Origin of the sequence: Streptomyces sp. NPDC004647 (genome assembly GCF_040609575.1) — a bacterium.
Classification (GTDB): domain Bacteria; phylum Actinomycetota; class Actinomycetes; order Streptomycetales; family Streptomycetaceae; genus Streptomyces.
In genome coordinates this window covers 1-115,343 of record NZ_JBEXKU010000003.1, presented here as the reverse complement: position 1 = coordinate 115,343, position 115,343 = coordinate 1, and the positions used below count along the sequence as shown (strand labels likewise).

At 70.5% G+C, this 115,343-nt stretch carries 94 protein-coding genes and 6 pseudogenes (1 of these 100 running past the window's edge); 59 read left to right on the top strand and 41 right to left on the bottom strand.

Annotated elements, in window-relative coordinates; genetic code table 11:
- The 4 genes from ABZW18_RS02345 to ABZW18_RS02330 all read right to left on the bottom strand — a co-directional run.
- Positions 1-500: the 5' portion of a response regulator transcription factor gene (locus ABZW18_RS02345; protein WP_356180852.1), read on the bottom strand. Its footprint begins 187 nt before the window's first position; only the first 500 of its 687 coding nucleotides appear in the window; it begins with the start codon at positions 498-500; the stop codon falls past the left edge of the window.
- 23 nt (positions 501-523) lie between these two features.
- A complete protein-coding gene (locus tag ABZW18_RS02340) occupies positions 524-1,897 on the bottom strand; it encodes a histidine kinase (protein ID WP_356180849.1) in 1,374 nt (457 codons plus the stop codon).
- A 235-nt stretch (positions 1,898-2,132) separates the two neighbouring features.
- Positions 2,133-2,411, bottom strand: a complete 279-nt coding sequence (locus ABZW18_RS02335; protein WP_356180846.1) for a hypothetical protein — start codon at positions 2,409-2,411, stop codon at positions 2,133-2,135.
- A 33-nt stretch (positions 2,412-2,444) separates the two neighbouring features.
- Positions 2,445-3,239 carry a PspA/IM30 family protein gene (locus ABZW18_RS02330; RefSeq protein WP_356180843.1) on the bottom strand — a complete coding sequence of 265 codons (795 nt, stop codon included), beginning with the start codon at positions 3,237-3,239 and terminating at the stop codon, positions 2,445-2,447.
- Between the two features lie 278 nt (positions 3,240-3,517).
- On the opposite strand from ABZW18_RS02330, the gene ABZW18_RS02325 reads away from it, so the two are divergent.
- Positions 3,518-4,114: a DUF3043 domain-containing protein gene (locus tag ABZW18_RS02325; RefSeq protein WP_356180840.1), complete on the top strand. Its 597-nt coding sequence runs from the start codon at positions 3,518-3,520 to the stop codon at positions 4,112-4,114.
- Positions 4,115-4,182: 68 nt separating this feature from the next.
- Positions 4,183-4,947, top strand: coding sequence for a methyltransferase domain-containing protein (locus ABZW18_RS02320; protein ID WP_356180837.1), 765 nt, complete (start codon positions 4,183-4,185; stop codon positions 4,945-4,947).
- 48 nt (positions 4,948-4,995) lie between these two features.
- Here the strand turns inward: ABZW18_RS02320 and ABZW18_RS02315 are convergent, their stop codons facing one another.
- Entirely contained in the window at positions 4,996-5,205 is a 210-nt protein-coding gene (locus ABZW18_RS02315) for a hypothetical protein (RefSeq protein WP_356180836.1), read from the bottom strand.
- 125 nt (positions 5,206-5,330) lie between these two features.
- Between ABZW18_RS02315 and ABZW18_RS02310 the strand changes: the two genes are divergently transcribed.
- From ABZW18_RS02310 to ABZW18_RS02295, 4 genes and pseudogenes are all read left to right on the top strand, one after another.
- Positions 5,331-6,533, top strand: a complete 1,203-nt coding sequence (locus ABZW18_RS02310) for a bifunctional adenosylcobinamide kinase/adenosylcobinamide-phosphate guanylyltransferase (RefSeq protein ID WP_356180833.1) — start codon at positions 5,331-5,333, stop codon at positions 6,531-6,533.
- Between the two features lie 586 nt (positions 6,534-7,119).
- A complete protein-coding gene (cobT, locus tag ABZW18_RS02305) occupies positions 7,120-8,250 on the top strand; it encodes a nicotinate-nucleotide--dimethylbenzimidazole phosphoribosyltransferase (protein ID WP_356180830.1) in 1,131 nt (376 codons plus the stop codon).
- A 64-nt stretch (positions 8,251-8,314) separates the two neighbouring features.
- Complete coding sequence (locus ABZW18_RS02300) at positions 8,315-10,240, top strand: phosphatidylglycerol lysyltransferase domain-containing protein (protein WP_356180828.1); 1,926 nt, start codon at positions 8,315-8,317, stop codon at positions 10,238-10,240.
- Positions 10,241-10,245: 5 nt separating this feature from the next.
- Positions 10,246-10,893: pseudogene (locus ABZW18_RS02295) on the top strand (hypothetical protein); the annotation flags it as partial.
- Positions 10,894-11,180: 287 nt separating this feature from the next.
- Here the strand turns inward: ABZW18_RS02295 and ABZW18_RS02290 are convergent.
- Positions 11,181-11,918 carry a hypothetical protein gene (locus tag ABZW18_RS02290; RefSeq protein ID WP_356180825.1) on the bottom strand — a complete coding sequence of 246 codons (738 nt, stop codon included), beginning with the start codon at positions 11,916-11,918 and terminating at the stop codon, positions 11,181-11,183.
- A gap of 87 nt (positions 11,919-12,005) precedes the next feature.
- On the opposite strand from ABZW18_RS02290, the gene ABZW18_RS02285 reads away from it, so the two are divergent.
- From ABZW18_RS02285 to ABZW18_RS02265, 5 genes are all read left to right on the top strand, one after another.
- Complete coding sequence (locus tag ABZW18_RS02285) at positions 12,006-12,830, top strand: adenosylcobinamide-GDP ribazoletransferase (protein WP_356180822.1); 825 nt, start codon at positions 12,006-12,008, stop codon at positions 12,828-12,830.
- Between the two features lie 404 nt (positions 12,831-13,234).
- On the top strand, positions 13,235-14,785 hold the full coding sequence (locus ABZW18_RS02280; RefSeq protein WP_356180820.1) for a leucyl aminopeptidase: 1,551 nt from the start codon (positions 13,235-13,237) through the stop codon (positions 14,783-14,785).
- A gap of 403 nt (positions 14,786-15,188) precedes the next feature.
- A complete protein-coding gene (gene lpdA, locus ABZW18_RS02275) occupies positions 15,189-16,577 on the top strand; it encodes a dihydrolipoyl dehydrogenase (RefSeq protein WP_356180817.1) in 1,389 nt (462 codons plus the stop codon).
- Positions 16,578-16,626: 49 nt separating this feature from the next.
- Positions 16,627-18,390, top strand: coding sequence for a 2-oxoglutarate dehydrogenase, E2 component, dihydrolipoamide succinyltransferase (gene sucB / locus ABZW18_RS02270; protein ID WP_356180815.1), 1,764 nt, complete (start codon positions 16,627-16,629; stop codon positions 18,388-18,390).
- Positions 18,391-18,582: 192 nt separating this feature from the next.
- A complete protein-coding gene (locus ABZW18_RS02265) occupies positions 18,583-19,824 on the top strand; it encodes a WYL domain-containing protein (protein ID WP_356180812.1) in 1,242 nt (413 codons plus the stop codon).
- On the opposite strand, the gene ABZW18_RS02260 is transcribed toward ABZW18_RS02265, so the two are convergent.
- Positions 19,730-20,665: an SDR family oxidoreductase gene (locus ABZW18_RS02260; protein WP_356180809.1), complete on the bottom strand. Its 936-nt coding sequence runs from the start codon at positions 20,663-20,665 to the stop codon at positions 19,730-19,732. The genes ABZW18_RS02265 and ABZW18_RS02260 overlap by 95 nt on opposite strands.
- Positions 20,666-20,914: 249 nt before the next feature.
- Here ABZW18_RS02260 and ABZW18_RS02255 point away from each other — a divergent pair, with 249 nt between their 5' ends.
- Complete coding sequence (locus ABZW18_RS02255) at positions 20,915-21,433, top strand: DUF4240 domain-containing protein (RefSeq protein WP_356181080.1); 519 nt, start codon at positions 20,915-20,917, stop codon at positions 21,431-21,433.
- A 205-nt stretch (positions 21,434-21,638) separates the two neighbouring features.
- Here the strand turns inward: ABZW18_RS02255 and ABZW18_RS02250 are convergent, their stop codons facing one another.
- Positions 21,639-22,145: a GNAT family N-acetyltransferase gene (locus ABZW18_RS02250; protein ID WP_356180806.1), complete on the bottom strand. Its 507-nt coding sequence runs from the start codon at positions 22,143-22,145 to the stop codon at positions 21,639-21,641.
- A 60-nt stretch (positions 22,146-22,205) separates the two neighbouring features.
- On the opposite strand from ABZW18_RS02250, the gene ABZW18_RS02245 reads away from it, so the two are divergent.
- Together ABZW18_RS02245 and ABZW18_RS02240 are read left to right on the top strand one after the other, a co-directional pair.
- Positions 22,206-23,108 carry a TIGR01777 family oxidoreductase gene (locus tag ABZW18_RS02245; protein WP_356180803.1) on the top strand — a complete coding sequence of 301 codons (903 nt, stop codon included), beginning with the start codon at positions 22,206-22,208 and terminating at the stop codon, positions 23,106-23,108.
- A gap of 282 nt (positions 23,109-23,390) precedes the next feature.
- Positions 23,391-24,722 carry an NAD(P)/FAD-dependent oxidoreductase gene (locus tag ABZW18_RS02240; protein ID WP_356180800.1) on the top strand — a complete coding sequence of 444 codons (1,332 nt, stop codon included), beginning with the start codon at positions 23,391-23,393 and terminating at the stop codon, positions 24,720-24,722.
- A 265-nt stretch (positions 24,723-24,987) separates the two neighbouring features.
- Here ABZW18_RS02240 and ABZW18_RS02235 read toward each other — a convergent pair whose 3' ends face one another.
- The gene (locus ABZW18_RS02235) at positions 24,988-26,445 is read right to left on the bottom strand and encodes a regulator (RefSeq protein WP_356180798.1); all 1,458 of its coding nucleotides are present in this window, start codon (positions 26,443-26,445) and stop codon (positions 24,988-24,990) included.
- A 319-nt stretch (positions 26,446-26,764) separates the two neighbouring features.
- Between ABZW18_RS02235 and lipB the strand changes: the two genes are divergently transcribed.
- The 4 genes from lipB to ABZW18_RS02215 all read left to right on the top strand — a co-directional run bounded on the left by lipB (position 26,765) and on the right by ABZW18_RS02215 (position 29,926).
- Positions 26,765-27,547: a lipoyl(octanoyl) transferase LipB gene (lipB, locus tag ABZW18_RS02230; protein WP_356180796.1), complete on the top strand. Its 783-nt coding sequence runs from the start codon at positions 26,765-26,767 to the stop codon at positions 27,545-27,547.
- A 119-nt stretch (positions 27,548-27,666) separates the two neighbouring features.
- Positions 27,667-28,632 carry a lipoyl synthase gene (gene lipA, locus ABZW18_RS02225; protein WP_356180793.1) on the top strand — a complete coding sequence of 322 codons (966 nt, stop codon included), beginning with the start codon at positions 27,667-27,669 and terminating at the stop codon, positions 28,630-28,632.
- Between the two features lie 384 nt (positions 28,633-29,016).
- Positions 29,017-29,226: a hypothetical protein gene (locus ABZW18_RS02220; protein WP_356180790.1), complete on the top strand. Its 210-nt coding sequence runs from the start codon at positions 29,017-29,019 to the stop codon at positions 29,224-29,226.
- Between the two features lie 10 nt (positions 29,227-29,236).
- Positions 29,237-29,926 carry a DUF4191 domain-containing protein gene (locus ABZW18_RS02215; RefSeq protein WP_356180788.1) on the top strand — a complete coding sequence of 230 codons (690 nt, stop codon included), beginning with the start codon at positions 29,237-29,239 and terminating at the stop codon, positions 29,924-29,926.
- Between the two features lie 199 nt (positions 29,927-30,125).
- Here the strand turns inward: ABZW18_RS02215 and ABZW18_RS02210 are convergent, their stop codons facing one another.
- Positions 30,126-30,593 (bottom strand): RDD family protein, encoded by a 468-nt coding sequence (locus tag ABZW18_RS02210; RefSeq protein WP_356180786.1) that lies wholly within the window; start codon positions 30,591-30,593, stop codon positions 30,126-30,128.
- 269 nt (positions 30,594-30,862) lie between these two features.
- On the opposite strand from ABZW18_RS02210, the gene glnA (ABZW18_RS02205) reads away from it, so the two are divergent.
- Positions 30,863-32,272: a type I glutamate--ammonia ligase gene (gene glnA / locus ABZW18_RS02205; RefSeq protein ID WP_356180783.1), complete on the top strand. Its 1,410-nt coding sequence runs from the start codon at positions 30,863-30,865 to the stop codon at positions 32,270-32,272.
- Between the two features lie 434 nt (positions 32,273-32,706).
- Here glnA (ABZW18_RS02205) and ABZW18_RS02200 read toward each other — a convergent pair whose 3' ends face one another.
- Positions 32,707-33,549 carry a DUF6612 family protein gene (locus ABZW18_RS02200; protein ID WP_356180781.1) on the bottom strand — a complete coding sequence of 281 codons (843 nt, stop codon included), beginning with the start codon at positions 33,547-33,549 and terminating at the stop codon, positions 32,707-32,709.
- A 170-nt stretch (positions 33,550-33,719) separates the two neighbouring features.
- The gene (locus ABZW18_RS02195; protein ID WP_356180779.1) at positions 33,720-34,106 is read right to left on the bottom strand and encodes a VOC family protein; all 387 of its coding nucleotides are present in this window, start codon (positions 34,104-34,106) and stop codon (positions 33,720-33,722) included.
- A gap of 547 nt (positions 34,107-34,653) precedes the next feature.
- Here ABZW18_RS02195 and ABZW18_RS02190 point away from each other — a divergent pair.
- From ABZW18_RS02190 to ABZW18_RS02170, 5 genes are all read left to right on the top strand, one after another.
- The gene (locus ABZW18_RS02190) at positions 34,654-35,178 is read left to right on the top strand and encodes a GtrA family protein (protein ID WP_356180777.1); all 525 of its coding nucleotides are present in this window, start codon (positions 34,654-34,656) and stop codon (positions 35,176-35,178) included.
- Between the two features lie 290 nt (positions 35,179-35,468).
- The gene (locus tag ABZW18_RS02185; protein WP_356180774.1) at positions 35,469-35,927 is read left to right on the top strand and encodes a hypothetical protein; all 459 of its coding nucleotides are present in this window, start codon (positions 35,469-35,471) and stop codon (positions 35,925-35,927) included.
- Between the two features lie 223 nt (positions 35,928-36,150).
- Positions 36,151-37,170 carry a glutamine synthetase gene (glnII, locus tag ABZW18_RS02180; protein ID WP_356180771.1) on the top strand — a complete coding sequence of 340 codons (1,020 nt, stop codon included), beginning with the start codon at positions 36,151-36,153 and terminating at the stop codon, positions 37,168-37,170.
- Positions 37,171-37,354: 184 nt separating this feature from the next.
- Entirely contained in the window at positions 37,355-37,486 is a 132-nt protein-coding gene (locus ABZW18_RS02175; RefSeq protein WP_356180769.1) for a hypothetical protein, read from the top strand.
- 97 nt (positions 37,487-37,583) lie between these two features.
- The gene (locus ABZW18_RS02170) at positions 37,584-38,207 is read left to right on the top strand and encodes a winged helix-turn-helix domain-containing protein (protein WP_356180766.1); all 624 of its coding nucleotides are present in this window, start codon (positions 37,584-37,586) and stop codon (positions 38,205-38,207) included.
- A 58-nt stretch (positions 38,208-38,265) separates the two neighbouring features.
- On the opposite strand, the gene ABZW18_RS02165 is transcribed toward ABZW18_RS02170, so the two are convergent.
- Positions 38,266-39,747, bottom strand: a complete 1,482-nt coding sequence (locus ABZW18_RS02165; RefSeq protein ID WP_356180765.1) for a PepSY domain-containing protein — start codon at positions 39,745-39,747, stop codon at positions 38,266-38,268.
- Between the two features lie 161 nt (positions 39,748-39,908).
- Complete coding sequence (locus ABZW18_RS02160) at positions 39,909-40,583, bottom strand: hypothetical protein (RefSeq protein ID WP_356180762.1); 675 nt, start codon at positions 40,581-40,583, stop codon at positions 39,909-39,911.
- Between the two features lie 364 nt (positions 40,584-40,947).
- On the opposite strand from ABZW18_RS02160, the pseudogene ABZW18_RS02155 reads away from it, so the two are divergent.
- Positions 40,948-41,142 (top strand): annotated as a pseudogene (locus ABZW18_RS02155) (helix-turn-helix transcriptional regulator); the annotation flags it as partial.
- 179 nt (positions 41,143-41,321) lie between these two features.
- Positions 41,322-42,860, top strand: coding sequence for a DUF1996 domain-containing protein (locus tag ABZW18_RS02150; RefSeq protein ID WP_356180759.1), 1,539 nt, complete (start codon positions 41,322-41,324; stop codon positions 42,858-42,860).
- Between the two features lie 124 nt (positions 42,861-42,984).
- On the opposite strand, the gene ABZW18_RS02145 is transcribed toward ABZW18_RS02150, so the two are convergent.
- Positions 42,985-43,494, bottom strand: coding sequence for a hypothetical protein (locus tag ABZW18_RS02145; RefSeq protein ID WP_356180757.1), 510 nt, complete (start codon positions 43,492-43,494; stop codon positions 42,985-42,987).
- A 158-nt stretch (positions 43,495-43,652) separates the two neighbouring features.
- On the opposite strand from ABZW18_RS02145, the gene ABZW18_RS02140 reads away from it, so the two are divergent.
- Positions 43,653-46,796, top strand: a complete 3,144-nt coding sequence (locus tag ABZW18_RS02140; RefSeq protein WP_356180755.1) for an alpha-N-acetylglucosaminidase — start codon at positions 43,653-43,655, stop codon at positions 46,794-46,796.
- Between the two features lie 131 nt (positions 46,797-46,927).
- Here the strand turns inward: ABZW18_RS02140 and ABZW18_RS02135 are convergent, their stop codons facing one another.
- Positions 46,928-47,515: an NAD(P)H-dependent oxidoreductase gene (locus ABZW18_RS02135; RefSeq protein ID WP_356180752.1), complete on the bottom strand. Its 588-nt coding sequence runs from the start codon at positions 47,513-47,515 to the stop codon at positions 46,928-46,930.
- Positions 47,516-47,760: 245 nt separating this feature from the next.
- On the opposite strand from ABZW18_RS02135, the gene soxR reads away from it, so the two are divergent.
- Positions 47,761-48,216: a redox-sensitive transcriptional activator SoxR gene (soxR, locus tag ABZW18_RS02130; protein ID WP_356180750.1), complete on the top strand. Its 456-nt coding sequence runs from the start codon at positions 47,761-47,763 to the stop codon at positions 48,214-48,216.
- A 107-nt stretch (positions 48,217-48,323) separates the two neighbouring features.
- On the opposite strand, the gene ABZW18_RS02125 is transcribed toward soxR, so the two are convergent.
- Positions 48,324-49,586: an MFS transporter gene (locus ABZW18_RS02125; protein ID WP_356180747.1), complete on the bottom strand. Its 1,263-nt coding sequence runs from the start codon at positions 49,584-49,586 to the stop codon at positions 48,324-48,326.
- A gap of 307 nt (positions 49,587-49,893) precedes the next feature.
- Between ABZW18_RS02125 and ABZW18_RS02120 the strand changes: the two genes are divergently transcribed.
- Together ABZW18_RS02120 and ABZW18_RS02115 are read left to right on the top strand one after the other, a co-directional pair.
- Complete coding sequence (locus ABZW18_RS02120; RefSeq protein WP_356180744.1) at positions 49,894-51,933, top strand: hypothetical protein; 2,040 nt, start codon at positions 49,894-49,896, stop codon at positions 51,931-51,933.
- 185 nt (positions 51,934-52,118) lie between these two features.
- Entirely contained in the window at positions 52,119-52,877 is a 759-nt protein-coding gene (locus ABZW18_RS02115) for a TetR/AcrR family transcriptional regulator (RefSeq protein ID WP_356180742.1), read from the top strand.
- 182 nt (positions 52,878-53,059) lie between these two features.
- Here ABZW18_RS02115 and pulA read toward each other — a convergent pair whose 3' ends face one another.
- Entirely contained in the window at positions 53,060-55,780 is a 2,721-nt protein-coding gene (gene pulA, locus ABZW18_RS02110) for a pullulanase-type alpha-1,6-glucosidase (protein ID WP_356181078.1), read from the bottom strand.
- A gap of 309 nt (positions 55,781-56,089) precedes the next feature.
- Positions 56,090-57,487, bottom strand: a pseudogene (locus ABZW18_RS02105) (alpha-amylase family protein); the annotation flags it as partial.
- A 462-nt stretch (positions 57,488-57,949) separates the two neighbouring features.
- Between ABZW18_RS02105 and ABZW18_RS02100 the strand changes: the two are divergent.
- The 6 genes from ABZW18_RS02100 to ABZW18_RS02075 all read left to right on the top strand — a co-directional run bounded on the left by ABZW18_RS02100 (position 57,950) and on the right by ABZW18_RS02075 (position 65,084).
- Positions 57,950-59,254: an extracellular solute-binding protein gene (locus ABZW18_RS02100; protein ID WP_356180739.1), complete on the top strand. Its 1,305-nt coding sequence runs from the start codon at positions 57,950-57,952 to the stop codon at positions 59,252-59,254.
- Positions 59,255-59,552: 298 nt separating this feature from the next.
- On the top strand, positions 59,553-60,434 hold the full coding sequence (locus ABZW18_RS02095) for a sugar ABC transporter permease (RefSeq protein ID WP_356181075.1): 882 nt from the start codon (positions 59,553-59,555) through the stop codon (positions 60,432-60,434).
- Positions 60,431-61,291: a sugar ABC transporter permease gene (locus ABZW18_RS02090; protein ID WP_356180737.1), complete on the top strand. Its 861-nt coding sequence runs from the start codon at positions 60,431-60,433 to the stop codon at positions 61,289-61,291. Before ABZW18_RS02095 ends, ABZW18_RS02090 begins: the two co-directional genes overlap by 4 nt.
- 96 nt (positions 61,292-61,387) lie before the next feature.
- Positions 61,388-63,016 carry a glycoside hydrolase family 13 protein gene (locus ABZW18_RS02085; RefSeq protein ID WP_356180734.1) on the top strand — a complete coding sequence of 543 codons (1,629 nt, stop codon included), beginning with the start codon at positions 61,388-61,390 and terminating at the stop codon, positions 63,014-63,016.
- 25 nt (positions 63,017-63,041) lie between these two features.
- Positions 63,042-64,112 carry a LacI family DNA-binding transcriptional regulator gene (locus ABZW18_RS02080; RefSeq protein ID WP_356180731.1) on the top strand — a complete coding sequence of 357 codons (1,071 nt, stop codon included), beginning with the start codon at positions 63,042-63,044 and terminating at the stop codon, positions 64,110-64,112.
- A gap of 36 nt (positions 64,113-64,148) precedes the next feature.
- Positions 64,149-65,084 carry a phosphatase PAP2 family protein gene (locus ABZW18_RS02075; protein WP_356180728.1) on the top strand — a complete coding sequence of 312 codons (936 nt, stop codon included), beginning with the start codon at positions 64,149-64,151 and terminating at the stop codon, positions 65,082-65,084.
- Between the two features lie 135 nt (positions 65,085-65,219).
- Here ABZW18_RS02075 and ABZW18_RS02070 read toward each other — a convergent pair whose 3' ends face one another.
- The 4 genes from ABZW18_RS02070 to ABZW18_RS02055 form a co-directional block, all read right to left on the bottom strand.
- Complete coding sequence (locus tag ABZW18_RS02070; protein WP_356180725.1) at positions 65,220-68,276, bottom strand: bifunctional [glutamine synthetase] adenylyltransferase/[glutamine synthetase]-adenylyl-L-tyrosine phosphorylase; 3,057 nt, start codon at positions 68,274-68,276, stop codon at positions 65,220-65,222.
- A 136-nt stretch (positions 68,277-68,412) separates the two neighbouring features.
- Positions 68,413-69,774, bottom strand: coding sequence for a type I glutamate--ammonia ligase (gene glnA, locus ABZW18_RS02065; RefSeq protein WP_356180722.1), 1,362 nt, complete (start codon positions 69,772-69,774; stop codon positions 68,413-68,415).
- 137 nt (positions 69,775-69,911) lie between these two features.
- Positions 69,912-70,835: an alpha/beta hydrolase gene (locus tag ABZW18_RS02060; protein WP_356181072.1), complete on the bottom strand. Its 924-nt coding sequence runs from the start codon at positions 70,833-70,835 to the stop codon at positions 69,912-69,914.
- Between the two features lie 32 nt (positions 70,836-70,867).
- Complete coding sequence (locus tag ABZW18_RS02055; protein WP_356180719.1) at positions 70,868-71,626, bottom strand: DUF998 domain-containing protein; 759 nt, start codon at positions 71,624-71,626, stop codon at positions 70,868-70,870.
- A 224-nt stretch (positions 71,627-71,850) separates the two neighbouring features.
- Between ABZW18_RS02055 and ABZW18_RS02050 the strand changes: the two genes are divergently transcribed.
- A complete protein-coding gene (locus ABZW18_RS02050) occupies positions 71,851-73,602 on the top strand; it encodes an NAD+ synthase (protein WP_356180716.1) in 1,752 nt (583 codons plus the stop codon).
- 193 nt (positions 73,603-73,795) lie between these two features.
- Here ABZW18_RS02050 and ABZW18_RS02045 read toward each other — a convergent pair whose 3' ends face one another.
- From ABZW18_RS02045 to ABZW18_RS02035, 3 genes are all read right to left on the bottom strand, one after another.
- Positions 73,796-74,860 carry an endonuclease/exonuclease/phosphatase family protein gene (locus tag ABZW18_RS02045; RefSeq protein ID WP_356180713.1) on the bottom strand — a complete coding sequence of 355 codons (1,065 nt, stop codon included), beginning with the start codon at positions 74,858-74,860 and terminating at the stop codon, positions 73,796-73,798.
- Positions 74,861-75,080: 220 nt separating this feature from the next.
- Positions 75,081-75,707 (bottom strand): TetR/AcrR family transcriptional regulator, encoded by a 627-nt coding sequence (locus tag ABZW18_RS02040; protein ID WP_356180710.1) that lies wholly within the window; start codon positions 75,705-75,707, stop codon positions 75,081-75,083.
- Positions 75,704-77,335: an MFS transporter gene (locus ABZW18_RS02035; protein ID WP_356180707.1), complete on the bottom strand. Its 1,632-nt coding sequence runs from the start codon at positions 77,333-77,335 to the stop codon at positions 75,704-75,706. Before ABZW18_RS02035 ends, ABZW18_RS02040 begins: the two co-directional genes overlap by 4 nt.
- Before the next feature lie 156 nt (positions 77,336-77,491).
- On the opposite strand from ABZW18_RS02035, the gene panB reads away from it, so the two are divergent.
- The gene (panB, locus tag ABZW18_RS02030; RefSeq protein WP_356180704.1) at positions 77,492-78,376 is read left to right on the top strand and encodes a 3-methyl-2-oxobutanoate hydroxymethyltransferase; all 885 of its coding nucleotides are present in this window, start codon (positions 77,492-77,494) and stop codon (positions 78,374-78,376) included.
- A 265-nt stretch (positions 78,377-78,641) separates the two neighbouring features.
- Positions 78,642-79,439: a site-2 protease family protein gene (locus ABZW18_RS02025; protein ID WP_356180702.1), complete on the top strand. Its 798-nt coding sequence runs from the start codon at positions 78,642-78,644 to the stop codon at positions 79,437-79,439.
- Here ABZW18_RS02025 and ABZW18_RS02020 read toward each other — a convergent pair.
- The 7 genes from ABZW18_RS02020 to ABZW18_RS01990 all read right to left on the bottom strand — a co-directional run bounded on the left by ABZW18_RS02020 (position 79,429) and on the right by ABZW18_RS01990 (position 85,929).
- Positions 79,429-79,614: a hypothetical protein gene (locus ABZW18_RS02020; protein ID WP_356180699.1), complete on the bottom strand. Its 186-nt coding sequence runs from the start codon at positions 79,612-79,614 to the stop codon at positions 79,429-79,431. The genes ABZW18_RS02025 and ABZW18_RS02020 overlap by 11 nt on opposite strands.
- Before the next feature lie 88 nt (positions 79,615-79,702).
- Positions 79,703-80,431, bottom strand: coding sequence for an NADPH-dependent F420 reductase (npdG, locus tag ABZW18_RS02015; RefSeq protein WP_356180697.1), 729 nt, complete (start codon positions 80,429-80,431; stop codon positions 79,703-79,705).
- A gap of 27 nt (positions 80,432-80,458) precedes the next feature.
- Positions 80,459-81,391 carry a carbohydrate ABC transporter permease gene (locus tag ABZW18_RS02010; protein WP_356180694.1) on the bottom strand — a complete coding sequence of 311 codons (933 nt, stop codon included), beginning with the start codon at positions 81,389-81,391 and terminating at the stop codon, positions 80,459-80,461.
- The gene (locus tag ABZW18_RS02005; protein WP_356180692.1) at positions 81,388-82,302 is read right to left on the bottom strand and encodes a sugar ABC transporter permease; all 915 of its coding nucleotides are present in this window, start codon (positions 82,300-82,302) and stop codon (positions 81,388-81,390) included. Before ABZW18_RS02005 ends, ABZW18_RS02010 begins: the two co-directional genes overlap by 4 nt.
- Positions 82,299-83,627 (bottom strand): extracellular solute-binding protein, encoded by a 1,329-nt coding sequence (locus ABZW18_RS02000; protein WP_356180689.1) that lies wholly within the window; start codon positions 83,625-83,627, stop codon positions 82,299-82,301. The genes ABZW18_RS02005 and ABZW18_RS02000 overlap by 4 nt, the downstream gene beginning before the upstream one ends.
- Entirely contained in the window at positions 83,624-84,727 is a 1,104-nt protein-coding gene (locus tag ABZW18_RS01995) for a sialidase family protein (RefSeq protein WP_356180686.1), read from the bottom strand. Before ABZW18_RS01995 ends, ABZW18_RS02000 begins: the two co-directional genes overlap by 4 nt.
- 197 nt (positions 84,728-84,924) lie before the next feature.
- Entirely contained in the window at positions 84,925-85,929 is a 1,005-nt protein-coding gene (locus ABZW18_RS01990; RefSeq protein ID WP_356180684.1) for a helix-turn-helix domain-containing protein, read from the bottom strand.
- 105 nt (positions 85,930-86,034) lie between these two features.
- On the opposite strand from ABZW18_RS01990, the gene ABZW18_RS01985 reads away from it, so the two are divergent.
- The 3 genes from ABZW18_RS01985 to ABZW18_RS01975 all read left to right on the top strand — a co-directional run bounded on the left by ABZW18_RS01985 (position 86,035) and on the right by ABZW18_RS01975 (position 89,217).
- Positions 86,035-86,889: a phytanoyl-CoA dioxygenase family protein gene (locus ABZW18_RS01985; protein ID WP_356180681.1), complete on the top strand. Its 855-nt coding sequence runs from the start codon at positions 86,035-86,037 to the stop codon at positions 86,887-86,889.
- A 122-nt stretch (positions 86,890-87,011) separates the two neighbouring features.
- Entirely contained in the window at positions 87,012-87,689 is a 678-nt protein-coding gene (locus ABZW18_RS01980) for a hypothetical protein (protein WP_356180678.1), read from the top strand.
- A 310-nt stretch (positions 87,690-87,999) separates the two neighbouring features.
- Positions 88,000-89,217: an MFS transporter gene (locus tag ABZW18_RS01975; protein WP_356181070.1), complete on the top strand. Its 1,218-nt coding sequence runs from the start codon at positions 88,000-88,002 to the stop codon at positions 89,215-89,217.
- Between the two features lie 33 nt (positions 89,218-89,250).
- Here the strand turns inward: ABZW18_RS01975 and ABZW18_RS01970 are convergent, their stop codons facing one another.
- The gene (locus ABZW18_RS01970) at positions 89,251-89,493 is read right to left on the bottom strand and encodes a hypothetical protein (protein ID WP_356180676.1); all 243 of its coding nucleotides are present in this window, start codon (positions 89,491-89,493) and stop codon (positions 89,251-89,253) included.
- A gap of 59 nt (positions 89,494-89,552) precedes the next feature.
- Here ABZW18_RS01970 and map point away from each other — a divergent pair, with 59 nt between their 5' ends.
- Together map and ABZW18_RS01960 are read left to right on the top strand one after the other, a co-directional pair.
- The gene (map, locus tag ABZW18_RS01965) at positions 89,553-90,410 is read left to right on the top strand and encodes a type I methionyl aminopeptidase (protein WP_356180673.1); all 858 of its coding nucleotides are present in this window, start codon (positions 89,553-89,555) and stop codon (positions 90,408-90,410) included.
- A 144-nt stretch (positions 90,411-90,554) separates the two neighbouring features.
- Positions 90,555-91,241 (top strand): biliverdin-producing heme oxygenase, encoded by a 687-nt coding sequence (locus tag ABZW18_RS01960; protein ID WP_356180671.1) that lies wholly within the window; start codon positions 90,555-90,557, stop codon positions 91,239-91,241.
- Positions 91,242-91,449: 208 nt separating this feature from the next.
- On the opposite strand, the gene ABZW18_RS01955 is transcribed toward ABZW18_RS01960, so the two are convergent.
- The gene (locus ABZW18_RS01955; protein WP_356180669.1) at positions 91,450-91,974 is read right to left on the bottom strand and encodes a hypothetical protein; all 525 of its coding nucleotides are present in this window, start codon (positions 91,972-91,974) and stop codon (positions 91,450-91,452) included.
- 753 nt (positions 91,975-92,727) lie between these two features.
- Here ABZW18_RS01955 and ABZW18_RS01950 point away from each other — a divergent pair.
- Together ABZW18_RS01950 and ABZW18_RS01945 are read left to right on the top strand one after the other, a co-directional pair.
- Positions 92,728-93,561 (top strand): alpha/beta fold hydrolase, encoded by an 834-nt coding sequence (locus ABZW18_RS01950; RefSeq protein WP_356180667.1) that lies wholly within the window; start codon positions 92,728-92,730, stop codon positions 93,559-93,561.
- A 972-nt stretch (positions 93,562-94,533) separates the two neighbouring features.
- On the top strand, positions 94,534-95,775 hold the full coding sequence (locus ABZW18_RS01945) for an IS701 family transposase (RefSeq protein WP_356181068.1): 1,242 nt from the start codon (positions 94,534-94,536) through the stop codon (positions 95,773-95,775).
- Positions 95,776-95,984: 209 nt separating this feature from the next.
- On the opposite strand, the gene ABZW18_RS01940 is transcribed toward ABZW18_RS01945, so the two are convergent.
- From ABZW18_RS01940 to ABZW18_RS01925, 4 genes are all read right to left on the bottom strand, one after another.
- Positions 95,985-96,461, bottom strand: coding sequence for an NUDIX domain-containing protein (locus tag ABZW18_RS01940; protein ID WP_356180664.1), 477 nt, complete (start codon positions 96,459-96,461; stop codon positions 95,985-95,987).
- Between the two features lie 177 nt (positions 96,462-96,638).
- The gene (locus tag ABZW18_RS01935) at positions 96,639-97,187 is read right to left on the bottom strand and encodes a GNAT family N-acetyltransferase (RefSeq protein ID WP_356180662.1); all 549 of its coding nucleotides are present in this window, start codon (positions 97,185-97,187) and stop codon (positions 96,639-96,641) included.
- Complete coding sequence (locus ABZW18_RS01930; protein WP_356180659.1) at positions 97,184-97,537, bottom strand: hypothetical protein; 354 nt, start codon at positions 97,535-97,537, stop codon at positions 97,184-97,186. The genes ABZW18_RS01935 and ABZW18_RS01930 overlap by 4 nt, the downstream gene beginning before the upstream one ends.
- A complete protein-coding gene (locus ABZW18_RS01925; RefSeq protein WP_356180656.1) occupies positions 97,495-98,073 on the bottom strand; it encodes a hypothetical protein in 579 nt (192 codons plus the stop codon). The genes ABZW18_RS01930 and ABZW18_RS01925 overlap by 43 nt, the downstream gene beginning before the upstream one ends.
- A 649-nt stretch (positions 98,074-98,722) precedes the next feature.
- Here ABZW18_RS01925 and ABZW18_RS01920 point away from each other — a divergent pair.
- From ABZW18_RS01920 to ABZW18_RS01900, 5 genes are all read left to right on the top strand, one after another.
- A complete protein-coding gene (locus tag ABZW18_RS01920) occupies positions 98,723-99,244 on the top strand; it encodes an ATP-binding protein (protein WP_356180654.1) in 522 nt (173 codons plus the stop codon).
- 130 nt (positions 99,245-99,374) lie between these two features.
- A complete protein-coding gene (gene tgmA / locus ABZW18_RS01915) occupies positions 99,375-99,527 on the top strand; it encodes a putative ATP-grasp-modified RiPP (protein ID WP_356180652.1) in 153 nt (50 codons plus the stop codon).
- 344 nt (positions 99,528-99,871) lie between these two features.
- Positions 99,872-101,023 (top strand): epoxide hydrolase family protein, encoded by a 1,152-nt coding sequence (locus ABZW18_RS01910; RefSeq protein WP_356180649.1) that lies wholly within the window; start codon positions 99,872-99,874, stop codon positions 101,021-101,023.
- A gap of 75 nt (positions 101,024-101,098) precedes the next feature.
- Positions 101,099-101,284, top strand: coding sequence for a hypothetical protein (locus ABZW18_RS01905; RefSeq protein WP_356180646.1), 186 nt, complete (start codon positions 101,099-101,101; stop codon positions 101,282-101,284).
- A 168-nt stretch (positions 101,285-101,452) separates the two neighbouring features.
- Complete coding sequence (locus ABZW18_RS01900; RefSeq protein WP_356180644.1) at positions 101,453-102,922, top strand: sugar transferase; 1,470 nt, start codon at positions 101,453-101,455, stop codon at positions 102,920-102,922.
- A 322-nt stretch (positions 102,923-103,244) separates the two neighbouring features.
- Here ABZW18_RS01900 and ABZW18_RS01895 read toward each other — a convergent pair whose 3' ends face one another.
- Positions 103,245-104,252, bottom strand: a complete 1,008-nt coding sequence (locus ABZW18_RS01895; protein WP_356180641.1) for a GDP-L-fucose synthase — start codon at positions 104,250-104,252, stop codon at positions 103,245-103,247.
- 121 nt (positions 104,253-104,373) lie between these two features.
- On the opposite strand from ABZW18_RS01895, the gene gmd reads away from it, so the two are divergent.
- The 4 genes from gmd to ABZW18_RS01875 all read left to right on the top strand — a co-directional run bounded on the left by gmd (position 104,374) and on the right by ABZW18_RS01875 (position 109,169).
- Positions 104,374-105,387 carry a GDP-mannose 4,6-dehydratase gene (gene gmd, locus ABZW18_RS01890; protein ID WP_356180638.1) on the top strand — a complete coding sequence of 338 codons (1,014 nt, stop codon included), beginning with the start codon at positions 104,374-104,376 and terminating at the stop codon, positions 105,385-105,387.
- A 229-nt stretch (positions 105,388-105,616) separates the two neighbouring features.
- On the top strand, positions 105,617-107,815 hold the full coding sequence (locus ABZW18_RS01885; protein WP_356180636.1) for a LamG-like jellyroll fold domain-containing protein: 2,199 nt from the start codon (positions 105,617-105,619) through the stop codon (positions 107,813-107,815).
- Positions 107,812-108,339 (top strand): hypothetical protein, encoded by a 528-nt coding sequence (locus tag ABZW18_RS01880; RefSeq protein WP_356180634.1) that lies wholly within the window; start codon positions 107,812-107,814, stop codon positions 108,337-108,339. Before ABZW18_RS01885 ends, ABZW18_RS01880 begins: the two co-directional genes overlap by 4 nt.
- Positions 108,336-109,169, top strand: a complete 834-nt coding sequence (locus ABZW18_RS01875; RefSeq protein ID WP_356180631.1) for a glycosyltransferase family 2 protein — start codon at positions 108,336-108,338, stop codon at positions 109,167-109,169. The genes ABZW18_RS01880 and ABZW18_RS01875 overlap by 4 nt, the downstream gene beginning before the upstream one ends.
- Positions 109,170-109,374: 205 nt before the next feature.
- Here the strand turns inward: ABZW18_RS01875 and ABZW18_RS01870 are convergent, their stop codons facing one another.
- Positions 109,375-110,523: a glycosyltransferase gene (locus ABZW18_RS01870; RefSeq protein WP_356180629.1), complete on the bottom strand. Its 1,149-nt coding sequence runs from the start codon at positions 110,521-110,523 to the stop codon at positions 109,375-109,377.
- 205 nt (positions 110,524-110,728) lie between these two features.
- Here ABZW18_RS01870 and ABZW18_RS01865 point away from each other — a divergent pair, with 205 nt between their 5' ends.
- The 4 genes and pseudogenes from ABZW18_RS01865 to ABZW18_RS01850 form a co-directional block, all read left to right on the top strand.
- Positions 110,729-112,204: a hypothetical protein gene (locus ABZW18_RS01865; protein WP_356180626.1), complete on the top strand. Its 1,476-nt coding sequence runs from the start codon at positions 110,729-110,731 to the stop codon at positions 112,202-112,204.
- 386 nt (positions 112,205-112,590) lie between these two features.
- Positions 112,591-113,478 (top strand): annotated as a pseudogene (locus ABZW18_RS01860) (hypothetical protein); the annotation flags it as partial.
- Between the two features lie 1,407 nt (positions 113,479-114,885).
- Positions 114,886-115,137 (top strand): annotated as a pseudogene (locus ABZW18_RS01855) (IS5/IS1182 family transposase); the annotation flags it as partial.
- Positions 115,138-115,203: 66 nt separating this feature from the next.
- A pseudogene (locus ABZW18_RS01850) lies at positions 115,204-115,343 on the top strand (RidA family protein); the annotation flags it as partial.

Below are 115,343 nucleotides of genomic sequence, written 5' to 3'. Positions count from 1 at the left end.
TCGCGGCCGGTGAGCGCGGCGAGCCGCGCGGACTCCTGGCCCCGGTCCTCGCCGTCGCCCGAACCGTCCGCCTGAGCAAGGAACTTGGCGATGAGTCCCTTGGTGGCGGACGGCGAGAGCAGTGCCTCTCCCGCGGCGGCGATACGGATGGCGGACAGCAGTTCCTCGGGCTCCGCGCCCTTGCCGAGGAAGCCCGAGGCGCCGGCCCGCAGCGACTGCACGACGTACTCGTCCACCTCGAAGGTCGTCAGCATGACGACCCGGACGCCGTCCAGCGCCGGGTCCGCGGTGATCTCGCGGGTGGCGGTGAGCCCGTCGGTGCCGGGCATCCGGATGTCCATCAGGACGACGTCGGCGCCGAGCTCACGCAGCAGCCGGACGGCCTGCGCGCCGTCCGAGGCCTCCCCCACCACCCGCATGTCGGGCTCGGAGTCGACGAGGACGCGGAACGCGCTGCGCAGCAGCGCCTGGTCGTCGACGAGCAGCACCCGGATGGTCACGTCGCCCCCTCCCTCACCGGGCGTCAGTCCCCGGGCTCCCCAGCGGTCGTGAGCGGCAAGCGTACGTGGACCCGGAAGCCGCCTCCGTAGCGCGGGCCCGTCTCGCACTGGCCGCCGAGCGCGGCGGCGCGCTCCCGCATGCCCATCAGCCCGTGGCCGCCGCCCTCGTCCACGACTTCCTGGACTTCCTGACGCCGATCGGCGGGCTCCCCGGCTTCCTGGCGCCGGCCGGCCGGCTCCCCCGCCTCCACCAGCACGGGTGCGCCGACCCCGTCGTCGAGGACCGTGATCTCCAGGGACTCCCGGGCCCGGACGATACGGACCACGGCGGACGCCCGCTCGCCCGCGTGCTTGTGCGTGTTGGTCAGCGCCTCCTGGACCACCCGGTAGGCGGTCAGGTCCACGGTCGCCGGCAGCTCGCCGACCACGGTGGCCGCCTGCTCGGCGCTGCGGCTGTGCCAGGGTCCCTTCGGAGCGGTCGAGGACACCTCGACCTCGACGGGCAGTCCGGCGCGTGCGAACCCCTCGACCAGCTGGTCGAGTACGCCGAGGCCGGGGGCGGGCTCGGTGGGGGCCTCGGGGTCGCCGGTCTGGCGCAGCAGGCCGACGGTGGCACGGAGTTCGTGCAGCGCGGAGCGGCTGGCCTCCCGTACGTGCGCGAGCGCTTCCTTCGCCTGGTCGGGGCGGCTGTCCATGACATGGGCGGCGACCCCGGCCTGGACGTTGACCAGCGCGATGTGGTGGGCGACGACATCGTGCAGTTCACGGGCGATGCGCATCCGCTCCTCGGCGACCCGGCGGCGGGCCTCCTCCTCACGGGTCCGCTCGGCTCGTTCCGCACGCTCGCGTATGGCGTCGACGAAGGCCCGGCGGCTGCGTACGGAGTCGCCCACCGCGGCGGCCATGCCCGTCCAGGCGAAGATCCCCAGGTTCTGCTGCCCGTACCAGGGCCGGGGCCCGAAGCACATCGCGGCCGCGGTGAGGACAACGACGGTCAGCGCGCCGACCCGCCAGGTCGTGGAGCGGTCGGTGCGGGAGGCGACGGTGTAGAGCGCGACGACGGCGGCCAGCGAGACCGGCACACCCTGATCGCCGAAGCCGCTGAACAGTTCGATGAGGGTGAGCGCTCCGGTGCAGACGAGGACCTGGTGCGGCATACGGCGGCGCAGCACGAGCGCCCCGCACGCGAGGAACGCGAGGACGACGCTCGACACATGCGGAGTGCGCTCGCCGAACCGGAGGCCGCGGGGGCCGTGCGGATCGGTCACCAGGGTGATCAGGATCAGTGCGAGTACGACCGCGGCCAGGGCGGCGTCGAGCGCGAGCGGGTGGGCCCGCAGCCAGCGCTGGGGACGGGCGAAGCCCTGTCCGACGGCGAGGGAGGTCACGAGAAGCAACGGTAAGCGCTCCGGCGGACGCCGATACACCACACGGCTGCGCGGCACCGCTGCTCCGCGCGGCCCGGCCCCGCGGAGACGGGACCGGGCAACGCGACTGTATGCCGGGGCGCGGGGCGCGGGCGGGCCTCGTAGAGCCCACGCGGGACCCCGCACAGCCCAGGCGGGATTCCGTACACCCCGGAACGAGGGCCGCCGGCCCGGGAGGAGGGCCCATGGCCCGGAACGAGTGCCTCTAGCCCGGGATGAGGCCGTCGTCCCTGAGCAGTGCCTGGACCTCTTCGAGCGTCGCCTCGGGCGAGGGCAGGATCAGCTCGGACGGCTCGAGGGAGTCGTCCGGCAGCGGCTCGCCCAGCCGCCGCACCGCGTCGAGCAGCGCGCCCAGCGTCCCGCGGAAACCGGCCTCATCGCCACTTTCCATCTCGGCGAGCAGCTCGTCGTCCAGTTTGTTGAGCTCGGCGAAGTGGCTGTCCGCCAGCTCCACCTGCCCCTCCCCCATGATCCTTACGATCACGACGACCTCCAGATGAGCCCCACGGGCGGGGGCCTACTGCTTGTCGAACCTGTGGCCCTCCGGCTGCTGCTGGCCGGCCTGGTCCTCCTGCTGCCCGCCCTCAATAGCCTGCTGCGAACCGCTGCCGCCCGCCAGTTCGGACTTCATCCGCTGGAGCTCCAGCTCGACATCCGAACCGCCCGAGAGCCGTTCCAGCTCCGCCGCGATGTCGTCCTTGGCCATGCCGCTCTTGTCGTCCAGGGCGCCCGAGGCGAGCAGCTCGTCGATCGCGCCGGCCCGTGCCTGGAGCTGCGCGGTCTTGTCCTCGGCCCGCTGGACGGCCATGCCGACGTCGCCCATCTCCTCGGAGATGCCGGAGAAGGCCTCGCCGATCCGGGTCTGCGCCTGCGCCGCGGTGTAGGTGGCCTTGATGGTCTCCTTCTTGGTGCGGAAGGCATCCACCTTGGCCTGCAGCCGCTGGGCGGCGAGAGTCAGCTTCTCCTCCTCGCCCTGCAGTGTCTGGTGCTGGGTCTCCAGGTCGGTGACCTGCTGCTGGAGCGCGGCCCGCCGGGACAGCGCTTCGCGGGCCAGGTCCTCGCGGCCCAGAGCGAGGGCCTTGCGGCCCTGGTCCTCCAGCTTGGTGGACTGGCCCTGCAGCTGGCCGAGCTGGAGCTCGAGCCGCTTGCGGGAGGTCGCCACATCGGCGACGCCCCTGCGGACCTTCTGGAGCAGCTCGAGCTGCTTCTGGTACGAGTAGTCGAGGGTCTCCCGCGGGTCCTCGGCCCGGTCCAGGGCCTTGTTGGCCTTCGCGCGGAAGAGCATCCCCATCCGCTTCATGACACCGCTCATGGGCCTCGCGCGCCCCCTTCTCCGGGCTCGGACTCCAGCACGTCTACAGACCCAACAGTACGGGCCCTGTCTCTATTACTGCACTGTTCGGAGCCTGATGCGCTCCTCCTGCAGGACGATCACGGGATGGTCTTGTCCGGCGCAGGGAGTAGGTGCGAGCCGGGGCGGTCCGCGGCGCGCCCGCTGTGTACCGATACGGCGGCCCCGTACCGGCTCCGTTGCCGGATCGTTCCCCTCGGGGCTGGGGTCCGCCGCGCCGACCCCGTATCTTGGGCTTTGTGTTCCGAAGCCGTTCCAACGATGAGCAGGCCGCCGTCACCAGGATGACCGCGGACCAGCCCCAGCCCCGTGACCCGCAGGCCCCGAAGGGCCGGCCCACCCCCAAGCGCAGCGAGTCGCAGACGCCGCGCCGCAGCCTGGCGTCGTCCGGCAGCGCCAACCGCAAGGAGGCGTCCAAGCGTCAGCGCGAGGCGCGGCGTGCGGATCTGGCCAAGCAGCGCCAGGCCCTGGCGAGCGGCGACGAGCGCTATCTCCCGGCCCGCGACAAGGGTCCCGTGCGCCGGTTCACCCGCGACTTCGTCGACTCGCGCTTCTGCGTCGCGGAGTTCTTCCTGCCGCTCGCGGTGCTCATCCTGATCCTGAGCATGCTGCCGTCGATGCAGATCAAGAACATCTCGCTGCTGCTGTGGCTCGGCGTGATCATCATGATCGTGATCGACTCGGTGGGTATCTCCATCCGGCTGAAGAAGCAGCTGCGGGCCCGCTTCCCGGAGGAAAAGCTCCGCGGCGTTGTGCCGTACGCGCTGATGCGCACCCTGCAGATGCGCCGGCTGCGGCTGCCGAAGCCCCAGGTCAAGCGCGGGGAGCGACCCTGAGCGCTCCGACCGGCTTCAGCGGTGGGGCGTCCGGGTGGCTCGGTGTGCTCGGAGGCGTAAGAAATGTCGTGCGCCAGGAGCTGGTCGCGCGGCAGCTCGAGGAGCAGATAGCCGGCCGCTTCCCGGTGGGACAGCGGCTGCGGATACTCGACGTCGGCCTCGGCCAGGGCACGCAGGCGCTGCGGCTGGCCCGCGCCGGCCACAAGGTGACCGGCCTGGAGTCCGATCCGCAGATGCTGACGACGGTCCGCACCGCGCTGGCCTGCGAGCCGGAGGGTATCCGTGAGCGGGTGCGGCTGATCGAGGGCGACGGCCGCGAGACCGGTGTCCACTTCCTGCCCGGCAGCTTCGATGTCGTGCTGTGCCACGGCGTACTGATGTACATAGCGGAGCCCGACCCGCTGCTGGCCGGGCTCGCCCGCGTACTGGCTCCCGGCGGGCTGATGTCGCTGCTCGTACGGAACGCCGACGCGCTCGCCATGCGGCCGGGGCTGGCCGGCGACTGGGACACGGCGCTGGCCGCCTTCGACTCCCCCGTTTACACCAACCGCATCGGACTCGAGGTGCGGGCGGACCGGCTCAGCGCGCTGACCGCGACGCTCGCCGGAATCGGCGCCCCGCTGCACGCCTGGTACGGGGTGCGGGTCTTCAGCGACGCGGCGGCCGACGACGAGCCGCCGCCGCCCCCGCATGTGCTGGAGCGGATGCTCGCCGCAGAGGACCGGGCCGGGCGCACCGACCCGTACCGTGCGGTCGCGGCGCTGCTGCATCTGTGCGGAGTCCGGGGCCGGGCCGACAAGGCTCCGAACACCGCCTCCGACCAGGACGCGTAGGCGGCGACGCGATGTTCGCGCCGCCGCCGGCCGTACTTCTCCGCGCCTCTACTCCACGTCGCCGTGCAGGCTCATCGGTCCGTAGATCTTGGTGCCGTCCTCGAAGAGGGTCACCTGCTCGGCGCCCCCGTCCAGGAGGTCTTTCCAGACCTCGCCGATCCAGGACTCGGCGTCCCCCTGAGTGCTGAACTCCTCCGGCTCCACCGCAGGCGCCGTCTCCGTCCCGTCGGACTTCTCGAACCGCCAAGCCCACACCATGTCCGCCTCCTGAGTCCCTCCGAGTACGTGCTGCCCGCAGCCTAACGGGCCTCTCCCGGCCGGCGCTGGGGTCCCACAGGGTGACCCCGCGCGCCCCGAGGGCGTCGACGCGAGACGATCAGGGCGTGGAACTCACTCTCCTCGGCACCGGAACCCCGGGCGGACTGCCCCGCCCCGACTGCCCCTGCGCCGCCTGCGCTGTCTCCGTCGGCGACGACGCGCGGGCCTCGACCGCGCTGCTCGTGGACGACGCGCTGTTGCTCGATCTCACGCCGGGGGCCGCACTCGCCGCCGCCCGCGCGGGCCGCTCGCTGGCCGGCGTCCGGCAGGTACTGCTGTCCCACCCGCACGACGGGCCCGCCGTCGAGGCCCCGGCCGGGCTGCCCACGCCGGGGCGGGTGGCCGACGGGCGCGAGCTGGCACTGATCAGCGGCCACCAGGTGCGGGCGATCGCGCTGGACATGCCCGGCACGGGCTACGCCGTCACGGGACCGGACGGGAAGAAGCTGCTGTACCTGCCACCGGGGACCGCGCCCGCGGGCCTGACCGAGGGGCTCGAGCCGTACGACATGGTCGTGCTCGACGTCGTCGCGCGGCCCGACGCGCTGGCCCGGCTGCGGGCCGCGGGCGGGGTGTCGGCCTCGACCGACGTGATCGCCGTCCATATCGACCACGACGTGTTTCCGGGCGCCGAGCTGCACCGCCGGCTGGAGGCGGCAGGGGCGCGCACGGTGCCGGACGGGGAGACGTTGCCGGTCGGCGAATACCGGGCCGTGCCCGATCTGCCGCGCCGCACGCTCGTACTCGGCGGGGCGCGCTCGGGGAAGTCGGTCGAGGCCGAGCGCCGCCTGGAGTCCTTCCCCGACGTGGTGTACGTGGCGACGGGCGGCAGCCGGGAGGACGACCGGGACTGGGCGGACCGGATCGCCCTGCACCGCGACCGGCGCCCGCACTCCTGGCGCACGGTCGAGACCTGCGACCTTGTCCCCCTGCTCTCGGAGGACGGACCTCCGCTTCTCGTCGACTGCCTGGCGCTGTGGCTGACGGACGCGCTGGACTCGGTCGGGGCGTGGGACGACGAGCGCTGGGCGGCGGGCGGCCGCCGGGCGCTCCACGAGCGTACGGACGCGCTGGTGGCGGCGGTACGGGCCACGCGCCGCACGGTGGTCGCCGTCTCGAACGAGGTCGGCTCCGGGATCCACCCGGCGACTGCCTCGGGCCGCCGCTTCCGCGACGAACTCGGCCGCCTCAACGCGGCGTTCGCGGCGGAGTGCGAGCACGTCCTCCTGGTGGTGGCGGGCCAGGCGCTCCCCCTGCGCCCCCGCTGACCGGCCTCCGGCCCGGATGTCGCCACCCTGCGGTCGGTGTCTCCTGCGGAGGCTCCCGCCGGCCCGCCAGGCCGCCGAACCCGGCTGTCGGGGCAGTTTCGGCCGTTCGCGGACCGCAGACCCGCCGTGGCACCCCCGGCCTCCAGCGGGGGAACGTACCCACCCGCACCCCCGTGCGGGCGGGTGATCAGGTACCGGGTCTCCCGTGGACGGTCGCCCACCGTTGGCGACCGCGGCCACGAGGCCCCCTCCTCCCCCCGGCAATCGCCACGACGCCAGGACCGGGCAGCGTAACGGCCCGGTGCCGGGCGGCCTTTGGACAGTCGGATGGCCGGCATACCGGGGCGGGGCTACGGGGCAGCCCCGGCGACGGCATGCCGGGCCACCGTGCAGCCCAGCCCGGACGTCGGTCGGGTCGGCCGCCGGCCCCGCCACCCGACGGCACCACCCCAACCGGCCACACCCCGGCGCGGAGCGGCGGGCCCGGCGAGGGCAGAAGCGGCCCGGCCCAGCGAACGCGCCCCCAGGGACCGGAGCCGTGGGCCCGCAACGCATCGGCCCGGCAGCCACCGGTAATGTTCCACGGATGAGCGGCCTGAATCTCGACGACTTCGGCAATCTGATCGAACGCCCCGACGCCGGTGTCCGCCGCGATGCCGAGGAGCGCAGGGAGCGCCTCATTGCGCCGCTGGGTTCGCTCGGGCGCCTCGACGAGCTCGGCGAGTGGCTCGCCGCCGCGCAGAGCGAGGTGCCGGTGAAACCCATTGAGCGCCCCCGTGTCGTCCTCTTCGCCGGGGACCACGGAATCGCTCAACTCGGCGTCTCCGCCCGCCCCGCCGGCACCACCGGGCGACTCGTACGCGCCGTGCTCGACGGTGAGAGCCCGGTCTCCGTCCTCGCCCACCGTTTCGGCACCCCGGTGCGCGTCGTCGACATGGCGGTGGACTGCGACCCGGCCGAGCTGCCGGAGGACGTCGTACGGCACCGTGTCCGCCGCGGCTCGGGCCGTATCGACGTCGAGGACGCCTTGACGGCCGAGGAGGCGGAGAAGGCGTTCCGCGCGGGTATGGCGGTCGCCGACGAGGAGGCCGACTCCGGCACGGACCTCGTCGTCCTCGGCGATCTGAGCGTGGGCGGCACCACCGCGGCCGGTGCGCTCATCGCCGCGCTCTGCGGCACCGACGCCTCCGTCGTCACCGGCCGCGGCGGCGCCGGGATCGACGACGTCGCGTGGATGCGCAAGTGTGCCGCGATCCGGGACGCGCTGCGCCGCGCCCGGCCCGTACTCGGTGACCAGCTCGAGCTGCTCGCCACGACCGGCGGTGCCGATCTCGCCGCGATCACCGGGTTCCTGCTGCAGTGCGCGGTGCGCCGCACCCCCGTGATCCTCGACGGAGTCGTCTCCGCCGCGTGTGCCCTGGTCGCGCAGCGGGTGGCGTTCCGTGCCCCGGACTGGTGGCTGGCGGGTCAGTCGAGCGGTGAACCTGCCCAGGCCAAGGCCTTCGACCGGATGGCGCTCAACCCGTTGCTCGACCACGGCGTCACTGTGGGCGAGGGAACGGGGGCGCTGCTCGCGCTGCCGCTGGTGCAGGCAGCCGCCGCGCTGGCGGCGGAGCTGCCCGAGCGGCCGTCTCCGGAGCCTGGAGAGCCGGAGCCGGCAGAGCCGGAGCCGGAGCCTGCGACGGCCGAGCCGTCGGAGGCAGCCGACGACGACTGACCGATTGTTGCATCTTTGAATTGTCCGGCTTCTCCCTGAACACCGCCCCATATGATCCACTTTCATGGGAGAAGCACGCTTGAGCACCGAGCGCACCGAGCCATCCGCTCGTACTGATCACCCCGCTGAGGGCGTCTGCGACCGGCGGACCGGTGACAGCGTCGTCCCGCGCGCCTCCCGTGCACCCGGCGCCTCCCTCACGCCCCTCACGCACCGCACGGTCCGTACCCCGCAGGACTCCGGCGCACCCCGCTCGCTCTTCTCCGCACTGCCCCGGCGCGGCGCCGCCTTCGCCGTCTGGTACTTGCGCGCGGTCGCGTTCATCAACCTCCTCAGCGCGGTCTGGGTCTCCTTCGGCCAGGACCTCCGCCGGCACAACGTCGACGAGTTCTTCACCCCGTACCTGCTCACGGCGGGCTTCGCCTCGGGCGTCTGCACGCTGTTCCTCGCGGTCACCATGCGGCGTCGCAAACGCGCTGCCTGGATCGTCAATCTCTCGCTGTCCGGCCTTCTCGCCGCGCTGCTCGGCCTGTTCATGCTGCTCCCCGAGTTCAACCGGCATGCGCAGAACTGGATTTCGCTCTGCCTCACCCTTCTCTTCGTCCTCTCGCTGCTCGTCAGCCGACGCGAGTTCTACGCCATCGGCGACCGGTCCAACCCCAAGCTCGCCGCCGCGGTCGCGGCCGTCGGCGTGCCGGCCGCCGCACTCGTCGCGACACTCCTGGTCACCCTCACCAACACCGCCGGCCACGGTCACCGGCCCTCCTTCCCGGACCGGTTGCGCTACGCGGTCATGCGCCTGATCTCCCTCGCGCCCGACGACGCAGCCTTCCCGGGCATCAGCACTCCCTCCTGGGCGAATGTCTTCATCAACGTGATGAGCACCCTGCTGCTGCTCGCCGTGGTGTGGGCGGCCTTCCGGACCCGTCGCGCCGTCGACCTGATCGGCCCGGAGGACGAGGCGCGGCTGCGCGGGCTACTGGAGCGGCACGGCGAGCGGGACTCGCTCGGGTACTTCGCGCTGCGCCGCGACAAGAGCGCCATCTGGTCGCCCAGCGCCAAGTCGGCGATCACCTACCGCGTAGTGGGAGGCGTATCCCTCGCGTCCGGCGATCCGATCGGCGACCCGGAGGCCTGGCCGGGCGCGATCGACCGGTGGCTCGCCGAGTGCCGGGAGCACGCCTGGATCCCGGCCGTGATGGGCGCGAGCGAGGAAGGCGGCACCATCTATGCACGGCACGGCCTCGACGCGCTCGAGCTGGGCGACGAAGCGATCGTCGAGACCGGCGACTTCACCCTCGACGGTCGCGCCATGCGGACCGTACGGCAGGCGTACAACCGGGTCCGGCGGGCCGGCTACACGGCCCGTATCCGCCGCCACCAGGACATCCCCGACGAGGAGATGACTCAGTTGCTGCGCCGCGCCGACGACTGGCGGGACGGCGCGACCGAGCGCGGCTTCTCCATGGCGCTCGGCCGGCTCGGTGACCCGGGCGACGGCCGCTGCGTGATGCTGGAGTGCTCGGACGCCGACGGCGAGCTGCGCGCGCTGCTCAGCTTCGTCCCCTGGGGCCCGAAGGGACTCTCGCTCGATCTGATGCGCCGTGACCGCAACTGCGAGAACGGCCTGATGGAGTTCATGGTGATCGAGCTTCTCCAGCGCGCCCCCGATGTCGGCGTCAGCCAGGTGTCGCTGAACTTCGCCATGTTCCGGTCCGTCTTCGAGCGCGGCGCGAAACTGGGAGCGGGCCCGGTGCTGCGGCTGTGGCGCTCGCTGCTGAGCTTCTTCTCGCGCTGGTGGCAGATCGAGTCGCTGTACCGCGCCAACGCGAAGTACCGGCCGATCTGGGAGCCTCGCTATCTCCTGTTCGAGAAGAGCGTCGAGCTGCCCCGTATCGGCATCGCCGCCGCCCGCGCCGAGGGATTCCTCGAGGCACCGGCGCTGCCTTCCTGGCTGAGCCGCCGTCAGCGCCTCGGGACGAAGCGTTGAGCGCCATGGCGGCCGGGCCGGTGAAGCGCGCGGCCCGGGCCGAGTGGGGGCCGGTCCTCGAGTCCGTACGGAACGGGTTCGTGGGGAAGAGGCCCGCCGTGCTCGGGGCGATCCCGATGACGGTCTGCGCGATCGGCCTGACGGGCCTCTTCCAGCTGGTGCAGACACAGTCCTGGGGCTTGCGGCCGATCCAGGGGATCGGCGCTGTCCAGGCCTCCCAGGACTGGTGGCTCGCGCTACTGCGCACCCCCCTCTCGCTCTTCGTACCGGCCCTCGATCTCCCCGTCTGGGGCGCGTTGGTGCAGGTCTTCTTCGTCTTCGGTATCGCCGAGATCTGCCTGGGGCGGCTGCGGACGGTGCTGATCGCGTATCTGGCGACGCTCACCGGGACGGCGTACGCCCGGTACGGCACGGCCGTCGGGCCCGGCGGATTCCTGGGTCTGCCCGCCGAGGACGCCCTGGTCCACGACACCGGGCCGTCGGCGGCGGTCGTCGCCCTCGCGGTGTATGTCTCCTGGCACTACCGCGCGTTGGTGACGGCCGCTCTCGTCGTGGCGGCGATGATCCTCGAGGTGGCCGTCAAGCCGAACCTGGCCGGCAAGGAGCATCTGGCGGCGATCGCGGCGGTCGTGGTGGTGTGCGCCGTGGAGGAGGCGTTCCGCAAGGTGCGGAGCCGCCGCCGGGAACGCGGGAACCTTCCGGACCGGCTGTACGGGCCGGGCGGCTTGGACAGCTCGAACGGACAGGACGGACCGGATGTGCCGTACGGACGGGAAGTCCCGTACCGGCGCGAGGTGCTGTACGGACCGAACGGGTCGGGCGCACCGGGCGGCAAGGAAGGCAAGGACGGCATGGACGGGCCGAGAGGGATGGAGGGGCCGAGGAGGATGGACGGGCCGAGGAGGATGGACGGGCCGGGCGGGCCGGACCGGCGCAGCCGTCAGCGGTCCGGGGCTCCCGCCACGAAATCCTGAAAGCGGCGGCGCACCCGGTTCCACCGCTCGTCGTGCCGGTACGCCCGCACCTGCGCCTTCGCCCTGGCCCTCGGCCGGCTGCGATAGAACCGCTTGGCCCAGGGCGAGCCGGGCCGGGCGAGACGTACGGCGCCCACGAGCGCCACGAACGGCACGATCACCCCGATCACGGCGATCCGGGCCTTGCCCTTGACCAGGGCGAGCAGCGCGATGAGGAAGTTCAGGGCGATGTTCGCCGCGACGGTCACCCGGTCCTGCAGCTCGTCGGAGGACAGATTGTTCACCCCGAACGGCGAGAAGCCGAGGAGCATCAGCCCCACCAGCGCCGCCGTGAGCACCACGACCTCGACGCTCTGCCGCCCCTGGTCGGTCCAGTACACATCGCTGAGGTGCAGGACGAGTGCGAACTCGTCGAGCACCAGTCCGACACCGATACCGAACACGACCGCGGCGACCCCGGTGCCGAAGCCCTCCCGGTGACCCCCGATCGCGCCGAAGCCGCCGACGACGGTCAGCAGGATGCCGGGGACAACGTGGTGCACATGGAGACCGCCGGTGGAGACGTTGCGGAAGGGCCCCTTTCCCGCCCTGATCATGCGGGTGATGGAACGGGTGATCAGGAAGGTGATGACGAAGGAGAAGAGGGCGAGGAGGAGCGGCAGCTTGCCCGGTTCGATGATGTTGCGCGCCCACCAGTGACCCATGACACCCGCTTCCGGCTTCCGGTATGCCCCGTATACGGAGGCGTAGGGGCAATTTAGTGCCGATCGGGGCGGGATAGCCTGCGCGCGATGACCGACACGACTCACGGACCGGCCGACCCGTCCTGCCCGGGCGGCGCCGCCTCGCTGGGCGACGGGCTGCGCTTCTCCTTCGGCACGCTCACGGTGCTACGGGTCCGGGTCACCCGGTGGGACCGGGCCGCGGCACGGGGCGGCATGCTCTGCGCCCCGCTGGCGGGGGCGGTCGTCGGTGTGTGCGCCGCCGCGCTCGGCGTCCTGCTGCTGTTCCTCGGCGGCGGGCCGATGCTCGCCGCGGTGGCCACGGTGGCCGTACCGGCGGCGCTGACCCGCGGACTGCACCTGGACGGGCTCGCCGACACCGCCGACGGGCTGGGCAGCGCGAAGCCCGCCGAGGACGCCCTGCGCATCATGAAGCGGTCGGACATCGGGCCCTTCGGCGTCATCTCCCTCGTCCTCGTGCTGCTTGCTCAGACGGCCGTCCTGTACGAGCTGTACGCGGCGAGCCCCTGGCGCGGGGCCGTGGCGGCGGGGGTCGCCGCCGTCACCGCGCGGCTGGCCCTCACGCTCGCCTCCCGCGCCGAGGTGCCGGCCGCCCGGCCGGACGGGCTGGGCGCGGCGGTGGCCGGGGTTGTGCCCGTACGGGCCGCTGCGGCGGCGGTCGCGATCACGGCGGCGGTCTGCGCGGCCGCGGGCGCGCTCTTCGGACCGTACGCCGCCGTCCACCATGCCCTCGCCCCGCCGGCCGCCCTCGCCGCGTCCGAACTCCTCCTGCGCCGCTGCCTCCTGCGCTTCGGCGGCGTCACAGGCGACGTCTTCGGCGCCCTCGCCGAGACGTCGGCGACGGCGACGCTGCTGGTCCTCGCCCTCGGCTGACGCGAGCCTCCGAACGCGAGCCGCTGCGTTCAACGGCAGTGCCTGCACTGCCGCGGCGGGTCGACGGCGTCACGGCCCGGCCCGGCCCGGCCCCCAAGAGCCGACCGCCGTACGCGCCGACCGCCCATCTGCCGCGCCACCGCGGGCAGTCCGGTTCAGCAAAGTCGGCGTACCCGCCTACGGCTCTGCCCGCCGTCCGACCCCGGACAGCGACTGCGCCGGGCCCCGATCCCAGCAGCTCCGGCTGTACGACCGGCTTCGCAAAGCCGGTCGGAATACGATGCAGGCAGCGCCCTGGGCCGTGCGTATCTGCACGGCTGTGGGCCGGGTCTGTTCGGCAGACCCGAGCGGCGGCCGGACCACCGACTGGCCGAGGAACGCAACGGAAGAGGAACCCCATCACCGTGACTGCTCTGACTCTCAGCACCTCCTCAGCGGCGACGCTGCGCGCGGACGCCGTCGTCATCGGCGTGGTCAAGGGCGACAAGGGCCCGGTCGTCGCGCCCGGCGCCGAGGCCGTGAACAAGGCGTTCGACGGGAAACTGGCCGTTGTCCTCGAGACCCTCGGTGCCTCCGGCGGCGAGGGCGAGGTGACCAAGCTCCCCGCGCCGTCCGGCCTCAAGGTCCCGGTCGTGCTGGCGGTCGGGCTCGGCGACAACCCCGCCAAGGGCGACGGCTTCGGCGCGGAGACGCTGCGCCGCGCCGCCGGAGCCGCGGCCCGCGCACTGTCCGGCTCCAAGAAGGGCGCGTTCGCGCTGCCCGTCGAAGGCCCGGACGACGTCGCCGCCGTGGCCGAGGGCGCGCTGCTCGGCGCGTACGCCTTCAACACGTACCGGAACAACGGGAGCGGCAAGGGCGAGGGCAACGGCAAGAAGAAGGGAGCCGGGGACAAGGGTGCGCCGCTCGCCGAGGTCACCCTGCTCGGCGGCAAGCCCCGCGACAAGGCCTTCAAGGCCGCCGCGGAGCGCGCCGAAGCGCTGGCGGCAGAGGTCAACCGCGCCCGCGACCTGGTCAACACCCCCTCCAACGACCTCACCCCCAAGTCCTTCGCCGCGGCTGCCCAGGCCGCCGCCAAGGAGCACGGCCTCAAGGTCGAGGTGCTGGACGAGAAGGCGCTCGCCAAGGGCGGCTACGGCGGTCTACTGGGCGTCGGCCAAGGCTCGGACAACCCGCCGCGGCTGGTGCGGATCGTCCACACCCACCCCAAGGCGGAGAAGACCCTCGCCCTCGTCGGCAAGGGCATCACCTACGACTCGGGCGGCATCTCGCTGAAGCCGGCCGGCCACAACGAGACGATGAAGTGCGACATGAGCGGCGCCGCCGCCGTGTTCGCCGCCGTCGTGGCCGCGTCCAAACTGGGCCTCGAGGTCAATGTCACCGGCTGGCTGGCGCTCGCCGAGAACATGCCGTCCGGCACGGCCACCCGCCCCGGCGACATCCTGCGGATGTACTCGGGCAAAACCGTCGAGGTCCTCAACACCGACGCCGAGGGCCGGCTCGTACTGGGCGACGCCCTCACCCGCGCCTCGGAGGACAAGCCGGACGCGATCGTCGATGTGGCGACTCTCACGGGCGCGATGGTTCTCGCCCTCGGCAGCCGGACCTTCGGGATCATGTCGAACGACGACGCGTTCCGCACCTCGATCCATGAGATCGCGGAGGAGGCCGGCGAGCAGTCCTGGCCGATGCCGATGCCGACCGAGCTGCGCAAGGGCATGGACTCGCCGGTGGCGGACATCGCCAACATGGGTGAGCGGGCGGGCGGCGGACTGGTCGCCGGTCTGTTCCTGAAGGAGTTCGTCGGCGAGGGCATCACCTGGGCGCACCTGGACATCGCGGGCCCGGCGTTCCACGAGGGTTCGCCGTTCGGCTACACCCCCAAGGGCGGCACCGGATCCGCGGTCCGGACCCTGGTGCGACTCGCCGAGCGCACGGCGGCGGGCGACCTCGGCTGACGTCCGCATCCCGTACGGCACCGGCCGCTGTGCGGCTGCCGTCCGGCCGCGGTCCGCTGATGTGAGCCTCTTCGAGGGCGGCAGGTCCTCTCCCGGGTACCCGGGTGCGTACGGCCCCGGGCATCGCGCCCGGGGCCGTACGCATGGCGTTCGCCCTCGACGAAATCCGTACCGGGATACGCGCGAGTAACCCTGTCGGGGAACCTGAGAGACGTCTCACAGCCCGGCCCGCCGTCCCGCTGCCCGCCAACAAGTGCGAAGATGTTGTCTCGGCAGGACAGGGCCCCGGCTCGTACAAAGATCGAGTCATAGCGAGGGCCGAAGCAACACAGCGGCCGAACAACAGCCGCCGTCCGGTCTGAGAACGACCGGGTCCGGCGTACCCATGCATGGAGGACGTGACGTGGCGAACGACGCCAGCACCGTTTTCGACCTAGTGATCCTCGGAGGCGGTAGCGGTGGTTACGCAGCTGCCCTGCGCGGGGCGCAGCTGGGCCTGGACGTCGCACTGATCGAGAAGGACAAGCTGGGCGGCACCTGCCTGCACTACGGATGCATCCCCACGAAGGCTCTGCTCCACGCCGGTGAGATCGCCGACCAGGCACGCGAGGGCGCCGAATTCGGCGTCAAGACCTCGTTCGAGGGCATCGACATGGCGGGGGTGCACAAGTACAAGGACGGCGTCGTCTCCGGCCTGTACAAGGGCCTGCAGGGCCTGGTCGCCTCCCGCAAGATCACCTACGTGACCGGTGAGGGCCGACTGTCCTCGCCCACCTCGGTGGACGTGAACGGCGAGCGCTACGAGGGCCGCCACATCCTGCTGGCGACCGGCTCCGTGCCGAAGTCGCTGCCGGGCCTGGAGATCGACGGCAACCGCGTCATCTCCTCCAACCACGCGCTCGTGCTCGACCGCGTGCCGCAGTCCGCGATCGTGCTCGGTGGCGGTGTCATCGGCGTCGAGTTCGCCTCTGCCTGGAAGTCCTTCGGGGCCGACATCACCATCGTCGAGGCGCTCCCCCACCTCGTCCCGGCCGAGGACGAGAGCAGCTCCAAGCTGCTGGAGCGCGCCTTCCGCAAGCGCGGCATCAACTTCTCTGTCGGCTCCCGCTTCTCCGGTGTCGAGTACACCGCGGACGGTGTGAAGGTCTCGCTGGAGAACGGCAAGACCTACGAGGCCGAGCTCCTGCTCGTCGCCGTCGGCCGCGGCCCGGTCTCCCAGGGCCTGGGCTACGAGGAGGCGGGGGTCAACGTCGACCGCGGCTTCGTCCTCGTCGACGAGTACATGCAGACCAACGTGCCGACCATCTCGGCCGTGGGTGACCTCGTGCCGACCCTCCAGCTCGCCCACGTCGGCTTCGCCGAGGGCATCCTGGTCGCGGAGCGGCTGGCCGGTATCAAGACCGTGCCGATCGACTACGACGGTGTGCCCCGGGTGACGTACTGCCACCCGGAGGTCGCCTCGGTCGGCATCACCGAGGCGAAGGCCAAGGAGCTCTACGGCTCCGACAAGGTCGTCGTGCTCAAGTACAACCTCGGCGGCAACGGCAAGAGCAAGATCCTGAAGACCGCGGGCGAGATCAAGCTCGTCCAGGTGCGGGACGGCGCCGTGGTCGGCGTCCACATGGTCGGTGACCGTATGGGCGAGCAGGTCGGCGAGGCGCAGCTGATCTACAACTGGGAGGCGCTGCCGGCCGAGGTCGCGCAGCTCGTCCACGCCCACCCGACGCAGAACGAGGCACTCGGCGAGGCCCACCTGGCCCTGGCCGGCAAGCCCCTGCACTCGCACGACTGACACCCGGGCGCTGTCCCATCCGCACAGATCGTTAGGAGCAACCGAAACCATGGCGGTTTCCGTAACCCTGCCGGCGCTCGGCGAGAGCGTGTCCGAGGGCACCGTCACCCGCTGGCTGAAGGCCGAGGGTGAAAAGGTCGAGGCAGACGAGCCATTGCTCGAGGTCTCGACCGACAAGGTCGACACCGAGATCCCGGCCCCCGCGTCCGGCGTGCTCACCTCCATCAAGGTCGCCGAGGACGAGACAGTGGAGGTCGGCACGGAGCTGGCCGTCATCGACGACGGCTCCGGGGCACCCGCCGAGGCGCCGGCCGAGGCCGCCGCCCCGGCAGCCGAGCCCGCTCCGCAGGCTGAGCCGGAGCCCGCAGCGGCACCGGCCCCGCAGGCCGAGGCCCCCGCCCCGGCCGCTGCTCCGGCCCCCGCGGCCGGTGCCGCCCAAGGCACGGACGTCGTCCTGCCCGCGCTGGGCGAGTCGGTGACCGAGGGCACCGTCACCCGCTGGCTCAAGCAGGTCGGTGAAGAGGTCGCGGCCGACGAGCCGCTGCTCGAGGTCTCGACCGACAAGGTCGACACCGAGATCCCGTCCCCGGCCGCGGGCACCCTGCTCGAGATCCTGGTGGGCGAGGACGAGTCGGCCGAGGTCGGCTCGAGGCTGGCCGTCATCGGCGCCGCCGGTGCCGCCCCCGCGGCTGCCCCGGCTCCGGCCGCTCCGGCGCCCGCGCCCGCGCAGGAAGCCCCCGCGCAGGAGGCGCCCGCCCCTGCCCCGGCTCCCGCGCCGGCTCCGCAGGCCCCGGCCGCCCCGGCGCCGCAGGCTGTCACCCCGGCTCCGGTTGCTCCTGAGCCGACGCCGTCCGCACCGGTTCCCGCTCCAGCCCCGGCTGCTGCTCCGGCCCGTGAGGGCGACGGCGCGTACGTCACTCCGCTGGTGCGCAAGCTCGCCACCGAGCACGGCGTGGACCTGAACAGGGTCAAGGGCTCCGGCGTCGGCGGGCGTATCCGCAAGCAGGACGTCATCGCCGCCGCCGAGGCCGCCAAGGCCCAGGCTCCGGCCGCCGCAGCGCCCTCCGCCGCCGCCCCGGTGACCCCGTCGCCGCTGCGCGGTCAGACGGTGCCGATGACCCGCGTCCGCAAGGCCATCGCCAAGCACATGGTCAACTCACTGCAGGTCTCGGCGCAGCTCACCACCGTGGTCGAGGTGGACGTCACCAGGATCATGCAGCTGCGCGCCAAGGCGAAGAACAGCTTCGTGCAGCGCGAGGGCGTCAAGCTCTCGCCGATGCCGTTCTTCATCAAGGCCGCCACCGAGGCGCTCAAGGTGCACCCGTCGGTCAACGCCAAGGTGAACGACGACGACACGATCACCTACCACGACGTCGAGCACATCGGCATCGCGGTGGACACCGACCGCGGCCTGATGGTCCCGGTCATCCACAACGCGGGTGATCTGAACATCGCCGGCCTCGCGAAGAAGACCGCGGACCTCGCGGCCCGCACCCGCGACAACGCGCTGAAGCCGGACGAGGTCACCGGTGGCACCTTCACGGTGACCAACACCGGCTCGCGGGGTGCGCTGTTCGACACCCCGATCCTCAACCAGCCGCAGGTCGGCATGCTGGGCATCGGGGCGACCGTCAAGCGACCGGTCGTCGTGCAGCACCCGGACCTGGGCGAGACCATCGCCATCCGCGACATGGTCTTCCTGGCCCTGACGTACGACCACCGGATCGTGGACGGCGCGGACGCCGCCCGCTTCCTGGGCACCGTCAAGGCGCGTCTGGAGACAGGCGAGTTCGAGGGCGACCTCGGCCTCTGAGATCGGCAGGCGGCCCGGGGATCACGTAGGTCCGCGGGCCCGCCCGTAAGGCAGCACGCCTGAAGGGGGCGGTTCCCGGCTCGGCACACCGAGCGGGAACCGCCCCCTTTCGCGTACCCCGGCCTGCCACCGCCCCGCCTCGGGCGAGGGCGCGGAAGTACGCTCGACCACCACTCTCACGATGGAGGAGTCTTGCGTGCCGCCCGGCTGATCAAGATGGTGCTGCTGCTCCAGTCCCGGCCGTCGATGACCGGGTCCGAGCTGGCGCAGCAGCTCGAGGTGTCGGAACGCACGGTGGCACGGGATGTGCTCGCACTGTCGGAAGCCGGGGTTCCGGTGTACGCGGACCGCGGGCGGGCCGGTGGCTACCGGCTCGTCGGCGGCTACCGCACCCGGCTGACCGGCCTGGGCCGTAGGGAGGCGGAGGCGCTTTTCCTGTCGGGCGTCCCGTCGGCGCTGCGCGAGATGGGGCTGGCGGACGCGGGCTCGGCGGCCCGTCTGAAGGTGGCGGCGGCGCTGCTGCCGGAGCTGCGCGGGGCTCCGGCCGGCGCCGCACAGCGATTCCATCTGGACGCGCCGGGCTGGTGGCAGGAGCCGGAGACACCGGAGCTGCTGCCGGCGGTCGCCGACGCCGTGTGGGACGACCGTCGGCTCACCGCCCGCTATGTGCGCCGGGACGCCGAAGTGGCGCGGGAGCTGGAGCCGTACGGCCTCGTGCTCAAGGCCGGGGTCTGGTATCTGGCGGCGCGGGCCGTCGAGGATCGCGCGGCGATTCCCCCGGAGGGTCCCGGGCCCGGGACGGCCGGCGGGTACCCCGTGCCGGATCCCACCGGCCGAGGACGGGGACAGGGACAGGGACAGGGTGACGACCGGCAGGGGGAGGGTTTCCGCGTCTACCGGGTGGACCGGTTCGTAGCGGTCTCAGCCGGCCCGGAGCGGTTCGTACGGGATGAGGACTTCGACCTGCCGGGCTTCTGGGCCGAGCGCGCGGAGCAGTTCGCGCGCTCCATCCTGAGGGAGGAGGTGGTACTGCGGCTCTCCGAGGCCGGGGCGCGGCAACTGCCGTACGTGACGGACCGGACGGCGGGGCGGGAGGCGGTGGCCGCCGGGGTGCCGGACGGGCAGGACGGTTTGACGGTCACCCTGCCCGTGGAGTCGCCCGAGGTCGCGTACAGCCAGCTGCTGGCGCTGGTCCGGAGGCGGAGGTGCTGGACCCACCGGAGCTGCGGGAGCGCTTCGCCGCCGCCGCGGTACGGTCCGCCGCCCTCTACGGGCACGGGCAGGGTCAGGGGCGCGGTCAGGGACAGCAGGCGCAGGGGCGTCGACCGGCCGGGGGCGGTCAGCGGTAGGCGGAGTCGCCCGCGTCCTTGCCCCCGAATTCGACCTCCTCGATATAGCGCCAGGCGTCGGGGCGGGTGCCATCGGTGTCCGTGAATCCGTACACCCGGGCGAGCTGCCCGCTGGAGAGCGACTGGCCGTTCCAGCGCGCCACGTCGGGGTCGGCGGCGAGGGCGGCGACGGCTCGGCCGACGTAGACCGGTGACTCGGAGATGCAGAAGGTCGGCACCTGCCGTACCGCTTCGCGCCAGTTCTCCTCGGTGACCCCGAACTCGTCGAGCATGAACTCCGAGCGCAGGAATCCGGGGGTGATGCAGACCGCTGTGCAGCCGAGCCCCTTCAGCTCCTCCCCGAGGCCGAAGGCCATCCGGATGGGGGCGTTCTTGGTGAGGTCGTAGTAGAGGTTGTCGCGGTAGCGGCGGTTGAACTCCGCGGTGCCGTCGGTCACTTCGACGACCAGCCCGCCGGGGCGGCGGGTCAGCAGCGGCAGCGCGAAGTGGCTGGTGACGAGGTGGGTCTCGACGCCGAGCCGCAGCATGCGCAGCCCCTTGCCCAGGGGATATGTCGACATCCTGGACTCGCTGCCGAACACGACCAGGTGCTCGCCGCCCCAGACGTCGTTGACCAGGATGTCGAGCTGCCCGTGGTCGCGGTCGATGCGCTCGACGAGGGCCCGTACCTGCTCGGGCTCGAGGTGGTCTGTGGGGACGGCGATGCCCCGGCCGCCGCTCTGTTGCCCGGCGGCGGTGACCAGCTCCCCGGTCTCCTCGATGGTCTCCGCCCGGCCGACCTCGCTGCGCTTCTCGCGGGTCGTACGGCCGCTGACGTAGACCGTCGCACCCGCCACTCCCAGCTCGACGGCCATCGCGCGCCCGGCGCCCCGGGTGGCTCCTGCGACGAGTGCGACCTTGCCTGCCAGCGCGCCCAGCTCACTCACGTGTGTGTCCTCTCCCTGTGCCGAGGTATCGGTACACACCGACCCTCACACCGATACCTGACATCCGCTGTCATGCTTCCTGGCTGTTATGCCGTGTGCTGTAGGCCCTGTGCCCGCGCGCGGCGGCCACGGCGGGTGACGGCGCGACGGCCCGTTCGGGGCTCGGGTGACCGATGCGAGTAACGACACAGCCGCATCCGGGCCGCTCCGCGTGCGTGGCGGGGTGCCAGGGCCGATGCTGGTCCCGTGATGGACGAGACGGAGTTCTGGGAGATCGTCGACAGCACCCGCGAGGCCGCCGAGGGCGACCCGGAGGACCAGGCCGACCTGCTCGTGGAACGGCTGCTGAACTACGATCCGGACGCCGTGCTGGACTTCGCCCGGCACTTCGAGGCCCGCTTCAACCGCGCATACCGCTGGGACCTGTGGGGCGCCGCCTGGGTGCTGCTGGGCGGCGCGAGCGACGACGCCTTCGACAACTTCCGCTGCTGGCTGATCGGGCAGGGCCGGGAGGTCTTCGAGGGGGCGCTGCACGAGCCGGACGACCTGGCCGAGCTGCTCGACGACTTCGACGAGGAGGTCGACGGGGACGCGGAGGAACTGGGGTACGCGGCGGACGAGGCCTACGAGCAGCTGACCGGGCAGGAGACCCCGGAGCTGGGGCTGCCGCGGCCGCCGCGCGAGCCGGCGGGCACGGCTCTGGACTTCGAGGACGACGCGGCGCTCTCGCAGCGCTTCCCCAAGCTGTGGGACGCCTTCCGGCCGTAGCCCGGCCCGCCGACCGTCAGTCAACCGCCCGCCCATCCGCCCATCCGTCCGTCCGACGAGGAGGCAGGGCCCTGCGCCCACGGGGTCCCGTCTCGTACGCGCCGGGCGCTACGGACGAGGCCTCCCACCGGGTGACGCGCATCAGGCGACGCCGCTGCCCCGACCCGCTCCCGTGCTCGCACACATCGCGGGCGGCCCCGCCGGCTCAGACCGTCAGGCGGCGGCCCATCAGTACGTCGTCCACGTACTCCCCCGCTATCAGGAACTCCTCCGGAAGGATGCCCTCCACCACGAAGCCCGCCGACTCGTAGAGCCGCCGGGCGGGAGTGTTGTGCCCCAGCACGCGCAAGGTGATCCGGACCGCCCCCTGCCGCCGCGCGTCCTCGCAGGCCGCGTTGAGCAGCGCTCGTGCGACGCCCCGGCCGCGGGCCCAGGTGTCCACCGCCAGGCCCTGGATCTGCCGGACGTGCGCGTTGGCGGGCAGCGGGGTGGGTGTCACCAGGCGCAGGTATCCGGCGAGCCGCTCCTCGTACTCCGCGACGAGGAAGTGCGAGGGCAGATGCGCGGCGTCGAAGAAGGGGTCGCCCTCCAGGGGCGGCCCCGGCAGTACGGCGTGCAGGGGCGACCAGGTACGCCGGTCCAGCTCGGCGAGCGCGGCGTCGTCGGCACGGACGGCACGGCGGATGACTGGACGTATGTGCGAGGCGGACATGGCTGACACTGTGCCATCCGGCCGGTCTGCTGCGGCATTGCGGGAACCGGCCGGGGCAGGATGTGGTGCATGCGAATCGCGATCACCGGCTCGACCGGACTCATCGGAACGGCCCTCGTGCGCTCCCTGCGCGCTGACGGACACGAGGTGATCCGGCTGGTGCGGCGGCCGCCACGGGCCGCGGACGAGGTCCAGTGGGACCCGGAGCTCCAGCGCGTCGACGCGGGCGGGATCGCAGGCTGCGAAGCGGTGGTTCACCTGGCGGCGGCGGGGGTCGGCGACCGCTACTGGACGAAGGCCTACCGGAAGAAGCTCCGGGACAGCCGGGTACTGGGCACGGCCGCGATCGCCGAGGCCGTCGCCTCACTCGACTCCCCGCCGCGCGTGTTGCTGAGCGCCAGTGCGGTGGGGATCTACGGCGATACCGGGGATCGCATCGTGGACGAGAGCGCACCTCCCGGCCACGGCTTCCTCGCCGAGCTGTGCCAGGCGTGGGAGGAAGCGGCGGCTCCGGCCGAAGAGGCCGGTATCCGAACGGTGTTCGCCCGCAGCGGGCTGGTCGTCTCGGGCGAGGGCGGCGCCTGGGGGCGCCGGATCTTCCCGCTCTTCAAGCTGGGGCTCGGCGGCCGGCTCGGGGACGGCCGCCAGTACTGGAGTTTCATCGCCCTGCGCGACGAGGTCGCGGCGCTGCGGCACATCCTGGACACGGAGGAGCTGTCGGGGCCAGTCAACTGCACGGCTCCGGAGCCCGCGACGAACCGTGAGGTGACGGCGGCGATGGGGCGGGCACTGCACCGGCCGACCGTCCTCACCGTCCCGGCACCCGCGCTGCGGTTCGCCCTCAGGGACTTCTCGGAGGAGGTTCTCGGCAGCAAGCGCGTCGTGCCCCGGCGGCTGCTGGACACCGGCTTCTCCTTCGCTTTCCCGACGGTGGACGACGCCCTGCGGGACGCTCTGCGCTGAGCCCGGCCGGGGCCCCGCCGCCGACCGCAGAAGACCGTTCTCGACCGGCGGGAGAGTGCGGGAGAGTGGTGCCCGACCGACTCCGTGCCGGGCTGCGATCGGCAGAGAATCGGCATGCGACCGATGTGCGCCCATGCCCTGGCGGTGCGCGACTGTTCCCGACCGAATTCCTTCCTACGCTCGTCCGGAACTCGGGCATCCACGGGGCTTGTTGAGGGCATGAGCCCCCCAGCGACCCGCAGGGTCTCATCGCGGGACACAGCCGACCTCGGGGAGGGGCACGTGCTCAGCAGCGCAGCACTCCACAGCACAGACCGGACGGACGTCGTCGTGGTGGGTGCCGGACTGGCGGGACTCGCCGCGGCGCACCAGCTGACCGAGGCGGGAGTAAGTGTCACCGTCCTGGAGACGGCACCTTACGTCGGGGGCCGGATGGCCACCGACCGGGTGGACGGCTTCCGGCTCGACCGCACCGCGCAGCTCCTCAGCACTTCCTGTCCCGAGCTGCGACGTACACCAGGCCTGAGCGGCCTGACGCTCCGTCCGTTCTCCTCCGGCGTTCTGGTGCACACCGGCACGCGCAGCCAGCGCTTCGCGGAGGCCCGGAGCGCAAGGGGCGCACTCACCGCGGCGCGCGCCCTTGCGCACGCCGCCCGTGCGCCCCTCTCCGGCGCGCTCGACCAGGCCCGGGTCTCGGCATTTTTGAGCCGCCTCGCCGCCGCTCCCGCCGACCGTCTCCTCGTCCGGCCCGAACTGGCCACCGCAGAGGCACTGGGGAAGAGGGGCCTGCCGTCCCGCACCGTCGACGGCTTCCTTCGGCCACTTCTCACGGCCCTGCTCAGCGACCCGGATCTCACGACGTCCAGCCGGTGCGCCGACCTCGCGCTGCACGGCTTCGCCCGTGGACGGCTCAGCCTGCCGGCGGGCGGCGCCTGCACGGTGGCGGAGCTGCTCGCCGCTGCCCTGCCGCCGGGCACCGTACGGACCGGGGTACGCGCCGTGTCCGCCTCCACCACGACCGTGGACACCGCCGAGCACGGCCAACTCGCCTGCCGTGCCGTGCTGGTGGCCACGGGCGCACGGGGCGCCTCCGAGCTCCTGCCGGGCCTCCGGCTGCCGGACTTCCACCCGGTGACCGTGCTGCACCACACCACGGACGAGTCGCCGCTCGCCGAGCCCAGCCTCGTACTGGACGCGGACCGGCGCGGTCCGGTCTCTCATACGGCTGTCGTCAGCGAGACCGACCCCTCGCGTACGCCGCCCGGCCGGGTGCTCATCACCTCGACCGTGCTCGGCCCCGCCGCGGCCGAACCGCTGACCGCCCTGGACAAGACGGCCCGCGCCCAGCTCGGCGAGCTCTACGGCACCTGCGCGGAGGACTGGCAGCTGCTCGGCGCCCATCACGACCCGGAGGCCGTCCCGACGATGCCGGCCCCGCACGACCTGCGACGGCCGGTGCGAGTGCTGTCGGGGCTGTACGTGTGCGGCGACCACCGGGGCACGAGCACGGCCTCGGGCGCCCTCGCCTCCGGCCGCCGGGCGGCCCACGCCGCGCTCCGCGACTTCGGCCTGCGCCCGGCGGAAGAATCCCCGCCACTGCCCGCGGCCGCCTAGTAGGCCCTGTGTGCCACATCCCCGCCTGACCCGCGGGGCTTGGCACCCACTCGCCCACCCTTCGGCCGGGTGGCTCCATCGGTAGCTGGGGGAGCGCCCCCAACTGCGTTGGCGAAACGTCCGAGTAGCCCACTACTCCCAGGAGCCCACTGCGAGGACACTTCTCCGCCTTGCAACTGCAGCACCGGACGCCACGGGCCCCGCCATGCGGCGGACGGCGCTACGTGTCAGCGAGGTCCCAGCAGGGCGCGCCGGCCATCCCCGGTCATACGCCCAGCGAAGCCACCCGCTCCCGGAAGCCGCGCACAGCCGCCGCGTCCTTGTACGGCTCCAGACGCCGCTCGAACTCGCGCACGTACTCCACCGCCCGCGCCGACCGCATCTCCGACGCCTGCTGCGCGGCCTCCGCGCCCAGCACGCACGCCTGCTCCAGCTCGCCCATCCCGAGCCGCGCCGAGGCCAGCACCACCCGGCAGAACACCCGGCTCCGCGCGAACCCGGCGCCCCGCAGCTGGAGCGAGCGCTCCGCGTGCTGGGCCGCGGCCCGGTACTGGTGCAGGTCGTGGTGGCAGTGGCCCAGCTCGTCCGCCAGCTGCGCCTCGTCGAAGAACCGCGCCCACTGCGGTACCTCGTCGCCCGGCCGCGCCGCCTCCAGTGCCCGTTCCACCCGCGCGAGCGCCGCAGCGCAGGCGCGCGCCTCGCCGAGCACGCCGTGACCGCGCGCCTCCACCGCGTGCAGCAGTGACTGCACGATCGGCGGCGCCGCGCTGCCGATCCCCTGCTGAGCGACCCGCGCGAGCTGCACCGCCTCCCGTCCGTGACCCAGGTACACCGCCTGTCTGCTCATGGTCACCAGCACGTAGCTGCCGTACGGCCGGTCGCCCGCGGCCTGCGCCAGCCGCAGCGCCTGGACGAAATAGCGCTGCGCGAGCCCGTGCGCCGCGATGTCGTACGAGGTCCAGCCCGCCAGCCGGGTCAGCTCGGCCACAGCGCCGAAGAGCCGGCGCCCGGCCGTCTCCCCGTACGTCCCGCGCAGCATCGGCTCCGCCTCGTGCTCCAGGTAGCGCACCAGCGCCTGCCGGGCGTGCCCGCCGCCGTAGGTCTGGTCGAGCGTGCGGAAGAGCTCCCCCACAGAGCGGAGCGCGGCGATGTCGCCCGCCGTGACCTTCTGCCCCGCCGGGTGGCCGTTCGGCCGCTGCCGGGGCACGGGCATCCGGCCCTGCTGGGGGACCCGGGCGCCGTGCTCGGCGGCGCCGCCTGCCGGGTCGACACCGCGGGCGACCTGGTCGTCCGGCCGTCCGATCAGCCAGTCCCGGCTGGGCACCACGAGCCCGGCGGGAGTGAATGCGATCTTGCGCAGCTCGGCGTGGCTGCCCGAGTCCTTGCGCCAGAGCCCGCTGACGATGTCCACCGCCTCGGCCGGCGTGGCGGCGAACTCCAGACCCGCGTACACCGGGGCGCACGCGTCCAGGCCGAGGTCCTGCGCGGACAGCCGGCGTCCCAGGCGCCGGGTGAACACCTCGGCGATCAGTGCCGGGGTCGTACCGCGCGGCTGCTGCCCGCGGAGCCAGCGGGTCACCGAGGTCTTGTCGTAACGCAGGTCGAGGCCGTGCTCCAGGCCGAGCTGGTCGACCCTCCGGGCGAGCCCGGCATTGGAGAACCCGGCCTCTGCGATGAGCGCGGCAAGCTGACGGTTGGGGCGCTGCTGGGGTCGATCCGTCATCGGCTGTGCGGTCTCCTGACTTCCATGCCCTGGAGCAGAGGGGGCGACAGGGCCGAGCTGCACCCTGCTGCCTCCCTGATCGCCCTCGTGGAACGGCGTGAATGTAACGGCCCGCGCCACCCGGCCCGCCGCCATCGCAGCGCATTCATCCGATCGTGTGAGCAGACGGTTGGCCGCCGCTTCCCCGCGCTCCCGTCCACAGCCGCCTTCTGGGCCCCCGAGCATCGGCCGTACAGTGGCATTCGGCGCGATGGATGCCGGGACGCCGCAACGCGCCAGGACGCCAGGACCCTGTACGAACGTTCGAAGAGGAGCTGCCGTGAACGAGCTGCGCTTTGTCCACCTGGGCTTCGGGGCGGACGCCGTCGAGTACGAGGAAGCCTGGCAGGAGCAGCGCCGAGTGCACGCGGACCGGTTCGCGGACGAGATCTCGGACACCTGTCTGCTCCTGGAACACCCGCCGGTGTACACGGCGGGACGGCGGACAGAGGTCAGCGAGCGCCCGCTGGACGGGACGCCCGTCGTGGACGTGGACCGCGGCGGCAAGATCACCTGGCATGGCCCGGGCCAGCTCGTCGGCTACCCGATCCTGAAGCTGCCGCGCCCGGTGGACGTCGTCGCACACGTCCGCCGCCTCGAGGAGGCGCTGATTCTCACCTGTGCGGAATTCGGCCTGGGGACCACCCGGGTCGAGGGCCGCAGCGGCGTCTGGGTGCTGGGCGACCCGGTCGAGCAGCGATCGTTGCTGGGCGGCCTGTCGTTCGACTTCGACCCGCGGCTGGAGGACGAGGAGTTCGACCCCCGGCTGAACGGGCCGGACTACGCGCCCTCCAACGCCGGCCAGCGCCGCGAGGACCGCAAGCTCGCCGCCATCGGCATCCGCGTCGCCAAGGGCGTCACCATGCACGGCTTCGCGCTCAACTGCGACCCCGACAACACCTGGTTCGACCGGATCGTGCCGTGCGGCATCCGCGACGCGGGCGTGGCCTCGCTCTCGGGCGAGCTGGGCCGGAAGGTCTCCGTGGAGGAAGTCGTTCCGGTGGTCGAGAAGCACCTGCGCGGCGTCCTGGAGGCGGCCGAGCCGAAGCCGCGTGCCGTCTAGGCCGGGAATGCGCCCCCGGCCCTACGGGTTGCCACAGGCGTAAGGCCGTACGAATAACGGGCGTACCCTGGTGTCCGCCGAAGAATCGAATGCCGCGATAGCAAAGGGGAGTGCCGGACGTGTCCGCTGTCGCACCCGACGGACGCAAGATGTTGCGCCTGGAGGTCCGGAACAGCCAGACCCCCATCGAGCGCAAGCCCGAGTGGATCAAGACCCGGGCGAAGATGGGCCCCGAGTACACCAAGATGCAGAGCCTCGTGAAGAGCGAGGGCCTGCACACCGTGTGCCAGGAGGCCGGCTGTCCGAACATCTACGAATGCTGGGAGGACCGCGAGGCGACCTTCCTCATCGGTGGCGACCAGTGCACCCGACGGTGCGACTTCTGCCAGATCGACACGGGCAAGCCGGAGCCGCTGGACCGGGACGAGCCGCGCCGCGTCGGCGAGTCCGTGGTCACCATGGATCTGAACTACGCCACCATCACCGGCGTCGCGCGCGACGACCTGGAGGACGGCGGCGCCTGGCTGTACGCGGAGACCGTGCGCCAGATCCACGGGATGACGGAGCAGCGCGCCGAGGGCCGAACCAAGGTCGAGCTGCTGATCCCCGACTTCAACGCCGAGCCCGAGCAGCTCGCCGAGGTCTTCTCCGCCCGGCCCGAGGTGCTCGCGCACAACGTCGAGACGGTGCCGCGGATCTTCAAGCGGATCCGCCCGGGCTTCCGCTACGAGCGCTCGCTCGAGGTCATCACCAGGGCCCGCGAGGCCGGTCTGATCACCAAGTCCAATCTGATCCTGGGGATGGGCGAGGAGCGCGAGGAGATCAGCCAGGCGCTGCACGACCTGCACGACGCGGGCTGCGAGCTGATCACGATCACGCAGTACCTGCGGCCGTCGGTCCGGCACCACCCCGTCGAGCGCTGGGTGAAGCCGGCCGAGTTCGTGGAGCTGCAGGAGGAGGCCGAGGAGATCGGCTACTCCGGCGTGATGTCCGGGCCGCTGGTCCGCTCCTCGTACCGCGCGGGCCGTCTGTTCCGGCAGGCGAGCGAGCGGCGCGACGCGGTGGCGGCCTCCCGGACCGTCTGACGCGGCACGGCGGCAAGGCGTGTACCGCGCAAGGAAGTAAGGAAGTACGGACCCGCGGACGTGCGCACGTCCGCGGGTCCTGGCATGCCGGGCTCCCGCATGTCCGAGTCCCGGTATGCGGAGACACAGGCATGCGGACGCAGGCGCGCGGTCCGCGGGGGCGGGCGATACGCGGGTACCGCGTTCGGACCGCGTCAAGGTGTGAACCGGCCGCGCATGGGTTTCATTGGTGTTTGACCGACTGGTCACGTCCTGGTAACACCCACCAGTGACGATGGTGGGACCCTGGGGGTTACCCTCAGGAATCACGTACTCACGCACCGCCGCGCGCCCACCCACCGCGCGCTCCCGTTCCCGCCCGCCCGCTCCGAGGGGACCGAACCCATGCAGGCCGCGCCCGTACGCGCCACCGCCATCCCGTCCGTCACCGATGCTCTGCGCGCCGTCGAGGAAGTACTGATGCGCGGTGGCCAGCGCACCGCCCGCCGTAATGCCTGGACGGCGGTCCTCGAGGACCGCCGTCGCGCCAAGGACCGGCGCGAGGCCCAGCACGTACTGGAGGCCGTGGCGACCGGGGCTCCGCACGCCACGTAAACTCTGCGGCATGGCGAGGAAGGAAACATCCGAGAACCCCGGGCGACTGAAGCAGATCGCCCTGACCTACCAGATGACCAAGCGAGTCGACTCGAAGGTCGGCCTTGTCGTCGCGGCTGTGGGAATTGTCACCTTCGGTGCCGTCCTCGCGATCGGCTTCGCGCTCGGGCACCCGCTCTACCTGGGGATCCTGGGCTTCTTGCTGGCCTTCCTCGCGATGGCGATCATCTTCGGGCGACGTGCCGAGCGGGCGGCCTTCGGGCAGATGGAGGGCCAGCCGGGAGCGGCGGCCGCAGTACTGGAGAACGTCGGTCGCGGCTGGTCGGTCACGCCCGCGGTGGCGATGAACCGCAACCAGGACGTGATCCACCGGGCCGTGGGCAAGGCAGGCATCGTTCTGGTGGCCGAGGGCAACCCGAACCGGCTCAAGGGCCTGCTGGCCGCCGAGAAGAAGAAGATGGCGCGCATCGTCGTGGACGTGCCGGTGCACGACGTGATCGTGGGCGACGGCGAGGGCCAGGTGCCGCTGAAGAAGCTGCGCACCACCCTGCAGAAGCTGCCGCGGGTGCTCCCGGGCTCCCAGGTCACGGTCGTGACGGACCGGCTGCGTGCGCTGGGCGACCTGATGAGCAATATGCCGCTGCCGAAGGGGCCGATGCCGAAGGGCATGCGGATGCCCCGGGGCGGCAAGATGCGCTGAGCCTGCGCGCAGGCTCAGCAGGCAAGACGGAGGGCAGGACGTAGGCGGAGGGCGGCCCGGAACGAGATTCCGGGCCGCCCTTCGTCATGTCACCGTCATTGCGCCGATCGTTCCGCCAGTCGTTCCGACGATCGTTCGCCATCGGCCCTCGCCATGGCGCCGGTATGTCCGGCACTGCTCAGATCCGTACCTGTACGGCTCAGATCCGTACCTGTACGGCGCGGGCCACGCGGTCGTGCAGGCCGCGGCCGTCGCGGTCCCAGACGAGCGCCGGGATCACGAGGAGCAGGAGCACCGAGCGGAGCACGGCGTACGGCAGCGAGATCCGCGTGCCGTCCACGGAGATCACCCGGAGTCCGAGCAGCCGCTTGCCGGGCGTCCAGCCGACCGTACCGACGGTCAGCACGCTCAGACCGAGAAAGACCAGCAGGGCCCAGTCGCTCGCCGCCCGGAGGTCGCCTTGGGCGAAGAGCCCGTAGCCGATCAGGACGCACAGCGCCCAGTCGACGAAGAGGGCTCCGAAGCGCCGTCCGGGGGGCGCGATCGAGCCGGGTCCGCTCTCCGGCAGTCCGAACCGCTTGCCCCGGTGGCCGAAGTCGACACCCATCTCCTCGGCCGCCGCGCGGGGCCCGGAGAGCCAGGATCCGATTGCTTGCCTGTTGTCCACCCGTACACGGTACTGGGACGGCATACGTTCCCAGCCGCGCGGGGCGGCAGCACAAATCGGCCCGTCGGGTGTTTCATGGGCTGTACGGGCGGGGTGACCGGTTCACCAGCGGAGGCGCTGCGTACCGTCGACCGGTTAACCTCGGCGAAACAATTGGGTCATGCTCGGGAAATCCCGGAAACCTATGGTCGGGGCCAGCGTGCCACCGCACTGGCCAACGCGACCGAAGCAATCCCGCCCCTGCCCGGCGGCGGGCAAGGAGGAGTTGGATGTTCCAGAACGCCGACGATGCGAAGAAGTTCATCGCGGATGAGGACGTCAAGTTCGTAGACGTCCGCTTCTGCGACCTGCCCGGCGTGATGCAGCACTTCACGGTGCCGGCAGAGGCGTTCGACCCGCTCGAACAGCTGATGTTCGACGGCTCGTCCATTCGCGGCTTCCAGGCCATTCACGAGTCCGACATGGCGCTCGTACCGGACCTGTCGACGGCCCGCGTGGACCCGTTCCGCCGTGACAAGACGCTGAACATCAACTTCTTCATCCACGACCCGATCACGGGCGAGCAGTACAGCCGTGACCCGCGGAACATCGCGAAGAAGGCCGAGGCCTACCTGGCCGCGTCCGGTATCGCGGACACCGCGTACTTCGGTCCGGAGGCGGAGTTCTACGTCTTCGACAGCGTGCGCTTCAGCACCGCCGCGAACGAGTCCTTCTACCACATCGACTCCGAGGCCGGCGCCTGGAACACCGGCGCCGTCGAGGACAACCGTGGCTACAAGGTCCGCTACAAGGGCGGCTACTTCCCGGCCCCGCCGGTCGACCACTTCGCCGACCTGCGCGCCGAGATCTCCCTGGAGCTGAACCGTTCCGGCATCCAGGTCGAGCGCCAGCACCACGAGGTCGGCACCGCCGGCCAGGCCGAGATCAACTACAAGTTCAACACGCTGCTCGCCGCGGCCGACGACCTGATGCTCTTCAAGTACATCGTGAAGAACGTCGCCTGGCGCAACGGCAAGACCGCGACCTTCATGCCGAAGCCGATCTTCGGCGACAACGGCTCGGGCATGCACGTCCACCAGTCGCTGTGGGCCGGCGGTGACCCGCTGTTCTACGACGAGACGGGCTACGCGGGCCTCTCGGACACCGCGCGCTACTACATCGGCGGCATCCTCAAGCACGCCCCGTCGCTGCTGGCCTTCACCAACCCGACGGTGAACTCCTACCACCGCCTGGTGCCGGGCTTCGAGGCCCCGGTGAACATGGTGTACTCGCAGCGCAACCGCTCCGCCGCGATGCGTATCCCGATCACGGGCTCGAACCCGAAGGCCAAGCGCGTCGAGTTCCGCGCCCCGGACCCGTCCAGCAACCCGTACCTCGCCTTCTCGGCGCTGCTGCTGGCCGGCCTGGACGGCGTGAAGAACAAGATCGAGCCGGCCGAGCCGATCGACAAGGACCTCTACGAGCTGGCTCCGGAGGAGCACGCGGGCGTCCCGCAGGTCCCGACCTCCCTCCCGGCAGTGCTGGACGCCCTCGAGGCGGACAACGAGTACCTGCAGGCGGGCGGCGTCTTCACGGCCGACCTGATCGAGACCTGGATCGACTACAAGCGGACGAACGAGATCGCGCCGATGCAGCTCCGGCCGCACCCGCACGAGTTCGAGATGTACTTCGACATTTAAGAACGCCGCAGGTCAGAGCGGGTTTCCGCTCGCCTGGGCCGTCTGTGGGCCGTCGGCCGTGCTCTTCCGCTTCTGGAAGGACACGGCCGACGTGCTGTCTGCCGCCGTCAGCTGAGGGGTCGCTCAGGACGGATCGCGCAGCGGCGATAAGTTCCCTGGCGATTCTCCTGACTCGCTGTCAGAAACAGTGGCGAGGGCCTTACCCCACCTTGCGGGGTAAGGCCCTCGCTTGCTCGGCTGCGCTCCGGGCTCAGCGGGCGAGGCGATCAGCTCAGGTGTCTCCGACCACGGAACCTACGCTCGCCGACCCACCCATTCAGAACCAGCGAAACAGAACCCAGTCCTGGGCTGCACGATGTTGCGGACTTGGGGGTTCTCGACCGGATGCCGCAGTGGCCTTGTCCTGGGCTGGGTCACTGCATGAGCGATGACCGTCAGGCCTGCCCATCCTTGAGCATGGCGGCAAGATCCATGGTTTCGGAGGCCGGCGGGGCCTTGACGGTGACGGGCTTGTTGTAGTCCAGGAACGTGATCGTCAGGTCCATGGGGCCCTTGTTGGACGCGCTCCGCATCCGGAACTGCTTGGTGCGATCGCTCTTGTCGATCCACATGTCCATCTTGAGGGACTTGATGCCCATCTCCTCGTAGATCTTCAGGGCCTTCTCGCGACGCTCCTTGGTGGCCGCGTCCTCGCCCTTCAGGCTCGCCCGCATGGCGTCGAGCGTCACGGTGCCCGCATAGTGCGTGGTCGCACTCCCGTCGACGCTCTCCTCGCCCACCTTCTTGAGGTCCTTCGCGGCGGTGAGCGAGGCGGAGTCCTCGGCCGGGTTCCTGTCTGCCTGCCCGGACAGTCCCCCCAGCGGATCGGCGCCGCCCTTGTCCATCGCCTTGAGATCGAACTTGAGCCAGCTCTTGCCGTCCATCTCGGCGGCGGCTTTTTCGCCGCCGTTCATGTACATGGCCCCATCGGTGAGCCGGATCTCTGCTTCCCCGGCCTGGCCCGCGGGTCCCCCGTTCATGTTCATCCGCATGGCGAGCGGCTTCAGGCTCAGCGCCGCCTTCGCCTTCATGGTGCCTCCCCCGGGCACCTTCCCGCTCATCGTGTACGTGAGCGAGGTCAGCTTCTCGTTCTTCTCGGCGGCCCGCTTCACGGCGGCAACCGGAGTCACCTCGAAGGGCTTCTCCCCGGCGTTGCTCTCGGGCTTGCCGTCCGTACAGGCGGCCGTGCCGCACAGCAGAACGCCGACGATCGCCGCACCCGCCGCCTTCCGGTACATCCCATGCATGTATATCCCCCCAATATGTACAACTGATCGATAAGCTGCCGAGACTCTACCCGCCCGCGCCGAACGGCGGTGGCTCGCGGTGGCGTTGAGGCGAGAAGCTCGTCACCGACATGCAGCGGGTCATCGAGGTGTGTTAGCAAATGTGGCCCTGCCGCGCGAGGTTACTGGCCGGCGGGGGTGACCCACTCGACGAGTTGGATGATGACGCCGTTGGGGTCAGTGACCTGGAACAGGCGCTCGCCCCAGGGCTCTTCGCGCAACGGCAAGGTGATGGCGACGCCCTCGTTGCGCAGTCGCTCCAGCTCTGTCTCCAGGTCGTCCACGGTGAACGCGACGATCACGCCGGCCGCGTGCTGGTTGCGGAAGCCCTCGGGCAGGATCTCAATGCCGCGCTTGAGGAAGATGACGTTGACGGCGTCTTCGCGGACCAGGGAAGCGAAGCCGTCGGCGGCCGCGACCTCGTTGAATCCGAAGTAGGAGGCGAGAAACTCGGCAGAGGCGGGCACATCGTCGACGGTGAGCGATATGGCGGTGGCAGAGATCTTCACGGTTCTCCTGGAGAGCTCGGGAGCGAGTAGTGGTCGATCAATCTCTATACACCGGACGAGGCGGGGCTTCCTAACGGGAGTTGCGAGCAACGACCGTCCGTCGGCGCCCTACGGATCGTCCGTGTCACTGGCCGTCATCAGCACGTACTTCCGTCGTGTCGCCGAGGTCGGCCGGGAGCAGGCGGAAGGCCTGATGACCGAAAACCGTACGGCCTCCAGACTCCGCACCACGCGGCCGTGACGACGACTCGCCCGGGTATCGCCGCGCACGTGTACGCAGTTCACGTCCTCGCGGTGCAGCTGTCCGCGGCTCTGGTGCGCCAGAGTGCAGGGGAGCGCACGGGGTGGGGCGGGTGACCACGGGAACGGATGGCCGATTCACGCCCTCCCCTCTCATGGCGCACAGCAGTCTGCTCTTGGGGGACCTTTAGCATGAAGTGACCAATGACCATGACCTATGACCCATGACCGATGACCGATGACCCAGTCCGATTGACCAGTGACCCACGGACCACGGACCACGGACCACAGACAGGCGCGCGACACGATGACGACCGGACGGGGAGCGCTGCATCAGCGGCTGAAACTGATGAGCGGGGAAATCGGCAGGTTCGGCGCGGTGGGGGCTTCGGGGTGGCTGGTGGACACCGCGGTGTTCAACCTGTGCCTGCACGTACTGCATCTGCAGACGGTGCGCTCCGGAGTGATCGCCACGGCGGTCGCAATCGGCACCAACTATCTCGGCAACCGCTACTGGACCTACCGCCACCGCGACAGAAGCCGACGCACCCGCGAGGTCACGCTGTTCCTGCTGTTCAGCGGCATCGGGATGGTCATCCAGAACGGTGTGCTCGCGCTGTCGCACTACGGTCTGGAACACACCTCCGCGCTCGCCGACAACGTGGCGAAGAACGTCATCGGCCTCGGTGTGGCCACGCTGTTCCGGTTCTGGTCCTACCGCACCTGGGTCTTCCGAACACTGCCCGGCAGCGAAGCGGTGGAGGCCGCCGAAGGCATTCTCGAGAGCGCGCGGCCGGTGAACGTCGAATCGGGTGACTCGCTGGGGCGCTGACCCTCTGGGCCCATGATGGGCCGATGACCTCTGGCCGATGACCGGCCCGGCCCCGCCCCTGACCCGGCCGGCCCTCTCAGGGCGTCATAAGCGACTTGTACGTACCTTCGGGCCGAATCCGTCCCGATATGAAGGAAAGTTGCGATTCCTGGCCTTAGCCTGGGCTGCCCCAACGCCCAAGCAGCCGTCCTCCGAGGAGGAGCCCGCCCGTGCAGCCGCCGGAGTCGCCGCCTCCCGCCCCCGGTCACAGCCCGCGCCGTCGCGAGCCCGAAGCCTGGGAGTCCAACCTCATGTTCGGCGGCGTCTACGGAACAGTGCAGGCGAGCGCCCTGCTCGCCGCCCTGCAGGGCGAAGGTTCCCGCTACACGCCCGCATACGACGCGTTGTGGGTGCTGGTGACGGCGGTCACCTCCGCACTGGCGCACGGCTACGCCCGTCATATGTCGACATTCCGGCCGGACTCGACGGAACGGCGCCTGCGCCGGGTCGGCCATTCCCTCATCGGCGAATGGCCGCTCGTGGCCGCGAGTCTGCCCACCGTGCTGCTCCTGTCCATCGCCGGCCTCGCCGGCTGGCCGGAGCCTCCGGTGTCGACCATCGGTCTCGGCATCAATGCCGCGCTGCTGTTCGGCTGGGGCATGCTCGGTGCGCTGCACATGGGCTACCGCCGGCCGGTCGCGATTCTGGGCGGCGCCGCGGATTGCGCGCTCGGACTGCTGATCGCCGCGACCAACGCGCTGATCAAGTGACCCCGAGCGGGAATCGGGGCTGGAACCGGAACCTCAGCCGGAACCGGAACCAGCACCGGAACCCGAGCCCTGTGCGGACGGGATCCAAGCCGCTGCGCCCCACAGGAGCCGGTCAGTAACACGGGGTTCACACATGAGCAATGGACGGGAAATCGCCGATTGCCAAGATGCCCCGGTACAGACCGCAGCCCGCCACAGCCTGCACCGACAGAAGGACCCGCCCGTGACCTACAAGGCCGAGTACATCTGGATCGACGGCACTCAGCCGACCGCCAAACTCCGCTCCAAGACGAGGATCCTCGCCGACGGCGCGGAGCTCCCCGTCTGGGGCTTCGACGGGTCCAGCACCAACCAGGCCGAGGGCCACCGCTCCGACCTCGTGCTCCAGCCGGTCTTCTCCTGCCCCGACCCGATCCGGGGCGGCGCCGATGTCCTCGTACTCTGCGAGGTCCTGGGCACCGACATGACCCCGCACTCCTCCAACACCCGTGCGCTGCTGCGCCCGGTGGCCGAGAAGTTCGCCGGGCAGGAGCCCATCTTCGGCATCGAGCAGGAGTACACCTTCTTCAAGGGCGCCCGCCCGCTCGGCTTCCCCGAGAACGGCTTCCCGGCCCCGCAGGGCGGCTACTACTGCGGTGTCGGAGCCGATGAGATCTTCGGCCGCGAGATCGTCGAGAAGCACCTCGAGCACTGCCTTGCCGCGGGCCTGGGCCTGTCCGGCATCAACGCCGAGGTCATGCCCGGCCAGTGGGAGTTCCAGGTCGGCCCGCTGTCGCCGCTGGAGGTCTCCGACCACATGTGGGTGGCCCGCTGGCTGCTCTACCGTACGGCCGAGGACTTCGGTGTCTCCGCGACGCTGGACGCCAAGCCGGCGAAGGGCGACTGGAACGGCGCCGGCGCGCACACCAACTTCTCCACGAAGGCGATGCGCGAGGGTTACGACCCGATCATCACCGCCTGCGAGGCGCTGGGCGACGGCGACAAGCCGTTGCTGCACGTGCAGGAGTACGGCACCGGCATCGAGGCCCGGCTCACCGGGCAGCACGAGACCGCCCCGTGGAACGAGTACAGCTACGGCGTCTCCGACCGCGGCGCCTCGGTCCGTATCCCGTGGCAGGTCGAGGTCGAGAAGAAGGGCTACATCGAGGACCGGCGGCCGAACGCCAACGTGGACCCGTACGTGGTGACCCGGCTGATCGTCGACACCTGCTGCACGGCCCTGGACAAGGCCGGCCAGGTCTGACCCTCCCCCTGTGCTCCGGTACGTCCCGTGGTGCCCGTCGGCCGCAAGCGCCGGCGGGCACCACGGGCTGTCCAGGACGCGATTGACGCCGGGGGTTGATGAGGCGGGGACGCCACCCCGCGTTCCGTATCAACCCGTGACCGGACGGGGCGCACCCGGTGCGGCTTCTGCTTCAATAGGAACCATGGCCAGCCTCCAGAACTCCGCCCCGGGTCTCAGCGGCCTCGAGCCGTTCTGGCCTTCCCGCCAGCATCACGACTTCGACCGAGTGTGTTGCCGCGCGATCACCGCGCAGGCCGCCTCCCACCACCGCTGACACCGGCAGTCGAAGTCAGCAGCCGGTCCATGAACCCGGCCAACGGCCGCGCGCACGACGTCCATCGACGCCCTCTCGCGCGAAAGAGCTGAGCTCCATGACGGACACCCGCTCCCTGTCCCCCGCCGCCGCCCCCGTCAAGTCGTCCGCCCCGCTGAGCCGCCACCGGCTCCGAGCGGTCGACCGGGACGAGGTGGCCCACGTCTCGGACTTCCTGCCGCCGGGTGCCACGTGGCTGCCCGCGCCGCAGCACACGGTGCCCACCCTGCCGGGACAGCCGCCGATGGTCGGCTACCTGGTACTCGTACCGGCCGATGAGCCCCCGAACGGGATCGCGGTCGCCGCTGCCGCAGCGGCCGCCCCTGCTTCTGCCCCTCCCCGCGCCGGTGCCGCTGCCGCGGCGGCCGCGGGACCCGAGGCCGCGCAGGACCCCGGTCCGGTGCGGATCGACGCGGACCAGCGCACCGCGCTCGTCGACGACCGGCCGCTCGACCTCACCTACCTGGAGTTCGAGCTGCTGGCGCACCTCGTCGCCCATCCCCACCGGGTGCACACCCGGGACCATCTGGTCACCACGGTGTGGGGGTACGGGCATGTCGGCGACGGCCGGACGGTCGATGTCCATATCGCCCGGTTGCGCCGCAAACTGGGCGCCGCGTACCGCGACTCGATCGTGACGGTGCGCCGGGTCGGCTACAAGTACACGCCGCCCACCCCGTAAGCGGTGGTGCCATGGTCTTCGGTACGCCTCGACGGCGCACCGAAGACCATGCACACCGTCAGGAGGCGGCGCGACGGCGGGCGACGGCTCCCAACACCACGTCCACGGCGAGGAACAGCACCAGGCCGAGACCCAACAGCGGGATCAGCCAGCCGACGACCGCGGTGGCCGCGGCCAGCGGCAGCAGCACCGGCAGCGGGACGCGTCGCCAGGCGCCGCGCGGTAGGGGCCGGCCGAAGCGGAAGCCGCTTTCCTGGGCCGGCCTGCGCTGCCACCACATCGTGTAACCCCACACGATCAGCAGGATCAGCCCGAGGGCGAGCCCCATCAGCAGGAGCTGATTGACCAGGCCGAAGGCCAGGCCCTGGTGGGCGTCGATGCCCCAGCGGGTGAGCTTGGCGAGCAACGGGTGGTCCGCGAAGCGCAGTTCGTCGGTGACCTCGCCGGTGGCCGGGTGGACGGCCACCGCGTCCAGGTTCACCGGCCACTCCTTGTCGGTCTGCTTGACGACGTACGCGGTGCCCTTGCTCGGCGGGGTGATCTCGATGGGCTCCCCGGTCAGCTTCCGCTCACGAGCAACCTCGAACACCCGGTCGATTCCGACATCAGGGCCCTTCCCAGCCTGACCGCCGCCGCTCCCGTGGCCCGAGTGTTCCGCGTGCCCTCCTCCCCCGCCGCCGTTCAGCTCGGCCGAGACCGCCGGGGTGGCCCCGCGCAGCTTCGTACGCAGCACGTCGATGTTCTCGCCCGCGTACGTCGACCAGGTCAGGCCGGTGGCGGAGAGGAACACCAGGCCCAGTACCGCCCAGACGCCGACCGTGCCGTGCCACGACATGGTGCGCCGCCGTCCGGTGGAGCCGCGCTCGGGCAGCAGCAGGGCGCGGACGCCGCGGGTGGCCCGCTTGCGCTTGATCCACAGCAGCAGCCCGCCGAGCGCCACCACCCAGAGCCAGCTCGCGGCCAACTCGCTGTAGATCCGGCCGGGTTCGCCCAGGTGCAGATTGCGGTGCAGTTCGGAGACCCAGGCCCGGAAGGGCAACGCTCCGGAACCGCCGTAGCTCTCCAGCGAGCCGCGCACCTCGGCGGTGTACGGGTCGACGAAGACGGCGAGCGACTTGCCCTCGGCCACTGAGGGGTCACTGAGCAGGACACGCGTGGTGGCGCCGTCCTCCGCCGGGGGCCAGACCGCGGTGAGCTTGCCGTCCGGGTGAGCGTCGAGGGCGGCTTGGACCTGGCGTGAGAGGGGGACGGCGTCCTCGCCCACGGGTGCGGTCAGCTCGTGGGAGTAGACGGCCTTCTCGATCTGGAACGAGGCGGCGTAGAGCAGCCCGGTGGCGGCGGCGACGAGCAGGAACGGCGCGATGAGTATTCCGGCGTAGAAGTGCAGGCGCAGGACGAGCGGGCGCAGGCCCGCCCATCCGCTCCTCCTGCCGCCGGCGGTATCCGCTGCGGTCTGTGTGTCGTCCTGCTCGGAACGGCCTGGGGCGGACGGGGTTGCGGACGGGGTTTCGGTCCCCTGGACGGGGTCGTCAACGGACATGGGGTCCTTCGGTTCGTGCGGCCGCGCAGGGGCGGGCCCGTGACGCGGCGGTGGCAGGAGCCGTCCGGGCCGCCGAACGCGGCAGGACGGTGTGAGCGCGCGGCCGCCGGCGGCCGCGCGGTGAAAGCACCCACCGTTGCGCCCGTCCCGAGGCAATCCGGTCAGATACCGGGTGCGGGCGGGCCGATGAGCGCGGTGTGGGTCGACACCGCGCCGTAGGGCGGTCCGCGCCGTGAGAGGACATGCGCGAGAAGGACGCTCCGCGTCCGCCCGGCCGGTACGGTCCGCGGGCTGAGGCGGGCGGGCCGGTGCAGCTCCGGGCGCGGGGCCGCGGCGGCCAGCAGCAGCCTCAGCGGTGTGAAGGCGAGTGCGCCCAGGCAGCGCAGCAGCCGGAAGAAGGCGGCCTCACCGCGCCACAGCCAGAGCGCGCAGCACACACCTGCCAGGAGGTGGGCGGTGAACATGGCCGCGGCACCGTGGGCGGAGTCGGCGGTGTGCAGCGCCATGGCAGTGCCGGCGCCGGAACCGCCGCCGGAGCCGGACGCGGATTCCGTGCCGGCCACAGTGTGCGGGTGCGCGGTCCGCTGCCCGTCGTCGAAGAGCAGATGCAGGGCGGCCTGGACCGCCAACAGGCCGGTCCCGATGGGCAGTACGCCTCGCTGCCGTCCTCCGGCGAGCCAGGCGGCGGCGCCGGTCACACCGAACGCCGCCAGCAGCGCCTGCCACGGAATGTGATCGCCCGAAATCGAAACGTGCCCGGCCGCTGCCAGCACCACGCACACCGCGGCGAAGACCGCGGCCCGCAGGTGCCGCGAGAGCGACCGGGCATGCGTCATGGTGCGCACATGCTGTCACCCCGGCGGGGCCGGGGTGACAGGGAGTGCGAAATGTCCTGCGGGGTTCCGGTCCAGTGGCGCCCCGTGGGCGCTTCGGTCCAGTGGCACGCGCCCGTGGGCTCCGGTCCAGTGGCACCGGGCCGGCTCCGGGCCAGTGCCGTTCCGGTGCCAGCCCGCGTGCACCGGCACCCGTTCCGGCTCCGGAGCAGCGGGTCCGGCCTCCGGCTGCTCTCCGTGCGAGAGCTGGGGCAGCCGCCGCAGACCGCGCGACGCCCGCCAGTTGCGCTCTTCCAGCAGGACCATGACGGAGGGCAGCAGCACCAATTGCCGTCCCGGCGCGCCCAGAACAAGGATGGGTGGTTCGACGCCGCGGGAGAGGGAAGTAATGGAGCTGATTGCGCAGGGCAGATCGAACGCCGCCATCGCCTCACAGCTGTTCATCACGGAGGGGGCGGTGGCCAAGCACACCTCCAACATCTTCGGGAAGTTGGACCTTCCGCCGTCGGACAACGACAACCGCCGGGTTCTCGCGGTTCTCGCTTGTCTCGACCGCAGGTAACCACCCTGCGACCAGGGGTAGTTGCCCTGCCGGAATTGAACGGCTCTGCGCTCAAATGGCGTTGGCGCATCACACGAAACTCATGGGCCTTTGAACACCTCGGCGCCCGCCACCGTATGAAACGGAGCTTCTCCGCCCGGGAGTCCCCCCATCTCTCGGAACGACGCAAGAGGGGTTCCATGAATCAGAAATCGCACAAACGCTCCCCGCTGGCAGGCAGGGCGATCGCCGCGGCGGCTGCCCTGTTGCTCGGAGGCGGTGGCCTGATCGCCATCAATGTCTCCGCCAACGCCGGCCAGGATCCGGGCGGTGGCTCCTCCACGGGGCAGCCGGCCGCGAATGCCTCCACGATCGCTTGTCCGGAGGTGGTCGACCAGATACCCGATGTACCTCAGCAGTCCCGAAAGGAAGTCGACCGCAATCTCGCGTTGCTGGATACCCAGATCGGCGACTCGTACCAAAGCCTTGTCAGCAACCGGGCCAAGGCAGCGAGCGACCCGGACTGGGCCCAGAAATCGGTCCTCGACCCGCTGGCGGACAAGCGCCGAACGGTGATCAAGAACATCAACACGGCCCTCGAGGCCGAGGACGCCCAGCCCAAGGGCCTGGAGGAACTGGCCGAGTGTCAGCTCAAGGAGAATGACGCAGCAGGAGGGGACGGCCAGACCCTCGAGGGCGAAGGTCAGGACGCCGGCCAGGACGGCGGTCAGGATGCCGGCCAGGACGGTGGCCAGGATGCCGGCCAGGACGGTGGCCAGGATGCCGGCCAGGACGGTGGTCAGGACGCCGGTCAGGACGCCGGCCAGGGAGAAGGCGACCAGCAGGTCGGCGGCCCCTCCCCCGACGACTTCGTCGACATCACCACGGTGGAGCCGAACGCCGAGGGCCAGGACCAGGGCCAGAACGGCGGTTCGAACGGCACGTTCACCAGCGACTGCGGTGTGAACGAGAACAAGAAGTTCAACTCGGACAATGTCATCGCCGCGCCTGGCGTGAGCAATGGTGCCAAGCACATGCACGACTACATCGGCAACCAGGACAATACGGCGTTCTCGTCCAACGACAGCCTTGCGGCCGGCGAGACCACGTGCCAGAACCAGGAGGACCAGTCGACGTACTACTGGCCGGTGCTCCGTCTGCAGAATGGTCAGGACGAGCAGGACGCCAATGCTCCGGGCGGTGGTCAGGACGACAACATCGGCCAGATCCAGCAGCCGGCGTCGGTGACCAACGAATTCCAGGGCAGCGCTTCCGGCGATGTCGTGGAAATGCCTCGCTTCCTGCGCATCATCACGGGCGACGCAAAGGCGTTCACCAACGGTGACGCCAATGCCAATGCCTCGTGGAGCTGCAGCGGATTCGAGGACCGGCAGCTGACGGACAAGTACCCGATCTGCCCCGAGGGCAGCCAGGTGCTGCGCAAGTTCGAGTTCCAGAGCTGCTGGGACGGTCAGAACATCGACAGTGCGAACCACCGCACGCATGTCGACTTCGCCAACGAGGACGGGTCGTGCGACAACGGCTTCCAGGCGATCCCGAAGCTCGTGCAGACGATCGCCTACGACGTTCCGCCCGGCCCCGGCTTTGCCGTCGACTCCTTCCCGGAGCAGCTGCACAAGCCGATCACGGACCACGGCGACTTCATCAACGTCTTCTCCGAGGGCCTGATGAAGGAGGCGGTGGACTGCATCAACGGCGGCCAGCAGTGCAATAACTGAGTTCTGGCCGCCCTCGGGGACACGCTGGGCGGTCAGCCTCCGTGCTGACCGCCGTGCCCCTTGTGACCGATGCCGTGACCGGTGTCGCCGGAGTGGGTTCCCGGGCGACACCGGTTTCGGCGTCTCAGTGCGAGTCGCCCTTGTGTGAGTCGCCCTTGTGCGAGTGGTCTCCCTTCGAGCCACCGCCGTGCGAGTCACCACCGTGTCCGTGTGCGGGTGAGGTCTCGACCACCCCGCCGAGCCGGCCGCGCACCTTCCCCAGCACCTTCGGGTCGCCCACCGCGACCCACTTCCTGCCCACGAGATACGAACCGCCGTAGATCTGCGCCTCGGTCAGCCACTTCTGCTGACCCTGATGCGTGGTGAACGTCGCCAGAACGTACTTACCGGCCTTCGTCTTGCAGAGGCCCTGCCTCAGCTCGTCCGCGTCGATCTGCATATTGGGCTTGCACGTCGCCTTCGCGGCCAGCTGCTCCACGGTCCCCGTCGCGGTCTTCGGCACCTTGGCCTTCGCGTCCCCGCCGCCACACCCGGCAGTGAGGACGAGCGCACCGGCCAGCGCGGTGGACATGATGACGGCTCGACCACGTATACGGCCCGGAGCCCGCCCGGGGGCTCGGTCTGGGAATCGCATGGATGACCTCCTGAGGGGATACACACTCCGACACTTCCCGTACGGGAATCCTCTGCGAATGTCTCAGTCGCGCGCCCCATTGCTCCCCCATATCCCGGTCATTAACGTGCAACGCGCAGACACCTGTCGCCGCACCACCCGCACAGTGGGGAGCGCACGTGACCGATCCACACCGCCGCAACGTGGCACGACGGACGCTGCTGGGGACCGCCGGAGCGTTCGGCGCCGCCGCGGCCCTCGGCGGTGGCCCGCGCGTGCCGGCCGCCGCCTCCCCCTCGGGGGACGCGTCCCCCGACGAGGACTCCGCCGGGACCGATGACACCTCTCCGGCGGGCGCGGCACTGAGGCGTTTACTGCCTGACCACGCGGACCAGTTCCGGCTACAGGCCCTGTCGGGAGGCCCCGAGCGTTTCCGGGTCTCCGGTACGGCAGGCCGTATCGAGGTGTCGGGCACCTGCCCCGGCGTACTGCTCACCGGTGTCCACTGGTACCTCAAGTACGTCTGCGGGGCGCATATCTCCTGGTCCGGCACCCAGCTCCGGCTGCCGAAACGCCTGCCCGCGCCCGCCCGCCCGCTGGAGCGGTCCGCGACCGTGCCGGTCCGCTTCGCGCTCAACGACACGCATGACGGCTACACCGGACCGTACGCCGACTGGCCGCGCTGGGAGCGGCTGATCGACGTCATGGCGCTGCACGGTCTCAACCAGGTCCTGGTCACCCCCGGCCAGGAGGCCGTCTACCACCGCCTGCTCCAGGATTTCGGCTACACCGACGCCGAGGCACGCGCCTGGCTGCCCGCCCCCTCCCATCAGCCGTGGTGGCTACTGCAGAACATGAGCGCGTACGGCGGTCCGGTCAGCCCGGAGCTCCTGGCGAGACGCACCGAGCTGGGCCGCCGGATCACCGACCGGATGCGCGAGCTCGGCATGGCTCCGGTGCTCCCGGGCTACTTCGGCACCGTCCCGGACGGCTTCGAGCAGCGCAACCCTGGGGCGCGTACGGTCCCGCAGGGCGTCTGGGCGGGTCTGAAGCGCCCGGACTGGCTCGACCCCAGGACCGCCGCGTTCCGCGACGTGGCCGCCGCCTTCTACCGGCACCAGCGCGATCTCTTCGGTCCCGTGGACCACTTCAAGATGGATCTGCTGCACGAGGGCGGGAACGCCGGTGACGTGCCCGTGCCGGACGCCGCCCGCGCCGTCGAGAAAGCCCTCCGAACGGCCCGGCCCGATGCCACCTGGATGATCCTCGGCTGGCAGGCCAATCCGCGCCGGGACCTGCTGGACGCCCTGGACAAGGACCGGATGCTGGTCGTGGACGGGCTCTCCGACCTGGAGAGCGTGACCGACCGCGAGAAGGACTGGGGCGCCACCCCGTACGCCTTCGGCACGATCCCCAACTTCGGCGGGCGCACCACCATCGGCGCCAAGACCCATATGTGGGCGGACCGTTTCACCGCCTGGCGCGACAAGCCGGGCAGCAAGCTGGCCGGCACGGCGTACATGCCCGAGGCGGTCGAGCGCGACCCCGCGGCGTTCGAGCTGTTCAGCGAGCTGGCGTGGCGGCGGGAGCCGGTGGACCGGGCCGCGTGGTTCGCGGACTACGCGGATCTGCGCTACGGCGGACGCGACCCGCACGCGCGCGAGGCGTTCGACGCGCTCCGCGGCACCACGTACGAGATCAGCAGCCGCGACGGGCGCCCGCACGACAGCATCTTCGCCGCGCGGCCCAGCCTCGGTGCCCGCTCCGGCACGTACTACGCCACGCACACGCCTGCCTTCGATTCGGCCCGGTTCGACACCGCGTTCGCCGCGCTGCTGAATGTGCGGGAGGGGCTGCGCGGCTCCGACGCGTACCGCTACGACCTGACCGACAGCGCCCGGCAGGCCCTGGCCAACCGCTCCTGGCAGCTGCTGCCCCAGCTGAGGACCGCCTTCGAGCGCGGGGACCGGGACACCTTCCGCGCCCTGGCCCGCCTGTGGCTGCGGCTGATGCGGCTGAGCGAGGACATCACCGGCGCCCACCCTCTCTTCCTGCTCGGCCCCTGGCTGGAGGACGCGAAGCGGATGGCGGCCGGGGAGACGGAGTCGGCGCAGCTGGAGCGTTCGGCCCGGGTGCTCGTCACCACCTGGGCGGACCGGGTCACGGCGGACGGCGGGCGGCTCGCGAACTACGCCAACCGCGACTGGCAGGGTCTGATCGGGGACTTCCATCTGCCGCAGTGGCAGGCGTTCCTGGACGAGTTGGAGGACGCGCTCGCCGAGGGCCGGGAGCCCAGGGCCTTCGACTGGTACGCCGTCGAGGAGCCTTGGACGCGGGAGCGCACGAGCTATCCCCTGCGGCCGACGACTGATGCCCACCGCACCGCGCGACGGGTGCACGAAGCGCTGGCGAAGGCCCCGTACCAGGGCAGCGTGACCGTGACCGCCGAGCCGTCCGCGCTGCCGCCGGGCGGCAGCGCGAAGGTCACGGCAGCCTTTCGCAATGTCAACGGCCTGTCCCCGACCGGCCGCGTCGACTTCCGCCTGACCGGCCTGGACGCCGAGGCGGATGGCCCGACGTCGCTGCCGCGGGTTCCGCCGGGCGGCAGCGGCTCGGTCCGCTGGCGGGCCACTGCCCCGGACGAGCCTCTGGACCACCCGCTGAAGCCGCTGCCGTACGAATTGAGCACGGAGTACGGCCCTCGGGGGGAGGACCGGGTGCGCACCACGCAGCGCGGCACGCTCTTCGTGGCGGGGCCGCTCGATCCGGGGTGGCGGACGGTCACCAACAACGCGGCGGTCTTCGGGCAGCTGGGCGACCGGATCGGCATCGACGGGGCGGGCGCGGACCTGTGGAAGGCGACGGCCGAGTTCGGCGCGGTGTACCGCGAGGGCGCGTACCGGGGCGGTACGTCCGTGACCGTACGGGTCGGCCGGCAGGCCACGACCGGGCCGTGGGCGCGGGCCGGGATCATCGTCCGCAACAGCCTGGCGACCGCCGGGTCCCAGGGCTTCGTGAACCTGTCGGTGACCCCGGCCAGCGGCGTCGTCCTGTCCTACGACAGCAACGGCGACGGCACACTCGACACGTACCAGCGCATCACGGGGGTGCGCGCACCGGTCCTGCTGCGGCTGTCGCGGGCCGCTTCCGGTACGTACACCGGGGAGTGCTCGACGGACGGCGGCACGACCTGGCGCAGGGTCGGGACGGTCACGGTGCCGGGGGCCGCGCAGAGCCAGGACGCCGGGCTGTTCATGTCGGCGTCGAACGGCGGAGACGGGGGGCGGGGGACGGTCGAGTTCAGTGGGTGGCAGCTGCGCTGACCCGGCAGACGTGACAGAAGCGGCGGAATCGGCGGTCTCCCGCACGGGACCTGTCCCGGCCGCAACGGACGAGACTCAAGAGTCCGTTCGAACGGGGCAGTGTCCAGCGGGAGGCCGCCGCGCCGTGCAGCTCAGGTCCCGTACGGGTGCTTGCTGCGGGCCTCGCGGAGAGCCTCGGCCCACCAGCTGAGCTGGTCGATCATGGTCTTGGCCGCCGCGTTGCAGCCCTCGGGGTCGGTCGGGCGGCCGTCCTCGCCGAACTGGCTCCACGCGGTGTGGAAGCTGACGGTGTCGCGCACGGTGACCGCGTGCAGCTCGGCGAAGACCTGGCGCAGGTGCTCCACCGCCCGCAGTCCGCCGGACACGCCGCCGTAGGAGACGAACCCGACGGGCTTGGCGTTCCACGCTGCGTTGTGCCAGTCGATGACGTTCTTCAGGAACGCCGGGAAGCTGTGGTTGTACTCGGGGGTCACCACCACGAACGCGTCGGCCGCCTCCAGGCGCGGGCTCACGAGTCCCAGCGCCTCGGCCGTCCCGGGTGAGGGATCCATCGTGGGCGCCGTCATGCCCAGCTTGACGTCTGCCAGATCGATGACGTCGATGTCGAGGTCGGCGCGGGGCTCGGCCTCCTCGACGAACCACCGGGCGACGGTCGGCCCGAATCGGCCTTCCCTGACACTGCCGATGATGACGGCCAGTCGGATGGGTGCGTCGGACATCAGATTCTCCTCGGATGCTGCGGATATCGCGCGTGTACGCGTCGCGAGTGCGAAAAAACGTGCGGGGAGCGGAGGTCTCAGGAGACGCGGCGGCGGGGTCCCGCTATCACCGCGAGCGGCCCGTGCTCCGGCTGCTCGCCGGAGAGCGCTCCGCCGCCCTGGGCCCGGAGCACCGGCGCCTCTGTCTGCTCCATGACTGAAGCCTCCAACTTAAACAAGGGTTCAAGTCAAGCTACAGTTGCCGAGTGAGCCAACTTTCCTGGAATGCCCGGGAAGCCACGGTCGGAGAGCTGGCCGACCGCAGTGGCGTCCCTGCCTCGGCCCTGCGCTTCTACGAGCGGCAGGGCCTCATACACAGCCGGCGCACTTCGGGGAACCAGCGCCGCTACAGCCGGGACGCCCTCCGCCGGGTCGCCTTCATCCGCGCCTCGCAACGCGTCGGTATCCCGCTCGCGACGATCCGGGACGTCCTCGCCCTGCTGCCGGATGGCCGTACGCCCACCCGGGAGGACTGGACCCGGGTCTCGGAGTGCTGGCGCAAGGACCTCAACGCCCGTATCCGGGAGTTGGAGCTGCTGCGGGACAACCTCAGCGACTGCATCGGCTGCGGCTGTCTCTCGATCGACCGCTGCCTGCTGGCCAACCCGTACGACGAACTGGGCGAGCAGGGCCCGGGTCCGCGGCGGCTTCTCGAGTCCTAGCCGCGAACCGAGTGACCCTGGGGGTCACTCGGTCACGCTGAACACCGGCACGCCGCGGATCCCCAGCTGTCGTTGTTCCCGCGGTCGTGGTTCCCGCGGTCGCCGACCTACCGGCTCGATACCGGTGTCTGCTTCCCGGTACGTTCCGTGGGTTCCGGCTCCGCCCGCTCCGCGCCCGGCGCGGGCACCTTCACCAGCAACAGAATCAGCAGCAGCACCGCTGCGAATCCGGCGAGCACCAGGAATCCGGCATGCAGCGACAGCTCCCCGATGAGCGGTCCGACCAGGAGCGGCGAGAGGAACTGGCCGGCGAAAGTGGCTGTGCCCGACAGGGCGGTGGCCTGGCCACGCAGCTCGGCCGGGGGCGTCTCGCCGATCAGCACGGTCAGGGCGGGGAACGCGATGCCGTTGCCGATGCCGTACAGCAGCGGTGCGAGGAGCAGAAGCACGGGCTGGTCCGTGGTGCCGAGGATGAGGAAGGCCAGCAGCCACGGGGCGACCGACAGCCGGAGCAGACCGGAGTAATTCAGGTTGGCCCGGATCCTCACGTAGACGAGGCCGACCAGGCTCATGGCCCCCGAGACGCTCATGGTGTAGAAGGAGACGAGGACCGGGTGCTCGACCCCCGCCTGCGCCAGCTGCTGCGGAAGGAAGACGATCAGTCCGTAGAGCATGATGCCACTCGCCAGCATCAGCCCGTAGAAGCCCAGAAGGGCGGGGTACCGCCGCAGCAGCGTCAGCATTCCGCCGCTCCTGCTCCGGCCCAGGCCCTCGGCCCGGGCGCCCGGCAGTGTCAGCAGGGCCGCGATACCGATCGGAACACCGAGCGCATAGACCGCGAAGGGCGCGTGCCAGGAGAGCCCGCCGAGCGCGCCGCCCAGCAGCGGCCAGAGGACTCCGCCCAGGCTGACCGCCGTGACGCGCCAGCCCATCACCCGGTCCAGCTCCGCCCCGCGGTAGAGCGACAGCATGGCCACGGTGGTACCGCTGAACACCGCCGCCGCGCCGATACCGAAGACGAACCGGCTGGCCAGCAGTGCCGGGTACGAGGTGGTGAACAGGCCTGCGCCACCCGCGACTCCGTACAGCACGAGCCCCGCGGCCAGCGGGACGCGGACCCCCCACCGGTCGATCATCCAGCCGATCAGGGGACTGGAGACGGCGATGGCCAGACCGTGGGCGGTCAGAACCAGACCGGCCCGCGTGCCGTTGACGCCGAGATCGTTGCGGATCACCTCCACCACGGGCGAGAGGATCGCCCCCGCCATGATGGTGAGCGTCGAGGCCAGCAGAAGTATCGCGAGTGCACCCGGATTCCTGCGCTCGGCGGTGGTGATCGCCTCCAGGTCATTGCGCTTGAAGAGGTTCACCACAAAAACCTTCCGAACATGGCACATCCGCCTTCCGCACGGGAGCACGGCGACCGGTCGGCCGCCGTGCGACTGGTGACCAGCCTCTGACTTGAACCATGGTTCAAGTCAAGGCGGCCTGAAAGAGTTCTTCGGATCACCGACCGGTGACCCGATGGGCAGGTGCCTGGAACGGTCAGGGCCCTGGCACTCCATGGAGCGCCGGGCCCGGCTGCGTCACGTGAAGTCGACGATCGTCGGCCGCGACCGCCGCGCGGCGTCGTTCACCCTCAGGTGACCATCGGACGATTCGCTCGTTCTGCTGAACGTGACTTCCCGGGAAGCGACAGCCGCCCAGCCCCCTTCCGCCGTATCGCCCGAGCCGGTCGGGCTCGAGCAGGCCGAGGCCGCGCTCGTCGAAAACTACGCACGGCTCGTCCGGATCGCCTACCTCGTACTGCCGCCCTCCCTGGGCCGCAACCGCAGGGTGCTGACGGCGCATTCCGTCGCGCAGCGGGCGCTCCCCCGCAACCGCGCGGGCGGCACCCAGCCCGGCCTTCCCGCGCAGCGCACGGACGAGTCCGGCGGCCGGGCGCGTGGCGCGGCGGGCTCGGTCGGCTATGCGTTCGTACGGCTGCGGGTGCTGCGGGCCGCGCTGGCCGCCGGGCGGCCACGGCGGCGCTGGCAGCTTCCCCGGCGCGCGCAGCTGCCCCCGCTGTTTCCGCATGTCTGGGGGCTGCGGCTGTTCCCGCGTTCGGGCGGTGCCGATGAACTCGCCCTGGACCAGGCGCTGTCAGCGCTGTCCTCCCCCGCGAGGGCCGCGTACGTGCTGCGCACGCTGGAGCGGCTCACCGACCGGGAGGTGCGCGGGTTGCTGGAGGAGGCCGGCGCCCGGGACGCGCGGGCAGCCCTGGCGGAGGCGGACGACCTGGCCGTACCGAGCGGCAGTCGGGACGAACTGCTCCTGGAGTCACCGGAGTTCGACCCGTGCTCCCTCCAGGCCCGGCCCACCGATCTGCTGCGCCGCCGCCAGCATCTGCGGGCGGCCCTCGCCGCCGCCGCCGCGGTCATCGTCTGCGGCGCGCTGCTCGGGGTGCCGGGCGGGGGCTGGGGCCCGGACGGAGCGGCCGCGCCGCCGTACGCCCGGAATCCGGCCTCAGAAAAGGCCCTGGACCCGGCCTCGTTGACGAAGGCGCCGCCCGGCACCTGGCTGGCCTCGGACCGTACGGACTTCTCCACCTGGCCGGCGCGCGGGAACCGCACCGGGGACCGGGAGCTGTTGCGCCGCGCCCTCGCCGTCTGGGCACGTCCGGGCCGGACGGTGCAGGTGTCCGCGACCCTCGGCACGACCTCCGGCCCACCGCCCGGACCGGCGCAGCTGCTCTACGCGGGCGAGGTGGACCGGGCTGCGGTGGTGCTGCTGTACGACGGGCTGCGCGTGGTGCGCTACGCGGAGGCGAAAGACGGCGAGAGTGGCGGCGCGGTGCTGGACTTCGCGCGGACGGACGGGGCGGACGCCACGTCCGCGACCGCTCTCGTGGTGGGCCGTACCGACGGCAATGTCCGCTATCTGACCGCCCCCTGGGTCTCCGGCTCCCGGGTGCTCGACCTGCTGCGGCCCACGGACGGGGCGCGGCCGCTGCACCGTACCGGGGACGGGGTGACCGATCCCGTGCCGAGCCCTGTCGCCGCCTCGACCTGCCATACCTGGTCCGCGCTGGAGTTGCGTACGGCCACGGGGATGGAAGCGCCCACGGCCACCGAGGGCGGGTCGGCCCTGCCGCACCTGGTGACGGACCTGGGCGAGCTGACCCCCGCCAGGCTGACCTACGGCAACCCCGCGGGGCAGCCGCGCGACGTGACGGGCAGCGCGGCGCGCGCGAGCTGGGCGCGTACCGTCTGCCACCTCTCGGCGGTGCGCTCGCTGGGCGTACGGGCCGTGAACTCCTGGCACTTCGCCACCCAGCCGCTGCCCGGCGGGGGCGGCGGCAGCGCGGCCTGGGTGTGCACGCGCGCGGAGACCTGGCGGGGCGGCGGCAGCCGGGTGATGGCGCACTTCCAGCCGCCCACCGGGAAGCCGTCCGCCGGGAAGCCGTCCGCCGAGGACGTGGTGGCCGCGCAGGCCGGGAACTCCACGGCCTGCGGCCCGCGCGCCCCCCGGGTGCTGGCGGGCGTGCTGTGGAAGTCCCGGGGCGGACAGTGGTACGTACTGGCCGCGGGCAGCCCCCAGGTGACGTCGATCACCGCGTCGGGCGGGGCGCTGGGCAGCGTGCGCGGCAGTCTGCTGGCCCTTCCGGCCGAGCGCGGCGCGCGTGCCGAACTGGACGGGCGGCTCGCGGACGGGGAGCACCTCTCCGCCCTGCACTGAACAAGGTCCCGCGCCGGCCCGGTTGTTGTGTGCGGCGCTGCTGTCGTGTGCGGCGCTGCGGGCCGGGACCAGGACAAGGGTGCTGATCTGCGCTTTTATGCGGTCCGGCGGGCTCGCGGGGGTCCGCCCCTGCGACCGGCGAACGGCCCTGACGTCCCCGCGACCCGGCGGTTAGGGTGTGAAGCATGAGGACTGGGGTGCGCCGCAGGATGGGCGTTGAGGAACGGCGCGAGCAGCTGATCGCCGTGGCACAGGAGCTGTTCAGCCAACGCCCCCCGGGGGAGGTGTCGATCGACGAGATCGCGACCGCCGCGGGCATATCGCGGCCGCTCGTCTACCACTACTTCCCCGGCAAGAACAGCCTGTACGACGAGGTGGTGCAGCGTGCCGCCGACGAGTTGACAAGACGCTTCTCCGAACCGCAGGAAGGTCCGCTGGGCGCCCGGCTGTTGCGCGTCATGGGCCGCTACTTCGACTTCGTCGACCAGCACGGCCCCGGTTTCTCGGCGCTGCTGCGCGGCGGCACATCCGTCGGTCCGGAGCGGGCGAACGCGTTGATCGACGAGGTGCGGCAGGCCGCCTACAACCACATGCTCGCCCACTTGGGCGTCACGGCACCCGGCCCGCGCATCGCTCTGGCCGTCCGCTCCTGGATCGGAGTGGCCGAGACGACGGCGCTGATGTGGCTGGACGGCCGGGAGATGCCGCGGGACCAACTGGAACTGCAGCTGGTGCACGACTTCATGGCACTGGTGGCGGTGAGCGCGGCGTACGACGAGGAGGCCGCCGCACTGGTGCGGTGGATCGTCGCGCAGGAACCGGTGAACGGAACGTTCGGGGACCTCGTCTCCCGCCTGATCACCCTGGCCCCGGCACCAGCAGAGGCGGTGGCGGTGGCGGTGGCGGAGACATCGCAACAGCCTCGGTGCGCCCAGCCCTCCTGACCCCGGAGATACACCGGATCCTGCGCACGAACACCAGCCGCCGGATCCCGGTGACCACCCGTATCGGTGACGCACGGAGAGCTGACCAGAGCCGGTGGGCCGGGCCCGCAGTCGGAAGGGCGGGCCCGGCTGTTCAGCGCGTCGGCCATCGAGCGGGCGAAAGGCAGCGGGCCACGGACCGGTCAGCTTCGGTCGAACACCGCCACCGTCCGGGCCGGGACGCCGAAGGTGCCGGAGTCACGGTCGTAGGACGAGGACTTGACTGTCGCGTCCCGGCCTTCCGCCTGCACGCTGTGCAGGGCGTACGGTTCGCCCGCCGCGGCCGGGACCTTCTGGGCCTGCCGTTCGGGTGTCGCGTTGAAGACCACGACCAGGGTGCCGAGCCGCATCGTGATGACGCCCGGCGTCTCGTTCTTGCCCGAGACGGGGAAGGAGAGGGCCGACTGGACCTCGTCGGTCGCGGACAGTCCGAAGGACCTCTCCGTGCCACGGATCTTCAGCAGGTCCCGGTACGCGGCCGAGGCGGCGGTGATGTCCCCGCAGCCGGGGCTCAGCGCGGGCGAGGTCAGGAGCGGCTTGGCGAAGGGCCACTTGGGCTCGTTGTCCGGCGCGGGGGGAAGCCCGCGGCCGAAGCCGTTGCCGTCCGCGCAATTCCAGTGGATGGCGTTGAACCAGTCGCCGCTGTCGTAGGAGTTGCGGTCCAGGGACTTGGAGCGCAGCAGATCCGTAGCGGCCTGGCTGAGCGCCGGCCCTTGTGACAGAGCCGCCGTGGCCATCGCCAGAACCTGCATACGGGACCGGTCGGCCGGCGAAGTGGCGCGCGGGAGCTTGAAGGCGAGCGCGTCGTACAGCGTCTCGTTGTCGTGGGCGTCGGCGTACGCGAGGGCGTCGCCGGGGGCGGCCGCGTACCCGGCCGGGGCGCCGTTGTAGTCGACGTCCGAGCCCTTGACGCGCTTGCCCGAGGAGTCCGTGAAGGCGAAGTCCTTCAGATTGCCGGTCAGGCCCACCTTGATCAGATCCTGGTAGTGGAGCAGACGGGACTTCTGTTCCGCCGGAGAGCCGTTGGCCTTCGACTCGTTCGGGTCGGTGAACAGGCCCGAGGCGAAGCCCTGCACCCCCGGGTCCTCGTCGAAGGGACCGCCGCCGCGCACCGCGTCGCGGGCGCGGTCGGAGAACGTGGCGATGCCGGTGCCCGCCATGTTCTTCTGTGTGGCCTGCTGGAAGCGGGCGTCATCGGCGATCTCGCCGAAGTTCCAGCCCTCCCCGTACAGGACGATCCTCTCTCCGTCCACGCCGTCCACGCCGTCCTTGGCGGCCGTGAGGGCGTCGAGGGCCTTGCGGACGGCGAGGATGTTCGCCTTCGGGTGGTGTCCCATGAGGTCGAAGCGGAAGCCGTCGACCTTGTACTCCCTGGCCCAGGTGACGACGGAGTCGACGACGAGCTTGCCCATCATGGTGTGCTCGGGCGCGGTGTTGGCGCAGCACGTGGAGGTGGCGACCGAGCCGTCGGCCAGCAGGCGCTGGTAGTAGCCGGGGACGATCCTGTCGAGGATCGATTTCTCGTCCTGCCCGCTCGCCACGGTGTGGTTGTAGACGACGTCCATGACGGTGCGCAGACCGGTGCGGCCGAGGCCCTGGACCATCCGGCGGAACTCCACCGTGCGGCGGGTGCCGTCCGGATCGCTCGCGTACGAGCCCTCCGGGACCGTGTAGTGCAACGGGTCGTAGCCCCAGTTGTACGCGTCCTTCGCGGCGGCCTTGGCCACGCACTCCTGCTGCTTCCCGGAGTCGGCCGCGTACGAGGCGAGGTCGCAGCCGGGCTCCGCCTGGTCTACCTTGCGCTCCGGGATGGTGCCGATGTCGAACGCCGGGAGGAGGTGGACGTACGAAGTGCCGGACGCGGCGAGCTTCTTGAGGTGCCGGACCCCGTCCGACGTCCTGTCGGTGAAGGCCAGGTACTCGCCCGGGTGCCCGGAGTTGCTGTCCGCGATCGAGAAGTCGCGGATGTGCAGCTCCTGGATCCGGGCGCTTCGGAGCGGGACCGCCGCGGGCTTCCTCATGCTCGACCAGCCCTGGGGAGCGAGCCCCGGGTCGGCCAGGTCCACCACCAGGCTGCTTTTCGAGTCGGCGGTCAGCGCCGTGGAGTAGGGGTCGGTGACCTTGTTGGTGACCAGCTTCCCGACAGAGGGGGCCCATACGGTCACGGCGTACCGGTAGGGCTTGCCCCGCCAGCTCCTGGGGCCGGTGACGCTCCAGACGCCGCTCGCGTCATCGCGGGCCATCGGGACGGTCCGGCCGTCCAGCTCCAGGGACACCTTCTGCGCGGTGGGGGCCCAGACCGACAGGGCGGGGCGGCCGTTCCGGAACACTGGGCCGAGCTTCGCCTTCGACGCGCGGGCCGCGTACAGATCGTCCAGCGCGCCCGGGATCTGCACGCCCGTCGCGGCGAGCAGCGCGCCGTCGGCAGCCCGCTGGGTGGCGAGGAGCCGGCTCCGCAGAGCGGTACGGACGCGGTCCCGGTCGCGGGGGTCGACGGTGAAGGCCGGATAGTCCTTCAGGTGCGGGTACTTGGCCTTCTGCGCGTCGGTGAGCGAGGAGGGCGTCATCCGCAGTCGGTGGCTCGTACCGGCCGGCGCGCCGTCCTGGGACGAGCCCCGGGTGTAGACGAGCTGCTGGCGGGTGGCATCGGTCGCCTCGACCTTCCAGACGACGGTGTCGCGGTCGATCCACTGCGCCTCGGCCTTGGTGGTGGCGAGGACCGACTCCTCGGAGGGCGAGGCGGGCGGGGCGGGCGCGGCCGACGCGGAGAGCGGGGCGGCCGGGGCTGTCGCGGAGAGCGGGGCGGCCGGGGCTGTCGCGGAGAGCGGGGCGGGCGGGGCGGCCGACGCCGATACGGCGGGCACGAGCGCCACGCACAGGGTTGCTGCTACGGCAGCGGCCGTTCTGCGCGGAGAGGGGCGTATCACGGACAGGGCTCCTTGATGCCTTGATGAGGTACGGAGAGGGGGCCACACGGCGGCCGGGGGCGTGAGCGGCGGCCGAAAAGCGGCGGGACGTCAAAGACGCAAGGCGACGGCGCGCGGGGGGATGCGGAGGTGCGGAGGGCGGCGGAGGTGCGTGGCGGGGCGCGGAGGGAGGCGGAGGCGCGAACGCACCGGCGCGGAACGATGCCAGCCGCGCCGGTTGGCGTTCAGCCGCGCCGGTGTCGTTCAGCAGCTGCGCGCCCCGACGTGCAGGGCGACCGCCGTGTTCGCGCCCAGCGTCGCCGTGAACCGGCCGGAGCCGTCCACCGTCACCCCGCGGCCGCTCTGCACATCGCAGTAGCCCCCTGCCGGGAGCGAGGTCTGGTACGTACGGGACGCCGCGCCGTTCTCATGGTTGATGGCCACGAAGCCCTTGTCGCCGCGGCCGAAGGCGATGGAGTCGCCCCCGTTGTCCCACCAGTCGGTGACCGGCGTCCCGCGCACGGCGTTGCGGAAGCCCACCATGCTCGCGATCTCCGGCCACTTGTGCTGGCACTTCCAGCCCTCCTGCCAGCAGGCGTTGACCGTGCCCCCGTTCGGCGGGCCCGCGTCCCGGTCGGTGAACTCGTAGCCCGAGTGCACATCCGGCGCCCCGTACGGCCAGGCCAGCATGAAGACATTGGCCAGGGTGTAGTCGGCGCCGTCCTTGTAGCTGAGGGTGTCGCCGCCGCGCTCGGTGTCGTGGTTGTCGACGAACACCGCGGACTGCCCGCCGGGCATGTATCCCCAGCCCTCGCCGTAGTTCTTCAGATAGGCGAGGTTCTCGTTGTCGAACACCCGCTTGAGGTCACGGGCGTAGCGGAACTCCTGCACATCGCCGGTGCCGAGGTACTCGCTCGGTGAGACCGCCTCACCCGCTCCGTGGATCGCCTCCTGCTTCCAGTACACGCCCGGATCGCTCAGCCTGCCCTTGATCGCGGACAGATCCGCCGCGGGAATGTGCTTGGCGGCGTCGATACGGAAGCCGTCGACGCCCAGCAACAGCAGATCGTTCAGATACCCGGCGATGCGGGAGCGGACGTACTCCTCGCCCGTGTCCAGGTCCGCCAGGCCGACCAGCTCGCAGTTCTGCACATCGGCCCGGTCCTGGTAGTTGACGATGCTGGACCTGCAGTCGTCCATGTCCTGCGACTGGTAGTGGCCGGGGTAGCCGTACTTCGTGTACGACGAGCCGCCGGTGCCCGTGCCGGACGCCGACGCCATGTGGTTGATCACCGAGTCGGCGACGACCTCGACGCCCGCGCCGTGGCAGGCGTCGACCATGTTCTTGAAGGCGGCGCGGTCGCCCAGCCGTCCGGCGATCCGGTAGCTCACCGGCTGGTACGAGGTCCACCACTGGCCGCCCTGGATGTGCTCCTGGGGCGGCGAGACCTGGACGTAGCCATAGCCGGCCGGGCCCAGGGTGTCCCGGCACTCCCGGGCGACCGAGTCGAAGCGCCACTCGAAGAGGACGGCGGTGACGTCCTTGGCGCCGGGCGGGGCGGCCTGCGCCGGCGGGAGCGCGGCGGGTGCGGCGAGTGCCGACGCTCCCGCCACGAGGGCGACGGCGGCGGCGAGGACTCTGCCGGCCGGGCTGCGGAGCGGCACACCGACCGGTCCTCGGAGCGATCCGCGGACCGGTCCACCGACCGGTCCACCGACCGGTTCACCGACCGGTTCACCGAGTGCTCCGCGGAGCGGTCCGCCGGGTGATCTGCTGAGTCGTCTGCTGGCCATGGATCCTCCTCCACAGGGAGGTGCGGGTGACGGAGCAGCCTCGTGGCAACGCGCCATGCCCGTAAGGCCATTGATGATGGTTCTTGCAGCAAGAAATCAGCCACTTGCCGCGACCGAGACCGTACGAGCCTGAACGACCACGGTCAACCCCCAGGACACGGAGAGGTCACAGCCCGGAAACCCGGCTGTTTTCTTTCTGCAAGGTCTTTCGCAAGGGATTGCAACCCTGTTACTTTCCTCCCCAGCCCGGGCCGCCAGGGACGGCGGCACCCGAGGTCCTTTCAGGCAGTTCCCTGCCGAGGACGACCGGGCCACTTCTATGAGGAGATCAATATGCGTCGAGGCATATCGGTCGCCGCCGTGGCCGGCGTGCTGGCTCTGACGGCGACTGCCTGCGGTGGCGACAGCGGAGGCAGCGGGGGCGACGGCTCGAAGGCCGCCAAGGACCCGGGCAGTGTCTCCGGCACCGTGACCTGGTGGGACACCTCCAACGAGGCCGAGGGCCCGGCGTACAAGAAGCTGGTGAAGGACTTCGAGGCGAAGTACCCGAAGATCAAGGTCAAGCAGGTGCCGGTGTCCTTCGACGCCGCCGAGCAGAAGTTCAAGACCGCCGCCCAGTCGGGCAAGGGCGCACCCGATGTGATGCGTACGGACGTCGGCTGGACCGCGGGCTTCGCCAACCTGGGTTACCTCCAGCCGCTGGACGGCACCGCGGCCCTGGAGAACAAGGACGACTTCCTGCCGGGCCCGCTGTCCACGGCGAAGTACAAGGGCCAGACGGTCGGCGTCCCGCAGGTCACCGACACCCTGGGCCTCCTGTACAACAAGGAGCTCTTCAAGAAGGCCGGCATCGAGAAGGCCCCGGCCACCTGGGACGAGTTCATCGAGACCGCCGAGAAGATCAAGAAGAAGACCGGCGTCGCGGGCACCCAGCTCAACCCCGAGGGCTACTTCTCCCTGCCGTTCCTCTACGGCGAGGGCGGCGACATGCTCGATGTCAAGGGCAAGAAGATCACCGTGAATTCGCCGGAGGCCGTCAAGGGCATGCGGACCGCGCTGAAGATGGTGAAGTCGGGTGTCTCCCTGAAGCCCGCCACCACCGACGGCTACGTCAACATGCAGACGGCCTTCAAGGACGGCAAGGTCGCCATGGTGATCAACGGCCCCTGGTCGACCGCCGACGACTACACCGGCAAGGCCTTCAAGGACAAGAAGAACCTGGGCATCGCCTCCGTCCCCGCGGGCACCACCGGCAAGGGCGCGGCCCCCATCGGCGGCCACAACTACACCGTCTACCGCGGCTCGAAGAACCTCGACGCCTCCTACCTCTTCGTGAAGTTCATGACCTCCCGGAAGAGCCAGGAGTACACCGCCACCGAGCTCGGCACCCTGCCGACCCGCAAGTCGGCGTACACCGAGGACGTGACGGCCGACCCGGTCAAGAAGGCCTTCCAGGACGCGCTGGCCACCTCCAAGGCCCGCCCCGCCATCCCCGGCGTCGGTGACCTCTTCGTCGCCTTCGACCAGCACTACGTGAAGATCCTGCGCGGCCAGGCCACCCCGAAGGCCGGGCTCGACGCCCTCGCCGACGAGTGGAAGTCCAAGCTGATCAAGGACTACGAGATCGCCGGGCGGTAACCGAACCCCTCTCCCGGCGTGACCGCTGGGAGAGGTCCCGGCTCGGCCGGCCGAGGGTCCGCCCCGCCCCGCGCGGGGCGGACCCACGCGCCCGGCCGGCCGAGCCGGTCCCCGCCGCGGGCCCGACCCCTTCCTTCTCGCACGATCCGCAGAAAGCCGTGGAGCCATGACCACAGCCGTCACCCAGCCCGGGAGCGTGACCAGCGCCGGGAGTTCCGGAGGTACGGGCGAGCCCCCGCGCCCCGGACTGCTCACCCGGGCCCGGCGCTCGTTCAACACCCATTGGTACGCCTGGGCGATGGTGCTGCCCGTCGTCGTGGTGCTGGCCGTGCTCGTCGGCTATCCCCTCGGCCGCGGCATCTACCTCTCCTTCACCGATGCCAACGAGGCCAACATCGGCCGCACCATCGGCAACTTCGAGGTCCCGGCGAGCTATACGTTCGTGGGCCTGGACAACTACTGGAACATCCTCTCCGGCAAGGAGGGTTCGTTCTACCCGCGGCTGTCATGGACCGTGATCTGGACCGCGAGCTGCGTGTTCCTGCACTACACGATCGGCCTCGGCCTGGCGATGCTGCTCAACCGCCCGGTCAAGGGCCGCGCCCTCTACCGGGTGCTGCTGATCCTGCCCTGGGCGGTCCCGGCCTTCGTCGCCGCCTTCGCCTGGAAGCTGATGTACAACAGCCAGAACGGTGTCTTCAACGCGCTGCTCGGCAAGATCGGTGTCGCCCCCGTCGACTGGCTCGGCGACCCGTTCATCCAGAAGATCTCGGTCGTCATGGTCAACACCTGGCTCGGGGTGCCGTTCATGATGGTCGCGATCCTCGGCGGCCTGCAGTCGATACCCCGCGAGCTCCACGAGGCGGCCGAGATGGACGGCGCCTCGCCCTGGCAGCGGTTCCGCAATGTCACCCTGCCCGGCCTGCGCCCGGTCAGCAGCACCGTCATCCTGCTCGGCATCATCTGGACCTTCAACATGTTCCCGATCATCTACCTGGTGATCGGCCAGGCCGGCGGTACCGAGAGCGAGATCCTCGTGACCTACGCCTACCGGCTCGCCTTCCAGGGCGTACGGGACTACGCCGGCTCGGCCTCGTACGGGATCGTCATCCTCTCCCTGCTGCTGGTCTTCTCCGTCTTCTACCGCAAGATGCTGACCCGTCAGGAGACTGCCCGATGAGCAGCACCAGCACTGCCGTACGCGTCCGCAAGCGCGGGGAGCGGTCCAGGGGTTCCTCGGCCGCGCTGCACACCACGCTCGTACTCGCCTCCCTCGTCGCGCTCTTCCCGGTCGTCTTCATCGTGCTGGTCTCGCTGCGCGGCGAGAACGGCTGGACGCACCCCACCGAGATGTCCGGCTTCTCGCTCGCCAACTACGCCAAGGTGCTGGGCGACACCGAGTTCCTGACCTGGTTCGGGAACTCGATGATCATCGCGGGCGGCACCACGCTCGTCGGCGTCACGATCTCGGCCAGCGCCGGATACGCCGTCTCCCGGATGCGCTTCCCCGGCCACTCCTCGCTGATGTGGTCCTTCCTGCTGTTCCAGATGTTCCCGGTCGCGGTGCTGATCGTGCCGCTCTACAACATCCTCGGGAAGATGGGCCTGCTGGACAGCTACGGCGGTCTGATCCTCACCTACTGCTCGGTGTCCGTGCCCTTCTGCGCCTGGATGCTCAAGGGCTACTTCGACACCGTGCCCGCCGAGATCGACGAGTCGGGCCGGGTCGACGGGCTCACCCCGTTCGGCACTTTCTGGCGGCTGATCGTCCCGCTCGCCCGGCCGGGCCTGGCCGTCACCGCCTTCTACACCTTCATCACGGCGTGGAGCGAAGTCGCCTTCGCCACCCAGTTCCTGTCCAGCGAGGAGAACTACACCCTCGCGGTCGGACTGCAGACCTTCATCGGCCCGCACCGGGCCGAGTGGGGTCTGATGACGGCCGCCTCGGTGCTCATCACCGTCCCCGCCGGGCTGATGTTCTTCCTCGCCCAGAAGCATCTGGTCGCCGGTCTGACCGCGGGCGGCACCAAGGGTTGATCTCCGTATCCCGGTCACGCACGGCGCGTTGACCCCGTTAGCCAAGCCTTCGCTCCTGAAGCCCTCTCGATGGGCCTACCCGTAGGGAAACGCACCATGACCCAGGACCTCGCCCCGTCCGTCCGCGCGCAGGCCGCCGAGCAGCCGGACGCGGCCTGGTGGCGCAGCGCCGTCATCTACCAGGTGTACGTGCGCTCGTTCGCGGACAGCGACGGCGACGGCATCGGCGATCTGCGCGGGATCCGCGAACGGCTGCCGCACCTCGCCGACCTGGGCGTGGACGCCGTCTGGCTCACGCCCTTCTACGCCTCGCCGCAGGCCGACGGCGGGTACGACGTCGCCGACTACCGGGCCGTGGACCCGCTGTTCGGCGATCTGCCGGACGCCGACGACCTGGTGCGCAGGGCCCATGAGCTCGACCTCAAGGTGATCGTGGACATCGTCCCGAACCACACCTCCGACCAGCACCTGTGGTTCCGGGCCGCGCTCGCGGAGGGGGCGGGCGCGGCCTCCCGGAACCGCTACCACTTCCGGCCCGGCAAGGGCGTCGACGGCGAACTGCCGCCCAACGACTGGGAGTCGGTCTTCGGAGGCCCGGCGTGGACCCGTACGACCGACCCCGACGGCACCCCGGGCGAGTGGTACCTGCACCTCTTCGCCTCCGAGCAGCCGGACCTCAACTGGGACAACCCGGAGGTGCGCGAGGAGTTCGAGTCGATCCTGCGCTTCTGGCTGGACCTGGGCGTCGACGGCTTCCGCATCGATGTCGCGCACGGCATGGTCAAGGCCCCGGGGCTGCCGGACATCGGCGCCCGTGAGCAGGCCAAGATGATCGGCGCGCAGGTGCTGCCGTTCTTCGACCAGGACGGGGTGCACGAGATCCACCGCTCCTGGCGGCGGCTGCTGGACTCCTACGGCGGTGACCGGATCGGTGTCGCCGAGGCGTGGGCGCCGAGCGCCGAGCGGCTCGCGCTGTACGTACGGCCCGACGAGCTGCACCAGGCGTTCAACTTCCAGTTCCTCACCTGCGACTGGGACGCGACGGCGATGCGTACGGTGATCGACGACTCACTGGCCGCGAGCACCTCGGTCGGTGCTCCCACCACCTGGGTGCTCTCCAACCACGACGTCGTACGGCACACGACCCGCTACGGCGGCGGGGAGCGGGGCCTGCGCCGGGCCCGCTCGGCCGCGCTGCTGACGCTGGCGCTGCCCGGCTCAACGTATGTGTACCAGGGCGAGGAGCTGGGCCTGCCGGAGGTCGTCGATCTGCCCGACGAGGTGCGCCAGGACCCGGCCTTCTTCCGCGGCGACGGCCAGGACGGCACGCGCGACGGCTGCCGGGTGCCGATCCCGTGGTCGGGCGACCGGGCGCCGTACGGCTTCGGGCCGGGCGGCAGCTGGCTGCCGCAGCCCGCCGCCTGGCAGGAGTTGTCGGTCGAGGCGCAGTCCGGCGACCCGCGTTCCACGCTCGAGCTGTACCGCTCGGCGCTGGCCCTGCGCCGCGAACTGCCGGGGCTCGGTGACGGGCCGATGACCTGGCTGGACGCGCCCGAAGGGGTGCTCGCGGTGTCCCGTCCGGGGTTCGTGTGCACGCTCAACACCCTGGCCCGGGAGGTCGAACTCCCCGTACCGGGGCGGCCGGTGCTCTCCACCGCCGCCCTGCACTTCACCGGCGGAAGTGTCCACATTCCGGCGGACACCTGCGTCTGGTGGGCAGTCTGAGATGCGACCGGTACAGTCCAATCCTGTGACCGCGCGGCTTGCTGACATCGCATCCCAGGCGGGGGTCAGCGAAGCGACGGTCAGCCGGGTCCTCAACGGGAAGCCGGGCGTCGCCGCGTCCACCCGCCAGTCCGTACTGGCCGCGCTCGACATCCTCGGCTACGAGCGGCCGGTCCGGCTGCGGCAGCGCAGCGCGGGTCTGGTCGGGCTGATCACGCCGGAGTTGGAGAATCCGATCTTCCCGGCCTTCGCACAGGTCATCGGCCAGGCGCTTACCCGGCAGGGGTATACGCCGGTGCTCGCCACCCAGAGCCCGGGCGGCTCCACCGAGGACGAGCTGACCGAGATGCTGGTGGACCGGGGGGTCGCCGGGATCATCTTCATCTCCGGGCTGCACGCGGACACCTCCGCCGATATGCAGCGGTACGAACAGCTGCGTGGCCAGGGCGTCCCCTTCGTGCTCATCAACGGCTTCTCCTCCAAGGTGCAGGCGCCGTTCGTCTCGCCCGACGACCGGGCCGCGATACACCTCGCGGTCACCCATCTCGCGGCGCTCGGCCACGAGCGGATCGGGCTGGCACTGGGCCCGAAGCGGTTCGTACCGGTACAGCGGAAGATCGAGGGCTTTCTGCGCAGCATGGACGAGCTGCTGGGGCTGCCGGCGGAGGACGCCGAGTCGCTGGTGCAGCACTCGCTGTTCACGCTCGAGGGCGGCCAGGCCGCAGCGTCCGCGCTGATCGACCGGGGCTGCACGGCGATGGTGTGCGCGAGCGACATGATGGCGCTCGGCGCGATCCGGGCCGCCCGGCAGCACGGTCTCGAGGTGCCGCACGATGTGTCGGTGATCGGCTTCGACGACTCCCCGCTGATCGCGTTCACCGATCCGCCGCTGACCACGATCCGGCAGCCGGTGCACGCGATGGGGCAGGCGGCGGTGCGGGCGCTGCTGGAGGAGATAGGCGGTACCCCGGCCCCGCACAGCGAATTCGTCTTCCTGCCCGAGCTGGTGGTCCGCGGTTCTACGGCCGCCGGTCCCCAGGGACAACAGTCATTCCCGAGGCGTAGCGTGGGTGAAGAGGACCAGACCGGCGGATGATCTGCCGATGACAAGGATCTGGCAGACTGTCGCGCTATGGGTGAAGCGACTGTGAGGACTCTGGCAGGCCGTACGGCCACCCCGTCACCCATCGAGGAGCATGCGGACCGCCCGCAAGCCGAGCGCGCTTGGGTCGACCGCTTCCGCACCCCTCGCAGGCCCCGTCTGTGGTTCGAGATCCTGCTGATCGCGGTCAGTTACTGGACGTACTCGCTGATCCGTAACGCGGTGCCCGAACAGAAGTCGGAGGCGCTGCGCAACGCCGACTGGATCTGGCGCGTCGAGGAAGCCCTGGGCATCGCCGTGGAGAAGACGGTCAACCATGCCGTGAACTCCGCGGAATGGCTGATCGTGGGCATGAACTACTACTACGCGACGCTGCACTTCATCGTGACGATCGGCGTACTGGTGTGGCTCTACCGCCGGCATCCGGGGCGCTACGCAGCGACACGTCTCGTCCTCTTCGCCACCACGGGCGTCGCGCTGCTCGGCTACTACCTGTACCCGCTGGCGCCGCCGCGGCTGATGCCGCACCAGGGCTTCATCGACACGGTTCTGGTGCACGAGACGTGGGGTTCGATGGCCTCGGGCAACCTCGCCGCCGTCTCGAACCAGTACGCGGCGATGCCGTCGATGCATATCGGCTGGTCGGTGTGGTGCGGCATCGCGATCGCCATGCTGGCCCGCCCGATGTGGGCGAAGGTGCTCGGGCTGGCGTACCCGGCCCTCACCCTGGTCGTGATCGTCGCGACGGCGAACCACTTCTGGCTGGACGCGGTCGGTGGGCTGATGTGCCTGTCCTTCGGCTTCGCGCTGTCCTACGCGTGGTACGGCACGATGTGCTACTGGCTGCCCCGCAAGGTGGCCGTGAAGCAGGACATGCGGCCGGTGATGAGCCACACCCCGGCACAGCGCGAGGCCTCCGCCGCCGCGCTGCAGTACGACGACGTAGCTGCCCGTACGACCAGGTAGCCGCCGCGCGAACCGCCCCCGCCCCGCGCGGCCGGCCGGTCCTCACCGGGCGCCGCCCATAAAGCGGGCGTGGCCGGAGGCCCGTGGTTGCCCCCAGTGACCGGGAAGCTGCCGCCCCGCCCCGGCCGGAGGCCCTCACGCGCCGTAGAACAACTCCTCCACGACCGCCCGCGCACGCCGGGTGATACGCCGGTAGCCGTCGAGCATCTCCCCGCTGCCGCCGGTGTCCGGCTTCCGTCCGGCGTGGCCCGCGCCGTAGCCGAGATAGCGGCCCACCGCCGCCAGCTCCCGGCTGTCGGTCGGGAAGGTGTCTCCGGGCCGCCCGCGGACCAGCATCACCGCGTTGCGTACCCGGGTGGCCAGCACCCACGCCTCGTCGAGGATCTCCGCGTACTCGGTGCTGATCAGCTCCGCGGCGTGGGCGGCGTGCAGCGCCTCCCGGGTACGGGTCGTCCGCAGGCCCGGCTCGGCCCAGCCGTGCTGCATCTGCAGCAGCTGCACCGTCCACTCGACATCGGACAGCCCGCCGCGGCCCAGCTTCGTATGCGTGGTGCGGTCGGCGCCGCGCGGCAGCCGCTCGGACTCCATCCGGGCCTTGAGCCGCCGGATCTCCCGAACGGCGTCATCGCCCAGCCCCTCGGCCGGGTAGCGCAGCGGATCGATCAGCTCGATGAACCGCTCCCCCAGATCCGCGTCGCCCGCGACCGGCTCGGCGCGCAGCAGCGCCTGGCTCTCCCAGACCAGCGACCAGCGCCGGTAGTAGGCGGCGTACGAGGTGAGGGTGCGCACCAGCGGGCCGCTCTTGCCCTCGGGGCGCAGATCGGCGTCGATCAGCAGCGGCGGGTCGACGGTGGGCAGCTGGAGCAGCCTGCGCATCTCGTTCGCCACGGCGAAAGCGGCCTTGGCGGCCTCCTGGTCGTCCACGCCCTCGCGCGGCTCGTGCACGAACAACACATCGGCGTCGGAGCCGTAGCTCAGCTCATGGCCGCCGAAGCGGCCCATGCCGATCACGGCGAAGCGGACCGGGAGCTCGTCACCCCACCGGTCGCGCACGGCGGCCCGCAGCGCCCCCGCGATCGTCGCGGCGTTGATGTCGGAGACCGCGCCGCCCACCAGGTCGACGGCGCGCCCGTGGTCCTCCTCCGCGGGGGTCCCCTCGGTGCCGTACGCGGCGATGAGGTCGGTCGCGGCGGTACGGAACAGCTCCCGGCGCCGCACCCCGCGGGCCGCGGCGACCGCCTGCTCGGCCCCGGCCGCCCGGCTCACCGCAGCGAGGATCTCCTGCTCCAGGTGGGCCCGGTCGCGCGGCTTCAGGCCCTCCGGGTGGCCCAGCAGGGCGACGGCCTCGGGGGCGCGCAGCAGCAGGTCGGGGGCGAGCCGGCCGGCGGACAGCACCCTCGCCAGGTTCTCCGCGGCGGCGCCCTCGTCCCTCAGCAGCCGCAGATACCAGGGGGTCTTGCCCAACGCGTCCGACACCTTCCGGAAGTTGAGCAGCCCGGCATCCGGGTCGGCGGAGTCGGCGAACCAGCCGAGCAGTACGGGCAGCAGGGTGCGCTGGATCGCGGCCTTGCGGGTGACCCCCGAGGCCAGGGCCTCCAAGTGCCGCAGCGCGGCGGCCGGGTCGGCGTAACCGAGCGCTTCGAGGCGCTGGCGCGCGGCCTTGGTGCTGAGCCGGGTCTCCCCGGATTCCAGCTGGGCCACGGCGTCCAGCAGCGGCCGGTAGAACAGCTTCTCGTGCAGCCGCCGCACCTCGCGCGCGTGCCGCTTCCACTCCCTGCGCAGCGTGGTCACCGGCTCCGTACGGAAGCCGAGCGAGCGGCCGAGGCGGCGCAGATCGCTCTCGCCCTCGGGGACCAGATGGGTGCGGCGCAGCTTGTACAGCTGGATGCGGTGCTCCATCGAGCGCAGAAAGCGGTAGGCCCGGTCCAGCGAGGCCGCGTCGGCCCGTCCGACGTAGCCGCCCGCGGCGAGCGAGGCCAGCGCGTCCAGGGTGGTGACGCTGCGCAGCGTCGCGTCGGAGCGGCCGTGCACCAGCTGGAGAAGCTGTACGGCGAACTCCACGTCCCGGAGCCCGCCGGGGCCGAGCTTGAGCTCCCGCTCGAGCTGGGCGACGGGGATGTTGTCGATGACGCGGCGGCGCATCTGCTGTACGTCGGGGACGAAGTTCTCGCGCTCGGCGGCCTGCCAGACGAGGGGGGAGACCGCGTCCACGTACTCCTGGCCGAGGGCGAGGTCGCCGGCCACCGGCCGGGCCTTGAGCAGTGCCTGGAACTCCCAGGTCTTGGCCCACCGCTGGTAGTAGGCGAGATGGCTGGAGAGCGTCCGTACCAGTGGGCCGTGGCGTCCCTCGGGGCGCAGATTGGCGTCCACCGGCCAGATGGTGCCCTCGGCCGTGATGTCGGAGCAGATCCGCATCAGATGCGAGGCGAGCCGGGTCGCGGCCTGCATGGCCTTGGACTCGTCGGCTCCGTTCACCGGCTCGGCGACGAAGATCACGTCCACGTCGGAGACGTAGTTCAGCTCATGGCCGCCGCACTTGCCCATGGCGATCACCGCGAGCCGGCAGACCACGGTGTCGTCGGGCGCCCGGCGCTCGGCCATGGCGAGGGCGGCGCGCAGCGTGGCGGTGGCCAGATCGGCGAGCTCGGCGGCGCTGTCCGCGACGTCGATGGTGCCGCAGACGTCGCGGGCGGCGATGGTGAGCAGGCAGCGGCGGTACCCCGCGCGCAGCTCGTCGGGGTGCCCGACATCGGTGAAGCAGCGCTCGAACTCCTCGACGCCCGGGTGCAGATCGGCGGATTCGTAGGTCATCAGAACCTGCCAGTCCAGCGGATGCCGCGAGAGGTGGTCGCCCAGCGCCTCGGACGCGCCGAGCACCCCCAGCAGCCGGTCGCGCAGCGGCTTGGCGGCGACGAGGGTGTCGAGCAGGGTCTGGGCCTCGGACCGCCCGGCCTCCCCCGACGCCGCCCCCACCTCGTCGCGCAACGTCAGTGCCTCCACGAGGCGGACCAGGCCCATCAGCGCGAGGTCGGGGTCCGCCGTCGCGCCGAGCGCGGCGAGCAGCACGGGATCGTGGCGGACGGCGGAGAACTCCGGGGCGTCGAGCAGCTGGGCCGCGGCGGAGGGGTCGGTGAAACCGTGCCGGAGCAACCGGGTGAAGGTGCTGCTCCGGCGTCCGTGCGGTAGAGACATACCGCCGCCTCCCTCCGGTGGAGCCGTGCTCCGTCAGCCTGCGAGGCCTCATTCGATCAAGGACCGGGGACGAGCCTGACCGCTGCGCCCGGGGGCGTGCCGCTGCGTGCGCAGCGGCTGCCCCCGGAGCGGGCGTTCAGAGAACCGGGAGGCTTTTGCGCAGCTCGAAGGCGGTGACCTCGGAGCGGTACTCCTCCCACTCCTGCTTCTTGTTGCGCAGGAAGAAGTCGAAGACGTGCTCGCCGAGCGTCTCGGCGACCAGCTCGCTGCGCTCCATGAGCGTGATGGCCTCGCCCAGGTTCTGCGGCAGCGGCTCGATGCCCATCGCGCGCCGTTCCGCGTCGGTCAGCGCCCACACGTCGTCGTCGGCGCCGGGCGGCAGCTCGTAGCCCTGCTCGATGCCCTTGAGCCCGGCGGCGAGCAGTACGGAGTACGCGAGATACGGGTTGGCGCCGGAGTCGAGGGAGCGGACCTCGACGCGCGTCGACACGGTCTTGCCGGGCTTGTACATCGGCACCCGGATCAGCGCGGAGCGGTTGTTGTGGCCCCAGCAGATGTACGAGGGGGCCTCGCCGCCCGCGCCGGCCGTACGCTGCGAGCCGCCCCAGATCCGCTTGTAGGAGTTCACCCACTGGTTGGTCACGGCGGCGATCTCGGCCGCGTGCCGGAGCAGGCCCGCGATGAAGGACCGGCCGACCTTGGAGAGCTGGTACTCGGAGCCGGACTCGTGGAAGGCGTTGCGGTCGCCCTCGAACAGCGACAGGTGGGTGTGCATGCCGGAGCCCGGGAACTCCGAGAACGGCTTGGGCATGAAGGTCGCCTGCACGCCCTGCTCCAGCGCGACCTGCTTCATGATCAGCCGGAAGGTCATGATGTTGTCGGCGGTCGACAGCGCGTCCGCGTACCGCAGGTCGATCTCCTGCTGGCCCGGGGCGCCCTCGTGGTGCGAGAACTCCACCGAGATGCCCATGGACTCGAGCATCGTGATCGCCTGACGGCGGAAGTCCATGCCGACGTTCTGCGGAGTGTGGTCGAAGTAGCCGGAGGAGTCCGCGGGGACCGGCCGGGTACCGTCCACCGGCTTGTCCTTGAGCAGGAAGAACTCGATCTCGGGGTGGGTGTAGAAGGTGAACCCGAGGTCGGAGGTCCTGGCGAGGATGCGCTTGAGGACATAGCGCGGGTCGGCGTACGACGGGGAGCCGTCGGGCATCATGATGTCGCAGAACATCCGGGCCGTACCGGGGGCCTCGGCGCGCCACGGCAGGATCTGGAAGGTGGCCGGGTCCGGCTTGGCGATCATGTCGGACTCATACACCCGGGCGAAGCCCTCGATCGCGGAGCCGTCGAAGCCGATGCCTTCGTCGAATGCCTGCTCGAGCTCGGCGGGGGCAACTGCGACCGACTTGAGGAAGCCGAGCACATCGGTGAACCACAGGCGCACGAAGCGGATGTCGCGCTCTTCGAGCGTGCGGAGCACGAACTCCTGCTGCTTATCCATGTTCTCTATCCTCGCAGGTCAGACTGCATGCTCGGGGGCTTGTGGGCGGGGTGGGCCCTCCCAGTATCACGTGACGGGGTTTCGCCCGCGTTTCGCTCCCGCCGTCTACCCTCGACTGCCCAGGCCCAGGCTAGGTCCTAGGGGCCTTCCTGGCCCAGGCGGGGGCTGCTGCGGAGCACCGCTCGGGCGACGGCCGCCGGGTCGTCGCACATCACCAGATGGCCCGCCGGAGCGGAGATCCGGAACTCGGCACCGCCGAGTTCCGCGGCGAGACGCCGCTGCCGCTCGAGCCAGCGCAGCCCGCGGGGCGACTCGCTCGCGTCGTACGCCGCGAGGACGGTGACCGGCACGCGGGGCAGCGGATACCGGATACGCAGGGCGGCCAGCTCCGCCGCCACGTCCCCGTACGTCGCGTCCTCCATCAGGACGGCGCGCAGCACGCGGCTGGTGCGGTAGCTGCGGCGTACGAGTTCCTCGGGTGCCGGGTCGCGGTGCCGGACGGTGGTGGTGCGGACGATGAGCCGCCGGGTGGTTCTGCCCAGGGCTCTGGGCAGGCCGGCCGTTCCGAGGGCCGCTCCGAGCAGCCGAGCGGCGGCGATCCGCAGCGCGGGCGCGCGCGGGGGCCGGGCGTCCTCCTCGACGCTGCCGTCCACGAGCACGAGGCCTGCCGTACGGGCGGGGTACAGGCGGGCGAACGCCTCCGCGTGGAATCCGGCGAGGGAGTGGCCGACGACGGTGCAGGGGGTGGTGAGGCCGAGCGCGTCGAGTACGCGCCGGATGCGGTCGGCCTCGCCGACGGCGGTGGGCGGCTGCGGGTCCGGGGCGCTGAAACCGAGGCCCGGGCGGTCGAAGCGGACGACGGTGCGGTGCGGGGCGAGCAGCGGGACCACCGGATCCCAGTCGAACCAGCTGCTGCCGAGGCCGCCGCTGAGTACGCAGACCGGGCCGGCGCCCTCGCGCAGCACATGGGTGGGCACCGAGCCGATGCGGATGATGCGGCCGGGTGTGGATGCCGTACCGGATCCAGGGGTCGTACGGGTCCTGCGGCCCCTGCGGTTCATGCGCTTCATGCGGTTCGTCGGCTTCATGGGGCTCATCCGGGTTGCTCCTGCTGGGCCAGCGCGTAGGCCAGGACGGCGATCCAGACCGCGATGAGCAGGACTTGCAGCCGCTGGCCCGCACCCAGCGCCCAGGTGCCCTTGCCCGCCTCGAAAGCGGCCACCGAGGCCAGCGTCCAGACGGTGGCGGCCAGTTCGGCGACGACGAGCGCAGGACCGAACGCGGCGAGGGGCGGCCACCAGCCGTAGCGGCGGGCGGCGACGGTCAGCGCGACGATGGCCACCAGCGCACCGGCGATGGCGAGGGCGCTGGTGACGGCGTGCGCCGTATGCGTGGCGGGCACCAGTCCGGCGGTCTCCCGGGCGGCGCACACCGGGTCGTCGGTCGGTGCGCAGCTCAGGGGAAGCCGTGAGTCGACGGCGGTGGCGGCACCGAAGAGGGCGAGGGCGGCCCAGCCGGTGGTGGCCCACGGGTGCCGGCGGGGCCGGTCATGTCGGAGCCCGAGCCCGTCCTGGCGGAGCCCGAGCCCGTTCTGACGGAGCCGGTCCTGACGGAGCCGGAACAAGGCGAGCAGGGCGCCGGCGAGAGCCAGCAGACCGGCGACCAGATCGGTGGCCCGGAAGAGGCCGCCGAGCGGCTGGTCGGTGGCGGCCAGCTCGCTGACGTAGGCCTCTATCGGGTCGAGGCCGGTGGCGACCAGGACCTCCACCGCCCAGGCGGTATAGGCGGCCGCGCCGAGCGCGAGGAGAACGGCGATGCGCCGCGGGGCACCGGGCATAGTGGACGCGGACATAGTGGGCGCCATGCTAACCGGGCGCAGTCGCCCCGGCGCCGCCCGGGGACCGTAGCTCATCCACGTCACCCGGGCACCGGGACCGAGGCCGGGCACCCTGCGCACCCGGCCGAGCTCCGGGCGTCACGGACCAGTCCGGCACCCGCTGCGCACGGGCTGCCGGGCTGCCGGGCAGGCGCCGCCCCCACAGGGCATCGCGTCAGAGAGACGATTACACTGGGCCCGTGCCTCAACTTCGCCTCGCCCTGAATCAGATCGACTCGACGGTCGGCGATCTCGCCGGGAACGCCGAGGCGATCGTCCACTGGACCCGGCACTCCGCCGAACAGGGAGCCCACCTCGTGGCGTTCCCCGAGATGGCGCTGACCGGCTATCCCGTCGAGGACCTGGCGCTGCGCTCCTCCTTCGTCGAGGCGTCCCGCGCCGCGCTGCGGACCCTGGCCGCCCGCCTCGGCGCCGAAGGCTTCGGCGAGCTCCCGGTGGTCGTCGGCTACCTCGACCGTTCCGAGAGGGCCCAGCCGCGCTACGGCCAGCCCGCCGGCGCCCCGCAGAACGCCGCGGCGGTCCTGCACCGGGGCGAGGTGGTCCTGACCTTCGCCAAGCACCACCTCCCCAACTACGGGGTCTTCGACGAGTTCCGCTACTTCGTGCCGGGCGACTCCATGCCCGTGGTCCGTGTGCACGGTGTCGACGTCGCCCTCGCCATCTGCGAGGACCTCTGGCAGGAGGGCGGCCGCGTCCCCGCTGCCCGCTCGGCGGGCGCCGGGCTGCTGCTCTCGATCAACGCGTCCCCGTACGAGCGCGAGAAGGACGACACCCGCCTCGAGCTGGTCCGCAAGCGCGCCCAGGAAGCCGGCTGCACCACCGCCTATCTGGCGATGATCGGCGGACAGGACGAGCTGGTCTTCGACGGCGACTCGATCGTCGTCGCGCCCGACGGCGAAGTGATCGCCCGCGCACCCCAGTTCGCCGAGGGCTGCGTATCGATCGACCTCGACCTCCCCGCCGCGGGCCCGGTGCCCGAGGGCACCGTGGACGACGGGCTCCGTATCGACCACGCCACCCTGTCCGCGGAGCCCCTCCCGCCGTACGAGCCGGAGCTCAGCGGCGGCTACGCGGCACGGCTCGACGACGCCGAGGAGATGTACTCCGCACTGGTCGTCGGCCTGCGGGCGTACGTCGCCAAGAACGGCTTCGACAGCGTCCTCATCGGCCTGTCCGGGGGAATCGATTCCGCACTCACCGCCGCGATCGCCTGCGACGCGCTGGGCGCGCAGCACGTCCACGGCGTCTCCATGCCGTCCCGCTACTCCTCGGACCACTCCAAGGACGATGCCGCCGAGCTGGCGCGCCGGACCGGGCTGAACTTCCGTACGGTCCCCATCGGCCCGATGTTCGACGCGTATATGGAATCCCTCGGCCTCATCGGCCTCGCGGAGGAGAACCTCCAGTCCCGGCTGCGCGGTACGACGCTGATGGCCATCTCCAACCAGGAGGGGCACATCGTCCTCGCGCCGGGCAACAAGTCCGAACTCGCTGTCGGTTACTCCACCCTCTACGGGGACTCGGTCGGTGCGTTCGGCCCCATCAAGGACGTCTACAAGACTGCCGTCTTCCGGCTCGCCACCTGGCGCAACCAGGACGCGAAGGACCGCGGCCTGACCCCGCCCATCCCGGAGAGCTCCATCACCAAGCCGCCGAGCGCCGAACTGCGCCCCGGCCAGGTCGACACGGACTCGCTCCCCGACTACGAGGTGCTCGACGCGATCCTGGCCCTGTACGTCGACCGGGACCAGGGGCGCGACGCGATCGTGGCCGCGGGGTACGACGACGAGCTGGTGACCCGCATCCTGCTCCTCGTCGACCGGGCGGAGTACAAGCGGCGCCAGTACCCGCCGGGCACGAAGATCTCGGCGAAGGGCTTCGGCAAGGACCGCCGTCTCCCGATCACCAACCGCTGGCGCGAACACATCTGAGAGGTACGGGCCGGCGCCCGGCCGGGCACGGCCCACGCCCCGGACGGCCCGGTGTCCCTTCAGGGGCGGGCCGTACGGCGGGCCGTGCCCGGGGGCCTCGGAACCCCCTGAGGCATACATGATCCGAGGCGTCACCGCCGACGCCCGCTCACCGGCCGTGTTCACGCAGGCCGGAGCCTTGCCGCAGTTCGCCTCAGTTCTTCGGCCCGAGGTCGACCGAGGCGGCGACCGGCAGATGGTCGCTCCCGGTCCCGGGCAGCGTCCAGGACGACACCGGCTCCAGCCCCCGGACCATGATCTGGTCGATCCGCGCCATCGGGAACGCCGCCGGCCAGCTGAAGCCGAAGCCGTCGCCCGCCGCGCCCTGAGTGGACCGCATCTGGGAGGTGACGGGCGCCAGCGCCCGGTCGTTCATCGTCCCGTTGAGGTCGCCCAGCAGCACGACCTTGTCCAGCTTCTCGCCCGCGATGGCCTGCCCGAGCGCGTCCGCGCTGTCGTCCCGCTGCCCGGCGGTGAAGCCCGCGTTGAACTTCACCCGCACCGACGGCAGATGGGCGACGTACACCGCGACCGGCCCCTTCGGCGTCTCGACGGTGCTGCGCAGCGCCCGGGTCCAGCCCAGCTTGATGTCGACCGGACGGGTGTCGGCCAGCGGGTACTTGCTCCAGATCCCCACGGTGCCCTGCACGGAGTGGTACTTGTACGTGTCCGACATCGCCTTTTCGTACGTCGGTACGGCGGCGCCCGACACCTCCTCCAGAGCCACCACGTCCGCGCCGGAAGCGGCCACGTCGCCGGCCGTCCCCTCGGGGTCGGAGTTCTCGGCGTTGACGTTGTGGGTGGCCACGGTGAGTTCTCCGGCCGCCTCACCGGCCCTCCCGGTGACCAGCCCGCCGAAGAGGTTCAACCACACCACGGCCGGCAGCAGCAGCGCGATGAGCGCGGTCGCCGAGCGGCGCAGCAGAGCGCACAGGAGCAGTACCGGAATGCCGAGCCCCAGCCACGGCAGGAAGGTCTCCAGCAGACTGCCGAGGTTGCCCACGCTGTTGGGGACCTGCGAGTGGAAGGCCATCAGCCCGGCGAGCAGCAGGGCGCACAACGCGAGAAGGATCCCGCGCCGCCACATGCCCCGGCCGGCCCAGCCTCTGAACAGGCGCGACCGGCCGGACAGGCGCCGGGTGCGGGAGCCGTTCCACTCGGCGTCCGAGCGGCCGCGTCCCGTATCCGATTTGTACGCCTGCCTGTACGCCTGCGCCATATGCCGTTCCTCGCTGCCTCGCACGCTGCCCTCCGCCTACGCACCATAGGCGATGACCAGCAAAGTCACTCGCCGCCTCCGGGCGGCTGGTCTCCTATGGTGACGACTGCGGCAGGGACGGGGGTTCCTGTCCGCACCGGGACGCGGAGTCCTGTGACAGAACCTGGACAAACACATCCGGAATCTGACGGCACGTCATTCGTACCCGCCGGGCGCCGCGTCAGCCGCTGCCGGGCGCCGGCCGCACCCCTCGGAGAACCGTGTCGACGATCTGCTCCGCGAGGCCCTCGGGCAGCTCCTGCCACTCGTGCAGGAAGACCCGGGCGAGCATCGGCCCGACGAAGAGATCGGAGAGCAGTTCGATGTCCACGTCGTCGCGGACCTCACCGGAGGCCATCCCGCGCCGCAGCACCGCGTACACCGCTTCGCGCCGGGTCCGTACGACCGTCTCGTGGTACTCACGCCACAGCCTCGGATGCGACTTGACCTCGGCGACGACCGCGCGCAGCACGGCCGAGGAACGCTTGGCCAGCCCCTGCCGCCGCAGGAACTCCAGCGTGCCGACGAGGTCGTCGCGTACCGAGACCCCGGCGGTCTCGGGCATGTGCAGGTCGACCGAGCGCATGACGTCGAGCAGCAGGGCTTCCTTGCCGGGCCAGCGCCGGTAGACGGTGGCCTTGCCGACCCCGGCCTCACGGGCGATCCGCTCCATCGACAGCTCGCCGACGGTGCTGCCGTCCTCCAGGAGCCGGAGCACGGTCTCGATGATCGCGGTGTCCGCGGCGGCGTTCCGCGGCCGGCCGCGCCGCTCGGCGGGTGCGGTGCCGGTCCTGTCCGGGGAGGTCATCGGTCCGCCCCCGCGGTGTCGGCCCCCGTGGCGTCCGGCGCGGACTCCGTACGTGCGTCGTCGGCCTCCCCCGCACCGTCGTCCGCCGGCCTGCCCGGCAGGAAGAGCGCGACGACGACGGCCCCGATCAGGGCGACGGCGGACGCGCCGACGACGGTCACGTGCATGGCGTGGATGAACGCGTCGTCGGCCCGTTCCACCAGGTCCCGGCCCGCCGGTCCCATCCGCTCGGCGACCCCGATCGTGGCCTCGACGGACTCGCCGGCGGCGTGCCGTTCACCGGGCGGGAGCACCTTGAGGTCGTCCTCGATGCCCGCGCGGTAGCCGGCGGAGAGGACGGAGCCGAGGACCGCGACACCCAGCGCCCCGCCGACCTGCCGGAAGGTGTTGTTGAGCGCCGAACCGGAACCGGCTTTCTCCCGCGGCAGCGACTGCATGATCGAGGTCGTGACGGGCGGCATGGTGTGGGCCATCCCGGTGCCCTGGAGGAAGAACAACACCTCCAGAACCCAGATCGGGGTGTCCTGGTCGAGCAGCAGGAACCCGGCCAGCGTCCCCGAAATGAGCAGCATGCCTCCGGTGCACACCAGGCGGGCACCGAAGCGCTCGACGACGAGCCGGGCGCGCGGCGCGAAGACGATCTGGGTGACGGCGAGCGGCACGAGCAGCACCCCCGTCTGGAGCGGGGAGTAGCCGCGCACGCTCTGGGTGTAGAAGACCGTGAAGAAGGTCACACCCATGAGGGCGAAGAAGACCAGGGAGATGCAGGCGATGGCGGCCGAGAACGCGGGCTTGCGGAAGTAGCCGACGTCCACGGCCGGGTGTTCGATGCGCCTCTCGTAGAGCACGAAGCCGGCCAGTACGGCGAGCCCACCGCCTATCGGGCCCAGCACCTGCACGCTGGTGAAGTCGGCGAGCTGGCCGCCCTTGATGATCCCGTACACCAGCAGGAGGAGCCCGACGACGGACAGCAGTACGCCCCCCGGGTCGAGGCGCCCGGGAGCGGGGTCCTTGGAGTCGGGGACGAACAGCACCATGCCGATCAGCCCCGCGGCGACGATGGGGACGTTGACCAGGAAGACCGAGCCCCACCAGAAGTTCTCGAGGAGCAACCCGCCCGTGACCGGCCCGATCGCGATGGCGACGCCGACGCTGCCGGTCCAGATGCCGATCGCCCTGGGCTGCTCGTCGCGCTCGAAGACATTCATGAGAATCGCCAGCGTGGCGGGCATCACAAAGGCTCCGCCGAAGCCCATCAGCGCGCGGAAGGCGATGAGCTGGCCGGGAGAGTCGGAGACCGCCGCGAGTACCGACCCGATGCCGAAGAGGGCCATCCCGAAGAGCAGGACCTTCTTGCGGCCGAGCCGGTCGCCGAGCAGGCCCGCGGTGAAGAGAACGCCGGCGAAGACGAGCGTGTAGGAGTTGATCGCCCACTCCAGCTCGCTCTGGGTGGCGCCGAGCCCGCTGGGCGGGCTCGAGGCGATGGTCTTCATCGCCACGTTCAGGATCGAGTTGTCCAGCACCACGATGAGCAGGCTGGACATCAGGACGGTCAAGGTGAGCCAGCGGCGCCGGTGCACCGCCTCGGGAACGCTGCGAACGGCGGACTCGCCGCTGGGGGTCGCCATGCCACCAGCCTAACCTATTTCGATACGATCCCGTTCCGTATCTGAATAAGTATGCGCCGTGTCCCTTCCTCTTTCCCCCGGGGGCGGCAGGTGCCACCATGGAGCTGGTCCGGGGACGCCGTCAGGGCGCCTCGAGATGACGAAGGAGCCGCTGCCATGACGCACGTTTCCCCTGCGCAGAACCCGTCCGCCGACGGAAGCAAGGCCGACAGCAGCAAGGCGCTGTACGGCGGTACGGGAACCCGGCGCATCACCGTCCGCGACATCGCCGCCGCCAAGCACCGCGCCGAGAAGTGGCCGATGCTCACCGCCTACGACGCGATGACCGCCTCCGTCTTCGACGAGGCCGGTATCCCGGTCATGCTGGTCGGCGACTCGATGGGCAACTGTCACCTCGGCTACGAGTCCACGGTGCCCGTGACGATGGACGAGATCACCATGCTCTCCGCCGCGGTCGTCCGCGGCACCCGGCGCGCGCTGATCGTCGGCGACCTGCCCTTCGGCTCGTACCAGGAGGGTGCGGTGCAGGCGCTGCGCAATGCCACCCGGCTGGTCAAGGATGCGGGCGTCGGCGCGGTGAAGCTGGAGGGCGGCGAGCGGTCGGCGCACCAGATCGAACTGCTCGTCCAGTCCGGCATCCCGGTCATGGCCCATGTCGGCCTCACCCCGCAGTCCGTCAACGCCTACGGCGGGTACCCGGTCCAGGGCCGCGGCGAGGAGGCCGCGCAGCAACTGCTCCGCGACGCCAAGGCGGTGCAGGACGCGGGCGCTTTCGCGGTCGTCCTGGAACTCGTACCGGCCGAGCTGGCCGCCGAGGTCACGCGCTCGCTGCACATCCCGACGGTCGGCATCGGCGCGGGGCCGGAGTGCGACGCCCAGGTGCTGGTGTGGACGGACATGGCGGGCATGACGAGCGGCCGCGTGCCGCGCTTCGTCAAGCAGTACGCGCAGCTGCGCGAGGTGCTGGGCGGCGCGGCGAAGGCGTTCGCGGAGGACGTCGTCGGCGGGGCGTACCCGGTCGAGGAGCACAGCTTCCACTAGCCACTTCCCCAGCCGGCGGCCCGCCGATATCCCCCTGTCGGCGGGCCGCCGGCGCCTTGCCGGGGCCCCGCGCACACACGGCGAGCGGCACGCGCACACAGCGGGATCAGCGGGATCCGGCACCTGCCCATGACGAAACGCCCCGGGCCGGCGCCCGGGGCGTACCCCTGCGCCGGAACTCACACCGATCCGCGAGACGTTCTCCGCGTGCCACCTGTACGGTCGGGACGCCCGACCCCGTCCCGCCCCCAGGAGCCCACCACCCATGACCACCGCCATCACCCGTCGAGAGCGGCGGGTCAGCCCCGTCTTCCTGGGGCTCGTCGCGATCATGGGCGTCTCCGCCTGGGCGGTGTGGGCCGGTCTCTCCGCGAGCACCGGCTTCGCGGTCTTCCTCTTCGTCACATCCGGCTGGATCGTCTCGCTCTGCCTGCATGAGTACGCGCACGCGCGCACCGCCCTGCACAGCGGCGACATCTCGATCGGCGCGAAGGGGTATCTCACCCTCAATCCGCTCAAATACACCCATGCGCTGCTGAGCATCGTGCTGCCCGTCCTCTTCGTGATCATGGGAGGCATCGGGCTGCCCGGCGGCGCCGTGTTCATCGAGCGGGGGCGGATCCGGGGACGCTGGAAGCACAGTCTGATCTCCGCCGCGGGCCCGCTGACGAATGTGCTGTTCGCGATCGTCTGCACCGCGCCGTTCTGGCTGCACGCGCTGGACGGCGTACCGGCCGCGTTCCGCTACGCGCTCGCCTTCCTGGCGCTGCTCCAGGTGACGGCGGCGATCCTGAACTCCCTGCCGGTGCCGGGCCTGGACGGCTACGGGATGATCGAGCCGTGGCTGTCGCGCGGTGTGCGGCGCCAGGTGGAGCCTTTCGCTCCGTTCGGGCTGATCGCGGTCTTCGGCCTGCTGTGGGTCCCCGAGGTCAACCAGGTGTTCTTCGACGCGGTGGACGCGATTCTGCGCGGCCTGGGCGTCACCGACTGGGACACGTACTGGGGTCAGCAGTTCTACCGCTTCTGGCAGGGCGAGCCCCAGGTGCCGCCGCTCAGCCCGTGACGGCCTGATTCCGCTCGGCCCTGGCCTTGCGGATGGAGAGCCACGCCAGGTTCGACGAGACGCCCGACATCATGATCCAGACGATGCCGAGCAGACTGCCCTGCACGAAGGACACGACCGCGGCGGCCAGGGCGAGTGCGCACACCACGAGGGCGAAGACGGCGAGGCGGGGCATGGGTCGGCTTTCTGTCCGGCGGCAGGGAGTACGGCAGACGGGATACGCCGTACGGTCCGGGCCATTGTCCCCCACGCCCCGCCACCGCTCACACGTCGGTGACGCGCAGGCCCGCGTGCGCCTTGTAGCGGCGGTTCACCGAGATCAGGTTGGCCACCAGGGACTCCACCTGGTGGGCGTTGCGCAAGCGGCCCGCGAAGACACCGCGCATCCCGGGGATACGCCCCGCCAGGGCCTGCACGAGGTCGGTGTCCGCCCGGACCTCGCCGAGCACCATCACATCGGTATCGATCTCGTCGATCTCCGGATCCTGCAACAGCACCGCGGACAGATGGTGGAAGGCGGCGGTGACCCGTGAATCCGGCAGCAGCGCCGCCGCCTGCTCGGCCGCGCTGCCCTCCTCCGGCTTGAGGGCGTAGGCGCCCTTCTTGTCGAAGCCGAGCGGGTTCACACAGTCGATGACCAACTTGCCCGCGAGCTCCTCGCGCAGCGACTCCAAGGTCTTGGCGTGCCCGTCCCACGGCACGGCGACGATCACGACGTCGCTGCGGCGAGCGCACTCCGAGTTGTCGGCACCCTCGATGTTCAGGCCCAGCTCCTGGGCGGCGGTCTGTGCCCGCTCGGCGGCCCGCGAACCGATGATCACCGGCTGGCCGGCCTTGGCCAGCCGGTAGGCGAGCCCGCGCCCCTGGTCACCGGTACCGCCGAGCACTCCGACCACCAGCCCGGACACGTCCGGGAGCTCCCATGGGTCCTTGGCCGGAGCCTTCTGCCCTGTTCCACCGGGCCCGGCAACATGTGCAGCGTCATTCGTCATACCGCGATCCTGCCAGGCCCTGCCGGGTCACTTCACGCTGCCCTCGGTCAGGCCCGTACGCCAGTACCGCTGGAGCACCCCCATCAGGATCATCAGAGGCAGCACCGAGAGGAAGGCGCCACCCACCGTGTACTGGTACAGCTCGGGCTGCCGGTCCGCGTAGCCCTGCCAGCCGGTCAGACCGAGCTGGATCGGATAGAGGTCGGAATCCGAGAGCATCACCAGCGGCAGGAAGAAGTTGTTCCAGATGTGCACGAACTGGAACAGGAACACGGTGACGAGCGCGGGCGTCATCAGCCGCAGCGCGATGGTGGAGAAGATCCGCGCCTCGCCCGCGCCGTCGATCCGGGCCGCCTCCAGCAGCGAGTCCGGGACGGCCGCCGCCGCGTAGATCCGGCAGAGGTAGACACCGAAGGGACTGACCGTGCTCGGGAGCAGCACCGCCCAGTAGGTGTTGGCCAGACCCATCTCGCTGAAGAGGAGATAGAGGGGGAGTGCGAGGGCGGTGCCGGGGATCAGCACTCCGGCGAGGACGATGTTGAAGATCCCCTCCCGGCCGGGGAAGGCGAACTTCGCCAGGGCGTAGCCGGCGGCGGCGGAGAGCAGGGTGGCGGCGACGGCGCCGACGCCCGCGTAGAGCAGGCTGTTGCCGAACCAGCGGACATAGATGCCGTGGTCGTACGTCAGCACATCGCCGAGGTACTCGAAGGGGTGCGGGTCGGCGAACCAGAGGCCGAAGGTGCCGAAGAGATCCCCGGTGCTCTTGGTCGAGGAGACGACCAGCCAGTAGACGGGGACCAGGAAGTACACGGCCGCGACGGCGAGCAGCGAGGCGGTGATGATGCGGTACCGCAGCGCCGGCCCGGCCGGTCCGCGGGCCCTGCCCTTCCCGGTGGCTCCGGAGGCCTTGACCGGCCCGGTGGGCTCGGGCGCCTGCTCCTCCTCGGACACCAGCGTCATGCGCCGTCCCTCCCGCCTCGCCCGACGAGGCGCAGGAAGCTGAAGGACAGTACGCACGCGACGAGCGCGAGCAGTACCGCTTCCGCCGCCGCCGCGTGCTGGTTGTTGCTGGTGAACGCCTCGTTGTAGGCGTGCAGGTTGGGGGTGTAGCCGGAGTCGATGGTGTTGGTGAGCGGGCGCAGCACCATCGGCTCGGCGAACAGCTGGAGCGTGCCGATGATGCTGAAGACGGTGGTGAGGACGAGCGCGGGCCGGATCAGCGGCAGCTTGATGTGCCGGGCGACCTGCCAGGCGCTCGCGCCGTCGATCCGCGCCGCTTCGTACAGCTCGCCGGGCACGGCCTTCAACTGCGCGATGAGCACGAGCATGTTGTAGCCGGTGAACTGCCAGGTGACGATGTTGGCGATGGACCACAGGACGGTGTCGCCCGCCAGGAAGTCCACATCCCAGCCCACCCCTTGGGCCATCTCGACGAACGGGCTGATCCCCGGCACGTAGAGAAATCCCCAGAGGATCGAGGCGATGACGCCCGGCACGCCGTACGGCAGGAAGAACGCGGTGCGGAAGAAGCCGACCCAGCGTGCGGATGCGGCTTCGAGCAGCAGCGCGAGCGCCGTGGCGAGCACGATCATCAGCGGGATCTGTACGGCCCCGAAGAGCAGCACGCGGCCGAATCCGGCCAGGAAGCTGTCGTTCTGGAGGGCCTGGGTGTAGTTGTCGAGCCCGGCGAAGACCTCCTCCGGGCTGCCGCCGAGGCCGAGCGGCCCGGACCGCTCGACCTTCAGCAGGCTCTGGTGGACGGCGTATCCGATGGGCGCAATGAAGCTGAGCAGGAACAGGACGATGAAGGGCAGCAGGAAGCCGCCGGCCGCGCGGGCGTTGCGTGCCTCGGTACGGGTGAGGCGCCTCACCCGCTCTCCACCTTCAGGCCTTTGGCCTTGAGGTCGGCGACGGTCTGCTTCTGCACGGTGGTGAGCACGGACCGGAAGGAACTGCCCTCGCCGAGCGCCTTGGTGAAGGCGTCGCCGAACCGCTGGTAGAGGGTGTCCGTGGCCGGGCCCCACTTCCAGCTGGTGTCCACCGCCCGGCCGGCCTCCTCGAAGACTTCGCTGTACCGCTGTCCTCCGAAGAAGTCCCGCTGGCCCTCCATATCAGCCTTCGTCCAGCCCTGCTTGGCGCTGGGCCAGCCGTAGCCGCCGTCGATGAGGAGCTTTATCGACTGGGGATCGGTGTTGAGCCAGACCGCGAAGTCCACCGCGTCCTGGGGGTACTTGGTCTTGCGGAAGACGGCGGTGGTGGAGCCGCCCCAGTTGGCGGAGGCGTTGCCGCCCTTCTTCCACTGCGGCAGCGGGGCGACCCGCCACTGCCCGGTCGTCTTCGGCGCGTTGCCCACCAGCAGCGCGTCGCCCCAACTGGCGCCGACCCAGGCGGCCATGTCACCGGTCTGGATATCCTTGTACCAGGCGTTCTGCCGGTCCGGGATGGTCTTGATCAGCTTCTGCCTGACCAGGGCCTCCCAGTAGTCGGCGACGCGCCGGGTCGGTTCGTCGTCGATCCGCACGGTCCAGGTGTCGTCGGCGGAGCCGAACCAGCGCGCCCCGGCCTGCCAGGCGAAGCCCGCGAAGCGGTTGCCGTTGGTCGGCGCGAACGTCTCGATCCAGGCGCCCTTCTTACGGACCGCCTTGGCCGCCGCCTCGTAGTCGTCCCAGGTCACGGGGGGCTCGATGCCCCACTTCTCGAAGAGGTCCTGGCGGACGAACAGGCCCATCGGCCCGGACGCCTGCGGGATCGCGAAGACGGCGTCACCGAAGACGCTCTGTTCCCACTGCCATCCCTCGAACTTGCCCTTGACCTTGGCGGCGCCGTAGTTCGTGAGGTCGAGAAGGCCGTTGTCGAGCAGGAAGCTGGGCACCACGGGGTACTCGATCTGGCCGAGGTCCGGCGGGTTGCCCGCCTTGATGGCGGCGTGCATCTTGGCGTACTGCGCGCCGTTGACCGCGGACACCTTCTCCAGCTTGATCTGCACCTCGGGGTTCTTGCTGTTCCACAGGTCGACCGGCTTGTCGATGCCCGGCACCCAGGACCAGAAGGTGAGCGTGACCTTCTCGCCCTTCTTGCGCGCGGCGGGCTTCTTCTCGCCGTCGTCGGAGTCACCGCAACCGGCGAGCACCAGACCGGCGGCCACAGCAGCGGCTCCGCCGAGGACCGCACGGCGGTCCGGGCCATATGAGCTCATGACAGCTCCTCCACGAGAATCCGACGGAAGGTGATGGTGGTGTACGCGCTGAAGTCACCGGTCTCGTAGAGCACTCCGACGCACTCGTCGTCGACGCGTACGAGGTCGGAGTAGGCGGCGGGGAGACCGTCGACGGTGTGCACGGGCGACCAGGTGACACCGCGGTCGCGGCTGGCCCGTACGGTCATCAGGGCGCGGAAGCCCGGGTCGGCGGGCCCGGAGTAGAGCAGTACATCGGGGTCGCCGAGGTGGAACACGCTGCCCTGGACGACCGGCCCGGTGAGCCCGGCCTGGGGGCGGAAGGGCTTCTCCAGGGTGGCGCCGCCGTCGCCCGAGTACGCGTCGGCGCGGGTGCCGGGGGCCGGTGAGTCGTTGCGGCAGTTGAAGTAGATCCGGCCGTCGGGGAGTTCGGCGGCGGTGGTCTCGTTGGCGTTGATGTAGCCGTTGGGATTGCTGTCGGTGTAGCCGATCCGCCAGGTCTCGCCACCGTCGTCGCTGAGCAGGGCGTGGCTGCCGTCGTACTTCCCCTCGGCGCCGGTGTCGGAGCCGGCCGGGGCGGAGGAGTGGTTGGCGGGGACGACCGTCCGTCCGGCGTGCGGACCGTGCCGTAACTGGATGCCGTGACCGGGTGTGGTGGCGTACCAGCGCCAGCCGGGCTTCTTCACCGTCTTGGTGATCTCGCGGGCGGCGCTCCAGCTCTCGCCGTCGTCGTCACTGTGCTGGAGCCACACCCGGCGGCCGTCGGCGGCCGGGACCTCTCCGCGGCGGATCTTCTGTTCTGTCGCGTCGGCCGCGTTGCGTACGTGCAGCAGCACGATCCGGCCGCTGTCCAGGATCACGGGGGCGGGGTTCCCCGCCGTGCCGTCGCCGTTCTCGGCCACCACCTGGAGCGGGCCCCAGGTGCGTCCGCCGTCGGTGGACCGTTTGAGGACGACATCGATGTCACCGAAATCGTCCTGCGATCCGACGCGGCCCTCGGCGAAGGCGAGAACCGTCCCGTCACCCGCCCGGACCACGGCGGGGATCCGGAAGGAGGCGTACCCGCCGGCTCCGGCCCGGAACGGCACGGACAGCTCGTGCGCAGCCACTCCGACTGCCATCCGCCCTCCCGATGCTCCATTGCATACGAGTCCAACGACCGGACGTAGGACGTCCCTTGTCCTGCGGTGACCATAGGGAGCACCCAGTGGGCCGTCAAGGCACGGGACATAGTGCGTTATCCGGAAGTCCGGAGCGGCGCTCCGCAGCCGAACGTCGGGTGAATAACAGCTGACGGATTCCCCGGTCGCCGGTATGGCTATCGGTTGAACTCGCTCCGGGGCCGGGGCTGAGGCCGGGGCGGCTCTCCGGCGGCCGGGCTCCGGCGCAGGCGTGTGCGGTACGCACCGGGCGGTGCGCCGAAGCGGTCCCGGAAGACCCGGCTGAAGTGGAACGGGCTCGCGAACCCCGATGCGGCGGCCACCCGGTCGACGGGCAGGTCCGTCACCTCCAGGAGCCGGGCCGCGTGCCGCAGCCGCGCGTCGCGCACCGCCTGCATCGGCGTACGGCCGAACTGCTCGGAGAACAGGTGCGCCAGCCTCGACGGGGACAGCGCCACATGGGCGGCGAGCGACCCCACCGTGTGGGCGGCAGCGGGATCCGCCGCGATCAGCGCCTCCAATCGGCGCACCCTCGGGTCCACTCCACCTTTCACCTCGTCACGGGCCACTCCGGCGGCCACGGTGGCCAGCAACAGCACCTCCTCGACCCCGCCGAGCGCCAGTTCGCGCGCGGCCGCTCCCTGGGCCGCCACGGCCCGGAAGCGCGGCGGGCCCGCCGACGGCGCCGCGGGCAGCGGGTCCGGCGGCGCGCCGTCACCGGACCAGCGGGCGTCGGCGTGCAACCGGCGCAGGGCAGTGTCGATGCGCGGATGGACGTCCGCCGGTACGGGTGAGACGGCGTGCAGCCGGCCGCCGGCCTCGTACGGCCTGAGCCATCCGTGCCACGAGGGCCGGGCCTGGCAGTGCACCCACCAGAACGCCCAGCGGCGGGCGCCGGGCGCGACCGCGTAGTCATGGGGCACGTCCGGACCGAGGACGACCATGTCGCCCGCGCGGGCATCGGTCCGGGCGCCGCCCTGCCGGAAGCGCCCGCGGCCCGCCACGGTCCAGGTGAACAGCCAGCTCGCCGCTCCCCGCGGCCGGTGCACGGCGTACCCGGGCCGTTCGTCGTAGCAGCCGACGGTGAAGACCTCGGCGGGCGGGGACGGCGTACCCGGGGCGGCCGCAGCAGAATCCGGCAAGTCCTCAGCGTTCACGGGCATCCCCCCGGAACCCGGGCCCGGCCTAGCGTCGGAGCAGGACGGGCCAGAGCAGCCGGCGTCAGGAGCATGATTCCGGCGCCACGGCCGGCCGGAAGGGGCTCCGCAATGGCCATCACGCGCAGCAGCGTATCCGCCGTCGGCCCGGAGGACGGCCGCCGCCGGTTCGAGGAGGACAGGCGCCGGTTCGAGGAGGACGGCTTCCTGGTCGTCCGCGGGCTGTTCCGCCCGGAGGAGATGGCGGAGTTGTGCGCGGAGTTCATGGCGCTGCACACCGCGGGGCGGATCCCCGGGCACTTCGAGCCGGTGGTGCGGAAGCCCGGCGAGCCGTACGACCCGCTGCGCGCGTATCCCCGGGTGATGCATCCGCACGAGGTGAACGAGCGGGCCCGTGCTCATCTGCTCGACCCGCGGCTGAGGGCGCTGCTGGAGGTGCTGTTCGGGGAGGAGGTGCTCGCCGCGCAGAGCATGTTCTATTTCAAGCCGCCGGGTGCCCGCGGCCAGGCCCTGCACCAGGACAACTTCTATCTGCGGGTCGAACCGGGCACCTGCGTCGCGGCCTGGGTGGCGCTGGACGAGATCGACCGGGACAACGGCGGACTCCAGGTCGTGCCGGGCACCCACCGCATGGACCTGTACTGCCCCGAGGAGGCCGACCCGGCGCTGTCCTTCGCCCGGGAGTACGTGCCACCGCCGCCCGGACTCGAGCCGGTGCCGGTCGACATGGCGCCGGGCGACGTGCTGTTCTTCAACGGCAGCCTGGTGCACGGCTCGGGACCCAACCGGACAGCGGACCGGTTCCGGCGCTCCTTCATCTGCCACTACGTGGGGCGTTCGGCGCAGCGCATCGGAAACTGGTACCGGACGATCTCGATGAGCGGTGAGCGCGTGCCGCTCGAGGAGAGCGACGGCGCGGGCCCTTGCGGCACCGAGTTCGAGAGCGCACTCCTCCCCCCTCACTGACACCGGCCTCACTGAGGCCGGCGGCCGCAACGCAACACCCGTTGCCCCGCACGGAACCCGTACGGGTGAAAAGGCTGCAACCATCTCCACCGCCGTGCACCTGTAGGGCAAGATGCGCGGCCATGGACGCCGTACGAGTCGCTCTGCTGCGCGAAGTGCTCGCCGGAACCGAGTGGTTGGAGGCCACCCGGCGATTCGCCGGGACGCTCCGGGCGTCCGTCGGACCGCACGGCGGCGGCCTGCTGCTGGTGGGAAGCGAGGAGTACGAGCCGTGGCATCTGGCGGCGCACCTCGACGACGAGGCCGCCTGGTCCGGACTGCCGGAGCTGTCCCCCACGCTCGTACGCCACCGGGTGCGGCCGGGCGAGCCCGCGCACCTGGCCGTGGGGCTGGGCCGGATCGAGTCGGCCCGGCGCGGTGAGACCCTGCTCGTGGTGGTCCCGGGCGCGCCGGGCGGAGGCCTGCTGGAGCGGGTGCACGACGCACGGCGGGCGGGTGCCACGGTGCTCGCGCTCGACGGCGGCGACCGGGATCTGCACGCGCTGGCGCACGACGCGCTGGCCGTTCCGGGAGGCCTGATACCGCCGGTCACGGCCCAGGACCCGGCGGCGGGGCCGCCCGACGGCGGACGCCCGGCCGGACCGCCGGGCTCCGAGATCGGTCTCGATACGGTGCAGCACCTGGTCAGCGCGGCCGCCGGCGAGAACCGGCTGCCGCCGCCCCGCGGTCGGCGCGGCTTCCGCGAACGGCTGACGGGGTTCGTCGAACAGCTGACCGTGCCGCCGCCCACCCGCTGGTGACACCCACTCACCCGTGACGCCTGCCTGGGACCGGCCGCCTGCCCCAAGCCCGGACCGCTTGCCCCAGGTCCGGCCCGCTTGCCGGTGGCCGCTGCTTTTCGGCGCATCCACCGGAGGCACCGGTGCCCGCCACACGAGTCCTCGGCTCCGGCCGATGCGCAGCGGATATTCGTTTGCCCGGCAGCTCCCTGGCGGCCGAACATGGCTCCTCGTGACCGGCTCCGAGCGTCCTCGAAGGGCCCGCACCCCGCGGCGGCGTGCGCTGTTGCCCGATCTCTCCCCCTGGCGCTCCTCCCGCGACTTCCGCCTCATGTGGTGCGCGGGCGTGGTGACGGCCTTCGGCAGCTTCCTGACCTTCGTCGCGATTCCGCTTCAGCTCAAGGAACTGACGGATTCCACGCTCGCCGTCGGCTCACTCGGCGCGGTCGAGCTGGTCCCGCTGATCGTCTTCGGGCTGTACGGCGGGGCGCTCGCCGACGCCATGGACCGGCGCAAACTGATCCTCGTCTCCGAGGCCGCGCTCGGCCTGCTGTCCCTGGCCCTGCTGTCCAACACCCTGCTGCCGCACCCCCTGGTGTGGCCGCTGTATGTGGTGGCGGCGCTGTCCAGCGCGCTGACCGGAGTGCAGCGCCCGGCCCTGGACGCGATCGTGCCGCGCATCGTTCGGCATGATCAGCTGCCCGCCGCGGCGGCGCTGAACGCACTGCGGTGGCAGGCCGGAGCCATCGCGGGCCCGTCACTCGCGGGCGTCCTCATCGTCTACGCCGGACTGGAGTGGGCGTACACCATCGACATCGCGACCTTCGCGTTCTCCGTCGCGCTGGCCGTACGCCTCGCACCGGCACCCGCCTCCCACGGCGCCGAGAAACCGTCGCTGCGCGGGATCGCGGAGGGCATGCGCTACGCGTGGCGCCGCAAGGAACTGCTCGGCACATACGCCGTCGACCTGACGGCCATGCTCTTCGCCTTCCCCCTCGCGGTCTTCCCGTTCCTCGCCGACGATCTGGGCGCGCCCTGGGCGCTGGGTCTGATGTACGCGGCCGTACCGCTCGGTGCGCTGGTCGTGAGCCTGACCAGCGGCTGGACCTCGCGGGTCCACCAGCACGGCCGGATGGTGGTGTGCGCGGCGGCGGCGTGGGGCGCGGCCGTGGCGGTCGCGGGACGGCAGGGCAACATCTGGCTGGTGCTGCTGTTCCTGGTCGTGGCGGGCGGCTGCGACCAGGTGAGCGGCATCTTCCGCTCCGCGATGTGGAACCAGACGATCCCCGACGAACTGCGCGGCCGTCTCGCCGGGATCGAGCTGCTCTCGTTCACCGGCGGCCCGCAGCTCGGCCAGCTGCGGGCGGGCGGTATGGCCTCGCTCACCGGGGTACGGGCATCGGTCTGGGCGGGCGGCCTCGCCTGTGTGACGGCCGTGGGACTGCTCGCTCTCGCCCTGCCGAAGCTGATGTCGTACGACGCCAGGACGGACGAGCACGCCGTACGGATGAGAGAGCGGCGGAAGCGGGAGCAGGCCGCCGCCGCGTAGACGAGCGGAACGCGCAGGACCGGGCGTCCGCTCCTACGCGCCGGCCCGGCCGCCGCCGGTGTCCTGCCCAGTGTTGTCGTGCCAGCGCGGGTCGTTCTCCCACTCCAGATTCCGCTCGGCGGCGATCTGCATGGCGTGCTCGGCCTCGGCACGGTTGGCGTACGGCCCCATGCGGTCGAGGGCGGGGCACTCCGGCCCCTCTTCGACCTTCTGGTGCTTGAGGCAGTAGTACCACTCACCGGGTTTGCCGGCCTTTTTCTTCCTGAACAGGGCCATCGCAGGGCTCCTCTCTCTGCCGCCATGCTGCCCGATGCAGTCTCGATACACTCGCTTGCATGTCCAGCCAGTCACTTCTCGCCCCGGGGACCCTGTCCCCCACCCGCTCCGTACCCGCCTCGATCCCGCGCCCCGAGTACGTCGGGAAGGATGCCCCGACCCCGTACTCCGGGCCCGAGGTGCAGGATGCCGAAACGATTGAGTGTATGCGCATCGCCGGTCGGATCGCCGCACAGGCGATGGCGGAGGCTGCCGAGCACATCAGGCCGGGGGTGACCACGGACGAGCTGGACCGGGTCGCCCACGATTTCATGTGCGACCACGGCGCGTACCCGTCGACGCTGGGCTACCGGCGCTACCCGAAGTCGCTGTGCTCCTCGGTCAACGAGGTCATCTGCCACGGCATCCCGGACTCGACGGTGCTGCGCGACGGCGACATCGTGAACCTCGACGTGACCGCGTTCATCCACGGGGTGCACGGCGACAACAACGCCACCTACCTGTGCGGGGACGTGGACGAGGAGTCGCGGCTGCTGGTCGAGCGGACGCGCGAGTCGCTGAACCGCGCGATCAAGGCGGTCAAGCCGGGCCGGCAGATCAACATCATCGGCCGGGTCATCGAGTCGTACGCGAAGCGGTTCGGCTACGGCGTGGTCCGGGACTTCACCGGGCACGGCATCAACTCTTCGTTCCACTCCGGACTGATCATCCCGCACTACGACAGCCCGCACGCGACCAACGTCATCCAGCCCGGAATGACCTTCACCATCGAGCCCATGCTGACGCTCGGCACCCACGACTACGACATGTGGGACGACGGCTGGACGGTCGTCACGAAGGACCGGAGGCGCACGGCGCAGTTCGAGCACACCCTGGTCGTGACCGATACGGGTGCGGAGATCCTCACGCTGCCGTAGGGTTTTACCGACGAGATGTCGGGAAGCATTGACTTAGGTAAACCTAAGTTGGAGGATCGCAGAGGTCGGCCGCGGCTGCGCGCCGCGGGCCGTTCGTCCCGCCGCTCCGCCTCTTCCCGTCTCATCGGTCCCCGGAGGCCCGCCTTGGACGCATCCAGCCCGACTCCGTTCTCCACGCTCATCCGCACCGCCTCGCACGAGCAGCACACGGAGGCGGAGAACTCGACGTTTATGAGCGACATGCTCGGCGGAAAGCTCGGCGTCGACGCGTACGCCCGCTACACCGAGCAGCTGTGGTTCGTGTACCGGGCTCTGGAGGGCGCGGCGGAGCGGCTGGCCGGCGACCCGGTGGCCGGGCCGTTCGTGCGCCGCGCCGAGCTGTTGCGGGTGGAGTCCCTCGAGCGCGATCTGACGCATCTGCACAACGGGGACCACTGGCGTACGGACCTGAAGCCGCTGCCCGCCACGGCGGCCTACGCGGCGCGGGTGACCGAGGTCGCCCGCGACTGGCCCGGGGGCTATGTCGCCCACCACTACACCCGTTATCTGGGCGATCTCTCGGGCGGCCAGATCATCCGCTCCACCGCAGAGAAGACCTGGGGCTTCGAGCGCAAGGGCGACGGCGTGCGCTTCTACGTCTTCGCGGACATCGGCAACCCGGCAGCCTTCAAGCGTGAGTACCGCGAACTGCTGGACGCGCTGCCGGTGGACGACGTGGAGAAGCAGCGGGTCGTGGAGGAATGCAAGCGTGCATTCGCCCTGAACACGGGTGTGTTCAGGGATCTGGGACGTCATTTCGGCTCGGCGAGCCGGGATTCGCTGAGCGCCTAGGAATCCGGGGCACGGCAACTCCCCCTGTCGTAACCGGATTTCCGCAACCGCCGGAGCTCCGCCCTTTGCCCGCCTTCGCCACCCTCTCCACCGGTAGAATTCAGAGGTCCCCGACTGTTTTCCGGACAGTCGGGGACACTCCTTTTCCGCCGCTCAGGATACTGCTGCCTTCGGCGGCTGCCGATGGCGGCTGAGCCCGTTCAGCTCGTCAGCAGCGCTTGGAGCCGGCCGCCTGGTTGGCGAGCGGGTCGCCCGCCTTCCGTACCGCGCCGACGGCGGCGGTGCACTCGGAGGCCGTGTCCGTACCGGTGGACCAGAACTCCTGCGCGGTGCTGTTCGTCCAGGAACGGCCGCCCAGCACCTCGTCCTGCGAGTAGCTGTAGACGGCGGTGCTCACGTCGTAGTCACCAGCGGTGTTCCGGAACGCGTCCCAGACCCACAGGTAGCCGTAGTTCTCCTGGCAGTTGGGCGAGTAGAACTGCTTGACCGAGGCGATGCGCTCGCCGGCCCGCACGACGTATCCGGTGCTGCCGATCTGGTAGGCGTCCGAACAGACCCCGGCGGCACGGGCCTCGGCACTCGCGGGGTTGCCCGCCGCCGAGGGTGCCGTGGAGTGCCGGGCGGTCCGCTCGGACGGCGCGGGCGCGGGACCGGTGCCCGCGTACGCGGCCCCGGCCGGGATGAGTGCGAGGGTGCAGGTGAGCGCCGCGAGAGCGGGTTTGGTGTATCGCATACGAAGGGTTCCTCCCCCTGGAGATGACCGATGATTCGGACCGTGCCGTCCCGGGCCCGCGGATTACGCAGCTGAAACCCGGGAGCCCACCGAAGAATCGATGACCGCATTGCTTCGGATATCAAGGCAGACCCGTGAGACACCCCGAAGGTTGCGGTTCCGTTTCTCGGTTCTTTTCGGCCGGGCACAATGAACGGAGTTTTTCAGGGGTCTGGACCAGAGAAATTACTTGAGAGATCTCTCCGAAAGGGCTCGTGGATCATCCCGATTGATTCGCTCGCCTGTCGGCCTAGTACTCCAGGCTGACTTCGTGATCTATCCAGTCACAGAACTCGCAGGTGGTGCCTACGCGGCAGCCGTAGTCCGACTTCGACCGGCCGCGCTGCGTGGAGCCAACGACCCGAACTGACAAGCCGGGACAACGCTGACAACGCTCTCGACCCCCCTTGAGCCGACTTCAGAGCCGCACGAGAACTATGTGCAGGCGCTGGCAGGCCTGCCCCCGGCTCGGACTGATCAGCCGGATGGGGGCGAAGGCAGGGGTTGCCCAAGGTCTGATACCGAGGGTTGACACTCCGGTACCACCCGCGCAAAATCGCTGACTGTTCGGCAATACCGATCGTCGTTCGGTTCGGTTCCAGAAGTCACCCGCAAGGCATGCCGCTCCCGGCAGGCCATCCACCGTCGCGACGGGGTCTCCACCAGTCCAGTCCCCGCCCTGCCGTCCCCCTCCCCCGTCCAAAGAGGAAGAGCATGTCGCCGCGTCTCCCCGCGATCCTTACCGCCGCCGCTCTCGCGGTCACCACTGCCGTCTTGTCCCCCGCCTCGCCGGCCACCGCCGACACCACCGATATCTCCCCGCCCGGTGCCAACGACTGGTCCTGCGAGCCCACCGCCGAGCACCCCGAGCCGGTCGTGCTGGTCCACGGGACGTTCGAGACCATGGCCAAGAACTGGCCGACGCTCAGCCCCAAGCTGAAAAGCGAGGGGTACTGCGTCTTCGCGCTGAACTATGGCGGTAACGCCATGGGACCCATTGCCCAGTCGGCGAAGGAACTCAAGTCGTTCGTCGGCGCGGTCATGGGGGCAACGGGCGCCAAGAAGGTCGACCTGGTCGGACACAGCCAGGGTGGAATGATGCCCCGTTACTACATCAAATACCTCGGCGGCGCGACCCAGGTCGACGACCTGGTGGGGATCGTTCCGTCCAATCACGGCACGGAGGGCGTGATCGCACCGCCGCCCGAGTTCGAAAGCAGCGAAAACAACGCCTGTCCGGCCTGCGACGAGCAACAGGCGGGGTCGGAGTTCCTGATCGACCTGAACGCGAAGGACGAGACCCCGGCCGGTCCGTACTACACCGTCGTCACCACCAAATACGACGAAATCGTCACGCCCTACACCAGCGCGTTCCTGGACGGCTCGGACCGGGAGGTCACCAACATCACTCTCCAGGACCGCTGCCCGCTCGACACGATCGAGCACGACCAGACGCCCAACGACCCGGTCGTCCACCAGTGGGTTCTCAACGCGCTCGAGCGCAAGGGCCCGGCCGACCCGGCCTTCGTGCCATCATGCGTCGGCTGACGACGCGGCCTACCCACGCCTGCTCCGTTCAGACGGCCTTGCCGTCACCAGGCGAGTTCCGCATGCCTCCACCCTGCCGGCGAACCCTGGACGGCGGTGGTCACGGGCATCGGCAGCGTGGCCGCAAGCGCATGCCCCGCACTGCGCAGCGAATGTCGTGACTGCGGCACCAGGGGCAGGCGAAGGGATACCCACCATCCGCCGTATCCGAGTCGTCTTTGCCAGTCATGCACCGCGCCCACTCTGCGAGGGGTCCACTTGACACTTATGTCTTAACGGCAGACCTCCGCACCCGGGATGGAGGACGGGCCATTTTCCGGTTTATTCATTTCAAGAATCCTGGCCTTTTCTAATTCGCGGCGGCCAGGATCAGCTCCGGCCACCGCACCGCCTCCAGGGCCCGACGGTGGGTGTCGGCACCGGCACCGTCGGATAGCCAAGCCGGTCCAGGCCCATCGCGGCCAGCACCGTGGCGTCGGCCTGATCGTAGCGGCCCGGCCCCCCCGCACTCCACGCCGTACCGCTCAACAGCCACGCTGCGCACCAGCCCTTTGGCCACCCTTGACCGCTGGTTGCGTGGATAGCCCTGGGCCGGGTTCGCGCGGCCGGTGGCGTAGATCGTGCGGTGATGGGGATTGGCCACGGCGTACGGGATGCGGTGGCGCCACAGGTCTTGTGTCACCACCACATTCCGGCCAGTTCGTGATGCCCGGCCTGCCCGCCCTGGGCGTAGGCCGCTCCCTCGACCACCACCAGGTCGCGCTCGTCGCAGCCACTACCGACGACGGTCCGCCGACAAACCCACTGGATAGATCACGAAGTCAGACTGGAGTACTAGTACTCCAGTTGCAGTTTGCTATTTCGGCTGGTCAGGGGCCTGTTTGTGAGTGTAGTGAGCTGACGTGGCGTCATGTGGCGGAAGTTCGTGACCGGCCGCACGGGATTGCTGTTGTTCTGATCGTGCAAGATGATGTGCGGCCCGATGTGTGGGCGGGTGAGCTGGAGGAGGTGCTGTTGCGGGTTGGTCACCGGTTCGGCCGGGCTGATCTGCGGCGGCGGATGCGGGACTATGTCCGGGCCCTGCTGGGACCTGTGGGGCGGAAGAACAGCTGGCAGCTCGCCGAGCATGCCGGTCACGGCACACCCCATGGGTTCCAGAACCTTCTCAACCGGGCCCGGTGGGATGCGGACGAGGTCCGTGACGACGTGCAGGCGTATGTCGCCGAGCGGCTCGGTGAGGAGGACGGTGTCCTGGTCATCGACGAGACGGGCTTTCTCAAGAAGGGCGATACCTCGGCCGGGGTGCAGCGGCAGTACTCGGGCACGGCCGGCCGTACGGAAAATTGCCAGGTCGCGGTGTTCGCCGCCTATGCCTCGTCCCGGGGCCGGACTTTGGTGGACCGGGAGTTGTATCTGCCGAAGTCCTGGACGTCCGACCGCCAGCGGTGCCGGGCGGCGAAGGTGCCCGACGAGCGTGGTTTCGCCACCAAGACCGAGCTGGCGCGGGCCCTGGTCACCCGGGCGCTGGCCTCGCCGCTGCCCGTGGCCTGGGTGACCGCGGACGCACTTTACGGCCAGGACTGGCACTTCCGCCGAATGATCGAGGCGGCCGGCCTCAGCTACGTCGTCGCTGTCCCGAAATCACAGCAAGTCAAGTCCCTGGCCGGGTGCTGGCGCATCGACCAGCTCATCGGCGACGCACCCGAGGAAGCCTGGGAGCGACTGTCCTGCGGGGAGGGCGCCAAGGGCCCGCGCGTCTATGACTGGGCAGCCGCTCAGCTTCCCGCCGTCCCGTTCTTCGATGGCGATAAACCAGCCCATCGCAGGTGGGTACTGGCCCGCCGCAGCATCTCCCGCCCCGACGAGACCGCCTACTACCTGGCCCACGCCCCCACCGGCACGACCGTGGGCAAACTGGTCGCCGTGGCCGGCAGCCGCTGGGCCATCGAAGCCTGCTTCCAGAGCGCGAAGAACGAGTGCGGCCTGGACGAGTACGAGGTCCGCCGGTATCCGGGCTGGTACCGGCACATCACCCTGGCCATGCTCGCCCACGCCTTCCTTGCCGCGATGACCGCCCAGGCCAAAAGGGAAAAGGGGGCTGGAGAAACGGATCCCCCCTTGCCCCGCTCAGCCTGGCAGAAATCCGCAGACTCCTGGCAGCTTGCCGACCCGGGCCAGAACATCACCACCGGTCTCGTACCGATCACGCGCTGAGATGGTCCCGCTGGCGCCGCCGACACCAGGCCACCGCCAGGCACTGTCACTACAAGCGACGCACCACCAGTCACGAACTTCCGCCACATGACGCCACGTCAGCTCACTACACTCACAAACAGGCCCCTGACCAGCCGAAATAGCAAACTGCAACTGGAGTACTAGTAGCCCCGTCTTCCGGGGCTACGGCCGAGCACGGTGCCCAGCGACTACTCGAATGACGCGGACCCCGGTGCGTCCTCGATGATCCTTCGGCCGTCGTGCGAGCGGATCGCCGGAGCACCTCCGACACAGGCGTCCAGGATGCGTACCGCGTGACCCTCGTTCATCCTGTCCGCCGCTTCCTCGGGCGACAACCACGCGACGGTCCGGGCTTCGTCCGACTTCTGGGCTGTCCCACCCACGGGCCGACAGCGGAAGACCAGGGCGACGATGCCACGGGAGAGATTCTTGTAGACGCCGGTGAGCCGTTCCACCTCGATCTCGACGCCAGTCTCCTCCAGGACCTCGCGGCAGACGCCCCGTTCCGGCGACTCATCGAGTTCCAGCACCCCGCCAGGCGGCTCCCATGTGCCGTTGTCAGCACGCTGGATGGCCAGAACCCGCCCATCCTCGCGGACCACGGCGGCCGCCACGGATACGGAGTGCAGTGGCGTTGACCGTTCACCATGAATCCTGTTACTCATGCGCAGGAGCCCTCCCACGATGTCAACGGCCTCTCGATTCTCCCCGTAGGCGGCCAGGGCAACTCCCCGCTGGCGGCCTCGCTCATGCCCTGACCAGCAACAACCCAAAGGTCAAAAGACTTTGAAATCGCCCTGGCCCTGGAGTGGGTTCGGGCAGTGGCCTCTTCCGTGAACGATTCAGCGCAAGCGGCGCATCATTGCGGCGAAGACCGGGGAGTCAGGGAACGGCTGCTGTTCGCCGATCTTCTCGTAGCCCCACCGCTCGTACACGGTTTGCACCTTGCCCTCGCCTGCCTTCGGATTCACCAGGAGGGTGACGCGCGGCTCGGTGCGACCGGCCAGCAACTCTTCGTGGATTCGGCGTGCGGCACCGGTGCCGCGCCAGGACTTGCGGACGACGATCTCATTGAGTGCGAGGGTCCGGCTGCCGGTTTCGTCGGTGTACCCCTCGGGCAGCGGGGTGGTCATCGCGGTCCACCAGCGGGTCCTGGGGCCGAGCGGAGTGCAGTACGCGAAACCGACCGGCTCGTCCTCGTCATAACCGATGATGGCCTCCCAGCCAGGGGCTGCGCTGTGGCCGGTGAGGCGCTCGCCGAACCGCTCGGCGCTGTAGAAGGGGCCGGTGAGGCTGAAGTCCCGGGCACGTACCTCAACGTGGATATCAATGATCGTCTGACGGACTTCCTCAACGTCGCATACATGTCTGAACTGGATGTCAGCGGTCACGCTGCGGTACTCCCCATCTGCCGGATGTGGTCAGCCCATTCCTTGGTCTCGGATGTGTCTGGGGCCCTGGTCTTCAGCCGTGCGTCGAATGCGTTCAACAGGCGTCCGGTGCGGCCGTGGCGTGCATCGGCCGGCACCGCCCGTCCCGTGGCGACCGCGTGACCCAAAGCGTCCTGCCCGAGCTGGGCGTGGGCGAGATGTACAAGTGCCAGGGCGCGATTGCGCTTCAGGTCGGGGCGGAGGAGGGCGAGGTTGCGGTGGGCGTGCGCTTCAGCCTCCGCCCACCGGCCGAGAGTGAAGTTCGCGATCAGCGCAAGGAGTTCCAGCTCCGCCTGGTCGTAGAAGCGCATCCATGGCGGGCGAGGTCCGGACTGGTCGGCTTTGCCGAGGGCATCCTGGGCGCGACCCAGGGACCGGAGGGCTGCGGTGCGGTCGCGGAGGTCAGCCTGGTGAACGGCGGTACGGGCGTGGGCGAGGGATGCGTAAAGAGGGTCGCGGCGTGTGACCGCCGGGACTTCGCTGCCTCGTCGGCGGCCAGTGCCTGCGTGTACTGGCCGAGCTGCCGGTAGAGGGCGCCCGCGTGGCCCCACACTCGGAATTGGACGGCCGGGTCGGCGGAGAGGCCAGCCAGGGTGACGGCCTGATTCAGGTGGTGTTGCGCGTCGTCCAGACGGCGGCCGTCGATCGCGGCCCACATCGCGGAGCTCGTGAAAGCGGCGGCAGCCGAGAAGATCTGGCCGCGTACTCGCTGAGAGGCGTAGCCGCGCTGCTGGAGGTCCATGGCTTCGTCGGCGTAAGCAAGGGCAGTGTCTTCGACTGCCTTCGTTCCGCCCTGTCTGTCGTCGGCCGCGACGACTTCGGCGAGCTTGGCGTAGAGGCGTCGCACGTCAGATGTACCGACACGATGCGGCGCGCCTGTCGAGGTGGCAGTTGTCGCCGCGAGGATCGTTCCGGTCGTGGCGGTGATAAAGGAGCGGCGGTGCACAGGTCCCTCCCGCGACTCTGGCGTGCGATCCGCTGTCCTCGGGTCCCTGAATCCGAGATCAGCGGCGGTGCATCCGAATACTGTCTCCAGCGCGAGGCGCTGCCGAGACTGCGGCCATACGGTTTTTCCGGTCAGCAGATTGCGGATGGTGCGGTCGGATACCGTCCCGCGCCGTCCGGTCAGCTCGAACAGAGCATCGTTCAGCCCCTCCGCTAACTCCTCCTGCTTCAGGCCACGTTCGTCCATGTGGGCTTTGAGCGCCTGGTTTGCTGCCACGTACTCACCGTAATGGCGCTAGTGCGTCCGGTAGTACAGGTCGAGTCAAGCGGCAGTCAAAATTTCCGGTCTTCTGCGCATGGATGACACGCGGTTTTTCCTCCTCTTTACCTGTGGCAGGCCGTTGACTTGGTGGCAGCCGCCCTGGGAACCGGGCCGACAACACCGGCTTCACAGAACAGGCCCCGGACGGCGCCAGATCGGCAACCGGTCCCCGCGCCCCCGTCGGGACCGGCTGCCTCCAATCCATCGCCCATACCAAGGAGTACTCCTCATGACCCGCCGCGCTCGAATTCTCGTACCCGGCGATCCCTCCGCCGTCGCGTTCGCACGGGATCGCGTCCTTGGGCATGTCCGTGCCTGGGGGGTGCCGCTGAATGAGGACGAGCGGGAGGCGGTGAAGCTTGTGGCCTCGGAGTTGGTCACGAACGCCGTGGTGCACGCGGCCGGACTCGTCACCGTGGGCCTTCACCTCAATGACGAACGGCTCCTCCTGGTGGTCCACGATGGCAACCGAGACGAGCCCAGACTCCAGGACGCCACGGCCGAAGACGAAGGCGGGCGCGGGCTGGCCCTGGTCGATTCCCTCGCCACATGCAACGGCTGGGACCGGACCCCGAACGGCAAAAAGGTATGGGCGAAATTCGAGGTTCCCGCGCCCGCACCGGCCGCACGCGGTGAGGTTCTGCGGCGCCGTCGCATGAAGGCCTCCGCGCCGCGCGCCTTCCTCGACGCACGACCGCCGCCGACTTCCTCGGCAGGCTCACCGGCTCCGCGGAGCCGAAAGGCCTCATGACTCCGCCCTAGTACAGACGTCGATTGTCGGCACGGGCGGGCCGGCGCAGGTCGCTTCCCCCCAAGGAATGACCGGCGCAACCTCCCTGCCTGGCAGTTTCCAACGCCACGAACACGGAAGGTGAACAACGATGACGACTACCGCCGTAGCCCCGTGGGGGCTCACCCGTATGAAGCCCTTCCCGGTCTCCACCGTTCTCCCGTGTGCGGGGATCGTCCTTGACCCGGATTCGCAGACGGGCCGGTGGATCGCAGACCACCTGATCAGTCCGCGTTCGGCATGACCGTCACGGACGACACACAAACCGTCTGGCTCGGCGAGCCGTCCGGACCGTCCTGGCAACTCCCCGTCTGACACCGGAGAGGGGCTGACCATGGACGACGCACAAGACCGTGGGCCGACGCGGGACGCTGACCACCGGTGAGAGGCGGTTCCTGCTCCAGGCGTCCCCTCGCTCTGCTCCTCGCCGAACGAGCACGCACCAACTCGAAGACTAAGCACCGGGCTTCGGCTCGGGCCTACTCCGTTTTCAGGAGAGCGCTCGACAAGATCCACACCCGCCTCAGTTCTCGATACCCGACTCATTGCGGACATCAATTGACCGCAACGCTTCCTATCTTGATCCGCATGAACAGAAACACGGACATCAGCCCATTCCGCATCGACATCCCGCAGGGTGATCTGGACGACCTGCGGGACCGCCTCGTCAGGACCCGCTGGCCCGACGAACTCCCCGACGCGGGCTGGGACTACGGCGTCGCCCTGCCGTACCTCAAGGACTTGGTCGAATACTGGTCAGGCGACTACGACTGGCGCGCACAGGAAGCGCGGCTCAACAAGGTCCCGCAGTTCACCACCGTGATCGACGGGCAGACCGTGCACTTCATGCACGTCCGCTCCCCGGAGCCGGATGCCACGCCGTTGATCGTCACGCACGGCTGGCCCAGCACGGTCAACGACTTCCTGGACATCATCGGCCCGCTCACCGACCCTCGGTCCCACGGAGGAGATCCGGCCGACGCGTTCCACGTCGTCGCACCGTCCGTCCCCGGGTTCGCCTTCTCCGGCCCCACTCGGGAGAAGGGATGGGGAACCAACCGCATCGCCCGCGCCTGGGCCGAACTGATGCGGCGCCTCGGCTATGACCGGTACGGCGCCCAGGGCGGCGACTTCGGCGCGATCGTCTCACCCGAGATCGGTCGCGTGGCTCCCGGCAACGTCATCGGCGTGCACGTCAACGCGCTGGCCAACGCCGCGACCCCCGCCGGCCCGGACGAGCTGGACAACCTCACCGACGAGGAACGCGAGCAGGCGCAGGAGAACGAGATGTGGTGGTACGGCCACTCCGGCTACGCCACCCAGATGGCCACCCGCCCGCAGACCGTTGCCTACGCGCTCAACGACTCGCCCGCCGGGCAACTCGCTTGGAACCTGGAATGGTTCGTCGACCACGATCCGAACCGTACTCAGCAGACTCCGGCCGACCGTGATGCCGTGCTGACCAACGTCACCGCCCTTTGGCTCACCTCCACCGCCGGCTCGGCCGCACGGCTCTACCTCGAAGCCGGCGCCGACGGCTGGGGCGTACGCCCCGCATCGTCAGGTGTCCCCACCGGGGTGGCCAACTTCCTCGGCGACCGCGCCGTCCGCGGGCTGGCGGCACTGTCGAACAACATCACCCACTGGTCGGAATTCACCACCGGCGGCCACTTCGCCTCCCTCCAGGCTCCCGACACGCTCATCAGCGATATCCGCGGCTTCTTCCGCTCCTTGCGCTGACGTCCCGGGAGAGCATCGCTCTGCATCCCTCTGCGTCCCTCTGCACTGCCCAGTGCAGAGGGACGCTCCTGGGAAATGCATGCCGGGGCCAGAGTGGCGTGGGTCACCCAACGTTTCTTTTCGGCCTCTCCCGAGCGAGCGGCCTGCGAGGGCGGGCACGACTACGTACCGGCCCGGGACATGCCGCCGCCGCTGTCCGGCGCGCCGCCGGTCCGCGCCGGGCGGCCCTCCGCCGCCGTCGCCGGTGGCACCGAGCAGTAGAAATTCGGCCGCGTCCCGAAAGTGAACCCACGGGGTATGAGGTGGCAAAAATCAGCAAACCCCGGCGGGCGCACATCTGTTTGACCTAACGTGTCCGGCACCTTGCGCACCGTTCACTTGGGGAAGTGGCTGGTGCGCTTCTTCGGTCGCGTTGTGCCAGGGGGGTCCATGCGGCGTGTCGATATGTTCTATTCCGGGCCGGTCAGACCGGTTTCCGCACGGAGAAGCGCGGCGGGGAGGGGCAAGTCCCCGTGGTACCTGCCCCTCACTCTGATCACGGACGGGCTGGGCATCGGGGTGCCCGTCCTCGTCGTCTTCGGCAGCACGCTCCAGCCCCATCCGGTCCTGGCCGCGCTCACCGCGACGGCGGTCTGGCTCGGCGTACGGGCCTCCCACCACCGGTACGCCGAGCGGGCGCTGGGCGAATCGCGGGGCGTACTGCCCGTGCTCAACGACTGGCTGACGCTGCTGGGGCTGCTGGCAGTCGCCCGGATCGCGGTGGGCGAGAGCTCCGAACCGTCGCTGGCGCTGCTCGCACTGTCGGCGGCTCCGCTGCTGACCGTCGTCTGCCACAAGTTGACCCACCGGCATCTGACAGCGCTGCGACGCGAGGCGCAGTCGGTGCACCGCGTGCTGGTGATCGGCGAGCCGAGCGCGGCCGACGACGTCGTGGAGCACCTGGCGGGACGGACCGACCACGCCTATGTCGTGGTCGGCGTGATCCCGGTCGGCGCGGGCCAGTTGACCTCCGGCGTACCGGCCCTGACCAGGCTGGGCTCCGCACCACCCGCCTCCCCGGACGAGGACTGGGTACCGGTGCTGGCCGCGACCGGCCAACTGGGCGCCGAACTGGTACTGGTCGCCCCGGGCCCCCGGCTCAGCGGCGAGCGGCTGCGCAGGCTCTCCTGGGCACTGCACGACGCCGGACTGCCGCTGGCGGTCTCCCCCGGGCTGACCGATGTCGCCCTGCGGCGGCTCCGGACGGCCACGGTCGCGGGCCTGTCGCTGCTGCACATAGCGCCGCCGGCCCGTCGTGGACTGCCAGTGCTGCTGAAGTCGGCGCTCGACCGCACGGGGGCGGCACTCGGTCTGTTGCTGCTGTCACCGCTGTACGGACTGCTGGCACTGGCGATACGGCTCGACTCCCCCGGTCCCGCACTGCACCGGCAGACCCGGGTCGGACAGCACGGAACGCCCTTCACCATGTGGAAGTTCCGCTCGATGGCGGTCGACGCGGAGGAGCGGCGGGCGGAGCTGACTACCGCCAATGAGCAGGACGGTCCGCTGTTCAAGATGCGCCGCGACCCGCGGGTGACCCGGATCGGCCGTCGGCTGCGGCGCAGTTCGCTGGACGAGCTGCCGCAGCTGGTGAATGTGCTCCGGGGCGAGATGTCGCTGGTGGGACCGCGGCCCCCGCTCCCGGACGAGGTGGCGCAGTACGACGAGGTGGAGGTGCGGCGGCTCACCGTGAAGCCGGGACTCACCGGGCTGTGGCAGGTCAGCGGGCGCTCGGATCTGTCGTGGGACGAGACGGTGGCGCTGGATCTGCGATACGCGGACAACTGGTCGATCGGTGGCGACATGGACGTCATCGCCCGCACACTGCGCGCCGTTGTCGACGGCCGCGGTGCGTACTGAGCGGGTGCCGCGCGTGACGGCGGTGCTCGCGTTCGCCGAGCGGCGCCGCTCGGATGAGGGGACAGCCGTGCGCGGCACGGCCGTCCCCGCCCGGACCGTAGACAGGTGCGGCGAATGCGGCGGCCGGGTGGCCGGGCTCGGTCCTGCCGAAGCCCACGCCCAAGCCCAGGCCCACGCCCACGCCGATGCCCACGCCGATGCCGCAGCCGCAGCCGCAGTCGGGCCCACCGCAGCACAGCACCCGGCCGCGCCCGGGCCGGGAGCCGCCCGGTCCCCAGCCGCGTCCGGGCCGGCAACAGCGCAGCTCCCGGCCGCCGCCGGGTCAGGTTCCGTTCGTGGCCTGCCAGTCGGCGTACACCGCGGCGATTCCGTCCCGCAGCGGAACCTTCGGCTTGAAGCCGAGCCCGGCGATGCGGGAGATGTCCAGGAGCTTGCGCGGGGTGCCGTCGGGCTTCGAGGTGTCGAAGGCGATCCGGCCCGCAAAGCCGGTCACCTCCTGGACGGTCTCGGCGAGTTCGCGGATCGTCAGGTCCTCGCCGCAGCCCACGTTGACCGGTTCGTCTTCGTCGTACGAGCGCAGCAGCAGCGCGCACGCCGCCGCGAGGTCGTCCACATGCAGGAACTCGCGGCGCGGGGTGCCGCTGCCCCACAGCACGACCTCTTCCTTGCCGTCCCGTTTCGCCTCGTGGAAGCGGCGGATGAGCGCGGGCAGCACATGCGAGGTCGCCAGGTCGAAGTTGTCGCCGGGCCCGTAGAGATTGGTCGGCATGGCGCTGATGTAGGAGGCGCCGTACTGCCGCCGGTAGGACTGCACCTGCACGATGCCCGCGATCTTGGCGAGCGCGTACGGCTCGTTGGTCGGCTCCAGTGGCCCGGTCAGCAGCGCGTCCTCGCGGATCGGCTGCGGGGCGAGCTTGGGGTAGATGCAGGAGGAGCCGAGGAAGAGGAGCCGGCCGGCTCCGGCCGCGTGCGATCCGGCGATCATGCTGAGCTGGATGCGCAGGTTGTCCTCGAGGAACTGCACGGGATACGTGCTGTTGGCCATGATGCCGCCCACCCTGGCGGCAGCCATCACGACGGCGTCCGGACGGACGTCCCGAAGGAACGATTCGGTCCGTACGGAGTCGAGCAGATCGAGGTCGGCCCGGCCACGGGTGATCACGTCGTGGCCATCGGCGGTCAGGCGGCGGACGATCGCGGATCCGACCAGCCCGCGGTGCCCCGCCACGAATATCCGGGACCCGTCCGGCAGCAGGTCCGGCTCGGCCGTCGGCTCGGTGGCCCCGGCCCGGGCGCCCGGGGTGTTCCCCGGGGAAGTCGCAGCAGTCATGGCAACGGATTGTGTCAGCGGGGACCGCCCGCCAGGGAGTGAATCCCTTCATCCGTCCGAAAAACAGCATATTTCTGATTAATCCAGGGCCGTACGGGCCCGGCACCCAGGGGGTCTCGGAATGGACAAGAGCGCACTGATCACCGGAATCACCGGGCAGGACGGCTCGTATCTGGCCGAGCTGCTGCTCTCCAAGGGCTACACCGTCCACGGTCTGGTGCGCCGCTCGTCGTCGTTCAACACCGAGCGGCTGGACCACGTCTACGAGGGGCCGCAGGAGCCGGACCGAAGACTCGTACTGCACCACGCCGACCTCTCCGACGGCGTCGCGCTGGTCAATCTGCTGCGCGATCTGCGGCCCGACGAGGTCTACAACCTCGGCGCGCAGTCCCATGTCCGGGTCTCCTTCGACGCACCGCTCTACACCGCCGACGTGACCGGCATGGGCTCCATGCGCCTGTTGGAGGCGATCCGGGCGAGCGGGATCGAGACCCGGATCTACCAGGCGTCGTCCTCGGAGATGTTCGGGGCCACACCGCCCCCGCAGAACGAGCGGACCCCGTTCCATCCGCGCAGCCCGTACGGCTGCGCCAAGGTCTTCGGCTACTGGGCGACGGTCAACTACCGCGAGGCGTATGATCTGTTCGCCGTCAACGGCATCCTCTTCAACCACGAGTCACCGCGGCGCGGTGAGACCTTTGTGACCCGCAAGATCACCCGCGCGGTGGCCCGTATCAAGGCCGGTCTCCAGGACCGGCTGTACATGGGCAATCTCGACGCCGTACGGGACTGGGGCTACGCGCCGGAGTACGTCGAGGCGATGTGGCTGATGCTCCAGCAGGACCGGCCGGACGACTACGTGGTGGCGACGGGTGAGGCCGGGACCGTACGGCAGTTCCTCGAGGTCGCCTTCTCGACCGTGGATCTCGACTGGGCCGAATATGTGCGTTTCGACCCCAAGTACGAGCGCCCCAGCGAGGTCGACGCCCTGATAGGCGACGCTTCCAAGGCGGAGTCGCTGCTCGGCTGGAAGCCCGAGGTCCGCTGGCCCGACCTGGCTCGCATCATGGTCCAGGCCGATGTGTCCAAGCTCGATGCGGAATTGGACGGTTCAGCGGTTCGTATCGACAGATGACCCGCCAACACGCAAAGTACGGTCTCTATTTTGGCCATTCCGGTTACGAGCTCATGGCCGGCGCCCTAACCTGCCGTGCACACCGCGCAAGGCGCCCCGGACGGGCTGCGCGCGCGAAGCAGAACAATCACGAACCAGAACAGTACGAATCAGAACCGGAACAGGTACGAACAAGAACACGCAGGGGCCAGGGGGGCACATGCGCACACTGGGGGTTTACACGGCTGTCATGTCAATGGCAGCCGCATCGTTGATCGGTGCGGGGGTGGTGTCGGCGCCGACGGCGACCGCCCTCACCCCGCCTGTCGGGATCACCGCCGACGATCTGCCGACCTGGCAGACCAACGGCATCGTCTGGGCCTTTGCGGAGGCCGACGGCGTGGTCTTCGCGGGAGGCACCTTCTCCACCGTCAGACCGCCGGACGCGCCGTCCGGCAGCAACGAGGAACCGGCCGTCAACTTCGCGGCGTTCGACACCGCGACCGGCGCGCCGACCTCCTGCAAGCTCTCCTTCACGATCGGCTCCGGCACCGCGACCGTACGGGCCATGGCGGTCTCTCCCGACCGCAAGACCCTGTACGCGGCCGGGCAGTTCGGAGCGGTCAACGGCGTCGGAACGAGCAATGTGGCCGCGATCGACATCGCGACCTGCGCGCCGAAGACGTCCTTCAAGGTGGCGGCGAGCGCAACCGTACGGGCCCTGGCCGTGACCGACGACACCGTCTATCTCGGCGGGGACTTCACCTCGCTGGAAGGGCAGCCCCGCCGGTACTTCGGCGCGGTCACCACGGGGGGTGACCTCACACCGTGGACGGCGGACGCCGACGAGCCGGGCCGCGCCGTGGAGGTGACCCCGGACGGCGGCAAGGTGCTGCTGGGCGGTGACTTCTTCACCGTCAACGGCACCAACTCGCACGCGCTGGCCGTGGTCGACTCCGGTACCGGTTCCCTCGCCAAGGCCTACAGCGGCGGCTTCATCCCGACCACCTCCGTGGTCAAGGACATCACCACGGACGCGAACAGCTTCTACACCGGCAACGAGGGCACCGGCGGCGGGGTCTTCGACGGCCGTATCGCCCTGAACCTCAGCGACTTCAACCAGCGCTGGCGGGACACCTGCCTCGGCGCGACCCAGTCGGTGGAGGTCTACAAGAGCGTCCTGTACTCGGGCTCGCACGCGCACGACTGCAGCAGCATGGGCGCGTTCCCCAACCAGCGCCGCAAGCATCTGCTCGCCGAGTCGGTCGACGACCCGACCCTGCTGAGCTGGTTCCCCGACACCAACGACGGTCTGGGCGAGCAGATCGGCCCGCGGGTGATGGAGACCTCGTCCTCCGGCGGCACCGACTATCTGTGGGTCGGCGGCGAGTTCACCACGGTGAACGGTTCGGGACAGCAGGGGCTGACCCGCTTCGCGAGCGGCCCGGACACCGGCGCCCCGTCCGTGCCCCTGGTCAACGCCTCCAGCGTCAAGCCGGGTGAGGTGAGCGTGCGCTGGCAGTCCAGCCTGGACCTGGACGACAGCGACATCACCTACCGGGTCTACAAGAACGGCGCCACCACCCCGGTCCACACGGTCAGCGGCTCGTCGTTGCCCTGGGTCCGGCCGCAGCTGACCTTCACCGACACCGACGTGACGGCGGGCTCGACGTACACCTACCGGATCACGGCGAGCGACGGCACCAACACCAGCGCGAAGTCCGCCACCCAGACGGTCACCGTGCCCGCGGTGGCCGAGGACTATCCGGCACGGGTGAAGGCGGACGGCGCGAATCTGTACTGGCGGTACGACGAGGCCGGCGGCCAGTTCGCCGCGGACGCATCGGGCACGGACAACAGCGGCATCCACCGCAACGCTCCGACGTACCGGGTCACTCCGCCGGCGGTGCCCGGGCCGAGCACGGCCGTGGGCTACAACGGCACCGACGAGTACACCTACAGCGACCGCAAGCACAGCCGCCCGACCTCGTACAGCATCGAAACCTGGTTCAAGACGACCACGAGGCAGGGCGGCAAGCTCGTCGGCTTCGGCGACCGCACCCAGGAGCCGAGCGCCAGCCACGACAAGCATCTGTACATGACCAATGACGGCCGGATCGTCTTCGGCGTCAACAGCGGCTACGCCCGCACCATCAGCAGCGGTTCCGGTCTGAACAACGGCACCTGGCACCATGTCGTCGCCACCCAGGGGCCGGGCGGGATGCGGCTGTACGTGGACGGGTCGCTGAAGGCGAGCAATCTGCTGGTCACCTCCAGCCAGAACTACGCCGGGTACTGGCACGTCGGGGGTGACACCCTCAACTCCTCGTGGCCGAGCAGCCCGTCGAGCGACTATTTCGCCGGCCAGATCGACGAGACGGCGATCTACCCGAGTGTGCTGTCCGGCTCGCAGGTCTCGGCGCACCGCACTCTCGGGGCGCGTTCGTGACCCGTAGTCCCCGGTCGGCCGTCGCCGCCGTCGCGTTCCTCGCGGCGGCGGCGACGCTGCTGACCGGGTGCGGGGGCGGGGGCGACGACTCCGCTCCGGCGAAGGAGCGGCCCCCGGCCGCGGCGGCGGACCGTATGTCGCCTGATCGGTCAGGGGCCGACGGCGGCTCCTCCGGGGACTCCTCGGGGAAGTCCTCCGGGAAGTCCGGGGGCGGGCCGGGGGCCGCGCCGTCGGACGGCCCGAAAGTTCCGAAGGCCGAACTCACCCCGGCCACCGGGTCGTTCACCAAGAAGCAGAGGGCGTATCTGACCGACCGGGTGCCCCGGGGCACCGACCCGGCGGCCGTCCTCCAGATCGGCCAGGAGACCTGCGACCGGATCACCCGTACGGCGAAGCTGGACCGCAAGGCGGCGGTCAGCGCGATCCGCTCCGGAGAGATCGCGAACGCCGAGGCGGCCGTCACCCACCTGTGCCCTCGGCAGCTGCCTGTGCTGAAGGCCGCGCAGAAAGGAAGCACCGGTTGAGCCCGAGCAAGCTCCCGATCGTCGTGGCGATCCCGACGAAGAACGAGGCCGAGAACATCGCGCGGACGGTCCGCTCCGTCATCGACCACTTCGAGGCAGTGGTCGTGGTCGATTCGAACAGCACGGACGACACCTGCAAGATCGCGGCGGAGCTGGGCGCCGAGGTCGTCCCGTACGAGTGGGACGGCGGGTATCCGAAGAAGAAGCAGTGGTGCCTGGACCACATCCGGACCGAGACGCCCTGGCTCCTCTTTCTCGACGGCGACGAGACGCCCAGCCCCGAACTGCTGCGGGAACTGCGGTACGTCTTCTCCCGGCCGGTGAAGATCGCGGCCTTCGACATCCCGCTGGGCTACTGGTTCGCGGGCAGGCGGCTGCGGCACGGCTACACCATCGTCAAGCGGGCGCTGCTGGACCGTACCCGCTGCCACTTTCCCGTGCTCGGGGACCTGGACGCCCCGGGCATGGGCGAGCAGGAGGGGCACTACCAGCCGGTCGCCGAGTCGGTGTGGCGGCTGAAGTCACCGATCGAGCACGAGGACCTGGATCCGGTACGGACCTGGTTCGAGCGGCACAACCGCTACTCGGACTGGGAGGCGTGGCTCGAGCTCCACCCGGAGGTGCGGGAGGAGATCCGGCAGGCGAAGACGCGCCAGGGCCAGCTCTTCCACAAGGCGCCGTTCAAACCGCTGGTGTCGTTCGCCTACGCCTATCTCTACAAGCGCGGGTTCCTGGACGGCCGCGCGGGTCTCGACTACGCCCTGGCGATGAGCTTCTACCGCTGGCAGATCGGGCTGAAGACGAGAGAGGGGCGGGGGGCGCGCGGGTAGGACCGCGGCGCGGGTGCGAGCGCGGGGAGTAAGCCCGCCCGACGGTCCCTGTGCCGTGCCGTGCCGCGTACCGCACCGCCGGGGTGCGGGTACGGGTACGGAAAGTGCCCGAGCGCGGGTACGGAAAGTGCCCGAGCGCGGGTACGCGCCCGGGGAGTGTCGCGGTGCGGACAGGGCCGCGGCACTCCCGGGGCCTACGGGGGCGTCACCGCCCGGTGACGCCCCCGTACACCCCTCGCAGCGTGTCGACAACCGCGTCGATGGAGAACCGGTCGCGGATCAGCCGCCAGGCGGCGTCGGACGCCTCCTCGTTGGCCGCCGGGTCCAGCAGCTCCAGGATCGCCTGGCCGACGAGCGGGCCGTTGTCCCGGTCCGGACTGCTGTCCACGACCCGGCCGGCGCCCGCCGCGTCGACGTCGGGAGACAGCCCGCCGGTCCTGGTGACGACGACGGGCACGCCGACGGACATGGCTTCCAGCACGGACACGGCGAACGGCTCGACGACGGAGGGCAGTACGTACACGTCCGAGCGGCGCAGCTGCTCCAGCACCTCGGCGTGGCCGAGCGCGCCCACGTACTCGACCGCGTCCGCGACGCCGAGGCCTCGGGCGAGGTCCAGCATCGCGCCGGCGAGCGAGCCCGTGTCGGGTCCTGCGAGGACGAAGCGAGCGTCCGGGTGTTTGGCGAGGACCGTGGGGATCGCGGCGATGAAGTCCTCGGGCCGCTTGCGGGCCTGGACGCGGGCGCAGTACAGCACGGTCGGCGGCCGGCCGGGCTCGCGTAGGGGCCTGCGCTCCTGCAACTCGACGCCGTTGACGAGCCGGTGCGTACGGGTCAGCCGTGCCGGCGCGACCACGGCCTCCACGCCCTCGCGCTCCATCTCCGTCAGATGCAGGATCGCATCGGCCTTGCGCAGCACGCGGCGCAGCCCGAGCGCGTCCACGATCTTGGCGACCCGCTTCTCGGTGGGGTCGATCATCCCGTGCGTCTGGAGGACCAGCGGCCGCCCGCACTGCAGCGCGATCAGCGCGAACGGCAGGGTGATCAGGTCGCGCATGAGATGGACGTGCACGACATCGGCCGTCCTCACGAGTTCGCGGGCCCGGGCGAGCAGGGCCGGCGAGGTGATGCCGCTGACCTCGAACTGCGGCAGCACATGCCGCGCCTGGAACATGAAGGCCGGTACGCCCTCGACCGCCGTCGGCAGCGGCCCGTCGAACCCGTCTCCCAACGTGGCGATTCTGGCGTCCACGCCACTGGCCCGCAGGCCCTTGGAGAGGTTCAGGGCCACCCGGGTGGGCCCGCCGAAGTCGTTGGTCGGCGTGTGGAGCGTGACGACATGCAGAACCTTCACCGAATTTTCCTCCCCCCGATGCTCCCCAGCATCGTCGAGTCAGCGTATCGGCGGGGGCATGGCGGCGAGGCCGGATCTTCCGATGTCCGTTCGATGGTTGATATGTCTCTCTAAACTACTCGGGGGCGAGGCAGGCCCGTTCGACAGGTCTGCGCGACGGGTCGGGGACGGCCGGTGAACGAGGCGGGGGACATTGGCAGTTGACGTGACGGACAGACCAGCCGCGGGGGGCGCGGCGCCGCTCGACGTACCCGCGGTCTCCCCGCGCGCGGTCCTCTCCCGCGCCCTGGCCGTGCCGCTCGTCCTCGGGCTGGTCTTCTTCCTGCCGGTGCTGGTGGCCGTCATGCCGGGCCCCGGGATCAGGGACGAGGCGTACTGGCTTCAGCTCGTGCTCACCGGCTACGCCGGGGCCCGGCTCGCGGCGATGACGCTCACGGCCCGGCGCCGCCTCATCCAGGGCTCGTTCTGGCTCTTCGTCTACGTGGCCCTGGGTGTGGCTCCGCTGGCCCAGGCGGTGCTCGGGCAGACACCGACGCCGGTGGTGGGAACCCGTTCCGATCTGGTGCTGGCCGTTTCGCTGGCGCTGTGCGGCTGTGTCGCCTTCGACGTGGGCGTGCTCCTGGCCCGGCACCGGCCGGTGCTCCGTACCCGCAGGAACCGCCGTACGGCCTCGGTCAGCCGCCGCAGGCTCTATCTGCTGGTCGCGTTCGCGTATGTGGCGAGCGCGCTGTTCGTCGTCAAGCTGGGCGGGCCTTCGGTCTTCTTCAGCAGCCGCCAGGAGATCAGCGAGGGCATCCAGAGCAGCGGGGTGGCGAGCTCGGAGTCCCATGTCGGATCGGCGTTCCTGCGCGGCTTCGGGACCGTACCGGCGCTGCTGGCCTTCCTCTTCCTCACCCGCTGGCTGGTCACCTCACGCCACGCGCGCCGTCGCCCCTCGGTGATCCTGATGTGGGCGGGCCTGCTCGGGGTGAACGCGCTCGTCAACAACCCGGTCTCCAACCCGCGTTACTGGTTCCTGACCGTGATGTTCTCGATCCTCTTCACGGCCTTCCCGAAGAGCCCGGTGATGTACCGGGCGGCGCTGGCGATGGGCGTGGTCGCGGCGCTCCTGCTGTTCCCCTTCATGGACCGCTTCCGCTACGACGAGAGCGGCCGGCGGCCGGCCGAGTCCACCTCGGCCTTCGATCCCCTGGTGCGCAAGGACTACGACCAGATCGGCATGCTCGCCAACACCATCACCTTCGTCGGCTCGGGAGCGGGCCATGCGTACGGTCGCCAACTCGCCGCCTCCACCTTCTTCTTCGTGCCGCGCTCGGTCTGGCACGGCAAGCCCCTCGACTCCGGCGTCCGGGTCGGCCAGTGGATGGGCATGAGCAACACCAATCTCTCCTCCCCCCTCTGGGCCGAACTCTGGCTGGACTTCGGACCGTTGGGCATGACCGGTGGCTTCCTGGGCCTGGGCTACCTCTCCGCCCGCGCCGACCGCCGCTACACGCTGCGGACGCTGGACGATCCCCGGCCGGGCAATGTGCTGGCGATCGTGATTCCGGTGGTCGCGGGCTACGCCTTCATCCTGCTGCGCGGCCCGTTGCTCCAGGCCTCGGGCCGCATCGGCATCGCCCTGCTGTGCCTGGCCTTGGTCACAACCTTCCGCTCGGACCCCCGGAAGCTGCTGCGGTAGGGCTTGTCGCCCCATCGGCTCTGTGTTCGCCGGGCAGCCTCGGGGCGACCCGGCCGGAGGACGCCGACGCTGCTTCTACGGGTGAGCGCAGCCTGTTGGTCCGTTCGGCCACCTTCGACCGGTGCCACCCACCGCGCCGTGTGCTGCCGCGTACGGCGGTGAGGCCCCCGGTCTCCAGGCCCACCAGGCTCCACCGGACGACCCTGAGACATTCGAGGGTCCCGACCGCTCCGTCGCGATCTACGGTCGGTGACGTCTGACCCCGGGCCGCAGCTCTCAGCCGGCCGGGGTCACGTACGTACTGTTCGACGGAAGTTGAGACACCTGTGAAGCCTCTTCACCGACTGCGCGTCCGGCCGAGGGCGGCCGTCGCGCTGGCGGGGGCCCTGGTCTGCCTGACACCCATCGCGACAGCCGCGCAGCCCCCGACCCGGGCGGGGGTCGAGGTACCGGCGCAGGTGACCGCGGGGTTCGCGGTCTTCGACCGGCGGACCGGTACCTTCACCGAGAGACTCAACACGCACCTGGCCTTCCGGTCGGCGTCGGTGGTGAAACTGCTGATAGCCCTCGATTTCCTGTGGGACCGCGGCCCGGCGTACGACATTCCGCCCGCCGACCGGAGCCGGCTGGAGGGCATGCTCAGAAGCAGTGACGACAGCGCGGCGAGCCACTACTGGGACCGGAACGGACGGGTGGCGATCATCGAGCGGATGGTCGGGCGGCTCGGTCTGACCGATACCACGGGGCCGCCGACCGGATATCCGGGGTACTGGGGCTACACGGCCGTCACGGCGGCGGACACCGTGAAGATCTACCGCTATCTCCTCGACTCCGCTCCGGCACCCGTGCGCGACTTCGTCATGGGCAACCTGCGGCAGTCCACACGCTGCGCCGCCGACGGCTTCGACCAGCACTTCGGCATTCCCTCCGCCTTCGACCGGCCGTGGGCCGTGAAGCAGGGGTGGTCCGGCTTCGGCTCGGGCGGCTGCACCGCCTCCGCCACGAGCGGGAACGGACTCCCGGCATCCACTGGCACCGGCCCTGGCACCGGCCCTGGCACTGACCCCGGGCCTGACACCGGCTCACGGGGTGCGGCGACGGCGGGCGGCGTCGACCTCGGCCGCGAGGCGCTGCACACCACGGGAACGGTGGGCCAGGGCGACTACTCCATCGTGGCCGTCTTCACCCTGCACCCGGACGGCACGCCGTACGCGAAGGCCTCATCCGGGCTCACCGCGCTGACCCGCTCCCTCAACGTGCCGGGCGCCGCCCGCCCGTGATCGCCCTTCATCCGCCCGGCCTCGCTCCCACACCGGCGGCGTGGACCGGCTGCACCCGGCCGCCGGGCGGGCGCCGGCGGCCGTGCCCCCGCCTTTCAAAGCGGACCACCGCACCCACGACACAACCGCGGCCGCCGTCACGATCATCCGTAACCACAGCCAGCCTCAGCCGGGGCACCCCATCCCTGCCCATACGGCCACCGTACGAGACTGGAGGGGGGCGGTGACGCTCTTCGGTGTCGGATTTCTCAGCCGGGCAGGTCCCAGGGGTGGTTCGCTGGGGTTTGGTCGGCCTGTGATGTGTGCGGGCTCCTACCTTCGGCGGTGGGTCGTCTGCTGTCGGAGCGGGCGATGAGACAGTGAGGGCGCGGGACGACGCCGGTCCTGCCGCCATGACGCTGAACCAGCTGGTGCAGCCAACCGGGTGCCGGGCGATCAGCCGAGAGATGCCCAGCCGCACAGGGGACCGGTCAGGAGGGGGCCTTGTCGTAGATCGTGATCGACAGCAGGCCGCTGCTGGTCTCGACCATCGAGGTGTAGAGCGAGAACTTCGGGAAGCCCGGATTGCCCGTGTAGGTAAACCCAAACATCTGCAGGGCCTTGGGGTAAACGTGCTTGTCGCCCTCCTCCACCTGGGCGGTAAGCAGCCACCGTCCCGGTTGCCCGAGTCGGTGTAGGTGTACCACAGTTTAAATGGGGTGTTGTTCACCCCGTCGCCGAGGATGAAATCGAGCTCGACGTACGAATCGTCGTCGATGGCGCTTTGCCGGGTCAGTGTGAACACATCGCTCTCCCCGGTGGAGAGCGGATTGGGCACGTTGCTGACATCGCAGTAGTGGGGAATGTAGTTGTAGAGCACCACCGGCTTCGACGCGTTGTTCGTGATGGTGATCTCCACCTGCCCCTTGCTGGTGTTGGCCAGTACCGTTTGGGCGACGGACACCCCGGTCTGGGCCGCGCCAATAAGGTTGAGCATGCCCGTAGCCAACGCGGTCCACCCAGCAGCCCCGATTTCGGGTGCAGGCCGCTCAGTAGTGGGGGCGAGCGCGGCCGAGTCTTTGAGTGCCTGCGTCGCCGCGAGTGATGCGTCGTCGTAGAACGTCACCGAGCCATTGCCGGTGGCCATATCGGTGCTCTGCGCGGCCTTGATGTTTGTGACCATGCCAACTCCTTGAAGCGGGGTCCGGAAGTGCGCGGATGTGGTTCTGAGGCATGGCAAGCAAGAGCGCCAGAGTTGCTACCATCCTCGGTTTGCACCATACGCATTGAATCAATGGCATATGGGATTTCATGCGGCGTTCGGGTTGGGGTGCCGCGTGGGGGCTGTCGGCGGACCGTCACCAGCCTCGCTTGGAACCGCAACGGACGCCGTGCCAACGGAGATGCCCCAAGGACGCCAAGGGCTTCGTTCTGCTGCCGAAGCGGTGGGTGGTGGAACGGAGCAACTCGTGGACGATGCGGGTCCGGCGCAACGCGAGAGACTATGAGCGGCTGATGGCCCACGTGGAAGCCCACATCCAGTGGCTCTTCATAACGGTCATGTCCCGCCGCCTGGCCCGGCCTCGCTGCCAGGCCGAGGCATCGACGGTCACCCTCGCAGCCGCGCCTGAAGACCAGCGCGCTGCCGCTGCGACCTGCGGAAAGGAGATGTGACACAGCTTCTCAGCTTGTTCTTTAACCTCACGTCGCTGCGGAGTGCTTGCCGGTGGGGAAATTGCGGTGCGTGCTGGCACCACGCTGGTCAGACTCGCTGACATGACTGAGAAGATCACCCGCATCAACCCCGAGCAGCTGCATGAGACACCCGGCTACCACCACATCACCGTCGTGGAGGCAGGCCGTACCGCCTATCTGGCGGG

Bases quoted from the DNA above. Each gene is read 5' to 3' on its own strand.
- ABZW18_RS02330 (WP_356180843.1), bottom strand. From the start codon at position 3,239: ATGAGCGGTGTCATGAAGCGGATGGGGATGCTCTTCCGCGCGAAGGCC.
- ABZW18_RS02315 (WP_356180836.1), bottom strand. From the start codon at position 5,205: ATGGTGTGGGCTTGGCGGTTCGAGAAGTCCGACGGGACGGAGACGGCG.
- cobT (WP_356180830.1), top strand. From the start codon at position 7,120: ATGAGCGGCCTGAATCTCGACGACTTCGGCAATCTGATCGAACGCCCC.
- ABZW18_RS02300 (WP_356180828.1), top strand. From the start codon at position 8,315: ATGGGAGAAGCACGCTTGAGCACCGAGCGCACCGAGCCATCCGCTCGT.
- ABZW18_RS02290 (WP_356180825.1), bottom strand. From the start codon at position 11,918: ATGGGTCACTGGTGGGCGCGCAACATCATCGAACCGGGCAAGCTGCCG.
- ABZW18_RS02285 (WP_356180822.1), top strand. From the start codon at position 12,006: ATGACCGACACGACTCACGGACCGGCCGACCCGTCCTGCCCGGGCGGC.
- sucB (WP_356180815.1), top strand. From the start codon at position 16,627: ATGGCGGTTTCCGTAACCCTGCCGGCGCTCGGCGAGAGCGTGTCCGAG.
- ABZW18_RS02255 (WP_356181080.1), top strand. From the start codon at position 20,915: ATGGACGAGACGGAGTTCTGGGAGATCGTCGACAGCACCCGCGAGGCC.
- ABZW18_RS02250 (WP_356180806.1), bottom strand. From the start codon at position 22,145: ATGTCCGCCTCGCACATACGTCCAGTCATCCGCCGTGCCGTCCGTGCC.
- ABZW18_RS02245 (WP_356180803.1), top strand. From the start codon at position 22,206: ATGTGGTGCATGCGAATCGCGATCACCGGCTCGACCGGACTCATCGGA.
- ABZW18_RS02235 (WP_356180798.1), bottom strand. From the start codon at position 26,445: ATGACGGATCGACCCCAGCAGCGCCCCAACCGTCAGCTTGCCGCGCTC.
- ABZW18_RS02220 (WP_356180790.1), top strand. From the start codon at position 29,017: ATGCAGGCCGCGCCCGTACGCGCCACCGCCATCCCGTCCGTCACCGAT.
- ABZW18_RS02215 (WP_356180788.1), top strand. From the start codon at position 29,237: ATGGCGAGGAAGGAAACATCCGAGAACCCCGGGCGACTGAAGCAGATC.
- glnA (WP_356180783.1), top strand. From the start codon at position 30,863: ATGTTCCAGAACGCCGACGATGCGAAGAAGTTCATCGCGGATGAGGAC.
- ABZW18_RS02200 (WP_356180781.1), bottom strand. From the start codon at position 33,549: ATGTACCGGAAGGCGGCGGGTGCGGCGATCGTCGGCGTTCTGCTGTGC.
- ABZW18_RS02190 (WP_356180777.1), top strand. From the start codon at position 34,654: ATGACGACCGGACGGGGAGCGCTGCATCAGCGGCTGAAACTGATGAGC.
- ABZW18_RS02185 (WP_356180774.1), top strand. From the start codon at position 35,469: ATGTTCGGCGGCGTCTACGGAACAGTGCAGGCGAGCGCCCTGCTCGCC.
- ABZW18_RS02175 (WP_356180769.1), top strand. From the start codon at position 37,355: ATGGCCAGCCTCCAGAACTCCGCCCCGGGTCTCAGCGGCCTCGAGCCG.
- ABZW18_RS02170 (WP_356180766.1), top strand. From the start codon at position 37,584: ATGACGGACACCCGCTCCCTGTCCCCCGCCGCCGCCCCCGTCAAGTCG.
- ABZW18_RS02165 (WP_356180765.1), bottom strand. From the start codon at position 39,747: ATGTCCGTTGACGACCCCGTCCAGGGGACCGAAACCCCGTCCGCAACC.
- ABZW18_RS02160 (WP_356180762.1), bottom strand. From the start codon at position 40,583: ATGACGCATGCCCGGTCGCTCTCGCGGCACCTGCGGGCCGCGGTCTTC.
- ABZW18_RS02150 (WP_356180759.1), top strand. From the start codon at position 41,322: ATGAATCAGAAATCGCACAAACGCTCCCCGCTGGCAGGCAGGGCGATC.
- ABZW18_RS02145 (WP_356180757.1), bottom strand. From the start codon at position 43,494: ATGCGATTCCCAGACCGAGCCCCCGGGCGGGCTCCGGGCCGTATACGT.
- ABZW18_RS02135 (WP_356180752.1), bottom strand. From the start codon at position 47,515: ATGTCCGACGCACCCATCCGACTGGCCGTCATCATCGGCAGTGTCAGG.
- ABZW18_RS02115 (WP_356180742.1), top strand. From the start codon at position 52,119: ATGAGGACTGGGGTGCGCCGCAGGATGGGCGTTGAGGAACGGCGCGAG.
- ABZW18_RS02100 (WP_356180739.1), top strand. From the start codon at position 57,950: ATGCGTCGAGGCATATCGGTCGCCGCCGTGGCCGGCGTGCTGGCTCTG.
- ABZW18_RS02095 (WP_356181075.1), top strand. From the start codon at position 59,553: ATGGTGCTGCCCGTCGTCGTGGTGCTGGCCGTGCTCGTCGGCTATCCC.
- ABZW18_RS02090 (WP_356180737.1), top strand. From the start codon at position 60,431: ATGAGCAGCACCAGCACTGCCGTACGCGTCCGCAAGCGCGGGGAGCGG.
- ABZW18_RS02085 (WP_356180734.1), top strand. From the start codon at position 61,388: ATGACCCAGGACCTCGCCCCGTCCGTCCGCGCGCAGGCCGCCGAGCAG.
- ABZW18_RS02075 (WP_356180728.1), top strand. From the start codon at position 64,149: ATGGGTGAAGCGACTGTGAGGACTCTGGCAGGCCGTACGGCCACCCCG.
- ABZW18_RS02070 (WP_356180725.1), bottom strand. From the start codon at position 68,276: ATGTCTCTACCGCACGGACGCCGGAGCAGCACCTTCACCCGGTTGCTC.
- glnA (WP_356180722.1), bottom strand. From the start codon at position 69,774: ATGGATAAGCAGCAGGAGTTCGTGCTCCGCACGCTCGAAGAGCGCGAC.
- ABZW18_RS02060 (WP_356181072.1), bottom strand. From the start codon at position 70,835: ATGAACCGCAGGGGCCGCAGGACCCGTACGACCCCTGGATCCGGTACG.
- ABZW18_RS02055 (WP_356180719.1), bottom strand. From the start codon at position 71,626: ATGTCCGCGTCCACTATGCCCGGTGCCCCGCGGCGCATCGCCGTTCTC.
- ABZW18_RS02045 (WP_356180713.1), bottom strand. From the start codon at position 74,860: ATGGCGCAGGCGTACAGGCAGGCGTACAAATCGGATACGGGACGCGGC.
- ABZW18_RS02040 (WP_356180710.1), bottom strand. From the start codon at position 75,707: ATGACCTCCCCGGACAGGACCGGCACCGCACCCGCCGAGCGGCGCGGC.
- ABZW18_RS02035 (WP_356180707.1), bottom strand. From the start codon at position 77,335: ATGGCGACCCCCAGCGGCGAGTCCGCCGTTCGCAGCGTTCCCGAGGCG.
- panB (WP_356180704.1), top strand. From the start codon at position 77,492: ATGACGCACGTTTCCCCTGCGCAGAACCCGTCCGCCGACGGAAGCAAG.
- ABZW18_RS02025 (WP_356180702.1), top strand. From the start codon at position 78,642: ATGACCACCGCCATCACCCGTCGAGAGCGGCGGGTCAGCCCCGTCTTC.
- ABZW18_RS02020 (WP_356180699.1), bottom strand. From the start codon at position 79,614: ATGCCCCGCCTCGCCGTCTTCGCCCTCGTGGTGTGCGCACTCGCCCTG.
- npdG (WP_356180697.1), bottom strand. From the start codon at position 80,431: ATGACGAATGACGCTGCACATGTTGCCGGGCCCGGTGGAACAGGGCAG.
- ABZW18_RS02010 (WP_356180694.1), bottom strand. From the start codon at position 81,391: ATGACGCTGGTGTCCGAGGAGGAGCAGGCGCCCGAGCCCACCGGGCCG.
- ABZW18_RS02000 (WP_356180689.1), bottom strand. From the start codon at position 83,627: ATGAGCTCATATGGCCCGGACCGCCGTGCGGTCCTCGGCGGAGCCGCT.
- ABZW18_RS01995 (WP_356180686.1), bottom strand. From the start codon at position 84,727: ATGGCAGTCGGAGTGGCTGCGCACGAGCTGTCCGTGCCGTTCCGGGCC.
- ABZW18_RS01990 (WP_356180684.1), bottom strand. From the start codon at position 85,929: ATGCCCGTGAACGCTGAGGACTTGCCGGATTCTGCTGCGGCCGCCCCG.
- ABZW18_RS01985 (WP_356180681.1), top strand. From the start codon at position 86,035: ATGGCCATCACGCGCAGCAGCGTATCCGCCGTCGGCCCGGAGGACGGC.
- ABZW18_RS01980 (WP_356180678.1), top strand. From the start codon at position 87,012: ATGGACGCCGTACGAGTCGCTCTGCTGCGCGAAGTGCTCGCCGGAACC.
- ABZW18_RS01975 (WP_356181070.1), top strand. From the start codon at position 88,000: ATGTGGTGCGCGGGCGTGGTGACGGCCTTCGGCAGCTTCCTGACCTTC.
- ABZW18_RS01970 (WP_356180676.1), bottom strand. From the start codon at position 89,493: ATGGCCCTGTTCAGGAAGAAAAAGGCCGGCAAACCCGGTGAGTGGTAC.
- map (WP_356180673.1), top strand. From the start codon at position 89,553: ATGTCCAGCCAGTCACTTCTCGCCCCGGGGACCCTGTCCCCCACCCGC.
- ABZW18_RS01955 (WP_356180669.1), bottom strand. From the start codon at position 91,974: ATGCGATACACCAAACCCGCTCTCGCGGCGCTCACCTGCACCCTCGCA.
- ABZW18_RS01950 (WP_356180667.1), top strand. From the start codon at position 92,728: ATGTCGCCGCGTCTCCCCGCGATCCTTACCGCCGCCGCTCTCGCGGTC.
- ABZW18_RS01940 (WP_356180664.1), bottom strand. From the start codon at position 96,461: ATGAGTAACAGGATTCATGGTGAACGGTCAACGCCACTGCACTCCGTA.
- ABZW18_RS01930 (WP_356180659.1), bottom strand. From the start codon at position 97,537: ATGCGCTTCTACGACCAGGCGGAGCTGGAACTCCTTGCGCTGATCGCG.
- ABZW18_RS01920 (WP_356180654.1), top strand. From the start codon at position 98,723: ATGACCCGCCGCGCTCGAATTCTCGTACCCGGCGATCCCTCCGCCGTC.
- tgmA (WP_356180652.1), top strand. From the start codon at position 99,375: ATGACGACTACCGCCGTAGCCCCGTGGGGGCTCACCCGTATGAAGCCC.
- ABZW18_RS01910 (WP_356180649.1), top strand. From the start codon at position 99,872: ATGAACAGAAACACGGACATCAGCCCATTCCGCATCGACATCCCGCAG.
- ABZW18_RS01905 (WP_356180646.1), top strand. From the start codon at position 101,099: ATGCATGCCGGGGCCAGAGTGGCGTGGGTCACCCAACGTTTCTTTTCG.
- ABZW18_RS01900 (WP_356180644.1), top strand. From the start codon at position 101,453: ATGCGGCGTGTCGATATGTTCTATTCCGGGCCGGTCAGACCGGTTTCC.
- ABZW18_RS01895 (WP_356180641.1), bottom strand. From the start codon at position 104,252: ATGACTGCTGCGACTTCCCCGGGGAACACCCCGGGCGCCCGGGCCGGG.
- gmd (WP_356180638.1), top strand. From the start codon at position 104,374: ATGGACAAGAGCGCACTGATCACCGGAATCACCGGGCAGGACGGCTCG.
- ABZW18_RS01885 (WP_356180636.1), top strand. From the start codon at position 105,617: ATGTCAATGGCAGCCGCATCGTTGATCGGTGCGGGGGTGGTGTCGGCG.